Here is a 104468-nt window from a genome sequence, read left to right on the forward strand (position 1 = left end):
GCGTTTGCGCGGAGGCGACTTGGTGGTCGCCGCACAAGTAAACGTGCAGATTGACGCCGAGATTGGCCAAAAAGACCATTTCCGGGTGGATCTAGATAAGATACTGGTTTTCCGCTTCCCGCAGGAGATCGTCCCGGAATTTCGGGTGCGCGAGGCTGATGATCGCAAGGGCCCTGTCGCGGGTGGACTTTCCCTTCAGGTTCACGATGCCGTATTCCGTGGCTAGGTAGTGGGTGGCTGTCCGCGGGACCGTCACGACGGCGCCGGCCCGCAATTGGGGCACGATCCGCGAGACCTTTCCGTCGCGTGCCGTCGAATAGAAGGCGATGATGGATTTTCCCCCTTTCGAATCGAAGGCGCCGCGCACGAAATCGAGCTGCCCGCCTGTCCCGGAATACTGCGCCCCATCGAGGCTCTCCGAGTTGCATTGCCCCAGCAGATCCACCTCGATAGTGGCATTGATGGAGATGAGTTGGTCCTGCCGTGCGATGTTGGCTGGATGGTTGATGTAGGAGACCGGATAGCTTTCGCAGCTCGGATTGTCATGGACGAAGTCATAAAGCTCCCGGTCCCCGAGGACGTTCGTGAAAAGATGCTTTCGCGGATGAAAGGTCTTTTTCCGACCGGTGGCCACCCCCTTCTTGATGAGTTCGGCCAGCCCGGGGCAGAACAGTTCGCTGTGGATCCCCAGATCCTTTCGATCGAGCAGGTACTCGCAGACCGCGTTCGGGATCCCCCCGAAGCCCACCTGAATCGTCGCCCCGTCCGGCACCTCGGCAGCCACTAGCCGCCCGATGACAGCGGCCTCCGGCTTCGCCTCGGCGGGCCGCGATTCCAGCATAGGGGCCTCGTGTTCGATCAGGGCGTCCACCTCCGAAATGTGCAGGAGCGAGTCGCCGAAGACCCGCGGCATGAGCGGGTTCACCTCGACAATCAGCTTCCTGCAGGCGCGAGCGGCGGTGCTGATGTAGTCGTTCACGGCCCCGAAGGTGAAAAAGCCGTTCTTGTCCATCGGGGAAACGGTCGTCAGAGTCACGTCGACATCCATGAACTCCCGGATAAACCTTGGCACCTGGTGAAACTCGTTGGGAACGAAATAATTCAACCCGACGCGCACGAGGTTCCGGTCAGCCGGCGATACGAACCAGGTGAAAGAATCGACGCAGTCGCTCAAATCCGGCGCCAGATACGTGGCCGAGGCGTGCTTTCCGGGAAGCAGGCTGAAGATCCGGACCTTTTTGAGATCGCCCGCCCGCAGGCGTGCGGCCAGCGCCCCGAGCAGGGCCGGCGGCTCCCCGCAGACCATGCCGTGGACGATGGTGCTCCCGTCGGCGATCTCCGCCACTGCTCGCTCCGGTGTAACCCGCTTTTTTTCATACCATTCACGAACCATAAAATACGGGTCCTTTCCCCGTTCTCTCCGCCAGGGCGGAGCGTTCCGCCGATCTTACGCCCGGGCGCTTGTCCCGTTGAATCATCCTGTTGACTCAGTTCCCGTGCAGACCAGGCCCGACATCACGCAGCCACTCACGGCTCCCTCAGAGGGGCACATGCACGCGGACTTTCGGCGCTGAGTATGAAAGAATGCGGCGGACCTGTCAAGCCGCCGCTTAAAGGGCTCTACACCCCGTGCGCATCCGCCTCGGGCGCTGCGGCACCCGGCCCCTCCGAACGACCCGGCGAGGCGATTTCTTTTGCCGCGGGAGTGCCCTCCGGTATATGATCTACCCCAGCCAGCCCGGCTGCAACCACCTGGCGCCAGGAGGAAAACATATTGACCACGGACAGTTACAAGCAAGCCGATCTGATCGAGCTGCACGATGCGGGCATCATCCTTCAACGCGACGGCTCCGACCCGCGCCTCGGCTGGAGAGAATTCAATCTGCACGGGGAGACCTACCTCATCGACGACGAGGACATCGGCACCTTTCTGGGGGCATTCGGGATCGACTACGACCGGGGCGTCCAAATCCACAAAGCGCGGACCCGGATCGGGTCCGGTCAGTCGCTTGAAGGGACGGAGTTTCCCCAGCGGATCGCCACCCTCCTCGCGAGGCCCGAAGGCGCCAGGCTTCTCTGGATCAAGGCCGAGTTGTGCCTGGAAAACGAGGCCGGCGAAGAGGAGCGCCGCTGGCAGGAGATCACCTACTCGGGGGCCTGGTCGGTCTGGTGGGCGGCGCGCGGTCCACAGAGCGCCGTGGAGGAGAGCGGGCCGGCTTGACCTTTTCGCCCATGCCGGCGCATCCACTCCCCCCGCGGCCTTCAGCATACCAGACGGCGTCCGCGCAGCCCGCTCTCAAGAGCGCTGAATCCGCTCCATCTCGAAGAACAGGTCTTGTTCCCGGACGACGCCCACCGCCTTTTTCCCGTCCATCACGAGGAGCCGCCGCTCGCCCATGCCCGCCATCGCGTAGGACGCCTCCATGAGGTTCGCCTCCGCATCGATGGTCGAGGGCCTCCGGGACATGACCTCCTGAACCCGCTTCTTGACGAGCTTTTTGACCTCGATCGTGAACATCCCCTTCCAAAACATCGGCGAGTACTGAATGCTGTCCGCCGTCGAAGGCTTCGGCGCACTCAGATAAGCCGGCATGATCGCCTCCAGAAGATCCTTGATCGTGAGGACCCCCTGAACCTCGCCCCCCCGGTCCAGGACCAGGACGGAACGGTGCCCCGTCTCCATGATGCGGCTTGTGGACAGGCTGGCGCCGTAGCTCTTTCGAAGGGCCTCGACGGCCTCCCCGACGCTCTGCTCGGTCGTCACCGTTGTGTAGTTCTCGAAGGGCACCATGATGTCTTTGACCGTCTTTTCCGCCGGCGGGCCGCCCTTTTCGACCGACCGGACGGCATCCCCGATCTTGGCCGCCAAGACGTCGATGTCGCAGGGCTTGGTCAGGTAGTCGAACGCGCCCTCCTTCCGGGCCTCCTTCGCCGAGGGGAGCGCCCCGTGCCCCGTCAGCATGATCACCGGCAGGTTGGGGGCGCGCTTCCGGATCTCCTTCAGGGCGGCATGACCGTCCATGCCGGGCATCTTGATATCGAGGACGACCACGTCCGGATTTTGCTGCAGCTGTTCGATCGCCTCCTCGCCGGATGCGGCCAGGATCGTTTCGAAGCCTTTGCGGGTCAGCAGTTTTTTCGTGGTGGCGCGGAACTGATCCTCGTCGTCCACCATCAGAACCTTGATTGCACGATTCATCGGATCCGCCTCCTTCTCAGAACGGTTTCAACCCCGGCCATCCCATCCACGCCCAATAGGTAACGCCCATCAGGGCCAGGCCGATCATGTTGGTGATCCACAGGATGACGCCCACCCTCAAAAAGTCCTTGGCCTCCAGATACCCGCTGGCATAGACGATCGCGTTGGGCGGCGTGCCGATCACCAGACAATAGGCGAAGGACGAGGCGATGGCGGTCCCCATCGCCATGAAGGGGATCATGGCGGTGCCCGGGTGCACGATGCCGGCCATGGCCAGGGTCACCGGACCTACGGCGGCGCAGGCCGGGCCATCGGCCATGATCTGGGTGATCAGGGCGGTGATGACATTCCCGGTCAGGAGCAGACCGATCCCGTGCGTGACCCCCAGCGGCTCGGTCACCTGCAGCAGTGTGCGGGCGATCCAGTAGGCGCCGCCGGTCTCCACGAGCACACGCCCGAAGATGATGGCGCCGGCATACAGCCAGACAACCCCCCAGTCGACCTTGGTCTGAAAGTCGCGCCAGTTGACTACCCCCGACAGGATGTAGGCGATCGCGCCCATGACGGCCAGGACGCCGATCCCGAAGTCGATGCCGGTCCACTGGAGCAGAAGGTTTTTCTCCGTGATCCAGGAGAAAAGCATGGCAAGAAAGATCACGAGGGCGATGATCTGCTCACGCGTCCATTTCCCGCCCCCCACCCTCGCCGTCTCCTCCTTGACGACCGCAAAGGCCGCGCCCAGGTTGGTCACGGCGGGCTTGAAGCGCCAGTTCAGCACCACCCAGCAGACGGGCATGAGAAAGACCAGAAACGGGACGCAGTAGATGCACCATTGCCCAAAACCGATGGAGAGGCCGAACATGTCCTCGGCATAGTTCATCATGATGATGTTGCGCGCGGCGCCCGAGGGGGCGAGGGAGCCTCCGAGGTTGCAGGCCATGGCAATGGTGATCATGAGCATTTTGGCAAGCTCCGGGTCGTCCTTCCCGGTCGCGGACGTCGAGGTCGTATAAAGCATGATGCCGATCGGGAGGAACATCGCCGCCAGGGCGTGGTCGGACATGAACATGGTCAGCGGCGCGATGATCACCACGATGATGAGCGTCACCCACTTGATGTCCGGGTTTTTGAGCTTGCCGAACATCATCATGGCGATGCGTTTGTCCACACCGGTCTTGACGAACGCGGCCGCGAACATGAGGCTCCCCATGATGAACCAGGTCGCGTCCGACCAGTAGAGCGAGGCGACGTTCTTGCGCGTGACGATGCCCGTCATGAGGGCGATCACACCGATCGAAAGCGACACCATGGGGAGCGGCATGGCCTCGGTCACGAAGCACAAGACCACGAAGAGGACGATCCCCACCGCGGCTTTCACGTGAAAGCCGGCCTTCAAGGCCTGCGCCTGGTCCTTCTCATCGAGCCGATCGAAGGTCAACTCCTCGGTCCTCAGCTTGTAGCCGCGATCCATAAGGGCGCGGAACGCCTCCGGGCTTATCTGGGAGGCGAATTGCATGACCTGATCGAAATGGGTCTTCGTGGTGGAGACCCCGTTCTCTCTGCACCACTTCTCTGTCCGACTGAGAAAGGACTTTTGGCTGAAGGACGACTTCTGCAGATTCGTCTCCATCATCCGGACCATCTGGATCTGCCACTGCTCGAGGTCGGCCGGCTTCTGGTTGAAAAGCTCCCCGGCGAACAGCTCCTCCACATACTTAGGCCCGAACGCGTACTCGACGCCGACGTCCAGCATGCTCTTCGGGGTTGGAATGATCAACATGATCAACAGCAGCCCCAAAGGCAAACTGAACAGTTTCCAATTGATGAATTTATCGTAGCCCGAAGGCTTCTTTTTATCTTCCGTCATAGATTCCTCCTCCTGTCCGCAGGGGTTTCAGACCGCCCACGCGGAGAGCCCGAAGACCGCCTGCGGCGCGACCCCGGAAATGACCTTTGAGTGTCCATCTGCGGAAATGATTCCCCGGTACCAACCAATTTCCAATCCGGAATTGAGGGTTTTTTGCCCATATCAAGGAAATCAGACCGTTGCGAGCAAGCGGCCTCCAGGTCGCCGAACAAGCAAACGGGCAGATTGACGCCGAGATGAGCAAAAATGCATTTCCGGATGGAAGCCTCTTAGGACTCGAAATGGCGAAAAGCTTCCGTACGATCCATGAATTCCCGTCAGCGCGATAGCGATATACTCCGCATCCCTCCTGTATCGGCATTGAAGCAACCGGCGCACGGGTTTCCCGCCTGAAGAAAAACACCTCCGCATCCTTTGCAGCTCTCTTCGGATGTCCAGGGTTCCGGCCTGCGGTTCGTCTCCCCTGCAAACGCGGGGGAAAACGGCCCGTGCGAAACGACAGGGCATCCAGCGGGAGGCGCCTTCTCCACGGATAGCGCCGCTCTGAGGACAAAGGTCTTCCGGCCCGGCAACGACCATCTGGAAGGCCCTACCCGGTCGATTCAATTAGCGTGCCAGGGGGTAAAGGCCGCCCCGCGCCGACTGAGCGGCGCGGCCAAGCCCGTCAGGACAGCCGTTTTCGCGGCGGGTGCGCTTCCTCGGGACGCGCGGCCGGGTTGGCCTGTCAGACCTTTTTTCAGGCTGTAAAAAAAAGCGATGACACTGCCGGTCGTAGAGAGTGCGGAGGAACGATCCTCGGGCCGGAAGGGGCGGAGAACCATATCCACGGTATCTGCAAAGGAATGGCCATCGGGCAGGGAAAGAGAAGGATAGTCTTTAACAACGGGTTGAAAAACCCAAGTGTAGGCCGTCAGAAAGCGGCGGGGTGCAAGGCTGGCGAAACTTCGTCGAAAGAGGCGCCCCTCCAGGTGCGCCGCAGCGCAACCGGATGGCCGCTACGCAGCAGAGGGGCGCTTTCTAACGGCCGGTCAAGGCGCTCAGGGAAGGTCTTCCAGCCAGGACGACTCTCCGAACCAATGGTTCGTGAGTTCCTCCAATTCACCGCTCCCGTCCAGCAGCATCAGAAAATTTTCCACCCAGTTCGCATAAAGCGGATCGCCGGCCGGAAGTCCGATCCCCAAAGGTTCGAAGGTCATCGGCGTGATCAGCGAGATGAGCCCTTCGTCGGGATAGCGGAAGACCGAGATGATGCAGATCGGATAATCGGCGATGAAGATGTCGGCTTCGTTCCTGATGAGCTGTTGGATCGCCTCGTCGTAATCCTGGGCGAGCGAGAGCTTCGCATCGGGGATCTCATCCTCGACGAGCGCCTGGCTCGTAGAGCCCCTCAAAGCAACGATTTTCAAATTCGGACGGTTCATTTCGGACGGATTCCTGATGTCGGCCAAGGTCTGCTCCCGGGTGAGGATCGCCTTTCCCGAAAGGAAGTAAGGCCCGACGAACATGCTCTTCATGTTGCGCGCCGGAGTGATGGTCATACCGGAGAGCACCAGATCCACCCTGCCGGATTCGAGCGCAGGGAGCAGATCCGCAAACGCCATGCTCTGGGTGCGCAGATTGACACCCATGGCGTCCGCCATCTGCTTCGCAAGATCCACTTCGAGCCCCATCAACTCACCGCTCTTGCTGATGAAATTCAACGGGGGCTGGTTCCCGGACATCCCCACCACCAGTTCCCCGCGTGCGGCGATCCGGTCCAGATGCGACGCCACCACCGGAACAGCGGCCGTTCCCTGATTGAACTGCGCGCAGGCACCCGACACCATAACGCACAACATCACCACGACAACTTTGAATCCCCTCATCGCCTCTCTCCTTTCAATCCGTCCAGTCGTTCAAGAAAAACTTAGATCCTCTTCAAATCGAGCCCTTCGCCCGTGCCCTCCCGCCATCGGAAAACCGGTCCGGGCTTGGACGTTATAACGCTGCCAGGTTGCAGACGACCGTCAACATCGATCGATTTCTTCGGGCGCACACCGTTCGACTCTTTCCTCTGCATACGCCCAGGCCGACAGAGCCCCTGCCGGCGGCGCCTCCGGCTTCGATCCTGCCGTTCCACGATCGTAGCAAAGGGCGCCGAGGAAAAGCGGCCATTCTCGATGGATCGGGGCGCAGAGGCCTGGATAAACCCTGGAGCAGGGAACCGAAGCATCTGATGCGCCTACCCCTGCGAAGGCAGGGCCGTAAAGTACGAACCTTTCAATACACCGTGGATGACCGGGAGAACCCGCTCTGGGGGCGGAGAATAATCGAACACCACCTTGAGAAAAAGCATGACGATGCGATAGGTTGCACCCCAGAGAAGCTCCCTTTGCCCGCCGTCCTGATGAACGAAGCAGGGAAAATCCTCCACGAGCTTTCCGGGCCGGGCGGCCTCGAGCCCCTGCATCTCGACACGGTAAGAAGCGTAGCGGCTGCTTTGGAGCAGGTGTCGAAGGGGAATGCACACCACCTTTTCCACCTCCCAATTGGGCTGGAAGCGCTTCTGCCAACCGACCCACGCGACCATCGGGTATATGACCCGCTGAAAGATCTCGAGCGAGTGCGAAGGCAGCGGGCCCAAAAATGACACCCCAAACGGGTTCAGGCGCATTTCTTCGAAGCTTTCCCTCAGGCCCGTGGCCAAAAGCAGTGCGAGGCGGCGCGCCTCGCGCGGCCGCTCCCGGCGCCAGACCGGCCAGCCAGGCCAGCGCGTGAGGGGTGAGAACGGCAGCTGCAGCACCTTCGAAAGCCAGCAGTCCAGGCGCGGAGCAGTCCTTCCGCCGGGGAAGCAAAGGTCCCCGGGCTGTCTGACCCGCTGTGACCGTTTGTTCAGGATGAGGCTGGGATCGCCTCGGAAGGCCCCGGACGGGGCCGGCCCCAATGTGAACAGCACAGCGGACGTGGTGAGGTCTTTGGTGAGCCCTCCAGGAAAAAGCCGCCCCCTTCGATTCGCCGCCTCGAGCCGCTCTTCGATGCACCGCCGCGTGACCAACCCCTTTCCGGACGCCCTCATCATAGGCAACATGCCGCGCTGCGTGGGGGGCGGAGCCGCGCGCAGCAAACCTTGTTCGATCCCGCCCCTTCCCGGGCCTCGGCGTATTCACTCGACAACATAGAGGGGTCTTTCGAGATGCGTCCCCTTGCAGCGGGGGCAGCGGCCGGGGCGTGTAAAACGCTGTCTGTCCTTGAACACATACCCGCACTTGAGGCACCGGAACGCCCGAATGACGAGTCTCTTTCCCAGGCGTCCCACGCTTCTGGCGACATGCGGCAGGTGGGCGTAGACCTCCTTTTCGGCGATGTGAAGCTCCTGCGAAATCTCGATCGCAGTCATTTCGCCCGCGCAGAGAAGGTCGATCATCCTCTGCCGGATAGTCTCCGGAACCTCTTCTGCACCGCGCCCTGCGTCTTCATCCCGTTGCATCGAAGGCATCCCCCTCCCTGCCCGGCAGAGGCTCAAAGGCGCGCGCGTTCAGGGCGCCGGCCGGTCGCTCCGGTGGACCAGGCCAAGGTAAGGTTTTCAGCTCCGGAGAACCGGCGCTTCAATAAGGACGGGACCCAGCCGCAAAAGCCGTTCTCACCCTCGAACAATCCGCAAGGTCACGGCGTTTTCCCTGTCGGGGCATTCCACCACCATTTCATCCCCCGATGCCCAGGGATAACGACCCCCGAACTGCATGACACTCAAGGTAGGGAAGATATCGTGGTAGAAAAAGCCGCACAAGCCGCCGCTGTCATAGCAGCCTATCGAAAAACGGTCTCCCTGCCTGTGCCCCGCACTGCAATGCCCCTTGACGGAGAGGACCTCCGCCTGGAGAGGCTGGATCGAAGCCGGACTTTCCGCCATGCTGTCTGCCTCCAAATCGAATAGACCAAACGGGTTTCAGAAAACCGGATCCCGAGGGCCCCTCCGAATCCGATCAAAACCAGCCCGAGCCGCCCTCCCCTGCTGGGCAGGGTCAGCGCTCCTTTCGGCAGATGCAGTGCCGCTCTCCGCAGACATCGCATACATAGACGACCTCTGGAACGATCTGTTCAGCGGCCTGCCGTCCACCGCCCTTTCCGCCGTCGCCATTGATCTTTTCCCTGAGACGCGGCGAAGATCTGAAGACCACGACCCGCCGGGCCTCCAGCTCGATTCCATTTCCGGTCGCCGGATTCCGGCCCTTGCGCGGCCCCTTGTCTCTCACCTCGAACTTGCCGAAGCCGGAGATCAGGAGGTCTTCACCTTTAGCCAGGGTAGACTTGACGATCTCAAGCACACGGTCAACGAAAACGGCCGCCTTTTTCCGGGTAAATCCCCGCTCCGCCAGCTTCCCTGTCAAATCGGATTTGGTGAGTGTCACGACCTTCCTCCTCGAGCTTCTTCGAATGCATGGCTGCCTGCGGCTGCATGGCAAACGCGGTCAATCAACCTCGAAATACTTCACGGGAAGGGCCTCGGGCCGCCCCTCGCCGCGTTCGATCAGATAATGGAAGAATAAATCGAGCGCCCGCCGCTTCTCCTCTTCCAGATCGTATTCGATCTTCTGGAGGTAGCGGCGGCAAGCTGCCGAGGACATGGGGATGCGCGGGGCGACCCTCCGGCTGATCTCCTCCAGTTCCTCCCTGCCCTTCGCCGCGCAGCGCATCAGTTCCGAGCGGATCTCCGACACGCACTCCGGGTGCTCCGCACTGAAGGACTCACGAACCACCCAGAGGGCGAATACGAAAGGCAGGCCCGTTCTCCGGTACCATTCCTCACCCAGGTCGATCCGCACCCCCGACGTACCGCCCTCGGCCAGCTGCAAGGCCTCGTCACCAATCGCCATCACGCCCGCCACCGGTTCCCGTTCACCCCTCAGATCCAGAATGTCACCGGTCCGGTAGCGCGGATGAACCCCATGGAACTCCTCCAGGATCACCTTGACGAGGGCCGCAGAGGTCTGGCTTTTGGAACTCAGGTAGACCAACCGCCCGTCCAGTTCCCCGGGCAGAACGTCCGCAAAGAGGAACACGCTGCCGACGGGCCCCGTCGAACTGATGGAAAGGCCCGGCAGGACCTTGTAGAACTCTGGACGAACGGCGTATTCGTGGGAGGAAACGAAAGCGACGTCCAATTGCCCACCACTCAGCAGACGATTGAGCGTCGCAGGCGCCGCCTCCGTGATGAGCCACTCGGGCCGGTGGACGGTCCGCTGCCAGACATCGTAGATGGGAGCCGTATTGATGAAGTTGACCATCCCGATCCTGGCTTCCACTCTTTCAGTCATGGTACTCGCACCCGTTGATGATCCTCCCGCAGCCGGGGCTCGGCAAGCTGTTGAAGAACAGCCGGCTGCGCCTGTCCGATGTCGCGTAGTTCAGGGAGCGCCTGCAGCGGCCGCTGCACCGCCCGCAGCCGGCAAGGCCCCCATCCTCCGGAGGGCGCGGTCGTGCGCGCCGGAAAGCCCTGCCAGGGCCGCCAGAGCACCCAGCAAGGCCAGAAACATATCCCACTGGGTATCCCACACGTCTCCCTGCGTTCCCAAAAACGCCTCTGCACCCTGACCGAACGCCAACGCGGCCCACCACTCCAGAAGCTCATAGAAGGCGCTGAACGCGAGGCAGACACACCATGTCAAAAAAAACAGCCATTTCCCGGGCCTCAATGGCGAGCGGCGAAGGAGGACCTCCCGCGTCAGGATGGCCGGGATGAATCCCTGGGCAAAGTGCCCCAGCCGATCGTAATGATTGCGGCTCAATTCCAAAAGGTCCTGGACCCAGAACCCCAATGGAACCCTCGCATACGTATAATGGCCGCCGAGAATCAGTATCAGCGCATGCAGCGTCAACAGGCGGTAGACAAACGTACTCAACCTGAACGAATCATAGGTGGCGATCAGAATCGCCCCGCCGAGAAGGACCGGGAGCACCTCGAGGATCCAGGTCCCCCAGTCAAATGGGCGAATACCCGAAACGATCAGCGCCCCGAGCGTGACCGCTGCGAGCACGAGCGGTTCACGGTTCGGCTGGCCCGCCCGCTCGTTCCGGGAGGCCGTTTTTCTTCTGCCGCGCGGATCCAAACCCATCGAAAGCCTCCAGCCACAAAACGCCCGGGGCTCCGAAGCCCGGCGCACATCACGCTCCATCCTAAAAAATCGGCCGCAAAAGAGCCCTCTGCCGCCGGCCGGTCCAATCACCCGCCCATCCCGCATCGGTTCGTCCGACCCGCTTTATAGCACAAGATCCTGAAAAGCGCTATCACCCAGAAAAGAATAAAAGCCCCCGCGGCCCGGATCGTTTCGACGGTTCCGCCGGCGTTTTCCCTTCACATTTCACGCAATCGTGCTATAAATAAGCCAGGTTTTGCCCGTAAACGACCCATGGGCGCACCCGCCGGAGCGGGCAGCAGGCCGGCGTGTGCAGTCGTGGCCTGTCTGTCCCGCGCACCCTCAGCCGGCTTCCTGCTGCCCGCGGCCACCTTCGGTCCGCGGGGACGAAGCGGCACCAGGCGGTGAAGCGGCTTTTCCGTTTCCGGTCCGGAAACTCTCCGGGATGCGTCATCTTTTGTTTCAGCGGGCCCCTCTCGGCGGGGTGCCCGCCCTGCAACGCCCACAGGATTTCAAAGGAGGGCGACCATGAACCGTCAGGAAATCGAAGAAGCCCTGTCCAACTGCGAGTTGTTCTGTGATCTCGCCGCGGAGGACATCCGTCAACTGGCGACCCTGTGCGAAGTCAAACCGTTCCGGGCAGGCGAGCCCGTCTTCCGGCAGGGCGACCTGGGTCAACACCTGTATATCGTGCTCGATGGCCATGTTCTGCTGCAGCGGTCGGTGGACCTCGGGCACCAGAAGGGCCATGTCGCCATCGGTCTTCTCGGCTCGGGCCGGGTCTTCGGCTGCTGGTCGACGCTGCTCGACCAGCCCCACAACCTCATGGCCAGCGCCGTCTGCCAGAAGCCGACCCGGGTCCTGGTTATGAACGGCAAAGACCTGCGCCGGATGATGGTCGACAAACGCGAACTCGGCTTCGACCTGCTCGAAAAGCTCTGCGTCATCCTCCGGGACAGGATCCGCTCGGCCTATGGCGCAATGGAAAAGATCTAAGGAGTCTCCACCCGGAAACGGTCTTTTGTGCCAATCCCGGTGTCGATCTGCCCGTTTGCTTTTGCGGGGAGATGCACTACAGGTTGCCTCCCCGCAAAAGCTTGCTTTCCTCGATGCTGGAAAAACCGGGACCTGCCGCGAAGCGCCCGGACTTGGCACTCCCATGGTGTGAAGAGACCGCGAACCGGCCCGCAGGAGCGGGACTGGGCACGCGAAGCGTGTGAAGATACCGGGACCCGCCCCGCAGAGATGGGACTGAGCACGCGAAGCGTGTGAAGAGAAATTCCTCATTCCCCGATTGGAGACGGCTTTATACCGGAAAATCCATTCCGAAGGACACGCAATCCCAGGCGCCCTTCGCCGCACTCAAGAGGCAGATCCATGGCTGATACGATCGAGGCCGAGGAAAGGGAGATGGTCGAGGACATCACCTCCTTCCTCGCTGGGTATTCCAAAGAACGCCGGCATCTCATTCCACTGCTCCAAACGATCCAGCAGCGCCACAAGTACCTCTCAGAGGACGCGATCCGGCTCGTGGCCGGGCACCTGGAGCTTTCCCCCTGCGAGGTTTACGGGGTGGCGACCTTCTACAACCAGTTCCGGTTCAATCCGCCGGGCCGGAACCAGATCAAAGTGTGCCTTGGAACCGCCTGCCACGTGAAGGGCGGGGATATCATCCTCGAGAACTTCGAACGTAAACTGGGCATCAAGGACGGTGAAACAACCCTCGACCGGGAGTTCAGCATCGAGCGGGTCGCCTGCGTCGGGTGCTGTGCACTGGCCCCGGTGGCGCTCGTCAACGAGACCGTCCACGGTCATGTGGCCCCGAGCAAGGTGGAGGGGTTGGTCCTGGGATTCCAGTTGGCCAAGGAAAAGGCAGAACGCGAGCGACGAAAGGAAGCATCGGGTGAGCGACAGGGAACAGATTGATACGCTTTTCACGGCCATGCGGGAAAAAGCCGAGGCGCAGATCGCAGCGGAGTCCGAAACCGCCCTTCCCACGATCGTGATCGGCATGGCGACCTGCGGTCTGGCGGCCGGCGCCCTCGAAACCAAAAAGGGATTCGAAGAGACGCTCCAGGAACGGGGCATCGAGGCCCGCATCAAGAGCGTCGGCTGCATCGGCCACTGCTATGCCGAACCGGTCGTCATCGTGCACAACCCGGGCTTTCCCCCGATCCTCTACCACCAGGTCACGCCGGGCAAGGCCCGGATGCTCGTGAGATCCTTCCTCGAGGACGGCGACCCGCTCTTCGAGTACATGCTCGGGGCCATGGAAGCCAATGACATGATCCCGGCGGTGGGCGACTTCCCGCGCTTCAACCGGGAGGAGCGCGTCGTCCTGGATCTGTGCGGCGACATCGACCCGGAGCGCATCGAGGCCTACATCGCACGGGGCGGTTATGCAGCGCTTGCCAAGGCGCTGCAGGGCCAGCCGCAGGGGGTCGTCGCCGAAGTGAGCGATGCCGGCCTGCGGGGCCGCGGCGGCGCGGGCTTCCCCACGGGGCGGAAATGGGCCCTGGCCGCCGGGGCCGAAAGCGCGGGCAAAACGGTCATCTGCAACGCCGATGAGGGCGATCCCGGCGCCTACATGGACCGGACGATCCTCGAGAGCAACCCCCACCAGGTGCTCGAGGGGCTCGCCCTCTGCGCCTATGCGGTGGGGGCGAAGGAAGCGGTCGTCTACGTGCGCGCGGAATACCCGCTCGCGGTCAAGACCGTCACACGGGCGATCGAGCAGGCCGTCAGATGGCGCCTGCTCGGGAAGGACATCCTGGGGTCCGGCGTCGACCTGGACGTCTCGGTCTTTCAGGGCTCGGGGGCCTTCGTCTGCGGCGAGGAGACCGCCCTGATCCAATCGATCGAAGGCCGCCGCGGGATGCCGCAGCACCGTCCGCCCTACCCGGTCGAAAAGGGCCTGTGGGGGCTGCCGACCGTCATCAACAACGTGAAGACCCTCGCCTCCATTCCCCGGATCCTGCAGGGCGGTGCGGAGTGGTACCGCACCATCGGCACCGGGAAGAGCCCGGGCACGGCGATCTTCTCCGTCGTGGGGAACGTCACCCACCCGGGGCTCGTCGAGATCCCGATGGGGGTCACGCTCCGCTCCCTCATCTTCGAGGTCTGCGGGGGGATCCCGAAGAAAAAGCGCTTCAAGGCCGTGCAGATCGGCGGCCCGTCGGGCGGCTGCCTCCCGGCGGAGTTTCTGGACACGCCCATCGACTTCGATTCGCTCTCGCAGGCGGGGGCCATGATGGGCTCCGGGGGCATGGTGGTCATGGACGAAGACACCTGCATGGTCGACGTCGCCCGCTACTTCCTGGACTTCACCCAGAAGGAGTCCTGCGGCAAGTGCACCTTCTGCCGCATCGGGACACGCCATCTCCTGGACATCCTGGAGCGCATCACCAAAGGGGAGGCCCGCGAGGGCGACCTGGACCTGCTCGACGAGCTCAGCCGCGACATCCAGGGCGGCTCGCTCTGCGCCCTCGGCCGGACGGCCCCGAACCCGATCCTCACCTCCCTGCGGTATTTCAGGGAGGAGTACGAGGCGCACGTCTATGAAAAGCGCTGCCCGGCCATGGTCTGCCGGGCGTTGACCGCGTTCTACATCGATCTGGACAAATGCGCGCGCGGCTGCGACGCCTGCGTGGGCAGCTGCCCGGTGGAGGCGATCTTCACCACGCTGAACCGGAAAAAAGGCATCGATCAGAGCCTCTGCGTCAAATGCGGGGAATGCATGGTGGCCTGCCCGCCCGAGTACAGCGCGGTCTGCAAGGTCTCGCCGCCCGAAAAGGCCCCGATCATCGAGCGGCCGGCGAAGGCGGCGGAGGGCTGATTGTTCTACAGTTGACGCAGTCAGCACATCGAAAAGCGGCCGCTCCCAGACCGGCCGGGGCAGCACAAAGCCGAACTCCGGCATCGTTTCCGGGGCCCCGAGCTGCGGAGCGCCGCGCCTGCAGCGCCTGAACGGGCCCGCCGTTTTTTTTGCCGGGCTTCTTTACGAGCCCGTTCTCCAATCGGCCGGCCGCCCGCTCCGCCGCGCCGACACAGCGCAGGAAGCATGACGCAAAGCAGGATATTTACCGCTTTGGAGCCGACTCCGAGGCGCCTCGCCAGGAAAACGGACCGCACCCGTTCAGGCGGTCTCCGAAAGGACTAAAACAGGCTGCAACCATGGTGACGATCATTGTAGACGATACGGAAATCCAGGCTGAAGAGGGCGCCAACCTTCTCGAGGCCTGCCTCGACAACGGGGTCTTCATCCCGAACCTCTGCCACATCCCGGGGCATAGCCGGCCCCGGGCCTCGTGCCGGATGTGCTTCGTGGAGATCGAGGGCATGGGGCGCCCGGTCACATCCTGCACAGAAACCGTGCGCGACGGCATGCGGGTCCGGACCGGCACCGAGCGCGTCCGTCGTCTGCAGCGGGCCGGGCTGCAGTTCCTGCTCTCGGTCCACGACGTGGACTGCGGACACTGCCCCTCCAACAAGCACTGCCCGCTTCAGGACATCGCCCGCTTCCTGAAGGTAAGTCTCAAGTCCAAGAAGCTCGACAAGATCCTCAGCTCCCCCCCGGTCATTCGCGAGCATCCTCTGCTCGATTACTACCCGAACCGCTGCATCCTCTGCGGCAAATGCCTCGATGCCTGCAGGCGCAAGACGGGGCAGCCGCTTCTGACCTTTGCCAAGCGCGGGTTCGAGACCGTCATCAGCTTTTTTGGAGATCTGGAGAGAACGGCGCTTGCATGCGGGGAGGAGCCGGCCTGCGCCGCGGCCTGCCCCGTAAGCGCCATCCGCCTGCACAGCGCAGGGGAAAATGCTCCGGAGCCCTGAAAGGCGCGTATTGAAGACAGAACCCGGCCGGGGCGCGAGGCCTCAGACCAGGCCTCGAAAGCCTCTCCGGCCGGGGCGTTGAAATTCGTCTCCTGCGGCAAGCCTTGACAGGCGTGAAAGACCCTGCCCCACAGTCTCCGGCGGGCGGAAAACCGCAGCGGATCGAAGCCTATCGTCCAGGTCACCGCAAATCCCGCTGCAGCTCGTGTACGGGTGGCCTGCGGACCTCAGCCGAGGCGCTTCAGCTCCGCTTCGCTGAGGGCGATGCGGGCCTCGGCAAGCCTTTTGTAGTACTTTTGCACCTTTTCCAGATTCCCGGCAGCCACGGCCTTCACCAGGTCGCCCTCGAGCTCGGCCACTTCGAGCAGCTTGTAGTAGTCGAGGGACTCCTTCAGGTGCGCCAGGACGATCAAACCGGTCAACACGGGGTGGTTGTTCGTCACGTTCGCATCGGCAAACTGCATGCCGTGCTCCAGCTCCACCTGCAGACCGTCCCGGAACTCCCCGAGGTCGATCGGCATATTTTCCACATTGACCCCTTGCAGAATGACTTTCGCCTCGTCCAGAGACACCTCCGGCACCTTCTTGGCCGTCCAGTCGCTCAACTTCAATTCCCTGCAGACCTTCTGCACCTCGTCAACCGTCACGTATTGCGGAACCTGCATCGTGTTTCTCCTCCTCGAAAGAATGGTTAGTTCTCTGTCAAAACCTGTAGCTCTGCACTCAAAACACATAGAAACGGCATTTTATATAAAACCATTCATAACGGCACAAAAATGCAAACGACTCCTTATTGATTTGACGCAAGAAATGAATGGCTCATCCATACGCTGCAACAAAAGAACGCGTCGTTTCTTCTTCAACCCTATCGAGTGTCCATCCGACAGGGATTTCCCGTTAAGCCTCAGGTTTCCATCCGGAAATGAGGATATTTCTTCACACGCTACGCGTGCTCAGTCCCACCCCTGCGGGATGGGTCCCAGTTTCTTCACACGCTGCGCGTGCTCAGTCATGCCCTTGCGGACTGGCTCCCGCACCCCAGAGGGCGTCCCTGAGCCCGCTCGAGCGTTCGATCCTGCGGCCGGCGGCGGCCGCAAACAGGGCCTCGTCCCCCAACACCGCCACCCTGCGCCTCGCCCGGGTGAGGGCGGTGTAGATCAACTCTCGCGTCATCAGGGGATTGTCCCGGTCGGGCAGGACGAGCAGCACCTCGTCGAATTCGGATCCCTGGGCCTTGTGGACCGTCATGGCGTAAACCGTCTCGTGCGCCGGGAGGCGCAGCGGGTGAAAGCGCCTGACCGCACCTTGCGCCCCCGGGAAGATCACGCGGAGGCCGCCTTCCGCCTCCGCGTCCGGAACCGTAATCCCCACGTCCCCGTTGAACAGCCTGAGGCGGTAGTCGTTGCGGGTCACCATCACCGGCCGCCCGGGGTACCAGACCCCGCCCGGCGCCGCCCACCCCGCCCGCTCCAGGATCGAACGAACGACCCGGTTCAGATGGACGACCCCGTAAGGACCCTCGCGCACCGGACTCAGGATGCGGAACCGGTCGAAGCGCTCGAAGAGGCCCCCCTCGGAGAGGTCTTCGAGGCAGGGGCCGTAGCCGCTCAACACCGCCTCCTTCAAGGCCTCCATCAGCCGGGCAGCCGGGGGCGCAGGCCGCCGGACAAGCTCCGGAGAACGGTTGAAGCAGGCCAGGGCCCGTCCACCCGCACCCTCCTTCACCGCCGTACTTACGGCCCCGATGCCGCTGCGCTCGTCGAAGCGGTAGTTCTTCTGGAGTTCGATGATGCAATCGCACAGAGGCCCGTTATTTTCGCCCGCGGCCGGTGGAAAGTCCAGCGTCTTTTCGAACAGCGCCCCGAAGGCGGGGGAAAACGCCTTCCCGCGGCCCTGATCGCAGATGTCGCCGAGGACCGCACCGGCCTCGACCGAGGCGAGTTGGTCCTTGTCGCCGAGGAGGATCAAACGGGCCTCTTCGGGCAGGGCAGCCGTCAGCTTGCTCATGAGGGCCAGGTCGAGCATGGAGGCCTCGTCCACCACCACCACGTCGGCGGCCAGCGGATGGGCCGCGTTGTGCCTGAAGTAGGGCGACCCGGCAATGCTCCCGAGCAGGCGGTGCACCGTGAAGACATCTCCCGGGATCCGCTCGCGGACGGCGGGGTCGAGCCCGAGCCCGGCGCAGACCGCACCGATCGACTCCTGGAGGCGCGCCGCGGCCTTGCCCGTCGGGGCCGCCAGGCGGATCCGCAGCCCCTCCGGGGGTCCGAGTTCGAGCAGGAGGGCCAGGATGCGGGCAACGGTCGTGGTCTTCCCGGTCCCGGGCCCCCCGGAGATGATGCAGAACGGCTTCAGGAGGGCGGTCAGGGCCGCGGCCTGCTGCCAGTCGGGGGCGCAGCCCTCACCCGGGAAAAGCCGTTTCAGGATTGTGCGGACCGCACCCGTATCGGCGGGTTCTATCAGCCTCTCCGAGCGTTTGCGGATCCACTGAACGAGATCGTTTTCATAGGCCCAGTAGCGGTACAGGTAAAGCCGGCCGGCCTCGTCCAGGATCATGGGGCGCCGGTCGCCGGCCCGCCCGACTACCGCAGCGGCGAGCAGACGCTCCGGCCGCTCCCCGACCTCCGCCAGGGAGCCAAAACCAGGAATCCGTCCCGCTTCGGAGAAGGGGTCCGGCCCCGCCGCCCGCAGCCGCTGCAGGTCCAGGCAGACATGCCCTTCGCGCGTGGCGCGGCTTGCCAGCGCCGCGGCGGCGGCGAGTGTGGGGTTGGGCGCACCCGCCAGCCGCTCCATCAACCGAGCGAAGTGGAGGTCGAGGCGGCTCAAGCCGCGGTCGTCGATCCGGTCCGAAATCAAGAAAGAGCTTTCTCGCGCCGTCATGGTTCACCTGCCAACAGGTTCACGGTCAGGTCTTCGATCAGTTCAAAAGACAGTTTGTCCCGAAAGACCCCGTAGCGGCCGCCGCGGGAAGGATCCACACCACGCATGAAGACGTAATAGACCCCGCCGAAATGGGCCTCGTAGCGGTAGCCGGGCAGGCGCAGCGCGAGATAGCGGTTCAGCGCCACCGCGTAGAGGTGATACTGGAGGATGTAGAAGGACGACTCCATCTCCCGCAGCATCCGGTCGGGGCCGTAGTCTTCCACCCGGGCGCCCAGGAAGTTCGACTTCCAGTCGACGAGGTAGTAGCGGCCGGCGCGCTTGAAGACGAGGTCGATGAACCCCCGCATGAAGCCCTGCACCGGGGCGAAAGTCAGGCGGCCGAGGGCCTCCGGAAAGCGGCTCGACGGCATCCGCGCCCCGTGGCGGGCAAAGACGGTGCGGAGGAGCTGGGGGCTCACCGGTTTGAGCGGAAAATAGAAACCCAGTTCGTTCAGCCGCTCCGCCCGCCCGACCTCCGAAAGGGTAAAGGGCGCTTCCCCGTCTTCCAACGGCACCTCGAGGACGCGCTGGATCATCGCCGCAACCGGCTCTTCCCATACGGGTTCGAAGCCATGGAGGGCGAGCTGTTCCCGGACGAGCGGACCGAGCGTATCCCTCGCCGCCGGCGAAAAATCCAGGTGCTCCATCACGGCGTGCAGGCAGGTGCCGGCCCTCGCCCCCCGCGGGAAGGCGAAACCGCCCTCGGGCGGGCCCGCCTCTTCGGGCTCTGCAGGAATATCATCGGGCCCGCCCTCCGCGGATGAATCGACGTCGCGGGCACCCCCTTCCCCTTCATCGAACATCGCCGTGAGGGAGGAAAAGCTCGTGAGCGCCCACGCGCGCTCCACCCGCCTGCTGACCCGGCGTGCAGCAGCCTCCGCGGGAGCGGCCCCGGCCGGCGGCGGCAACTCGCCCGCCTGTGCGGGTGGATGGTCATCCAGATGGATCGCGCCGCCGGCCCTGCCCGTGAGCGCCTCGAGCGCCTCCCGGAAGCTGTCGGCCTCGCCGTCTTCGGGCGGCGGGTCCGCCTTCGCCTTTGCGTCCTTTCGGTCCTCACCGGGCAGGCCCGCGTTGTGAAGAATGTAGGCCGGCGCAGATCTGTCCCCGTCTTTGAACCGCCCCCAGACAAAGGTGCAGCGGTTGCGCGCGCGCGTAAGCGCCACGTAGAGCAGCCGGCATCCCTCCGCGAGATCCTCCCGTTCGGCCAGCAGGCGGTTCTCCTTCCAGGCATCGCTGCCGAGGTCCAGGGTCAGGCCCCCGCCGCGCCCCGTGTCATGGAAGAGGATCGGCTCCTTCTCCTTCGGGGAACGGGTGCCGTCCCACATGAACGGACAGAAGACCACGGGCCACTCGAGCCCCTTCGCGCGGTGCACCGTAATCAGGGTGACCGCATCCCGGTCGCTTTCGAGGCGCAGCTGGTGCTCTTCCAGCCGGGGGGTCGAGGAGTCGCGCCGATCGCGAAGCCACTTGAGGGTCCCCTCCATGCTGCGCCGCCTTTCGACGGCCGCTGTGTGCAGCACCTCGGCCAGGTGCAGAAAGTTGGTGCAGCGCCGCTCGCCGTCCGGCAACGCCGCAAGCCGCTCCAGCCCCCTGCCCTCCAAAAGGAGATGCCTGAACATGGTCAGAAGACCGCGGCCACGCCAGATCTCGTGCAAGGTCCGGAAGCGCCCGAGCACCGCCTCCCACCAGACCTCGTCCTCGCGGCGGGCATAGAGCTCGTCGCCGCGCACTCCCAGCGCCCGGGTGACGAGGGCGGCCTTCAGCAGCCGTTCGTTTTCAGGCTCGAGGCAGGCCGCGAGGATCCGCTCCATCTCGAGGGCCTCCGGGGCGTCGAAGAGGTTACCGGTGCTGTAGAGTACGCTCTGGACCCCGGCCTCGCGCAGCCGCTCCTGCAGCCGCCGCGCCTCGATATTGCGGCGCACCAGCACGGCGATGTCCTTTTCCTGCAACGACCGGCTGCCGATCGCGGCCCGGCCTTCCCTTCCAAGCTGCAGCAGCCGGACGATCCCGGCCGTCACCGCCTCCTGAACGGCCTCCCTCCCCTCCCCCTTGGGCCACTGCCACCCGCCGCCGGGAGGCTCCATGAACCAGAGCTGAAAAGGCGCCCGCTCCCCTTCCGGGGCCTCCAGCCTGAGCCCTTCGTGCACCTTCGCCGCCGCCGGCGCAACCGGCTGAAACGGAATCTCCTCAAAGAGAAAGGGCTCCGGCGAGGCCTCGAAGAAGGTATTCACGGCCCTGACGAGATCGGGCTCGCTCCGCCAGTTCTCGCCGAGGGTGTAGCGCCTCCCGGCCTCCCTGGCGGCCTGCATGTAGGCGAAGACATCCGCACCCCGGAAGCCGTAAATGGCCTGCTTCGGGTCCCCGATGAGGAAGAGGACGGCGTTCCCTCCCCCGAAGACGGCGTCGAAGATCCCGTACTGGATCGGATCGGTGTCCTGGAACTCGTCGATCAGGGCGGCTTTGAAGCGGGCCCGCACACCTGTGGTGAGCGCCGGGCCGGCGCTCGAATGGAGTGCGTGGTAAACCCTGAGGAGAAGATCGTCGAACGACTGGATGTTCAGCTCCCGTTTGAACGCCGCGATCGTCTGCGGGACCTCGTCGAACAGGCGCCGCTTGAAGCCGAGCAGCATCTGTTCGCAGGTCTCCCTCAGTTCCAGGCGCGCCGTTTCCGCCTCCGCGCACAGATCGAAGAAGGGGTGATCGGGCGCGGTCTTCCCCTTTTTGAGGGCCGTCTGGATGGTCTCGGCGCTGAAGCGCCGGAGCTCCTCCGAGCGCAGCAAACCGTTCACGCCTTTGGCCAGGCTTCGGCCGAACGCCGCGCACCAGCCGGGGACCTTCTCCGGGTTGTACCGGTTGCGCATCAGGCGGTCGCCCGTCTGGAGGATCTCGCGAACATCCCCTTCGGCCCGCCTCCAGAGCTCCTCGAGCTGCGCCCTCAGCGCTTCGGCGCGCCCCAGTGCCGCCGCGAAGCGGGCCTCCACCTCCGGTGCGTCGGGAAGGATGCGGAGGCCCGGATGCACCATGCGCTTTTGAAGCAGTTCCAGGAAGGTCTTTACCTCCACTCCCTCCTCGATGAGGTACTGCACGAAGAAGGGGTGGGCCGCGTAGAAATGGCGCCGCCAGAAATCCTCGACCCCCTCGCGGTTGAGGGTCGTCAGGTCGGGTCTCAATTCCGTGTCGAAAAGGACGCCGCTTTCGAAGGCCTTTTCATACAGCATCCGCTGGCAGAATCCGTGGATGGTAAAGATCGCCGCCTCGTCGAAGCCTGTCACCGCGAGGCGCAGGCGCCGGCGCAGATCCTCTGGGCGGGCGGCGTCTGCAAAGAGCGCCTCGAGGAACGGGTCGTCTCCCCCCTCCCCGGCAAGCCACGCCTCAGCCTCACGGAGCCGCCGCCGGATGCGGTCTTTGAGCTCCGCCGTGGCCGCCTCGGTAAAGGTCACGACCAGGATATCGCTCACCGGGAGCCCCTTTTCGAGCAGCAGGCGGAGAAAGAGGCCCGTGATCGCGTAAGTCTTCCCCGTGCCGGCGCTCGCCTCGATCAGGTTGACGCCGTCGAGGGGGCTGTGCGCGAGATCGAACAGGGGTGCAGCGCTCATGAAAGCTTCTCCTCATGCTCGAGCAGCGGCCCGCAGAGGTCCAGGGCCAGATCCTGAAAGGCCTTGTCCAGGGGGTCGCCTCCGCCGAAGCACAGGTCGAAATAGGGGTCGGTGCACTCCCCCTTCGAAAAGGCGTCCTCCTCCCACTGCCGCCGGGCGCGTTTGAGGGCCGCCTCGCGCCGCTCGCCCTTTTTCAAGACCCCCTCGGCAAAGGCCATGGACGATTCCGGGAAAAACGGCAGAGGGTGCTCCAGGCCGCGCCGGTGACAGACCAAAAGCCTCGCCAGCAGACCCGCCGCATCCTTGGGTGGGGTGTAGGCCCGGCCGGCCCATGCCAGGGCCTTGCCGCTCTTTTCGAGCGCGGCCAGGACGCTCCGCCCGGGCAGGCCCGCTTCACCGAGGCTGAACGCCGCCAGGTGTTCGATCCACAGCCGGAGACGGTCGCGGGCCTTCAGTCGGGCGGGCCGGTAATGCACGAGCCCCCCGGAGTAAACGGCTGTAAGCCGCCCCGTGAGCCTGAGGCCGCCGAGGGAAAGATCCACTTCCAGTGGGGAGGAAGGGCCGTCAGCCAGATAGGGGGCGGTCTTTTCCCAGAAGACCTCCGCCTCCATGTCGACCGCGTCGAAGAAGGCCCTTCCCATCGGCCCGTGCGGAAGCCGGCCGGCCGCGCGGGCGGCCGCATAGACGCGTCCCGCATCCCTGCCGGCCTCACGGGCCGAAAGAAGTTCCACCCGCAGGTTGTAGCGCTCGAGCCCTTCCAGTTCGAAAAGCTCCCGGTCCTCCAGCCGGCCCTCCGCCTCCTCCAGCACCAGTTGGAGCCTGCTCTGCAGAAGGAACCGGGCCGGATTCACGACGAAGGATTTCAGGTCCTCGATGGTCAGCTCCCGCGCCTCCTCGCCGGCCTCCTCGGGGAGCGGTCCGGCGATGAAGGGGCCAGGCGGGCGACGCTCCCCCTGAAGCCTCCGGGCGGCCGCGGCCTGAACCACTCCGTAGCTGAAAAGTCTGGCGCCGCCCGTGAAGTACTCGGGGTGAAAGGCCTGCAGATGGTGGACATTGAGACAGGTTTCAGTCATGCCGGCCGCCCCCGCCCCTTCCTTCTTTCCGGGCTGGGCCGGCTCGCGGCCGCGCGGCGGCTGCCCCGGCGATGCTTCGAAATGCGTCTCCAGGTAGTCCAGCAGTTCCATGACCAGTACCGACGGCGGGATGGGGCTGTTGTCCTGCGCGCTCCGCCCCACGTAGGTCAGGATCAGGTTCCGCCGGGCGGAGATCAGGGTCTCGAGGAAAAGGTAGCGGTCGTCGTTGCGGCGGGAGCGGTCCCCCCGCCGCGGCCGGGCGGCCATGAGGTCGAAGCCCGGCGGACGCACCGACCTGGGAAAGGCGTCGTGGTTCAGGCCCGCCATGCAGATCACCTTGAAGGGAACGCTCCGCATAGGGAGCATGGCGCAGAAGGTCACCCCGCCGTTCATGAACCCGTAGCCGAAGCCCTGACGGCCGAAGCTGCGCGCCAGAACCCAGCGGATGGTGCGGACATCGACCGCATCCCCGTAACCGGCACACTCCGCCTCCGCCAAGAAGCGCTGGAGCGCCCCCCGGATAACGAGCATCTCCGCCTCGTCGTCCGGGCCCGGACTGAAAAGGTCGTCCAGGAGCAGCCCGAGGTCCCGCGACCAGTCTTCGAGCGAGCGGGGGCGGACGAGTTCCCTCACGTGCCGGAAAAGGCGGTCGACAAACTCGGCCAGGCTGCCGAGGACCGCCGCCTCGGCCCCCTCCAGTTCATCGTAGGGGAGAATCCCCTCGAAGAGGAGTTCGCCGTGCCCCGGCATGGCGTATCCCAGGAGGAGCCTGTCCAGCCCGGATTGCCAGGTGTTTTCCGGGAAGGGCGGCAGCCCCTTTTCGCGGCGGTTCTCCCCGTCGATCCCCCAGCGGATGCCGCTCTCCCGGACCCAGCGGCGGATCGGACCGAGGTCGCCTTCTTCGAGATCGAAAGCCGCCAGGACCGCGGGACACTCGATGACCTCCAGGACCTCGCTGGCCGGGAATCGCCCGCCCGCAAGCGCCAGGATCGCGAGGAAGGGCTCCACCAGCCTCCCCTCCCGCCGCAGGCCCTGATCCGCGATGCTGAAGGGGATCTTCGGCGACGCCCCCTCGCCCGGCTGCTCGAAGACGGCGCGGATGTAAGGCGCGTAGGACTCGATATCCGGCGCCATGACGAGGACGTCGGAGGGTTCGAGCCCAGGGTCGCGCTCGAAGAGATCCAGAAGGACATCGTGCAGCACCTCCATCTCCCGGAGCGGCCCGTGGCAGGCATGGATCCGGATGGAGTCATCCTCTGCGGCCACCTGCCGCTTGACGGGCCGGCCGGCGGCATCCACCTCTCCGGAACCTTCCCGGAGAGCGAGGATATCGCCCTGAACCCTGCCGAGAAGCGTCGCCGGGTCCTCCGGCCCGAAGCAGGCTGTCTCCTTTAGGTCCTGCTCCTGGAGGAGGTCCAGGAAGTCGCGCCCCAGGGTGCCCATAGAGGCGAGGAGGCTGTTGCCGCCCTCCAGGTGCAGGTCTTCCACCGGCCGGGCCGAGCGTCGTGAGAGCCGCCCGGCCTCGCGCTCGCTCACGATATCCCCCCAGTATTCGCGGCACGGGTTGAGGAGGAAGACGTTCAGTTCGGCCCAGCGCGCGGCCGCCCGCAAAACGTGCAGGTGGAAGGGGGGCAGGGCCGAGATCCCGAAGACCGCGATCCGCTCGGGAAACCCCGGCGGCCGTTCCGGGAGGGCATCGATCGCTTCAAAAAACCGTTTCGCGAGAGCGGCCCGATGCACGGCCGGCGCATCCGCACGGATCCGGCGCCAAAGCTCGGCCTGCCACTGCGCATCCTCTCCCGTCTCCCACGCAAGCATCATCTCCGGGCGGAAGAGCAGATACTGATCGAAGGTGTCCGCGATGCGGTCCGCCAGCTGCAGCGCCTTGAGCGGATCGTCGCCCCGCCCGAGGTACGCCTTCAGCGAATCGGCGCCGGGGGCGTTGACGAATCCGCCTAAAACCTTCATAATCCTCCAGGTCATGACACCCGGTTCGAAGGGGGAGGATTCCGGGATCGCAGGCATCACCTTTCGGAAAAGCTCCTCCACCAAGGCGTTCGGGAACGGAAAGCGCACGTTGGCGCAGACCCCGAGCCGCCGGGCAAGCTGCATAGACAACCAGTGCGCCATGCCCTGGCTCTGGACGACGATCGTCTCTGCGGCCATGGGCGATGACAGCGGGGCTTCGAGGGCGGCGGCAAGCTGCTCCACGAGCGCCTCGAGGCGGTTGCTGACGATAAGCCTGGGGCGTGGCTGGTTTGAGGTCTGCAAGGTTTCTTTCCCAGATGGTGATCGCACTGCGGTGATGCCGCGGTCGTCTTTATCCTTCAACCATTTGAGCAGAGAGGATCATATCATGGCGAAGCTTCTGTGGGAACCGTCTGAGCAGCGCATCCAGTCCAGCAATATGTACCGTTTTATGCAGCACGTCAACCGCCGCTTCGGGAAGACCTTCGACGAATACCCTAGCCTCTATGCCTGGTCCGTCCAGAACATCCCCGACTTCTGGGCCGCCTTCTGGGAGTTCAGCGGCGTGATCGCCTCCGAACCCTACCGCGAGGTGATCGACGACCTGTCCAAAATGCCGGGCGCCAAATGGTTCTCCGGGGCGCGGCTGAACTTTGCCGAAAATCTCCTGCGCTACCGCGACGACCGCACGGCGCTGATTTTCAAGAGCGAAGGCCGCGAGACCATCCGCTGGACCTACCGGAGGCTGTACGAAGAGACCGCCGCCCTTGCCGCCGCCCTGAAGCGGGTCGGCGTCGCGCCGGGCGACCGCGTGGTCGGGTTCATGCCCAATATGCCCCAGACCACGGCCGCCATGCTGGCCGCCGTCAGCCTCGGGGCCGTCTGGTCCTCCTGCTCACCCGATTTCGGGATCAAAGGCGTCCTCGACCGCTTCGGCCAGATCAAACCCACGGTCCTCTTCACCGCCGACGGCTATCCCTTCAAGGGCAAGACCTTCGACTCGCTCGCCCGCGTGGCGGAGATCCTCGAGGACCTCCCCTCGACCCGGCAGGTCGTGGTGGTCCCCTACACCCAGGACCGCCCGGACATCGGCGCCGTCCCCAGGGCCGTCCTCTATGACGATTTCAAGGAGGCCTCCCCGCCCCCGGAGATGGAGTTCGCCCAGTTGCCGTTCGATCACCCGCTCTACATCATGTACTCCTCGGGGACGACCGGGCTCCCCAAGTGCATGGTGCAGAGCACCGGCGGCATCCTGGTGCACCACCTGAAGGAGCTGATGCTCCACACGGACCTCAAGCGCGAGGACACCATCTTCTACTTCACTACCTGCGGCTGGATGATGTGGAACTGGCTGACGAGCTCGCTCGCCCTGGGGGCCACGCTGGTGCTCTTCGACGGCAACCCGTTCCACCCGGCGGCGGACGCCTTGTGGGAGCTCGCGCAGGACGAGAAGATCACCGTCTTCGGAACCAGCGCCGGGTACCTCGCGGCGCTCGAAAACGCCGGCGTCAAGCCCGGGCACGCCTTCGACCTCGGCCCCCTGCGGGCCCTGCTTTCCACCGGCTCTCCGCTGCCGGTCGAGGGCTTCGAGTTCGTCTACCGCGACATCAAACAGGACCTCCAACTGGCCTCCATCGCCGGGGGCACCGACCTGAACGGCTGCTTCGCCCTCGGGAACCCCATGGGGCCGGTCTACGCCGGGGAGCTCCAATGCCGCGGCCTCGCCATGAAGGTGGAGGCCTTCGACGACAACGGCCGGAGCGTCATCGACCAAAAGGGCGAACTCGTCTGCACCGCCCCCTGGCCGTCCATGCCGATCTACTTCTGGGACGATCCCGACGGCTCCAAGTACCACGCGGCCTACTTCGACGTCTACCCGAACGTCTGGCGACACGGGGACTTCATCGAAATCAACGACCGCGGCGGGGTCGTCATCTACGGGCGCTCGGACGCCACCCTGAACCCCGGAGGCGTGCGCATCGGCACGGCGGAGATCTACCGGCAGGTTGAGCAGTTCAAGGAGGTGGAAGACAGTCTCGTGGTGGGGCAGGACTGGAAGAACGACGTGCGGGTGATCCTTTTCGTGAAGACCGCGCCGGGTTGCATGCTCGACGACGATCTGAAGGCGCGGCTGCGCAGCACCATCCGCACCAACGCCTCCCCGCGGCACGTCCCGGCCAAGATCCTGGCGGTCCCGGACATCCCGTACACCCTCAACATGAAAAAGGTCGAACTGGCGGTCAAGAAGACGATCCAGGGCCAGCCCGTCCTCAACAAGGACGCGCTCAGGAACCCCGAATCCCTCGATTTCTTCGCCGGCCTGGGGGAGCTGCAGAGCGATTAGGCAGAGGGAGAGCGGAAAGAAAGGAGTCTACGCTTTGTGCCGGTGGGTGATGTCGCGGTAAAGGAGCGGCCGCCGGTTGGCGTAGATATCCTCCTCCCGCCGCCACTCGATCACCCGGGCGGGGTCGATCTCCACCTCGAACACCTCCTCGTCCGCACCGGCGTTCGCCAACCTCTCCCCGCGCGGTCCGAACACGGCGCTGTAGCCGCCGAAGTAGCCGCCCGGGCGGTTGGCGTAAACGACGAAGATCTGGTTGAAGACCGCCGCACCCGTAAAGCGCCGCCACATGTTCTCCACGGGAAAGGTCCCTGGAACCGCTGCGATATTGACCACGATCCATGCCCCCTTCAGCGCCAGCACCCGCCATACCTCCGAAAAGGCGGCATCGAAGCAGATATTGACCCCGATGCCGCCAAACGGCGAATCGAAAACCTTCAAGCGCGTCCCGGGGACGAAATGTTCCGTCCAATGGACATGGCTCTTGACATAGCTTTCGATCCGCCCTCCGTCGATGTAGGTGGCGACGTTGAAGTAGTCATCCCCTTTTCGTTTCAACTCCCCGATGATGACACGGGCGCCCGCGCGCTCGACGAACCGGTAGAGGTCTCTCGAAATCGTGCTGTAAACGACCTTCATCTTACGGTAGAGAAACCCCTCCGGACGCTCGAAGGACGGGTGCCCGTGCAGGATCAGCTCCGGAAAGACGATCAGATCGCACGAACGGTGGGCTTCGATGATCCCGGTGATGCGCTCGTAGTGGCGATGGATGTTCTCCGAGCTGTAATTGATCTGGGCGATGCAGATTCTCATTGCCCGGCGCTTCCTGCAGCGGCCGAAAGGAAACTGCAGGTGTAGGAATCCTGGATGGTCTGCTCGATCTCCTGAAGGTAGGACCGGGTGAGATCCCGCCCGTAGAGGCTGTCGCCGTAACGGTAAAGGCTCCCCTTGTCCCTGCGCACATTTTCGTCGACGAGGTCGGCGTCGATCGTCTGCCCCGAGCCCGAGGCGATCCGTTCGATGATCCCGTGGATCCCGGAGCCGGATTGCGCCGGGTCTTTCCCCCGGAAAGCGAGATAGGGCGGCACCCCCAACTCGACGGCGGCTTGGCGGTGCACCCGTTTGCGGAGGGCGTCGCCCGGTCCATCCAGCTTGAGGCGGGGCGAGATGCGCATGGCGGTCTGGATGACATCCCGATCCAGATACGGCGCCCGGAGTTCGATCGCATGGGCCATCGTCAGTTTGTCTTCGCGCTCGAGGGTATCCGTGTAAAGCATCCCGAGATCCTCGAGGAGCTTCTCGTGGAGCCTCAGATACCCGTCCTCCTCGAGCACATCGTTGTACCAGGGGTATCCGGCAAAGAGTTCGTCAGCGGCCTGACCGGTGAACATGACACGGATATCGTCCTGTGCCGCGAGCTTGGCGGCCATATACATGGGGATGGCGACCTCCACCTGGAGCAGTCCGCTCTCCTCCACGTTCCGAATGACCTCCGGCAGGATCTTTCTGACGGTCCCCTCGTCGATCACCGTGGTCTTCAATTCGAGCCCCAGATCCTCCGCAACAGCCCTGGCGGCGATCATATCCCCAGAATCCGCCGTACCGGTGCAGTAACAGATGATGGATTTCCCCTCACTTTGGAGCAGCTTCGCGATCAGAACCGAATCGATCCCCCCGGAAAAGATGACGCCCAACCGGGATTGGGTGAGGCCTGTCAGCCGTTTTTTCAACGCCTTGACCAAAACGTCCTTATAGGCCTCCACCGCCTCGCGAAAATCGACGATATCGATCGGGGGGGCCTGCAGGTGATATCCCTCGTGCAGCTGAGGACCCGCCTCCTCGAGGCAGAGAATTTCCCCCGGATTGAGCCGCGTGGGAGCGGTCCTGCCGTTCCAGATCGCCTTCTTCTCGGAAGAAAAGTAGGTCGTACCCTCGTTGCGGGTGTAATAGACCGGCTTTTTCCCGATGGGGTCACGCGCCACCACGACCGTTTTCCCGTCCGTCACCGCGATCGCATACATCCCGTCGAGCAGCGGCACCACCTTCTTTACCGCATCGAGCAGATCCCCCTGGTAGGTCTCCTCGAGCAGATGCACCACCACCTCGCTGTCGCTGGTGGTCTTGATGTCATGGGGTCGCACCAGAAGGGTGCGAAGCTTCCGGTAGTTGTAGATCTCCCCGTTGTGGATCATGGTCAGCTTTCCGTCGCACGAACAGTAGGGCTGTCCCAGTCTCCCCCTTCCGACGATCTTCAGGGTCGAGTGGCCCAGGGCGATCCGGCTTGGAGCATGCAGACTCTCCTTCAAAGCGTCGATCTCCCCGGCCCGCTCGACGGCCCCGTCTATGAAGATGCCGTGCGTATCGGGCCCCCGGTGGGCCATTTTCTTGAGCATATCGTATATATCGACTGATGGAATGCTTCCGTTCTCCACATAATGTCCACAAATGGTACACATCCTCTTTCTTCTCCTCGCTGATTTTGTCCGCGCTTCACCGGCCGGCAAGGCGCCTGCGTGCCGGAGGCCGTTCATGAAGAGACGGGCTTGTGCGGCCGACCCGGCAGGCGCCTGGCGCTTGGCCGGCATGACGCGCGGGTTTCATGGATAATATTTTGACGTGAAATTATTTTAATAGAAATTACACAGAAAGTCAAATCCAACCAAAAAGGGACGGTGCATTTTCGGTCGTGCCAAAAAATACACCGTCCCCCTTTTGGGCTCACCCTCTTGGAGTTGCCGAGTTTCTATCCGGAAAGGCTCTTTTTAACCAATCTCGGCGTCCATCTGCACGTTGGCTTGCGCGGCGACCTGCACAGGTCGCCTACGTGCAATAAATTGATTTCCTTTTATATCCTGCAGGCCTCTTTCGGAGGTTGCTCCTATTCAGCCTCCGAGGCGTTGGAGGAATTCTGCCGGCCGGGCTGATAAATCACCAGGCGCTGACCAGGCTGGATGGGGTGGTTCATGTCGAGGCGGTTCCAGATGAGCAGCGCCTTCAAGGGCACATTGAAGCGTTCGGCGATGATGGACAGGTTGTCACCGCTCCTGACGGTGTAGACCTGTTCGGCGCGCCCCTTGTTCCATGTGGTCAGATGCTCCTCGAAACGGCGCTGGAAATCTTCGCCAGCCCCTTCGGGCACGGCGATCTCATGGGTCCCGGTCTGCAGATAATACCCCCTCAGCTCCGGGTTGAGGTCCTTGATCAGCTTGAATGTCGCCCCCGCTGCCTGCGCCACGATCCGGATCGGCACAGCCTGTGAGCAGACGACCTGCACCCTGTCCGACGCCACCGGCGGATAGAAATCTTCTTCTTCGAGACGGAACCCGTACTTGAGGGGATCGGAGAAGATCATCTTGGCTGACAGGATGCGGAAGAGAAACCGCTGGGTCTCGAGCGGCAGGTAGAGCAGGTAGTAATCATCGGTCCCCTGCTCCAAGACCTCCGTCTGAAGGCCGGCCTCCCCCATGTTGTAGGCCGCCGCGGCCATGGTCCAGGACTGGAACTGCGCATACAGGGCGGACAGGTAGCGGATCGCGGCATCGGTCGAATTGCGCAGGTTCCGCCGTTCGTCCAGGTGCGAATCGATCCTGAGCCCCATCCGGCGCCCCGTGGCCGGCATGAACTGCCAGAAGCCGATCGCCCCTTTCGGCGACCCCGCATGCGCCCGCAGAGCGCTTTCGGCGATCGCCACGTACTTGATGTCCTCCGGGAGACCCGCATCCCTTAGCATCTGCTCGATGGCGGGAAAGTAGCGCGTCGACCGCTTCAACCAGAGCATCACCTGCGGCCGGTCCCAAATCGTCAGCAGCAGCTCTTTCTCGAGCCGCTCCCGCACCTCCCGGTTGTCGAGAGGCACCGGTTCCCCGCAAAAGGAGAGCGGTCCGCCGACCCTGACCAACGCCGCCAGGTCGGGCCACCCATGGCCTGGTGCGGGCTCCGGTCCCTCGGCACAGGCCGCACCGCCGACCGCTGAAGCGCAAAGCACCGCCATCCCGACCCATAAAGTTGTCCGCAACCATTTCGCAAACCGCCTCGAACCACCGCTGTAAGCCATACCGCTCATCTCCTCCTTCACTCCATCACTGAAAGGTTTGGGTCGGCCCGCAGGAAAGACTCCGCTCATCGTCCATCCATCCGACCGGCCGACGCGCTGCCTCAAGCCTTTAAAACCACCGGGAAGAACCCATCCACTGCACAGAGGCAGGGCGCTCCATCGCCCCTGAAACCTGAAAGCAGCGAGGTCCACCAAGGTGCAGACGGGCAGGGCAGCCTGCCGGCATTATACAACGTGGTTCGGTCCCCTGCCCCAAAAAAGGAAACGAATGAAGGGTACAAACAAAGAGGACCGCTGTATCCCTGGCCATGCCAAGAATAAAGCGGTCCTCTTTGTTGGGATAAGGTGCCGGGATCGCCAAGATCCCGGCACCCAGGAAAAAGGCTGCCGGCCTGCTTGAATACACCTGACAGCAGAGAGCCCCCCGGATCTTGCTGCCTCCCCCACAGGATCGGGACGGAGTTCAAGCCGACATGGCAACCTGTTCCTGACCTTGGCGGCCGTCGGAGCGGACTCCTAGGCCTTCGAAACCACGAACATCACCCTTTCACCGGTTCATAAAATCGATGCATCGGAATCGGGGCGGCTGCCTCCGGTCCTGCCCCGCAACCCCTCGTCGAATTCCTTTGTGATCCGCTCGAACTCGCCCCGCTTCCGGATGAGGTCTGCGTATCTCTGTTTGACGGACCACACCTGGCAGGCAAGAAATGCGGACCAGAAGAGGGACAGGGCCGCAAGGATATAAAAGGCCTGTCTGAAAATAAATTCCATCCCCAGCCGGACGGGGCCGGGGCTTTGGGTGTCGATGGCATAGAGGTCCGGCGCCCGGTGCATCCCCGCAGATGAGGCGATGTACGTCAGCGTCAGGACGAGAAAGATGAGCAGCGCAGGCAGGCACGCTCCCACTGGGAGAAGGTTTTTCTTCAAGGAGGCAACCCTTTCATTGAACATGAACGACGGCATCTTCGCGGAGGCTTCGCTTTGCACCCCCCGCAGCGGATCACTGACGGCACCCCGCAGTATTTGCAAGCCATGTGCCAGGCTGCGCGAACACCGCTTTCTCTCTTCCCACCAAGCGGGGACAACCTTCTGGCCGCGTTCAGCGGCAGGGGAGAAGGCCGCCGTACCGGGGTGGGAGACGCCGACCAAGGCAAAAATAACTCCTGAAATCGGATGCATCGGCAAACGACACGGAGTCCGCCGACGGAGCCCCCTCCTGTGATCTTTTTGCAGCCTCCGGGAAATATTCGTCCCACTGCTTCTCCAAAGAGAAGGAGCCCGATCATCCGAAAAGGCCTGGCCTTGAGAATCGCACAGAACAGTGTGCATCATTGCTTGGGGACGGATGCTGGAAGCGTGCGCTTGACCCCTGCCTTGCGATTGTGCTATGGGCCGAAGGAGCGCATCCTGCTCTGAAGGGCCATGCTTTCGGATCGATCGCGGTGCGCTGTGACGAGACCTTCAAGACCAGGCTTTCATCCGGAGGAAAGCCTGGTGAAACCCCTGACCTTTCCCGTTGGAAAAAACAGAAAGGATTCCCTTATGCCCCTGAATGAACTGCTCCCAAAGGCTGTGAGGCTTCACCCGCAGCGTGAGGCCGTCGTCTGCGGGGATCTCCGCATGGACTATGCCGCACTCGCCGCCAGGGTCTGGCGCCTTTGCGGCGCACTCCGCCGAATGGGCCTAGCAAAAGGCGACCGCCTCGCCGTCCTCCATGAGAATTGCCACGTCTTTCTCGAAAGCTATTTTGCCGCAGCCCACCTCGGCCTCATCCTCGTGCCGCTCAACTTCCGGCTTTCCCCGGGGGAACTCGGCTTCATCCTCCAGGACAGCGGGGCCAGGGTCCTGATCGCCCAGGGCCGCTTCCAGGAACCTGTCCGGGGCCTCCCGACGCTCGCGCCGGACCTCGAGCGGGTCATCTGGACCCAGAGGGACTCCGCGTCCGGCGGAGGGAACGAGGCCGGCTACGAGGCCCTCATCGCGGCTGAACCACCGGACCCCCCGCCGCCCATCGCCCTCGAGGACCGGGACGTTGCCCACCTTTACTACACCAGCGGGACCACCGGCCGGCCGAAGGGCGTCATGCTGACGCACGGAAACGTCAAGAGCCACGCCCTCGGCACCATCGCCGAACTCCACATCACGGACAGCGACCACTGGTTCCACGTCGCGCCCCTCTTTCACCTCGCGGACGCCTGGGCGACCTTCGCGATCACCTGGGCGGGCGGCAAGCACGTCATCCTGCCCGTCTTCGAGGCCCTGCGCGTCCTCGAGACCATCGAGCGCGAGAGGATCACGCTGACGAACCTCATACCGACCATGCTCAACCTGATGGTGAACGAGCCGCGGGCAGGGAAATTCGACTACTCCTCGCTCCGCTTCATGCTGAGCGGCGGAGCGCCGATCGCTCCCGAAACGGTGCGCCGGATCATGGAGACCCTCCAATGCGACTACGTCCAGACCTACGGGATGACCGAGACCAGCCCCTACCTCACGCTTTCCCTCCTCAAAGGCCCCATGAGGTCGCTGCCGCCGGCAGAACAGCTCCGCTACAAGGCCAAGACGGGGAGGGAGTTCATCAACGTGAGGCTGCGGGTCGTGGATGAGGCCGGGCGGGATGTCGCGGCGGATGAAACGCAGGTCGGGGAGATCATCGTCAAAGGGGACACGGTCACGCCCGGATACTGGAACCTTCCGGATGAGACGGCGAAGGCCATCCGGGACGGCTGGCTCTACACAGGGGATCTGGCGGTCATCGACGCGGAAGGCTACGTCAACATCGTTGACCGCAAGAAGGACATGATCATCACCGGCGGCGAGAACGTTTATTCCACCGAGGTGGAAAACGTCCTCTATCAGCACCGGGACATCCTCGAGGCGGCCGTCGTGGGGGTGCCCGATCCGAAATGGGGGGAGGCGGTGAAGGCCTACGTGGTGCCGAAGCCCGGCTGCGAGGTCCGGCCCGAGGAGGTCATCGCCTTTTGCCGGAAGCACCTGGCCGGCTACAAATGCCCGAAGAGCGTGGAACTGTTGGAGAGCCTCCCGCGCACCGGCTCGGGCAAGATCTATAAAAAAGGACTCCGGGGCTGAGAGGCGGCGTTTCCGCACCCGGACAAGGCCCTCTTGCGGCCCCATCCGTTCGTTTGCCGGAGCATCCCGCGGCAAAGCGGGGAGCGTCAAGGAGTGACAGCATGCAGCCCGTCGTCAAACAGCTCGATCTCTCTGCGGAATTCTACACGGAGGAGGGGTGTTTCATCATCGAAGTGTCCAACTCGGCCGATGACCCGGGGCTGTCGGTCGCCCGCGCGAGGGTCCCGGCCGGCCGGACCACCCGATGGCACCGCCTGCGGGGAACCGTCGAACGCTATGTCATCCTCGAGGGGACCGGACTGGTCGAGGTCGAAGGGATGCCCGGCGCCCGAGTCCTTCCGGGCGACGTCATCCTCATCCCACCCGCCGCCTCACAGCGCATCACCAGCACGGGGAGCTCGGACCTCGTATTCCTGGCGCTGTGCACCCCGCGCTTCGATCCCGAGGTCTACGAAGACACCGAGGAAGGCCTCCAGGCCCCTGTCAGGCGACCCGCTGAAGGACCTCCCGCAGACGGTCCCGCAGGCGGCGGATGAGGCGCTCCGGGGCGCTCCTCCGATACAGCCGGGCCTTTTCCTCCGCGCTCACCTGGTCCGGGCAGTGGCGCAGCTTCACCTTGATCACCGCCAGGAGGTCGTCCTCTTCGAAGCGCTCGAAGATCCGCCTCAACCCGAAGAACCGGAACTCGCTCGCCGAGATGGAAGCCCCCCAGTCGATGATATAAGGCCGGCCGTCGTCTCCGAATAGGATGTTCGCGGCGCGCTTCAGGTCGCAGTGAGCGACCCCCCTCGCATGGCACTGCAGAACCGCCTCCTGCAGTCGATCGAAGAAATTTGGGTCGAGCGTGCGCTCCTGCTCCAGGTTTTCGAGCGTCCGGCCCGGCAGCCGCTCCATGACGATCGCGACCCCATCGACCACTCCGATCAACCGCGGGACGCCCGGGACGCCGGCAAGGCGCCGCAGGGCCTTCTGCTCACGCCAGACGAGGAAGCGTCCAGCCGTGTGGCGGTACCACGCATGGTTGACGCTGAAATCCTTGACGACGGCCCCTGCCCCTTCTTCCTCGAGGAGCCAGATCGCCGGCCGGGTGCTCGAGGGCGCCCTCAGCACACGCACGGCCCGTTCGGGCAGGTCGGCAAGACGGATGTTCTCGAACATGAAAAACCTCAGCAGCGGTAGCGGTAATAGGCCGCACACGTCCCCTCCCCCGAGACCATACAGGGGCCTACGGGATCCTGGGGCGTGCAGCGCCGGCCGAAAAGCGGACACTCAGGGGGACGCATCCGCCCCCTCAACACCTCGGCACAGCGGCACCCGGCCGGCTCCACCGCCGGCGGGACGGCGAGGTCGAAGCGCAGCCGGGCATCCCGGCCGCCATGTTGGTCCCGGATCTTCAAGCCGCTCCCGGCGATCGTCCCAAGGCCGCGCCAGAGCGCATCGGCCGGCTCGAAAACCTCCCACATGCAGCCCAGGGCCCCGGGGTTGCCTTCAGCGTTCACTGCCCGGCGGTACTGGATCTCGACCTCGGCGCGCCCCTGCGCGATCTGTCCGGCCAGCATGAGAATCCCCTCGAGGATGTCGACCGGCTCGAAACCCGTCACCACGCAAGGTTTGCGATGACGTTCGGCCACATCCCGGTAGGCCGACGTGCCGATGATCGTCGTGACATGCCCCGGACAGATGAACCCGTCCACATGGATATCCGGATCCGCCAGGAGCGCCTGCATCGCAGGCGGCAGCAGCTTGTGCATGGCAAGGACCGAGAAGTTCTCGACCCCCAGCCGCCCGGCCGTCTGCAGGGCGGCTGCGACGGTCGGGGCGGTCGTCTCGAAACCGATCCCCAGGAAGACCACATCGGAGCGCCTGTTTTCCTTCGCCAGGTCGAGCGCGTCCATGGTCGAGTAGACCATGCGCACATCCGCGCCCGCGGCCTGCTCCAGCCGGAGGGACGAACCGCTGCCTGGAACGCGCAGGAGGTCCCCGAAGGTCGCCACGATCACGCCCGGCTCGCGGGCGAGCCGAAGGCATCGATCGATGTCCTCGGCGGCCGTGACGCACACCGGGCACCCCGGACCCGAGACCAGTTCGATCTCCTCCGGGAGAAGGCTTCGGATGCCGTGGCGGAAGATCGCCATGGTGTGCGTCCCGCAGATCTCCATCAGGCGGATCGGCCGCCCGACCTGTTCGACCATCCGTCCGATCCGCGCGGCCAGGGCCTGTGCAACGGATCGGTCGCGGTATTCATCGATATGCTTCATGTCGTCCGCCCCCATCGACCGCCGCATGCCACGGCGCCCGAACCGGCCTGATGATCACCCCCGGCGAAGCGTCCGCTCCAACCGGTGGTCTGCAGAGCGACGCAGACCGCCTGCCCGAGGCTCAACCCACCGTCGTTGCATGGCACGAGCCGATGGCTCAATACCGTAAAGCCCCCGCGCTCGAGGAGCCCCGTCAGGCCTTCGAGGAGGGTCGCGTTCTGGAAGACCCCGCCGCTCAGCGCGACGACGGAAAGGCCGGTCTGTTCCCGAATGCCCCTGCACACTTCCGACAGCATCTCGATGAGCGCCAGGTGAAACCTCCGGCTCATGATTCCCGCAGGCTTTCCGGCTGCGAGGTCCTCCACGAGCGCCGTGATGATCGGCCCCGCCTCGAGGAGCCATGACCCGTCGTCAAGGGGGCTGACCCTCCAGGGGTAACCCTTCGTCTTCGTCCGGGACTGGCACATCTCGAGCTCGAAGGCCGCCTGCCCCTCGTAGGTGACGCTCCGCCGCAGCCCGATCAAGGCCGCCGCAGCATCGAAGAACCGGCCGCAGCTCGACGTCGGAGGCGCGTTCAAGCCGGTCCGGCACATCTGCAGAACGAGCTCGACCTGGCCCGGGTCGAGCTCGTCCAGGAGCGGGATCTTCAAACCGAAAAGGCCGTCGCCGAAGACTTGGTCCAGATAGGCCAGCGCCATACGCCAGGGGTGCCGGACCGCTGCGTCCCCTCCGGGAAGGGGAACGCCTTCGAGGTGGCCGGCGCGCTCGAATGACACCCAGTCGGCCAGCAGGATCTCCCCGCCCCAGATCGTCCCGTCCGGACCGTAGCCCGTCCCGTCCATGGCCAGCCCGATCACCGGCCCCTCGAAGCCGTGCTCGGCGAGGCAGCTGACGATGTGGGCATGGTGATGCTGCACGGGCACCACCGGACAGCCGGTTCGGGCGCGCGCGAAAACCGATGAGAGATAATCGGGGTGCAGATCGCGGGCCAGCACCTGCGGCTGCACGCCGAGAAGGCCCTCGAGGTGCGAGATCGTCCGTTCGAAGACGCGCAGGGTCTCGAGGTTGTGCAGATCGCCGATGTGCTGGCTCAGGAAAGCACGGCCGCCTTTCGTCAGGCAGACGGTGCTCTTCTGTTCGGCGCCCACCGCCAGCACCGGGGGCAGGTCCTTCAGGGCCTCCGGCAGATGGACCGGTCCAGGGACGAAGCCGCGCGAGCGCCTCATGGGACTCGGGGACCCTGCGACCACGCGCAGGATGCTGTCATCGCAGTGGATGTGAATGTCGCGGTTGTGCAGCAGGAAGCCATCGGCGACGTCGGCAAGATCCCTGAGGGCCTCCCCGTTGTCGATCTGGATCGGCTCGCCGGAGCGGTTGCCGCTCGTCATCACCAGGGCGGGGAAGCGCCCTTCCATCAACAGGGCGTGCAGGGGCGTATACGGGAGCATCACCCCGAAAAGACGGCTCCGCGGCGCCACCTCATCGGACAACCCGTGTCCGCGCCTCTTGCGCAGGAGCACGATCGGACGCTCCAGGGAAGAGAGGCACCGCGCCTCGGCCTGGTTGAAAACAGCGATCCGGCGCGCCGCCGCGAGATCCTTCACCATCAGGGCGAACGGCTTCCCGTCCCGGCGCTTCCGGCTCCTCAGGCGCTTCAGCGCCTCGTCCTGGGCGGCATCGGCCGCCAAGTGGAAACCCCCGAGCCCTTTGACGGCCAGGATGTGTCCGGATTCGATCAGGCTGCACGCGGCGGACAAGGGGTCCTCCCCCTCGAGGGGCCGCCCGGCCGCGTCGCAGAGCGAAACGCGCGGACCGCATTCCGGGCATGCGATCGGCTCTGCATGAAAGCGCCTGTCGAGCGGGTCCTCGTATTCCAAACGGCAGGCCTCGCAGAGGGGGAAGCCGGCCATGGTCGTTCCGGGCCGGTCGTAGGGCACCTCCTTCACGATCGTGTAACGGGGCCCGCAGAACGTGCAATTGATGAACGGATAGCGGTGCCGACGGTCGGCCGGGTCGCGCATCTCAGCCAGGCACGTGCTGCAGACGCACACATCCGGCGGAATGAGGGCGTCCTTTTCCCCGCGGGGCAGGCTCTCGCGGATGACGAACCGCTTGTCGCCCCAGGAAGGCATCGGCCGCCGGATCACCGTCTCGATGCGCGCGAGCGGCGGCGGCTGGGCTTCGACCTCTTCGAAGAACCGCTCGATCCCGACCAGAGGGCCTTCGACCTCCACCTCGACCCCGTCCGGGCTGTTCCGGACATAGCCGGACAGCCCGTGGCGCCTGGCAAGCGTATAGATGAAAGGTCGGAATCCGACACCCTGAACGGTGCCCCTGATCGACCCTTTGACGCGCTCGATCATTTCATTCCAGCGGGGGCCGGCGGGCACGGGCCGCCTCTTTGAGCCAGTCCACCCACCGGTCGAGCCCCTCGCCGGTTTTGCAGGAGACCTCGAACAGCACCAGTTCGGGATTGACCTTCAGCGCCTCCTCGCGGATCTGCTCCACACTGCAGTCGAGATAAGGGAGGAGATCGATCTTGTTGATGACCAGAACCTTCGACTCACGGAACATGAGGGGATATTTCGCGGGCTTGTCCTCTCCCTCGGTGACGCTCAGGATCATGGCCTTGAAGTCCTCGCCCACATGGAACTCCGCGGGGCAGACGAGATTCCCGACATTCTCGACGACCAAAAGATCCATTCGGTCCAGGTCGAGCGCGTCCAGGGCGTCGCGGATCATGTTGCCGTCCAGGTGGCAGGCCCCGCCCGTGTTGATCTGGACGACCTGCACCCCCCGGCGGGCGATCCGTTCGGCATCCTTCGAGGACTGGATGTCCCCCTCGATGACCCCCAGCCTGAGATCGCCGCCGAGGGCCTCGATCGTCTGTTCGAGGAGGCTCGTCTTCCCCGCCCCCGGCGAACTCATGAGATTCATCACCAACAGGCCTTTCCGGTCGAAAAGCCGTCGATTTTCCCGGGCGATGCGCTCGTTGGCATCGAGAATGTCCCTGACCACTGCGATCTTCATCCATTTCCCCCTTCTTCGTCCACCTCCATTTCGACGATGGACAACTCCCTGCCGGAGACGATTTCAATGGATCCGTCCCCGCACTCCGGGCATTGAAAAGCGTAGTTCCGGATCCGGAAACACGCCCCGCACGCGCGGCAGCGCCCCTCCAGCGGGACCTGCTCCAGCTCCAGCAAGGCTCCGTCCAGCTCCGTCCCTTCGATGATTACGCCGAAACAGAACGAGAGGGCGTCCGGAACCACACCGGAAAGCTCTCCGATCCGGACCTTGACGCGGCGCAGGCGCTCGGCCCGGTGGTTGGACATCTCTTCACGAAGGATGTCGATCAAACCCTGAGCGATAGACATTTCGTGCATGTCGGTGGGCTTTCGGCGGCGGCGAGGCAGCGCCCGGACCGCCGCGAATAGATCATGACAGGCTTGGGAGCGGGGGGCTATCCCTGGTTCAAGGCTACGATCAGCGAACTGATCTTCTGGCGGGCATCATTGAAGACCCCGGAAAGATTCAAGGAATGGTTGGCGAAAACACTCTCCGGATCCCCGTTGAAGATGATCAGAGGCTCGAAGTCGCATCGCTGCAAGGATTCCATGACCTTGTCCAGCAGCTTGAGGGCGTTCTTCTTCACGAGGATGTCATGGAAATCGACCCGGATCGCCTTGAAAGAGGCCAGGAGGGCGTAAGCCGCTCCCTGCGCGTAGTAGAAGTTGTCGTCGATCTCGCTCCAGGGGATGTCGACCTGCACGATTTCAATCCCGCCCCCGGACCCTCCGGCGTCCTCCTCGTCGATCAGCACCGCCCGGATGTCCCCGGGCGCATTCATGAGGCGGGTATTGATCCCGCCCATGAGGGAGGCGTACTCCGTCATCAGGGTGGCGAGGTTGTCCGCCCGGGCATAGAAGGTCGATTTCCCGGTCAGAAGATTGCCATAGAAGGTGTCGAGCTTGGCGTGGGCGAGCTTCCACTTGCTTTCTGCAGACGGGAACCACCACCTGCGGGGATCGTTCGATATCGCGGTAAACGCTTCTTCCGCCAGCCGGTCGATCTTGTCCGTCGTACGCAGCCGGGTCAGTTCGTCCCTCAGAACGCGCAGGTTGTAGCGGACCAGCTCGAGCTGCCCGAGCTGGAAGTTGGGCATGTTGTCCAGAAAGATCGTCGGCCAGAAAAGATCGTTCGGCAGCCAGTTGTCGATCATCTGCTCGAGGAGGACCAGATTGGCGCGGACGAAAGCGGCCCCTCTCACATTCCGGTCGTAATCGGACAGTTCGAGGGGCTCCGGTTTTCTGGAATTGACGACCATGACCACCAGAGAGAAGCAGACCAGGACCGCGACGACCAAGGCCACGACCCACTTGGTCTTGCCCGCCTCACGACTCTTTCCGGATTCTTTCATTGGGCAGCATCCTTCGCTTTGAAAAGAGACCGCGCCCGGCCTCCTGGTTGATGTTGCGGCCTTGCTGCGCTGATCGGGGCCGTCAAGAACCATCCCGACATCAGGGAATGGTTCTGCATTATCTCCGAACAGACGTATTCTAAAAAGCGCCCGTCTCGCTTGTCAACAGATAATCGGAGAGTCTTGCAGGCACCGCCGGGCGGCAGGCTCAGCCGTCCTTTCCTCCGGTGCCGGGGCGCGCGGCGGACGGCCCATCCCCCCCGGCTGCACGCGCGCCGTCTTTCCCGGCCCCCTTCGCGGGGCCCGGCGCGCCCTTCCGGGTCCTCAAGCGGCCCGCCAGCCAGAAGAGAACGGTAAAACCTGCTGACAGACCCGCCACCCAAAGAATTCGTGCCAACCAGACGATAAAGGCATCATCCGCCATGCCGCCGACGAACTTCGACGACGGGAGGATGAAAGACAGGACGAAGGCCAGGATGGCAAAACGCCAGAAAAGCCCGGAAAAGCGGCTCAGAGGCCGTTGGTTCATGTCGGTTGTCTCCTTGAATACCGGCCCCGTTCTCCCGCCCGCGGCACGGCGCTCCGGGACAGGCGGACAGCGCCCAACCCGCCGGAACATCCCCCCTCGAAATCACGCAGGGCCGTCTTCCCTTCCCGAATGAATCCTGATACCAAACGCGCGGTCTTGGAGCAACGGAAAATTCCGGCTGCTCGGAAACCCGCTATTTAGACGAAAACCGCCTTTCCGGCCGATACCGGCCTCTGACTGCATGTTTCCGCCTGTCCGCACCAACGGATCTGGCCCGAAGACGCTTTCGGTGCGAAGAAAAAAGGTTGCAGCGATCGAACATCGCCCATTTGGCATATTTCGCTTGCGCCCTTCATCTATGATGCCGATAATTAGAGTTTCCATCCGGAAATGGTCTTTTTGGCCAATCTCGGCGTCAATCTGCACGTTTGCTTGTGCGGCGACCTACAGGTCGCCTCCGCGCAAACGCTTGATCTCCTTGATATTGGCCAAAAATCCTCATTTCCGGATTGGAAACTCGTTTGTAATGGAAATGGTCTTGTACCGGAAATGAGGATTTTTCCTTTACGCGCTTCGCGCGCTCAGCTCACTTATCCTTATGAATGAATGGGGGATTGGAATTTGGCCCAGACGACATCCCGGACCCCGCCAGACACAAAGGTCCATTTTTTGTGGCGTTTTTTCAGTTCAGTCAAACTGACCATCGCGCTTCTGATCATCCTGGCGATCACGTCCATCGCCGGCACGCTCATCCCCCAGCAGCAGGAGGCCCTGAAATTCGCCCGCGAGCTGAGCCCCTGGGTATTCCGTCTCTTCGCGGCCCTCGACCTTTTCGATATGTACCATGCCTTTTGGTTCCGAATTTTCCTGGGCGCGCTGACGGTCAACCTCCTGGTCTGCTCGATCGACCGGTTCCCCACGGCCTGGGGGCGCTTCCGCGCTCAACCGAGCCCGGAGCGTGAACAGCCTTTCGAAAACCTGCCCGAGGAGCAGGCCTTCCTGGTCGAAGGAAACCCCGGTGATCTCCCGGGCCGTATCGAAGCGCTCCTTCGTTCGCGCTACAAGCGCGTTCATGCCGCCAAAGACGAGACGCGTTCGTCCTGGCATGCCGAAAAGGGCCGCTACGCCCACTTCGGGGTCTACCTGGTCCATCTGAGCGTATTCCTCATCCTGGTGGGGGGATTGATCGGCTCCTTTCTCGGCTTTCAAGGCTTCGTCAACATTGTCGAGGGCGAGACGATCGATGAGATCGCGGTCAGAAACCGTATGGAAACCATGCCGCTCGGCTTCGAGGTCCGCTGCGACCGGTTCGTGGTGGAATTCTATGAAAGCGGGGCACCCAAAGAATACCGCTCCGACCTCACCTTTCTCGTCGACGGGGAGGTGGCCGCCGAGCGGGCCATCCGGGTGAACCACCCCACCGAATTCGAAGGCGTGACCTTCTACCAGTCGAGCTACGGCTCGACTCCCGGCAGGCGGGTGCACCTCCACCTCATGCGCGCCGGCGACCCGCCTGCGACGACGCCTGTCGATGCCGAGATCCAGGGCCCCGCAGTTGAACTGCCCGGCAAGGAAGGGGTCTTCAGGGTCCTCGATGCCAACCCCAACATGATGGGCGTCATGGGCCCCGCCGTCCTGATCGGCGTCAAACCGCACGATGGGGATGAGATGCAATTCTGGGTCTTTCAGAACGTCGGGGCCGTTCAGGAGCGGTTCCCTGGGATTTTCGGGCACAACCCGCGCCTGAACCCGGCCGCCTTCGAACCTTACACCTTCGTGCTGACTCAACTGGAAAGCCGCTATTACACGGGACTGCAGGTCAACCGCGACCCCGGCGTACCGCTTGTCTGGGCGGGCTGCTTCATGATGGTCGCGGGTTTCATCGTCACCTTCTTTATGTCCCATCGGCATATCTGGGTGCGCCTGGACCGGATCGAAAACGGCGCGAACCGTGTGCGCATCGCGGGGAGATCCAGCAAAAACCCCGTCGGCCTCGAACGGGAGCTCGAGCGTCTGACGGGCGATTTAAACCGCCTTCTGAACGATCGCAACGACTGACCGAGCGTACGAAACGGGGGCAGCGCATGCGTGCGCCTGGAAGTCCGTTCCCGGGACAACCCCCCCGGCAAGGCGGGATGCTCCCCTGTAAATGGACACGAGATAGAAAGGCCTGAATACGATGCTGAATGCGACTATATTGAGCTACATTACGTTCTTTTACTTCGCTGCGTTTCTGTTCTATCTGCTCATGCTGATCATGCACCGCAAGGCCCCGGGGCTGATCGCCACAGGGATCTCGGCGGCGGGCCTGATCGGGCACACGTTCGCCATCGCGCTGCGATGGTTCGAATCTTACAGGATGGGGATCGGCCACGCCCCCTTTTCCAACCTCTATGAGTCCCTCATCTTCTTCTCCTGGATGATCATGTTTCTCTACCTGCTGGTGGAGTGGCGCACCCGGAACCGCACCCTCGGGGCCTTTGCCACTCCCCTGGCCTTCCTCGCAATGGCTTACGCTTCGTTTTCACCTGGGATCAACAGCCAGATCCAGCCGCTGATCCCCGCCCTCAAGAGCAACTGGCTCATCTCCCATGTGATCACGTGCTTCGTGGGTTATGCCGCCTTCGGCCTCTCTTTCGGGCTGAGCCTGATGTACCTCATGAAGAAGAGAAGCGAGGCGGGCTCCCCTAGGAGGATTACGCGGCTTCTGCCCTCGACCGGCATGCTGGACGAACTGAATTATCAGATGGTCGTAATCGGGTTCCTCATGCTGACCCTCGGCATCATCACCGGTTCGGTGTGGGCCCATTCGGCCTGGGGCAGCTACTGGAGCTGGGACCCGAAGGAGACATGGTCGCTCATCACGTGGCTTGTTTATGCCGCGGTGCTCCATTCCCGCCTCGTCAGGGGATGGCGCGGAAAGAAAATCGCGGTCTTGTGCCTGGTGGGATTCGCCTGTGTGCTTTTCACCTATTTTGGAGTGAATTACCTGGCAGGCCTTCACAGCTACGCCAAATCCTAGGAGGCTGGTACTCCCCGTTTACGGTTCGGAAATGATACTTCCCCGCAAAGCCCGATTTCCGATTCGGAAATGAGGATTTTTTGCCCGTATCAAGGAAACCAAGCGTTTGCGCGGAGGCGACCTCTAGGTCGCCGCACAAGCAAACGTGCAGGTTGACGCGGAGATGGGCAAAAAAGACCGTTTCCGACAGGGAACTATTTTAGGAAGCTCTGGATGATCTTATTCACAGCCTCGTCGTAAGTCAGGCCGAGGCTCATCAGCTTCATGAGCTGGTCGTTGGCGATCTTGCCGATGGAAGCCTCGTGGGTCATTTCGGCTTCCGGATGCCTCGCCTTCAAGGACGGGATGGTCTCGTTGGTCCCGTTGTCCATGATGATCGCATCGCACTCGATATGCCCGAAGCATTTGGCCTGCGCATCCAGCGTCGCGTAGAAATCCTGCCGCGAATCCCCTTTGATGACGGATCTGGAGATCATGTTGGCCTTGCTGTCTTCTCCGGCGAGCACGATCTCGTTCCGGGAGACGGCTGACTGCCGCCCGTCCGTCAGAACCCGTTCAGTGATGAGAAGCGAACTCCCCGGCCCGAGCTGCGCCTCGTTCCGCCTGACCGCCTCGTCGACGCCGCCGATCTGGCTCAATTCCATCTCGGCATAGGCGCCTTCCTCCATAAAAACGCGGGTCGTCGGGTTGAGGCTGCGCTTGCCCTTTCCTTCGCCGAGAGCCACGTGCTTTTCGACGTATTTCATGCGCGCATGCTTGCCGATCCGGAATTCGTGGATCCCTTCGTGCCCCTCTGGCGAGGATCCGCCGCAGTGGATCCCGCAGCCGGCGACGATGGTGACATCGGAGTCTTCTCCGACGATGAACGTATTGTACACCACGTCGTGGAGACCGGCCTGGCTGACGATGACGGGGATATGAACCGACTCGTCCCGGGTTCCCGGCGCGATGGTGATGACGATACCGTTTCCGGCCTCGTTCGTCTCGATCAAGATGTTGGCGGACACCTCGCGGCCCAGCAGTTCCCCGTTCTTGCGGATGTTGTAGGCGCCTTTAGGAATGCCCTCGAGATCGGCCACCTCCTTCAACAGTTCTTTATCGATAGCACTTAGCATCGCTCTCTCCTTCGCAGACATCGCCGTAGCTGCAGATACTGAGATCCTCCAACAGTGGTATCGCTTCCTCCAGGCCCCCGGTGAAAACGATCCGGCCTTTCTTGATCAGCAGAAGCATGTCGGCCGCTTCGAGGAAGGCCCGGTTGTGGCTCACCACCAGAGTGGTTGTGCCATACTCCTTTTGCTCTCGTTTCAGGAGCTCGACCATCGGGCCGATGGTCCAGAGATCGATGCCGGTGTCCGGCTCGTCGTAGATGGCTATTTTGGGGTTGCGCGCGATCGTTGTCGCAAGTTCGACCTTCTTGATCTCTCCCCCCGACAGTTTGGAATCGACGGGCTTGTCGAGGAAATCGAGCGAACAGATGCCGACCCTCGCGATGATCTTCACCAGCTTATCCTCGTCATCCGTACCCATGGCAATCGAGAGGAGATCACGGAACGTCGTGCCTTTGAACCGGGCGGGATGCTGAAAGCTGTATGCGATCCCCGCCTTCGCCCTCTCGGTGATCGACCATCCCGAAATATCCTTGCCGTCGAAAAGGATCTCCCCGGACGTAACGGGATTGATCCCCATGATCAGCTTGGCCAGCGTGGTTTTCCCGCTTCCGTTCGGCCCCGTGATCGCATAAAATTTCCCCTTTTCGAAGGTGAAATCAACGCTATCGATGATGCTCTTCATACCCTTGCCGTCCCCGGATGAATCATCCTGGACCGCAAAGCGGACGTTTTTCAACTGTAGCATGTCGCAACTCTCCTTTTCGTTTTCGCGCGGAATCCTGCCGGATGCCAACGCATCGACTCCCCTGGCCGGACACAGCTAAAAGCCCGAGAATTTATCTTTCTAACCTGGGAGTGAATAAATTTCAAGCCTCAAATCCAACTTTCCTCCCACCCAGCCGGAACCCTTCCCTCGTTCACAGCCTTCTAATTTCCGGGCCGGGGCTCATTTTCTTTGGCTAAGAGCCGCATGGAGTATAAGATGGTGTCCCGCTGGAAATGCGGAATTTTCTTCACACCCTTCGGGTGCTCAGTCCCACCCCCTGCGGGGGCGGGTCCCGGTTTCTTCACACCCTGCGCGGAGACAGCCCCCGGGCCGCCGCACCGGCGAACGTCAGATGGACGCCGAGACGGGCAGGCAAAAGCATTTCCAGATGGAATCAAGATGGTTTTCGACAGGACCGATCATGCCGCCGACAGATCATCCATACCCCTTCTGCTGCGCTTCGCCCGGACGTTCTTCCGATGGTTCGAAAAACCGAGCAGCGAACCCAGGCTCCGCAGCCATGCCGCCACCCGCCCTGCCCGAGGCCGTCCTCTGGGCCTGCCGCCGCCTCCGGGCCGCCGGACATGAGGTGGCCGTCGTCGGCGGCGCGGTTCGGGATGCGCAGCTGAAGCGCACCCTGGTCGATTGGGATCTGGCGACGAGCGCCCCGCACGAGGCCCTCCTAGAGCTCTTTTACGACACCCCGCATTTCGTCATCCAGGCCAATACCGTCACGCTGCTCCTCGCCGGGACCCGCCTCGAGATCACTCCGTTCAAGGGTAAAACACGCTCTCTTGAAAGCGACCTCGCCCACCGCGATTTCACCGTCAACGCCATGGCCGTGGATCCATTCTCCGGCCGGTTCACGGATCCGTTCGGCGGGGCGGTCGACCTCGGCAAACGCCTGCTCCGTGCGGTACCCCCGGCCGAAGACCGCTTCCGCGAGGATCCTGTCCGCCTCCTGCGCGCCATCCGTCTCGCAGGGGAGCTCCGCTTTTCGATCGCCTCCGGGACCTTGCCCTCCCTCGTGAGCGAGGCCTGGCGCATCGATAGCGCCGCCAAAGAAAGAATCCGGGAGGAGCTCTTGAAGATCCTGCTCCTCAGACGTCCTTCATCCAGCCTGATCCTGCTCCGGAAAACGGGCCTGCTGGGGAGGATCATTCCGGAGCTGCTCGAGGCGTACCGGATGCCTCAGCGTCCCCCACACCTCTACACGGTCCTCAAGCATGTCTTCGAGTCCGTGGACCGGGTTCCTCCCAGCCCGCTCCTGCGGGTCGCGGCCCTGTTTCACGACATCGGGAAGCCAGCCACCCACCGAAAGGTCGAAGGGATCTGGCGTTTCCACGGTCACGCGGCCCTCGGCGCCCGGATGACGCGCGAGATCCTCCGCAGGCTGCGCTTCTCGTCGGCCTTTGCCGAACGCGCCGCCCATCTCGTCGAGCACCACATGCTCGATTGCGAGACGCCCTGGAGCGATCCTGCCATCCGCCGCCTCATTCGGCGGATAGGCCCGGAAGCCGTCCCCGACCTCCTTTCTCTGCGGCGCGCGGATCTCCTGGCGCACGGCGGAGGCTCCGAACAGAGGGTCGCAGCGCTCGACCGGCTGGAACAGCGGATCCACGAACTGATGCGGCAGCCTCTGCCTCTGCGGCCCAAAGACCTGGCCGTTGATGGACACACCGTCATGCGGCTCCTCGGAATCGGTCCCGGGCCCGCTGTCGGCAGAGTCCTGAACCATCTGCTCACGGCCGTCTCAGAAGACCCTTCCTTGAACCGCGAAGACATCCTGCAAAACATCATCCGGGGCCTCCCTGAGAAAGAATGAGCCTCCGCGGGCCCCTCATCCGCATCGGGCCGTTCACCCCCAGCTGAAAATCACCTAGAAAACCCGCTCCGCTGCGCCATTTCAGGCTTGACCAATCGAAAGGCTTCTCCTATACTTCCCGGCAAAACATGTACGGGAGGCGCGGCAAGGCGGATACAGGCGCACGCATTCAGCGGCCCCTGACCTTCACGCAGAAATCCTTGAAGCCCCGGAGATTCCAATCCTCAGATATGGCCGCCTCCCATCGCACAGCCTTCACCGTGCGGATCCCGTACGGTCGGGCGATTTCGTTTACAGACAAGAAGTTTCGTTGCGTACACCTGCGTCCCAAAAAAATGCCTTTCCATCAACCTAACTTCCTCACCGGCGGATTTTCCGCCCAGAGGCCGGGGGACCATGCCCCCGGGTGCAGCCGATGGGTGCACCTCCAAGCGGCATTGGGGTCGAGCAGTTGCCGGAAGGCTTCGGAGATCATCGCAGGAGCGGTTGGCCGGAGTGCCCGGCCCCGCGCTTCCGCATCTTTCCGGTTTGACGCAGCGACGGGGTAAACAACCTGATTTCCTGACAAAAGAACAGGAACAAAGGAGGATCATGCAAAAGAATCTCGTCTCGAGACTGGCGCGGGCCATTTGGCCGATGCTCTGTGGAGGGATGCTGCTGACGGGGTGCGCAGGCAGCGGTTTGCCCATCGATAACAGCGCGTTACCGCCGCAATCCATCGAAGGGGATCTGCGGCCGGGCGGCTACCAGGCCGCAGATTCAGGCGGCACATTCACCCGGGCCTCCAGCCCTGCGAAAATCCGGGGCGCTGCCCTTGAGCGCGTCGATACTACCTGTTTCTCCGATCAACAACTTCTCGATACCGCCCTCGATTTCTGCCAGGCATCGAGCGAGTATTGGGAACGGGGCGAACTCGACAAGGCGCTTTCAGGCTTGGACGAGGCCTTCCGGCTGATCCTGCGCGTCGAAGACGACGCCGGGGAAGAGATCCTTCAGCAGCGCGACGATATCCGCATCACGATCTCGAAGCGCATCGTGGAGATCTATTCGTCGCGGTACACCGCTGCCAACGGACTTCACACCGCCATCCCCATGGTCATGAACGCGCACGTCGAAAAAGAAATCGCCTACCTGACCGCCCCCAACAACCCTTTCTTCATCAATGCCTACCGCCGCTCCGGCAAATACCGGCCGTTCATCCTGGACAAGCTCAAAGAGGCCGGACTGCCCGAAGAACTCTCCTGGCTGCCTCTGATCGAAAGCGGCTTCAAGGTCAGGGCCTTTTCACGCGCCCGGGCCCTCGGCCTCTGGCAGTTCATCGCCTCGACCGGCTATAAGTTCGGCCTCGAGAGGGACGAGTGGATCGACGAGCGGATGGACCCCGAGAAGGCCACCGATGCCGCCATCGCCTACCTGACGGAACTGCATCGGATCTTCGGGGACTGGACCACGGCCCTGGCCGCTTACAACTGCGGTGAAGGCGCCGTCCTGCGCCACATCAACAGTCAGCAGATCAACTATCTGGACAACTTCTGGGACCTTTACGAAAAGCTCCCAAGGGAAACAGCGGCCTACGTCCCGCGCTTTCTGGCCGTACTCCACATCCTGCAAAAGCCCAGCGCGTATGGAATCACCCTGCCCGAGGTCGATCCTGTCGTCCCGATGGAGACCGTGACCATCGGCAAACAGATCCACCTCAAAGCGGTCGCTGAAGCGATTTCCACGCCCTATGACTCCCTCCTGAGCATGAACCCGGAATTGAGGCAGAACACGACGCCCGAAAGACCCTACGAGCTCAAGGTGCCCATGGGGAAAGGGGAGGAACTGCTCGCCAAATTGGAAACGCTCCCCGCGTGGTGCCCGCCTGTAACGGTGGCCAAAGCCCGCACCTCCTCCTCAGCAAGCTCCAGCTATGTGAGGCACCGTGTGCGCAAGGGCGAAACCCTCTCTTCCATCGCGGCACGGTACGGCACATCGGCTGACAGCATCAAATCCGCCAATCGGCTGAAGAGCAAAAACCGTATTCTCGTTGGATCCACCCTCAAGATCCCGACATCCAGCAGCTATGCGTCCCGGGCCAACACCACCGCCAAAGCGGCAACGCCCGCCAAAGTTCAACGAAAGAATTACTTGCAATATACCGTGAAGAGGGGGGATTCGCTTTTCGGGCTCGCCCGGCAATACGGTACAACCACCAAAGTGATCCAGTCCATGAATGGCCTGAAGAGCTCCAACCTTCAAATCGGCCAGGTGCTGACCCTGCCCAGGGGAGGCGGTGCGTTCTCGGGCAGTCAGACCACAAAATACACGGTTATGAGGGGTGACAGCCCCGCGGTGATTGCCCGCAAATACGGCATGAATCTGTCGGAGTTTCTGACGCTGAACAAATTGTCGCCGCGGAGCACGATCTTCCCGGGGCAAAAGGTGCTCGTAACCATTCAATAAAACGCAGGCGTGGCGGCCCCCGGCCCTTCTGCGCGGGTCGCCGGCGTCCGGTTTCGACGCCTTGACCTTTTCAGGCCGGAGAATGGAAAGGGGGCGAACCGGTGATGGCAGACACCTCACGGGACGAAACCCGGCGCCGCAGGGAAGCGGCGTCGTCTTGCACAATGTTCAGAAGCTCCCTCAGTTCACCGATCACGTAGTCGGGCTCCGGATCTCCCGGCTGCATCACTTCTGAAGGTTGGGCGCTCAGGAGGACGGAGAGAGCGCCCGCCCGAGCCCCTGCCATGACATCGAAGCGGAAGTCCCCGACCATCACCATTTGATGGGGTGGAAACCCCATCGCCTCGGCCGCCTTCAGGACCCCTTCAGGGTGAGGCTTCGGCCGCGCGTCATCCCTCGTAATCACCACTGAAAAGTCCTCCAAGGAAATCGGCCTGAGGTTTCCGAAGGCGAGCCGGAGCGATCGGGCGCTGTTGCGCGTGAGAATCCCCAATGACAGCGCCTTCGCCTTGAGCTGCAAGAGGCACTCCTGCGCCCCCGCGTTGGGCAGCGACCGCAGCGCCGCCTCTTGCTCCCACCGTTCCAGGACGTCTGAAAAGATCCGCCGTTCCCCGTCCGGTAATCCTTCGAGATATTCGAGGATCGGCACGTCAACCGGACAACGGATCTCCTCCTTGATCGCCCGGAAGTCGAGTGCTCCCGGTCGCGTCAATGTCCCGTCGAAATCGAAAAGTACGCCCCTGATGGCCATGCTCATCGCTTCACCCATGGAGCCCGTCCTCCGCCGCAGCGGCCGCCCGGTCCATCCTGAATACGTGCCGGACCATATGCCCGTTCAACGCCTGGTCCGGAGCGTACGTCTTCTCGGCAAAATGGGCCTCGCCGTCGGCTCTCACGAGCAGGACCATGGACGAACGGGTCCCGTAATCCGGGCTCTCGATAAAAATAGAGGAAAGGATCCGCTCCCACTCACGGCCGACCCCGGTCTCCGGCAGGTCCTCGTCCCGGGCTGTCTGCCGGTCAGACAAAATTTCGAGAAGCCCCTCGATCAGATCCTCCTGCCGCCGGCAGCGTGCCATCGCATCCGCCAGGCGTTCTTTGCCCAGCACCACCTTCCGCCACGGGGTATCCAGCAGCCGGTTGGAGACCCCGTAGACACCCGGGCCGAGCGCCACAGGGTCGCTCCCCCGGTTGGAATACCAGTAGAGCTTTTCCAAATCGCCCAGCACCAGGTTGAACCCGTTGTATTCTGGAGCCCTGGCCCCAAGTCTTTCGAGAAAAGCGTCAACGGGGGCGTCCTTCCGCAGAAAGTCCGTGATGAGACATCCTCTTGACGGGGCATGTTCGTTGTGGGAAGCCGGATCCCGGTAATTGGTGATCCCGGCGATCCGCCCCCGGCGCGTGACGCCGAACCACGTCCCGCCGGCCCGCAGATCCCTCCCCGCCAGAAGGTCCGGCTCATCCTCCCAGAAGGAGGCCGGGGCGGTCGGCCGTTCGTAATATTCATCCCGGTTGGCGGCGAGCACCAGCCGATAGACCGGATGCACGCGCCAGGCGAAAAGGATCAGACACATCGGTTCGAATTCACCCTGAGAAGAGCCGGTCGGGAAAGACCGGGCAGTTGACGGGAAGGCGCAGGGTTCGCGGGCTCCCGCGCCCGCCGCAGGAGGCCCCGGACTGCACCGACGGTGAGTTTAACAGAGATCGATCTGAATCATGAACATTTTTATTCCGGCAGGAAGCCTGGCAGCGGATCACGCAGGAAAACCGCGCTGCAGCGCGGAGCCGCCGCCGAAGCGCCAACCGGAGAAAACAGCGGAGGCCGAGGGGCCCCGGGATCCGTAAGGACCCAGCGCCCCTCGACCTCTTTTTTCAACCCATCACAGGGCAGCAGTGATTACGCCGCTTCCAGATCACGCCGTGAAGCCATATCCATGAGCACACGCTCGCGCGATTTGTCGATGCCAAGCGCCTTGCGCTTCGCATCGATGTGAGCGACCATCATGCGCGCCATCTCGTAGGGATCCGGTGTGAAGCCCCATGTCCCGAAGCCCATGTCCGCCAGGCCCTCGAAGAGGAGCTTGTGGAACTTGGTCCCTTCGACGATCGGGAAGGTCACACCGAAGACCGTGTAGACCCCGGAGGCCACAAAGTAGTGCCCGATCGAGATGGCCTTTTCGCTCATCCACTCGGGAGCGGCGCCGGCCACCGGCAGATCGGCGATGGATTCCCCCAGTCCGCCGACCCGGACCATTTCCGCGCACGCAATCAGGATCCGGCTGTTGTCGACACAGGACCCCAGTCCGAGGACCGGCGGCATCCCCACGGTCTCGCAGACCTCGCGCAGACCCGCACCGGCCAGATGGGCCGCCTCGGGGGTGTACAGACCCGCTTTGGCGAGGGCGATCTGGGAACAGCCCGTCTGCACCACCAAAACGTCCCGTTTGATCAACTCCTTGACGAGTTCGACGTGGACCCAGTCCTGCTTGACCCGCGGGTTCGTGCAGCCGACGACGCCGGCCACACCGCGGATCCGCCCGTTGATGATGTTGTCGTTCAGCGGGGTGTAGGAAGACCGGAAGCTCCCGCCAAGCATATAGTTGATGTATTCGTGCGAGAACCCGTGGACCCCGAGGTTCCGGATCTGCGGGATCTCGATCGGGAGTTTGCGGTTCTTGAAGCGCACGATCGCGCGTTCGACGATGGCATCGGTGCACTCACGCGGCGCATGCTCTTCGAACTGAATGTGCTCCACCCCCTCGATGTGGCAGCGCGGATTGGTGGTAAACAAGTTCGTCCCATAGCACTCCGCCACCTTCGCCAACCCCTGCTTGATGCACTGGACATCGACGCCCATCGCATCGACGGCCCCGGTGATCAGGATCGCCTCCGTCGACATGAAGTTGCCGGCATGCGGAATACCGTGCCGCGAGAGCATCTCGGCCCCGGAGCAGCACATACCGACCAGGTTGATCCCCTTGGCTCCGGCATCCTTGGCCGCCTGGATCAGAGAGGGATCGTTGACCGAATCCAGCATGGACTCGAACAGGTTCGGCTCATGGCCATGGATAATGACGTTGACCTCGTCCTCTTTGAGGCAGCCCATGTTGACCTCGGCGCGGACGGGGACCGGCGTTCCGAACAGGATGTCGGAGATCTCGGTGGCCACCATGGACCCGCCCCACCCATCCGAAAGGGCCGTACGGCTGCACTGCTTGGTGATGTTTTCATAATGCTGATCCACGCCCATGTGGGTCCGGTGCATCAACTCCATGATCTCGCGCATCGCACCGCGCGGAACCACGCCGTGCTTGCGCCAGGTCTCCAGGGTCTTCTCGGGGACGCGTTTCGCAAACGGGATTTCGCCTTCCACCTGGGTATAGGTGCGCTCGAGTTCATGATACAGGTCCATGGCCATCTCCTCGGGCGTGCGCCCCTCGACCTCGATCCCGATCTCGCGGCAGACCTCCTCGAGCTTGATGGTGTCCTTGATCCGGTATTCTTTGATGTGGCCGTTCACCACCTCGCGAAAAAGGTCCAGCATGCTCATTCCGTGGTCGGTGTGGGCCGCTGCGCCGCTCGCCACCATGCGGGCGAAGTTACGGGCCTGGATCGTGTCGATCGTCGCACCGCATACGCCGACCTTGCCATAGGGATCCTTGGCGTTGAGCCGGCAGGGCCCCATGGAGCAGTGCTTGCAGCAGGCGGAATCCGCCCCGATCGGGCATGCCTTCATCGTCGCCGCGCGGTGGAAAGCCGTCTCCACGCCGTCTTTTTCCGCCTTCCTGAGCATCTGCGCGGTCGCATCACACATCGTCGTCTCTTTGATGTTCAACTGCACGAGTTCATCCTTCTTCTTTTCCTTTTCCATCAGAGATCCTCCTTCTTGGATTATGTTAGCCTTCATGACTAGTAACTATTACTATTAGCTAAACATTTATAAAGCACGTTTCCAAACCGCCAGCAATCCTCCCTTGCCAAACAGAAGCTGGACCAATTCCCAGCCGTCAGCGCCTTTCTCATTCAACATGGCGGACAAAGCTGTCGTCTGGGAGTCCGAAACATCTTCCAAACGGCATTCTCCCTTCTCAGAACAAAAATAGATCACACGGTTGAAATCGGATTCCGCATGACGGGTGATACGGTATTCAAACATCAGTTCCCTTTCCTTGTCTATCGGTGACACATGAGATTTCATCAGAGCATGATCTGCTTGGCCAATCTCTGCGCCAACATACAATCGACTCTCGCGTGGACGTCCCCTAAAAAAACACGGCCGGAACAGCGGATCTCCTTCCTCGAAGAAGATCCGCGCTCTGATCTCATTCCTTTTCGGTCTGCAAAAAGCATTTCGCGAAATCTTTTTCCCCGCCACACCCGGGCGCTTAACGTATGTCGATCCAACTCATCCGACAAGGATTTCTTCTCCTGCCTCGTTCCCATCCGGAAATGATTTTCCGGTAGAACCCAGTTTCCAATCCGGAGATGAGGATTTCGGGCCCATTTCTTCGATCAGCCCGCCGAGAGCTTCTGCCCGACCTCGCGGCCGTAGTCCTGAGCCATCTTGGTCCCGCCGCCAAGGCTTGCGGACTTGAGGCGCAGCGCTGCGCCAACCATGTTCATTTTGAAGATATTCTTCATGGTGTCGAAGATGCGGTCCGGGGCCTCACCGCTCCAACCGAAGGCGCCGAACGACGCTCCGGCCTTGCCCGCCAGCCCGGCCTTTTCAGCAAGGAAGAGCAGCGTTTTCATGCCCTGCATCATCTCCCCATGGTAGGTGGCCGAACCGAATACGTAGGCATCATACCCCCCCAGATCGCCTTCCTTCTTGATCTGGGTCACATTGACCACATTCGCCTCGTGCCCGGAAAAACGAATTCCTTCTGCGATCAGTTCCGCGATGTTTTTGGTCTCGTTGGTTCTGGTGGCATAAACGACCAAGGCCTTTCCCATGCGTGCAACCTCCAGGCGGCACGGTTGAGACCGCCCGCTTCCCACAGGTTCATTCGACTTCTTCGATCTCGACCTTGCCTTTCAGCTTCGCTCCGCAATGCGGGCAGAGGATCTCGACCTCCTCCTCATTGCCGATAAACTTCTCCCGCAGTTTTTCAGGGCCGAGAAAGGTAACATCCCCGCAGGCACAAGCAGGGCACTCCGCCCGCACCCGGTACTTTTTCTCCGACATGTCCCGCTCCTCCTCTTCCGTAAAGGGTAAACCGAAATGATGCCCCGCCATCCAGCGGTGAATTCTCTTGCCCGCGCAGCCCTCCGGTCCGAAAACAAAGCTCTTTCATCCGCCGCTTCGCGATCTGAATTCTACCATTTCCCGGAAGGGCCCGGTTTCTTCGCGTGTTGCGGGTGCTCACTCCCGCCCCCGCGAGGCGGCGGGTCCCGACAGGGCCGCTGCCAAAGAAACCAGGCGCTTACGCGCTGCGCATCTGCAGGAGGCCCTTGCCTAGTCGAACACGCCGCCAAACGCAGCGGTGCGCCCCAGGAGCCGCTGGCGCATGGAGGCTATTTCAACCTGGGATCGCTGCCCGTCTGCCCGCAGTCAGGGATATAGCAGGAGACGTCCACGAACTCGCACTTCTTCTTGCACATAGGACACGTCTCGGGCGGCGTCTCCGCCTTCACCGTATAACCGCATTCCTTGCATTTCCAATCGCCCATATCCGCCTCCCTTCTCATCATCCGCCGCAGATCGCCGCGCTCCTCGCAGCGCTCGGCTGGATCCTTCCAAAACCCGGTTGGACCCTGGCAACCATTCGGACGGGGGCACCATTCCCCGCCTGCTTAGGCCTTCCAAAGACCGTGAAGATTGCAGTACTCCCTGGCTACAATGGATGCCGCATCGATCTTGAAGACAGCCTCCGGTGCGGCTCCGGGCTCCAGGAACTGCCGATAGGCCTTGCCGTCCGCGATGACCTCTACCCACTGGATGTAATGCTTCTCCTCCATCGGATGCGGCACGCTGCCGACCTTGACCTTGAAGCCGCCGTCAGGGAGCTTCTCGATGACCGGAACATGCTTTTCCTTCGCCGCATCGACCGTGTTTTCCTTGAAGAGCTTCATCGGCTGTCCACAGCAGACCAGTTCCCCCGCTCCGCCAAAAAGAACTTCGACAATATTGCCGCACACATCACATTTATAGATTTCAAGCTTCTGAGCCATCGGTATTCCTCCTTTTCAATGGATGGTTGTCGTTTACCGTTCTACAACGGCTATTCCAGACTTGCGTATGGTTCGATCTTTGAAGATTGCACGAGGTGGCTCCCAGGCCGATTCGAGCGCGTCGGGGATTCCCAGAAGCCCCCGATCTTCCGGTTCGGATTCAATTTGCGAGGGCGCGCACCGCCGCAAGAACCGCCTCGTAATCCGGCTCATGCGTCAATTCTTTTACGGTTTGCACGTAACGGACCACCCCGCTCTGGTCCACCACGAAGACCATCCTGGCCAGGAGCCGCAGCTCTTTGATCAAAGCCCCGTAAGCCTTGCCGAACTCCGCGTCTCGGTAATCGGAAAGCGTAACGACCCGATCCACGCCCGCCGCTCCACACCATCTCTTCTGGGCGAAAGGAAGATCCATGCTGATCGTCAGAATCACCACGTCATCCGAGAGCCGGCCCGCCTCGTCATTGAAGCGCCTGGTCTCCATATCGCACACCGGCGTATCCAACGACGGCACAGCCGATATAACGACGATCTTTCCGGAATAGGACGAAAAACGCACCGGTTGGAGATCGTTGTCCATAACGACAAAGTCGGGCGCCTGGTCACCGGCTTTGACCTCCCCGCCGAGCAAAGTCAGCGGGTTTCCCTTCATGGTAACAACTCCGCTACGCTCTTCCATATCTCCTCCTTTCTCATTCCTGTTCTATCATCCTGCAAGAGGCCTTCGGTCTTTCGCGCTCAGCCATCCACCCCGTTCACGAGGCCGGCGACCGGCAACGGCCTTTCACAGGGCCGCTGACCAGCAGCAGCCACCGCAAGAGTGCAGGGATCCATCCCTGGAACACCTCTCTCCGATCCGATTGAGCCGTACGCCGTTTCAGGCCGGAGAGCGCCTGCTCAGGCCTCTGCTTCCTTCTCGTTTTCGAGGTTTTCGGCGCCGGGAACAGCATCCTCCACCGGAAGCGTCTCCCCTTTTGCACGGCATTCAGCGCAAATGCCCAAAAATTCAAGGCGGTGCCCGAAGATGCCGTACTTGGTCAACTTCCCCATCGCCGATTCAAGATTCCCAACGGAGTCTTTCACCATGTCGACGGGCGCATCTTCAATTTTGCCGCATTTTATACACGTGACGTGATAATGCTCCTTCGTATTGCAGTCGAAGTGCATCTGAGGAAAATCCGGCTCGAGTTTCCGGATCATTCCGCATGAGGCCAGAATATCCAGATTGCGATAGACCGTTCCCATACTGATCCTGGGCAGGCGCTTCCTCACCGCCTCGTAAATGGAGTCGGCCGTCGGGTGGCAATCCATCTTGCGGATCTCTTCGAGGATCACCTCCCTTTGCCGTGTCATTCGATGTGAAGTCCCTGCCGTCATAGTTTTGCCGCCTAATTAGGAATCATTCCTAATTTTTAAAGCCTGCCTCCCATGATGTCAAGGTAATTTTCGTCTGCGCACCGCCCCCCGCCTCAGATTCCCTCCTTCGCGACGGACCCTGGACCCGCCAAAGGTCTGAACATCTTTTTGCCCGCGCCGCAGACGGGGCATTTCCAATCATCCGGAAGATCCTGGAAACGGGTTCCCTTGGGAACCTTCCCTTTGCGATCCCCCCGGTCGGGGTCGTATATGTACCCACAGTTTACCGTTTGGCATTGATACATGTCCTCTGGCGCCGCCATATCATCCTCCTGGCCGGCGTGTCATCACCGCCGGCGTATTGTGAGCTTCGGGTTCACTTCAATTCCGCCTCGATTCGAAGCGTCGATTCGAAGCTGCGCGCCTTCTCCCAGCCGGCGCAGCGAAAGGCCTCGTTCCTTGCGGGGGTCCTCAGTTTGCGCCGGCGCAGAACGACTAATCAACCCTCACAAAAGCCTTCGACTTGGCGCCGCACACGGGGCAGGTGTCGGGCGCTTCGTTTTCAATGGTATACCCGCAGACCGAGCAGACGTAATAACAGTCGACGTCGGGCGGATTGCCAAGGCTCTGCAGGGCGTTCTGATAGAGATTCGCATGCACCTGCTCCACCGCGTTGGCATAGGAGAAGGACCTCTCGGCGGCCTTGTTCCCCTCGGCCCTAGCCGTTTCGATCATCTCCGGGTACATCTCTTTGAATTCGTGGGTCTCTCCGTTGATGGCGGCCTTCAAATTCTCGGCGGTGCCCTTGATTTCACCGAGCACCCTCAGATGCGCGTGCGCATGCACCGTCTCGGCCTCAGCCGCAGCGCGGAACAGCTTGGCCGCCTGCGGGTATCCTTCCTTGTCGGCCTGCTTCGCAAATGCCAGATACTTCCGGTTGGCCTGTGATTCACCGGCAAAAGCCTCTCTCAGATTTTGCTCTGTCTTGCTCATTTCTTTTTTCCTCCGTTTCTGACAGATTTCAAATCCTGTTCATCCGGTTAGACGTCGACCCCGTCTTCTTCTGCGAAAAAAACGGGAACCTCACCGTTATTCCTTCCACCAGCCTTTGCGGATGTGCGCCTCACGCTCCTTTTCCGCGAGCTGTCTTATCCGGAATGCGCTGTCCCTCAACACCCCGTAAAGGATGCCGCAGCTCGAATCCTCCCTCACCTCGTCACCCTCGTCCGCCAGAGCAATCATGCGCTCGGTCAATTCCAGCGTCTTTTTGATGGTGCGGTCGCATGGCTTCATCGGCATCCACCCGTCCCAGGGCCTTCCGTTTCATTTCTTGAGAAAATCATTACAAAATACGTGCCAAGAATATCCTTCGGAGCGCTCCTCCCCGAAGGGCCGGCATGCGGAACTCCACAGCCCGGCAGCTTCCGCCCCCCTCGGCCCTTCAGGCGCGCGAAACCCTTGTAAACAAAGGCGCACCGCTCGAGCGTGCTTTGGATCGAGGCAAAGACCGGCAGGGCGCAATCATCACGGCCTTGCCCTGCGCCGCAAGGGGCGTCCGTTCCGAGGCGTACCACAGCCCTGCAGTTGAGACATAGGCGAGACACTTCTCGCCGAGACACTTCTCGCCCTTCTCCAGTTCCCGGACGGCGCAGGATTCAGCGAGCCCGTCGCTGCGACGGCTGACCATGCCGGCCTTCCGCTGCAGACCTGCGAGGCGCGGCCACGGTCGCCGTTTCATTCGTTTGAAGGCTCGGTTCTGGGAAAACTCGGGAAGGACTCGGGAAGATCATCGATGAGACAAAAGTGTATCATGAGACACCACCGTTCTCCGCAAGAAAACGGTACAAGGTCGCACGCCCCACCCCAAGCAGACGCGCCGCCTTGGCCTTGTTGCCGCCGCTCCGCTCCAAAGCTGAACGAACCCCTTCGCCTGTGAGTTTTTTAGGCCGGCGCTTCGGCCCGGCCTGGCTGCCCGTGTGCCTCAGTTCGAAAGGGAGGTCCTTGGTTTGTATCAAACGCCCGGTGGCGTGGACCAGAGCGAAGCGAATGGCGCTCTGCAGCTCGCGCACATTACCGGGCCATTCGTAATCCATCATGGCCGCCATGGCCTCTTGCGAGACAACGGCCTGTCTGCCGGCGTCCGACGCGGCCTTTTCGAGAAAATGCCGCACGAGCAGGGGGATGTCTCCGCGCCTTTCGCGCAGCGGCGGGAGGTGGATCGGAACCACGTAAATCCTGTAGTAGAGGTCTTCCCGGAACCGCCGCGCCTCGACAAACGCTTTCAGGTCCTGGTTCGTCGCGCTGATGATGCGGACATCCGCTGCAACGGACCCCTCGGCGCCGACGCGCTCGAAGCGGCCTTCCTGCAAAACCCGCAAAAGCCTCGCCTGAACGCTCTGCGGCATATCCGCCACCTCATCGAGAAACAGGGTCCCGCCGGCTGCCAGTTCGAAGCGGCCCTTTCTGCTCCGCACCGCTCCGGTAAAAGCCCCTTTGACGTGTCCGAAGAGTTCGCTCTCGAGGACCCCCTCCGGCAGCGCCGCGCAGTTCACCGGTACGAAGGGCCCTCCTCCGCGGCGGCTTTCGTTGTGGATCGCCACGGCCACCAACTCCTTTCCCGTGCCTGTTTCACCGCTGATGTGCACGGGATAGTCGACAATCGCAAGATCTCGAATGCGGCGGTAGACATGAATCATCTTCTGATCCCGCCCGACGATCCCGGCAAAGCTCTCGATCTCCCCCAGCTGCAGCTTCAAATCCACGAGGTCGGTGATGTCCCGGAACGCGGCGATGACCCCCACGAAGCGCTGCCGGTCATCCCGCATCGGCGTCACGCGCATCTCCAGCTGGCGCTGCCCGCCTCCCAGGTGGGTGATATGAAGCGGGTATTCCACGTCTTGCATATCGCGGGGCGTCTCCTCCGCAAAAGCGCAACGCTCGCCGCAGAAGGGCCGTCCGAATGCCTCGTGGCAGTCCCGGCCGACCACCTGCTCCCGCTTGTATCCTGTGATTTCCTCGGCCGCCCGGTTGAAAAAAAGAATGCGCCTGGAGGTGTCGTGCGCTATGATGCCCTCCGCAAGATTGTCGAGGATGCGCTCCAGGTTTTTCTGGTGGGTGATGAGCATTTCGAGGGGGTAGTCTTTCATCGGGGTCCTTCTTGCTTTGGGGGTGGCCCGGCCTGCCCGTTTCGAGATGCCGGGTTCACACCGGAAATATACTGAAATTGTTCCGCACCGGCAAGGACAAAGACCTTGCGGGAAACCGCCCTGCGCCTGGCGGCACCCGCAGATTGACGCCGAGATTGGCCAAAAAGACCATTTCCGTGGGAACCTTGCGTTCGGACCTGGCCTGTCCGAGACGACCGAACGGAATCTTCTATGAACGGGAAAAACCCGATGGGCCTCAGATTCACCGAAGAGGCCCTCAACATCCCGGAAATGAGGATTTTTGGCCAAGATCAAGGAAATCAAGCGCTTGCGCGGAGGCGACCTCCAGGTCGCCGCACAAGCAAACGCGCAGATTGACGCCGAGATTGGCCAAAAAGACCATTTCCGGAGGAAGGTGGAAGGAGCCATGGACACGATCGAGTACCAACTGCTCGAACCGGGGATCGGGCTGCTGTCGCTGAACCGCCCCCGAAAGTACAACGCCGTCAATTTCCGGATGATGGAGGAGCTCGAGGCGTTCTGGAAGGAGCGTCTCTATGACCTGGACATCCACGTCATCATCCTCCGTGGGAACGGAGAGAGGGGATTCTGCGCGGGCCTCGACATGAAGGAGATCAGGAATGAGGCCCCCGGCATGAACACGGACCAGTTCTACCGTTTTCAGGCCCGTCTGGCGCGCCTCAACCTGGCGATGCGCCAGGCGCCCCAACCTATCGTCGCCATGGTGCATGGGGCCGCAGTCGGGTTGGGGTTCAGCTTCGCGCTGGCATCGGATATCCGGCTGATCAGCCCCGATGCCCGGTTTTCAGCGGCCTACATCAATATCGGACTCGGCGGCGCCGACATGGCTTGCAGCTACCTCCTCCCGCGGCTGATCGGCGGGGGGCGCGCCTACGAATACATGCTGACAGGCAATTTTATGACGGCGGATGAGGCGATGGCGCTCGGGCTGATCAGTCGCATCGTCGAAAAAGAGGCCCTGATGGACACGGCCCTCGAACTCGCCCGAACCATGAACGGGAAGAACCCGATGGGCCTCAGACTCACCAAGGAGGCCATCAACGTCAATATGGACACTGGAGGACTGGAGCAGGCGTTGCACATGGAGGATCGCAACCAAACCCTGCTCCTCGCGAGGAGCCTCCTTGACAAAAAAGGCAAATCCAGCCGCTACTTCTGAAACCGAGGGGTTAAAAAACGGCAACACGCCCCCGTCGCAGGCGGCCTGAAAACCGGCCGGTGTGATCGAGCTCCCGGCATGTTCCTGCAACGCCGAAAACCGGCAAGGGTGTTTTGTCATTGCCAAACACCGGCAGCTGTCCCTATAATATTTATAAAGCGGCAACCAAGCTGCCGCACATTTTTCCTGGAAAAGAGCCTCTGTAAAAACCTTTGTCCGTCCGTCCCCGACCCTGCCGCAGCGGCAGGCAGTCGCGGCGGTTGCTGGATCGAAAACGTGCCATCCGGACCTGAAAACCGCCTGAGCACTTTAACCATCTTGCCCATTGAGGGTTTAACCATGCCATCGCAATCGAGCGCTGCAAAGAATCCAAAACCAATACAGGAGGAACGAGATGTTCTTATCGGCGAAATCCTTTACCAGATACGCCGTTTGGGACAGGCAGGAACACTTTACTCGAAAGAGTTGATGAAATACCATCAGATCAGCACTCCGCAGTTGAACTGCATCCTCGCCCTGCATGCCAACGGGCCCATTCCCGCCTCTCAGATCGCGCGCCTGATCCTCGTGAAATCCAGCACGGTCACCGGCATCATCGACCGGCTGGAACAAAAGGGCCTTGTCCGGCGCGTCCGCAACTCGCCCGACCGCCGGGTCATCATGATCGAACTGACCGAGGCAGGTGAATCCCTGGCCATGAACGCCCCGCCGCCTGTTCAGCGCAAAATCATGGAAGGCCTCCGGAAACTCCCCCGGACTGAGGTCGAAAACATCCAGAAGGGGCTGCACACCTTGACAGGCATGCTCGACATGCCCGACCTGGCCGATCTCGAGATGGAGGATCCCGGCGAACCTATCGAAGAGGAACCCCGGGTAGACCTGCCACACCGGTAATGGCCGGCATCCTTTTCTTCACTTGTCAACCCTCCCCCTTGACAAGTGATTTTTTTTGACGTAATATTTTGAGCTGAAACTATTTTGTGTGATTTGATTTTTCCACAAAATATCAAACAGGCTAACCCTTTTCACCACCGACTCCCCTGATGGGGAGCCTCCTCTTTCGCCTGATCCGGCGCCCTGCCGGAAAGAACAGCGTCCCCACCGGCAGGGATTCCACGCCGACAGGTGCATGAAAGGGATGTTTCTCCATCCGGAGACGGCTGACTCGGTCGACGACGACCCCCGCTTCCCATACGGAAAGGGGGGGTCTGAGAGATCTCCCGGTTGAGCGAAGGAGATTCGAAAACCGCCGAACAAGCAAACAGGCACCTTGGCGCCGAGATTGGCTGAAAGACCATTTCCGGGTGGAACGTAATCTAACCTGCAAACAAGGAGAATGACGTGGAACGTATGAGAGAAGACCAGGTAGCGCAGTCCAAGGCCGCTCTGGGAGAAGACACCGTTCAGATGCTCCTCAGGGTCCATGAAGACGCCCTGTGGATCCTCGAAAACCTGGGCGTCGGCTGCCGGCAGCCCGATATCCAGGCGGCCTTCAAAGCCTATGAAAACGACGGTCTCGGTTTTGTTTATGAGGACCGGATCTTCGTAACCAGGGATCTGGTGCAGCGATGTCTCAAAACCGTCCCCGGCCTGGATGACTTCTTCGTGCCCCAAAACAGCTTCTTCATCGGCGGCACCGCACCTTACGTTTACGACGATCAAAAAGGACAGGGCGGGATCTTTCCGAACACGGATTACGCAAAGGAGATCGCGAGGATCGCCCAGGCGAACGACGCCGTCGCCGGCATGGGTCGGGGCATCAAACTGAAAGACGAAGTCGAGCAGATGTCCTTGATGTCCGAGATCTGTTCCAAGCCCCTCTACTTCGCCGTCACTTCCGATGCCGCACTCGCCCGGGCTCAAGAGATCCACCAGCAGAGGAAGGACATCATGATCGTTTTCTGCCTGACCCGCCCACCTCTCGAGGTCAACGAGAACTTCTCCGAGCACTTCGTCAAGGTGGTGCGGGCCGGCCTCCCGGTCTTTGTCTCGGCTATGCCCATGGCGGGCATCAGCGCCCCCTATTGCTACAACGGGGTGCTGGCCATGACCCACGCCGAAGTGCTCTTTGGCCTTTGCGCGGCGCAGCTGCTGAATCCGGGTATCACCTGCATCCACGCCGGCTTCCCGACGATCGCCGACCCGCGCATCGAATACAATCCGAACTACGGGCTTGTGAGCCACTTTCTGCTCAACATCCTGATGAGCCACCTGAATCTCATGCTGGATCTCCCCACGTGTCAAAGCGCCGGAACCACCCACGAAGAGCATCTGACCGACAGGGCCTATCAGGACGCCATGGCCGGGCAGGCGATGTGCATGAAGTACGGCTTTCACATGATGCGCCACCCTTTTGCCTTTCTCCGCTACCTGATCGATTTCTCCTTCGAAAAACTCGACAAGGCAAGCAAGCTCTCAAAGGAGATCACCGCCACCGACGCCCCTCTGATCGAGATGCCGGTCTACGACGAGAGGGGCATGGAGTCGATCCAGCACATCGGCCTCGGCATGTACATGGAGGACCCCCTGACCACCGCGAACCTCGGGAAAGTCTTCGAGAACTGAGAACGCCCTTCTTTCAGTCGGCAATATTTCGAAACTTCTTTCGAATTTCTTGTGATAGGAGGCCGCCATGTGTGGTATTGCGGGGTGCATAGGCACCACAGATACGGAAACCGTCAACCGGATGCTGGACGCGTTGGGTCATCGCGGACCCGATGACCGGGGAATCCATCCCCGGGAGAACCTGGTATTCGGACACACCCGTCTTTCGATTGTAGACGTCGCCAAAGGACATCAGCCGATTCTGGCCAATGGGGGCAGCGCGGGGATCATCTGCAATGGGGAGATCTATAATTTCCGTCAACTCAAACATTCACTGCGGCCCAAACATTCCTTCAAGACCGATTCCGACACCGAAGTGATCCTGCACCTCTATCAGGAAAAAGGACCCGAATGCGTGAAGGAATTGGATGGCATGTTCGCCTTCGCCCTCTTCGACAACGATGCATTCCTGATGGCCCGCGACCCGATCGGCATCAAACCCCTCTATTACGGCTACCGGCAGGGCGCCCTCTACTTCACATCGGAGCTGGGCGCCATGACCCTGGCCGGTGTCGACGAGGTCCATGAATTTCCGGCCGGGCATTACTACACCCCCGAGAGCGGATTCGTCCGCTACTACGACATCCCGCCCATCGAGGATCACCTCTTGACGGACATCGAACCGGTCTGCCGCAGGATCCGGGAGACCTTCGTCCGGGCCGTCAAGAAAAGGCTCCTCGCCGACTCGGAGGTCCCGGTCGGATCGTTTTGCAGCGGCGGCCTCGACAGCAGTCTCGTTGCCGCCATCGCGGCCGAGGAAATCCCCAACCTGCACACCTTCGTAGTCGGGATGAAGGATGCCTCAGGGGATGTCAGCGATGACGTCAAGGCAGCAAAGATCGCCGCTGCGCATATCGGATCCACCCATCATGAGCTGCTCTTTACGGAAGCGGAATATCACGAGGCGCTGCCGCTCGTAATCCAGAAGCTCGAGACCTACGACCCGTCGCTGGTCCGCTGCGCCGTCCCCTGCTATTTCACCTGCAAACTCGCCGCCCGTTACGTCACGGTCGTGCTCACAGGGGAAGGGGCCGACGAACTCTTCACGGGCTACCACTACATGAAGCACTTCCCGTTCGATAAACTCAATCTGGAAGCCCGCCGCTGCATCGGCAATCTCCACAACATCAATCTGCAGCGCGCGGACCGTATGGGGATGCATTTTAATCTGGAACTGCGGGTCCCGTTCCTGGATGTCGACATGATCGACCTCAGTATGAAGATCCCCGCCGAACTCAAAATCCGAGAGCACCACGGGGCCAAGATCGAAAAATGGATCCTGCGCATGGCATTCGAAGACACCGACTATCTCCCGGACGACATCCTGTGGCGTTACAAGGTGCAGTACACCCAGGGAGCGGGCTGTGAAAGCCTGGGTGAACAGATGGCCGAAGCAGCCATGAGCGACGAAGAATATCTGCAAATCAGGGCGGAAAACCCCGAGGCTGTCATCAGCAGCAAGGAAGCCGCCTACTATTTCAAGATCTTTCGGGAATTTCACCCGCAGGACTCCATCCTGGGGTCCATCGGCATCTGGACCGGCTTCGATTTCGCTGAAGAGCGGGAGAAGGTCAAAGGGACCGTTGACGGTGAACTGAAACACGACCACTCGCAGGACCAAGAAGACCTGTCGAAGCTCGCCACCGCCTGATCGATCTGCATAACCACCCAAACAAGAAAGGACGGTATCTATACGATGGCACTTCCATCCCAATCCAAATATGTGATTATCGGCGCGGGAATCCACGGCCTGAGCACGGCCTGGCACCTCGCCAAAACCTTGAAAAACCGCCCCGGAGCAGGCTCCGGCAAGGATATCCTCGTGCTCGACAAGACGGCGATCGGCGCCGGCGCCTCCGGCATCGCCTGCGGCGTCATCCGCAACAACTACTTTCAGCCCGCCATGCGCGAACTGATGGCGCACAGCGTCGCCATCTGGCAGGAGGATGCCGAAAAGTACGGCTACCGCCCGGTGGGCTACATGCAGATCTCCCCGGAGGTGATGCATGAGGATGTGGCCGAGATTTACCGCCAGCAAAAGGCCATCGGCTATACCTCCGCCTTCATCGAAGGGGAAAAGGATTGCCTCGAATACATGCGGAAAAACGTCTTCGAGGACTGGCAGGCGAAGAACATCACCTCCATCCTGCACGAGAAGCTCGGCGGATACGCCCACAACACCCGCTCCCTTTACCGTTTGGCGGACAAGGCCGAAGCGGAGGGTGTCCGGGTCATGACGGGCGTGAGCGTCACGGGCATCCGCACCCAAGGGGGCGCCGTAACCCATGTGGAGACCGACAACGGTGCAATCGCCTGCGATTGGCTGATCGTGGCCCCCGGCCCCTGGGCGAAGACCTTCTGGGACATGCTCGACCTGCCCGAGCGCGTTGACATCAAGGATCGGAACGGAAACGTCCACAGCGACATTCCGATGTGGACCTACTGGTGCCTCGTGGAGGGCACGCTCGGGGTCCCGCCCGAATATGCCATGGACAACCGGGGGCAGATGCCGCCGGTCATGCACGTCGATTCGGATGCCCCGCTCTATTCGAGCGAGGACGGCTCTCTCATCACCGACGAGATATGGGGCATCTATTACAAGCCGGATTTCCACTTCGGCGGCGTACAGGGCGGAGCCGCCCCTTACAAGGTTGAAGGCGACGTCAAAGTCGATCCGTACGGCATCGACTCGCCTGATTTCGTGGTGGGTCCGGAGTTCGTCCACATGTGGACCTCGGCGCTGGCCCACTGTCAGAAGCGCTACGAAGACCGCTACCGGGACTATAAGAACGAGCCCTCCGGCGGACTGGGGTGCTTCACACCTGATAACTTCCCCATCTTCGACCGCTTCAAAGACAATTGCTACATGATCCTCGACTCCAACCACGGCTACAAGATGATCGGCGTCGGTGAACTGGTCGCCAACGAAGTGCTGGGAGAGGAGCAGGCCCTGCTGAAGCCCTTCCGGTTCGACCGCTACCGGAAAGGCGAACTGCACCCGGTATCGCACAGCCCCTTTCCCTGGAGCTGATCACGGGTTTGCGCCGCACGGGGGGGCGTCTCTTTCCAGAGATGGGTCTGCTGTTGGACCTTTCCTGCCGCACAAGCCATCTTTCAACGCTCCCGGCTGCGGCGCACGGAGCCGCTCTCGGAGCCTCCCGACCGAAGCCGCCTCCGCCGGGGAGCACCTCCTGCAAAAGGGATTCCCCGGCCTCGGCGGCTGTTCGAATGCGAGGCATCGGCGGCCCGCGGCTCCGCAAACCGCACGCATGCAAAGACATCAGTGGACAAAACGATGGAGATGACCATTCTCGGATCAGGGGGATGCATGGGCATCCCCAAGCCCCTTTGCGAATGCGGGGTCTGCAGCGAAGCGCGGCATAAAGGGGGACGATACCGGCGAACGGGGCCTTCGGCCTTCATCCACGATGAACACGTCCTGATCGACACCCCGGCCGAGATCTGCGAGCAGATCAACCGGTGTGGGCTCAATCGGATCGACCATCTGCTCTTTACCCACCTCGACCCCGATCACGTGGAAGGGTTCCGAGTCGTGGAGCAGATGGCGCTCGATTTCCGGTCCTGGGAAGCCTACCCCGAGAAGCGGATCCGCCTGCATCTCCCCGCCGTCTTGGACGAGCGCATCCGTGAGATCCGGTCCATATACGGACCGCTGATCGATTTTTACGAGAGGCAGGGCTACGTTGAACGGTCCGTCTTCGATGGAACGGCCCGGATCGGCGGTTTGCTCGTGACGGCGATCCCGGTCAATCGGGGCGCCCAGACAGCGTTCGTGCTCGTCTTCGAGAACGCCCGCAGCCGGATCGTCTATGCGCCCTGCGACATCAAGCCCTTTCCGGAGGAGCGTGCCGAGGTGCAGCGTGCCGATCTGCTGGTCATCCAACCCGGGATCTTCGAGGAGGGGCTGAAGCACGGGTTCCATTATCCTGCGGGGCACATCTCCCGGCAGACGCTTTACACCTTCGAGGAGACCCTGGCGCTGGCCGGGCGCCTCGCAGCCCGCCAGGTCCTCTTCGTACACATCGAAGAGTACTGGAACCGGGGCTATGACGACTATCGGGTGCTCGAAGACGCACTGCCCAATGCGCGTTTCGCCTACGACGGGCTGACGGTCCGTGTGTGAGGGCGGTCTCGGTAGCCATCCGCTGTTCCGTCTTTGCGACAAGCAGGATTTCGGAATGGGAGTTCATATTTGAACGAAAAATTACCCATACCTCAACCGAACGATATGCCCATCACGGAATCGAACGTACTCTATACTCGTGCCCGCAATTTCTATGAACATGAGCATGTTTCCTGGCATGGAATGACGATTTTCAACAAAAATCGAAAAGACCAGGCTGTTGCCGAAAGGCGCCCCCTCCCGGGTCGCCGCACGACCAAACGCGCTGATCGGCGGCCCATCGGCCGAAAGGGAAGGTTTCCAGCCGGGGACAAGAAAGGTGTCTTAACATGCAGCTACCTATGAACGGATACATCGATCGCATACACCAGGACGCGCTCCGCGTGCTGGAGGAAGTCGGCGTCCGCTGCGCCCACCCTGAGGTCAGGTCCCTTTTCGAGGGCACCGGCCTTGCAGCCTACGACGAAACCTCCGGGCACATCCACGTGCTCTCGCCGCTCGTGGAGCAAGCCCTGCAGTCTGCACCGAAACGGGACCGCTACTGGATCGGCGACAATGCCTTCGGGGTCGGTGGAACAGCCCCGTTCGTCTACGATGACGAGACCGGCGAACTCATCCCTCCCACCTTCGACCACCTGGTCCGAATCGCGAAGATCGTCCAGGCAGCGGATGAGGTGGCCTTCATGGCCCGCGGCGTCCTGATCAAAAACGCCGAGGTCCCGGTGATGGAGACCTTGATCGAGCACTGCTCGAAGCCGATCTACGTGGCCGCCGTCACCCCCGAAGGGATCGACAAGGCCCGAGAAATCCACGAGACCCGGGGAGGACTCACCCTCCAGTTTTCTATCATCAACAGCCCCCTCAACGTGATCGAGAGCATGATCGAGCCCTTCATCGCGGCCGTCCGGGCCGGGATCCCGATCTACGTGTCGACCATGCCCATGGCCGGGCTCTCCGCCCCATACTCCATGTCCGGTCTGCTCACGTTGACCCACGCCGAGGCCCTTTTCGGAATCACCTTGACCCAGCTCATCAACCCAGAGGTCACGGTGGTCCATGCCGGGCTGCCCTCGATCGCCAACATCCAGAAAAACTATGCCGTAGACCTCGGGCTGGTCGCCCACAACGTCGCGAACCTTCTGATGGAAAAGGTCAACCGGCCGCTGGGCCTGCCCTCCATCCAGACCGCCTGCACGACCAGCCAGGATGCCCCCAACGGCAAGGCCGAGGAGGAGGCCGTCAAGGGCTTCGGCCTGATGAAGCAGCACGGCTTCCACCAGATGCGCCATGCCTTCGGGTTCCTGCGCGAGCTCATCTCCTTTTCGATCGCGAAACTCGAGCGCCACATCGAGCTGTGCCGCGAAACCGGTTCGGAGGCCGCCCCCGATTATCCTCTGGAGCCCTACGACGAAGAGGGGTTCGAGGCCATCCGAAGGAACGGGAGCCAGGCGAACTACATGCGCGATGACCACACGCTGAAGAACACCGGAAAGGCCTTTATCTGCTGATCCCCGCTAAAGAGGGAGGTGAAAATCCATGCGCATCGCCGTATGCCAGACCAGCCCGGTCCTCCTGGATGTCCAGGCCAATCTGGCCGATGTCATCGAAAAGATCCATGCAGGGCGCGAACAGGGTGCGGAGATGGTTGTCTTTCCCGAGCTCGCGCTGACAGGCTACTTCGTGGGGCACCACTACCCGAAGGTCGCCCTTCGGATGGATTCGAAGGAAATCCGCCAGATCGCCGAGGCGACGCGCGGCACGGCCGCCGTCGTCGGGTTCATCGAGGAATCCCCCTCGATGAACTTCTATAACTCCGCCCTCGTCGCCGTGGACGGCGAACTCCTCTTCGCCTACCGCAAACTCAATCTCCCGAACTACGGCGTTTTCGAGGAGAGAAAATATTACTCCTCCGGGAAAAGGGTCCCGGTCTTCCGCTACGGCGGCTATTGCTTCGCCGTCTACGTCTGCAACGACCTCTGGCACCCGTCCCTTCCCTACCTTGGGGTCACCCAGAAGGCCGACGTCTTCATCACGGTCATCAACTCGTCCAAGGAATCGATGGGCGAGGGATTTTCCAACATCGAAAGCTGGGAGACCATCAACACCTTCTATTCGCGCATTTTCGGCATTTACAACATCTGCGCGAACCGGGTCGGTGAGGAAACCTTCGGGGAATGCGAACCCGCCGGCCTGTCGATGGAGTTTCCCCATCAGGTTCCGAAGACCTACCGGTTCTGGGGCGGGAGCGAGATCATCAACCCCTACGGGCAGAGGATCGCCAAGGCGCGCCTCTACGAAGACGACATCGTGTTCGGGGAGCTCTCACGGGAGATCCTCCGTGAAAAGAGGGTTCAGCTGCCCTACCTGCGCAATGACGACCCCTACTTCACCCACCGGGAGCTGCAGCGCATCCTGTTCCGGAAGCTGACCACCCCCTCTCCCCTGAAGGCGAATTACACGTGCCACCGCAAAGAAGATCAGGCATGAGCGGACCCTGCGTTCACGCGCTCGTACGCGCTCGTCAGCCGTGGTAAGGAGAAAGACAGGACCGTTTCGGCTATTATTTCTGAGAGGCCGTACCCGCTGAGCCGCCCTAAGGAACGTCGGATTCCTCCTCTATTAGGCAGCGCCCCTCCGGGCAGAACAGCCTCAACCAGGCGCCCCCCTCTTTCTGCGCCGCGCCGGGGCGGACCGGGAGATTGATCCGCTCCTCCTCCTTCAGGCAGGCACCCTCCGGACAGAAGACTTCCAGCCAGAGACCCTTTTCAGCGCCCGACTCGGCCTCCTTCCGCTCTTCGGCCGGAATCGACAGAATCTCCTCCTCCGTCAAACACCGCGCCTCCGGACAAAAGACCTTCAGCCACGCCCCTTTGCCGACGCCTCGCTTTTCCTTCTCCATGCCTGCACCTCCTGACGACACCAAGGTTTATCGATCGCTCGAACCTGTGCACATCCCCGCTGCCTTTTCGCCTGAACCTTGTAAACCTCACCGCCGGCCCGGGGCCGGTTAGCCTGCAGACGAGGCCTCGGCGGGCATGCTGCGGCTCAGGTAGTAGGCGCCGTCTTCGTTCGTGGCCACCTTGCCCTGGATCAGGAGGATCTCCACCGCTTTTGGGCGGTAGTCGCGCACGCCGATGCGGAGCGGGTTCTTACGGGCATAGGGCAACGGGACGGCCGATTCCGGGCTGAAGGCGCCCTTGGCCTGGAGGTCGCGCAGGACCCGGTTGCAGGTCCTTTGCAGCCGCCAGATGACGATGCGCTGGGTGAGCAGATACACCCCCACGAGAATCGCGAGGGCCAGAACCAGTTCGATAGCCGTTTTCATCGCTTCTTTCCCGGACCGGGCGCAGGCGCCGCCGTGTTTGCCGACGATAGAGGCGCCGGCGGACGCCCGCCCGGCCGCATGCTTCGCGCCTCCGGGATCAGGAGAGCACGAGGTAGGTGTTCGGATCGAGGCGCCAGGACGCTTCGGGTGCCGCAGGTGCATCGTGGTCCTTCAAGAACTTCAGATAGATGCCGGACGGCTCGGGGTGGAGTTGGAGGATGACGCCGAAGAAGTCGTCAAGCGCATCCAGCGGCTGCGGGACGCCGCGGGCATTGGTCTCGTGCAGGTGCCTGTGGGACAGGACGGAGAACCAGATCTCCACCCCCCACTCCGCGGCGAAGGCCTTGAAGGCCTCCAGATCCTCCCGGCTCACCTGCTCGAAATCGAGGCCGTCGATCATCAGCAGGTCCGCGCTGAAGCCGAGGTGATCCCTCAGATTGACGAGGTTGGCCCGAAGCCTCGCCACATCGAAGCTCTGGTTCAGGTAAGCGAGGATCATCCGTTTTTTTTCCATGACGGCCTGCAGCCGCTTCTGTTCGTCCGGCGGGAGGGTGCGGGCCAGCTCCGCGAAGATCAGCGCATAATAGGCGGAGACCTTATCAGGGCCCTCCTTCAGGGAAATGTGCACCACCCGCTCCCCCTCGAGGAGACGCTTCAAACCGATATGAATGAGGCAGGCCGTCTTGCCCACGCCCGCGCGGGCCACCACCGCTCCCAGGTTTCCCCTGCCGAGGCCGCCCTGCGAAGACATCGAAAGGATCTTCGCAGGACTCGATGCATTCCAGTCGTTCATGAGATGTTATCCCCCTTTGTCTTCTTCTCCCTGAGGCGCTTTTTCAGATCCTCCGCGAGGGCCTCCGGCAGCTTCGCATAGCGTGCGAACTCCATGGTGAACTCGCCCTTGCCCTGGGTCAGGGAACGGAGCACGGTCGCGTAGCCGAACATCTCAGCCAGAGGCACCTCGGCCTCGACCCCGGTGAAGACCCCGTCTTCCGTAGACCCCATGATGAGCCCCCGGCGCTGGTTCAAGGAGGCCATGACCCCCCCCTGATACTCCGAGGGGCACTCGACGGACACCTTCATGATCGGTTCGAGAATGACCGGCCGCGCCTTCATGTAGGCCTGCTTGAATGCGCCGACCGCCGCCTGGCTGAAGGCCATCTCCGAGGAGTCGACGCTGTGCGCCTGCCCGTCGTTCACCCCGACCGTCATGCCGATGACCGGGAACCCGATCAGCAGGCCCTTCTTGAGGCAGGATTGAAACCCCTTGTCCACCGCGGGGATGAACTCGGTCGGGATGGCCCCGCCCTTGACCTCGTTGACGAAGGTGTACTCCCCCTCCTCGGACGGGGCCAGGTAGCCGGCGACACGCCCGTACTGGCCGGCGCCGCCGGTCTGCTTCTTGTGGGTGTAGTCGAAGGCGACCCGTTCGGTGACCGCCTCCCGGTAGGCGACCTGCGGCATGCCGGCCGTCACGGCGGCATTGAACTCCCGCTTCATCCGCTCGAGGTAGATGTCCAGATGCAGCTCCCCCATGCCGGAGATGATCGTCTCCCCGGACTCCGGATCGACGTGGGACCGGAAGGTCGGATCCTCCTTCATGAAACGGTTCAGGGCCTTGGACATGTTCACCTGGCTCTTGTTGTCCTGCGGCGTCAGGGCCAGGGAGATGACGGGTTCGGGCACGAACATCGACGACATGCTCACGTTCAGGCGCCCGTCCGTGAAGGTGTCGCCCGAAAAACAGTCGATCCCGAACAGCGCGACGATGTCGCCCGCCTCCGCCCGGCTGATGTCCTCCATCTCGTCCGCGTGCATGCGGACGAGCCGGCCGACCTTGAGCTTCTTGCGGGTGCGCGAGATGACGAGGTCGTCCCCCTTGCCGAGCGACCCCTGGTAGATGCGCATATAGGTCAACTGACCGTAGGGCGTCACCTCCAGTTTGAACGCCAACGCCACGAGCGGGGCATCCGGGTCGGGCTCAAGCGGCACCGTTTGCTCCCCGGCCTCGAGGTCGAGGGCCTCGTTCGAGATATCTGCAGGCCCCGGCAGGAAACGGGTCACCCCGTCGAGCAGGGCCTGCACCCCGATATTCTTGTAGGCCGAACCAACGAAGACCGGGGTCAACTGCCGGGAGAGCGTCCCGCGGCGCAGGGCCTCGATGACGAGCGGCTCCGTGACCTGATCCTCGAAGATGGCCTCCATCAGCTCATCCGAGAACATGGAGGCGGCATCGAGGAGTTCCTCCCGCCTTCTGGCTGCCTGATCGGCCAGGTCGGCCGGGATCGCTTCGACCCGGATTTCCTCCCCTTTCGGACCTTCGAAGTACAAGGCCCGCATGCCCACCAGGTCCACGACGCCGCAGAAATCCCCTTCGGCGCCGATCGGCAGCTGAACGAGGACCGCATTGTGGTTCAGCCGCGTCCTCAGCTGATCCACCACCCGGAGCGGGTTGGCGCCCGAACGGTCGCACTTGTTGATGAAGGCGATCCTCGGCACCCGGTAGCGGTTCATCTGCCGGTCCACCGTCAGGGACTGGGACTGCACCCCGCCCACCGCGCACAGGATCAGGACCGCACCGTCCAGGACGCGCAGCGCCCGCTCGACCTCGATCGTGAAATCGACGTGCCCCGGCGTGTCAATGATGTTGATTTGATAGCCCTTCCACTCGCAGTGCGTCGCGGCCGAGGCGATGGTGATGCCGCGCTCCCGTTCGAGCTCCATCGAATCCATCTTGGCGCCCACGCCGTCCTTCCCGCGGACCTCATGGATCGCATGAATCCGGTGGGTATAGAAGAGGATCCTCTCCGTGAGCGTGGTCTTGCCCGAATCGATGTGGGCGCTGATGCCCAAATTCCGCAATCTTTCCATTCTCTCTGACATTCATTTTCCTCTGGATCGCTTGAAATAACGCCGGCACCGCCCCGATTCCCTTCCGGGTCGACCCGCCGTTTTTCCGTCCTTCGGGCGCCGCTCTCTGCGGCACCGGGATTCCTTCACGGCATCTCTAGTCCCTGTCCGCCCCGCTGGGGTGCAGCCCATCCCCACCTGGGTCTGTACGTAGGGTTCCGCACGACGCGTTGCCTCGACTGGGCCGCCTCTCTTTCCATGACTTGGTATCCATCCGGAAATGATTTCCCGGTGGAACCCGGTTCCCAATCCGGAAATGAGAGTTTTTCTTCACACGCTGCGCGCGCTCAATCCCAGCGCTTCGCGGCGGGTCCCGGTTTCTTCACACGCTGCGCGCGCTCAGTCCCACCGCTTCGCGGCGGGTCCCGGTTTGGTCAATACCAAGGAAATCAAGCGCTTGCGTGAAGCAGGCCTGCAGGCGGCCGCACAAGCGAACGTGCAGTTGGACGCCGAGATTGGCCAAAAAGACCATTTCCGCATGGAAACGACTTTGAAGAAGCCGCAGCCCGCCGCAGCAACCATGCCGCTCGAGCATTCGCGCTAGAAACGGAAAAATCAAAAAGAGGGCCCAAGCCCTCTTTTTGATACATCACTTTAACAGAAAACACGAAACAATTTCCAACATAAAAAATTTACCGATCAGAAGGGATACGCCTCCATCTCGATGATGCGGTCAGCAATCGACCGTTTGAGGCTCACGGCGTCGATGGGCTGGTAGCGCGCAAGCTTCTTGATTCCGGCCAACTGAGTACGCAGCATGTCACCGCCCTCCGTATAGGCGATGACCTGTTTGGCCCAGCCCTCGATCTTGGGGATCATATCATCGACGTAAACCTTGACGGCCTCGATCTGATAGCGGGCCTTGTCCTCGCCCTCCTTGCCGATGATCTTGAGCGCGCGCAGCAGCCCGCTCTCCATGGCGAAGATCTCGATGACGATGTCCGCGATCTTGGCAAGGATCTCCTGCTCCTTCGCCAGGTTCGCCCCGAACTTCTGCGCCGCCACGCCGGCCACCATGAGGGCGATCTTCTTGGCCATCCCGACCATGTGCTCCTGCTGGGCGAGCGGCGTATCCGGCAGCTCCACCGACAGCGGCGAATAGCCCATGAGGAACCCGGCGATCGCCTGGGCGGCGGGAAGGAGGGCAAGCCGGCCCTGCATGGCCCGGCGCATCATCGTTCCGGGCACCAGCATCCGGTTGATCTCGTTCGTACCCTCCCAGATCTTGTTGATGCGCGAATCCCGATAGTAGCGCTCGGCCGGATACTCGGCGCAGAACCCGTAGCCGCCAAGGATCTGGACATACTCGTCGACGCAGTAATCCAGGCATTCGGACCCGTAGACCTTGGTGATCGAACATTCGGCCGCGTACTCCTCGATCGCCTTGGCGTTTTCGGCCCCGCTCTTCTTGGCCTCGGCGTCCAGGGTCCCCAGTTTGTCGTCGAACATCCCCGCCATGCGGTACATCATGCTCTCGCTCATGAAGGTCCGGACCGCCATCTCCGCGAGCTTGCTCTTGATCATCCCGAACGAGCTGATGGGCACCTTGAACTGCACCCGCCCATTGGCATACTTGACCGCCTGGGTGACGCAGCCCTTGCAGCCGCCGACCGTCATCGCCCCGAGTTTCCAGCGCCCGAGGTTCAGGATGTTGAAGGCGATCTTGTGGCCCTTGCCGACTTCGTAGAGGACGTTTTCGACCGGCACCTGGGCATCCTCGAGGATGACCGGACGGGTCGAAGAGCCGTGCACACCCATCTTCTTCTCTTCCTTCCCGGTGGAGACCCCCGGGAAGTCCTTTTCGACGATGAAACCCGTGAACTTCTCCCCGTCCACCTTGGCGTACACCACGAAGCTCGAGGCCCAGCCGGCGTTGGTGATGAACATCTTTTCACCGTTCATGACGTAGAACTTGCCGTCTTCCGAAAGCACGGCCTTGGTGCGTGCGTTGAGGGCATCGGACCCCGCGCCGGGCTCGGTCAGGCAGTAGGCGGCGCACCACTCTCCGGAGGAGAGGAGCGGGAGGTACTTCTCTTTTTGGGCCTCGTTGCCGAAGTAGACGATCGGCAGCGTCCCGATCCCAGTGTGCGCCCCGTAGACGACCGAAAAGGAGCCGGCCGTCCCCATGACTTCGCCCACCACGGTCGTGCTGACCTTGTCGAGTCCAAGCCCTCCGTACGACTCCGGGATGTCGGTCCCGAGCAGACCCAGCTCGCCGGACTGCTTGAGCAGTTTCAGAACCAGGTCGTGGTTCTTCTCCTCCAGTGCTTCGATATGGGGCTGGACCTCCTTGGCCACGAAGTCCTTGGCTGTTTCGTAGATCATCTTATGTTCTTCAGTGAAGTCTTCCGGCGTAAAGACATCCTCCGGCGCCACATCCGTGACGAGAAACTCCCCGCCTGCAAAAACCCTTTTCTCCGCCATTTCACTAACTCCTTTTCTAATCGTTGATTGGACCGTCACCGCCACGCCGCCGTCAAAAGCCCCTTCCGGGCTTCCATCGATCAGCCTGTCATCGGATCTTCAAATTTGTCATCGCCTGCATGGAACAGCGGTTCGAGCCGTCCCCCTCCAGGCGTGCCCGCCTCAATAATCCTCGACCTCGAAGATGGCCGCTGCGCCCATGCCGAAGCCGATGCACATGGAAACCAGTCCGAAGCGCGCCTTGCGCTCCTGCATCTCATAGACCAGCTGCGTCGTGAGCTTCGCCCCGGTGCAGCCCAGGGGGTGCCCCAGCGCGATGGCCCCGCCGTTGACGTTCGTGATCTCTTCGTTGATCCCGAGCGTCCGGATGCAGTAGATGGCCTGGGCGGCGAAGGCCTCGTTCAGCTCGATCAGGTCCATCTGGTCGACGCTCATCCCGGCGATCTTCAAGACCTTCGGGATGGCGACGGCCGGCCCGACGCCCATGTATTCGGGTTCACAGCCCTCGACCGCATGCCAGCGGAAGGTGGCCATGGGCTTCAGGCCCAGCTCCTTGGCCTTCTCTTTGCTCATGAGGAGCACGGCGGCGGCGGCGTCGGAGGTCTGGGACGAGTTGCCGGCGGTGACGCTCCCGTTGGGTTTGAAAGCGGGCTTCAGACTGGCGATGCTCTCCTTGGTCGTACCCGGCCGCATGCCTTCGTCCGTATCGAAGATGAACTCCTCGAACCCGAACCGCCCTTTGGGCAGGCGCACCTGCTTCTTGATCTTCAGGGGCACGATCTGGCTCTTGAACCGCCCGGCCTTGATGGCGGCCTCGGCCTTCTGCTGGCTGATGGCGCCGAAGGTGTCCTGCTCATCCCGTGTGATCCCGTAGCGTTCGGCCACGTTTTCAGCGGTCAGGCCCATGCCCGTGAAGGCCCCCGGGCGCATCTCGACCAGGGCCGGATTGGGGTACATCATGCTGCCCCCCATCGGGATCTGGCTCATGCTCTCGACGCCGCCGGCCACGACCACATCCGAAAACCCGCACATGATCTTCTCCGCGCCGATGGCGATGGCCTGCAGCCCCGAAGAGCAGAACCGGTTGACCGTCATCCCGGGGATGCGGTCCGGCCAGCCCATGGACATGACCAGCACGCGCCCCAGGTTGAGCCCCTGGGTGGCCTCCGGAAAGGTGCAGCCGATCACCACGTCGTCGATCAGATTCGGATCGAGGTCGCCGGCCCGCTTCAGCAGATCGCCCAGCACGGCGCACCCCATATACTCAGGCCGGGTGTCCTTCAGGATCCCCCGGGGAGCTTTTCCAACCGCAGTCCTGCAGGCGGCTACTATCACAGCTTCTTTCATCATCATATTGCATCCTCCCTCATCACGATGGTCAGAAAGGTTCCTTGCAAGGATCAATTCCGGAGCGGCTTGCCGGTGGTCAACATGTGCTGGATCCGCGCCTGGGTCTTCGGGTCTCCGCACAGGCTCAGGAAGGCCTCCCGTTCGAGATCCAGCAGATACTGCTCGCTGACCAGCGTGTCGGCCAGGACCTCGCCGCCGCACAGGATATGCCCGACCTTCGTGGAGACCGTCACATCATGGTCGGTGATGTAGCCGGACTCGTGCATCGTCCAGAGCGCCAGCTTGATCATGGCGAAGGTGTTTTCGCCCGCCACGCGGATCGCCTGTCTGGGCCGCGGCGGCTGATAGCCTTCCATGTTCATGGCGAGCACCGTCTTCTTGGCGTCCTCGAGGAGGTAATCCCGGTTGACGGTCATCTTGTCGGTCGGCTTCAGGTATCCGAGCTTGATCGCCTCGGGGCCGGAGGTCGCCACCTTCGCGGTCGCGATGGTCTCGAAGGCGCGCGCGATGAACGGCATCAGCTCGATCTGCTTCGGATAGATCCCGCCCCGGGGCACCTCGAAGAGGTGGTCGGTGTTGCGGATCAGCATCTCCTTGGTGCCGCCCCCGGCCGGGACCAGCCCCACGCCGACCTCCACCAGCCCCATGTAGGTCTCGGCGGCGAACCGGACGCGGTCCGAGGCGAGGCAGATCTCGCAGCCGCCGCCGAGGGCCAGGCCGGCCGGGGCGGCGACGACGGGCTTGTCGAGGTATTTGAGCTTCATCAGGGACTGCTGGAAGGTGTTGATCATCCAGTCGAGGTCATCCCACTCCTCCTCCTGCGCGGTGAAGAGGATCAGGGGCAGATTGGCGCCGGCGGAAAAGGCCCCCCCGTGGTTCCCGACCACGAGGCCCTCGAACTGCTCGGAGACGATGTCCGCGGACTTGACCACCATGCTGATGATGTCGTCGCCCATGGCGTTCATCTTGGTGTGGAACTCCAGGCAGGCCACCCCGTCGCCCATGTCGTAAAGGGTCGCACCGCTGTTTTCCGCGACGACCTTGTTCCGCTCCCTGAGCGAGGGCAGCAGGATGATCCCCGGCTTGACCGGGATCTCGCGGTACTCGCCCGAGAGCTTGTCATAGTAGAGGCGTTTGCCGTTTTCGCTCTTGTAGAAGGACGTCTTGCCCGAGTCGAGCATCTCCTGGACCCAGCCGGGGACGGTGTATCCGGCGGCCTTCATCTTCGCGACGGATTTCTCGAGCCCGAGGGCGTCCCAGGCCTCGAAGGGGCCCATTTTCCAGGCGAAGCCCCACTTCATGGCATTGTCGACGTTGACGATGTCATCCGCGATCTCGGGGATGCGGTTGGCCGAGTAGATCAGGGTTTCGGTCGTGGTCCGGAAGGTGTACTGGCCGGCCGGGTCGTCCGCGTAGTAAAGGGCCTTGATCTTCTGCCCGGTGCCGCCGGCGTTCTTGGCGGCCTCGAGGGAGGCGAACTTCACCTTCTGCTGCGGGGTGTAATCGAGGGTGTTGTAGTCGATCGAAAGGATGACCTTCTTCCCCTCCCCGTCCTTCCCCTTCTTGTAGAAGCCCTGCTTGGTCTTCTCGCCGAGCAGGCCCTTCTCGATCATCTTCAGGATGAATCCGGGGGCCTTGAACATCTCGCGTTTCTCGTCGTCAGGCGCCCCGTCGTAAACGTTGTCGGCCACATGGACGAGCGTGTCGAGCCCGACCAGGTCGGCGGTCCGGAAGGAGGCGCTCTTCGGGTGTCCGATGACCGGCCCCGTCAGGGCGTCGACCGCCTCGACGCTCAGCCCGAGGTCCATCATGGCCCTGATGCCGTAGAGCATGCTGTAGACGCCGATCCGGTTGGCGATGAAGTTCGGGGTGTCCTTGGCGTAGACCACACCCTTGCCCACCAGCTTCTCGCAGACCTCGGCGAGTTGATCCACCACTTCCGGCAGGGTGTCCGGCCCGGGCACGATCTCGAGGAGCTTCATGTAGCGGGGGGGATTGAAGAAGTGGGTGATCGCGAAGTGCTGTTTGAAGGTCTCCGAGCGCCCCTCGCACATCGCCGCGGCGGAGATCCCGGAGGTGTTGGAGGTCACCAGGATCCCGGGCTTCAGAATGGTCTCCAGCTTTTCGAAGACGGACCGCTTGATGTCCAGGCGCTCCACCACGACTTCGATGATCCAGTCGACATCGGCGAGCTTTCCGAGATCGTCATCGAGGTTCCCCGCCGCGATCAACGCGGCGTTTTCGGGGATGTAGAAGGAGGCCGGTTTCGCTTTGAGGGCCGTGGTAATGCCGTTGTTGCTGAATTTATTCCGAAACGCCTTGCTCTGTTCCGTCAGTCCCTTTTTCCGGTCATCGTCTCCCAGCTTCGGGGGCACGATATCGAGAAGGATCGTCTCGATACCGACGTTGGCCAACTGCGCGGCTATGGTGGCGCCCATCACGCCCGCCCCCAGCACTCCGGCCTTCCTGATCCTCTTGTCCATAAAACGACCTCCTTTAGACGTCCGCTAACGATTCCAAACGCTTGACCATGCCAAAAACACTTGATATTCTAGAAGGTTATGCCTAAACACATCCAAAAAGATGAATGAACTATCATTCATTTTTTGCGAAGGTAACATACGCGTATGGCAAAGTCAATATTTTTTGGCAGAGGAAACAGCGGTTTTAGGGGAAGCGGATAGGATTCTGAGCGAGGCCGCGCTCAGACAGGAAAAGTGGATCGCACGCGCGTTTCCACAATGCAGGGAAGCGGTCGAGGCGGCCGTGGAAGGAGCGCTCTCACCGTCCGATGACAAGAAAAAACCTCTGGACCGGTGAACTGGCTTCCATCCGGAAATGAGGATTTTTGGCCAATATCAAGAAAATCAAGCGTTTGCGCGGAGGCGACCTGCAGGTCGCCGCACAAGCAAACGTGCAGATTGACGCCGAGATTGGCCAAAAAGACCATTTCCGTTACAAACCGGTTTCCAATCCGGAAATGAGGATTTTTGGCCAATATCAAGGAAATCAAGCGTTTGTGCGGAGGCGACCTGCAGGTCGCCGCACAAGCAAACGTGCAGATTGACGCCGAGATTGGCCAAAAAGACCATTTCCGGATGGAAACCGGCTAGGCGTTCGGGGGTTCTTCCGTCTGAGAGGGATCTTCGCCTGACTGGAGCGGCCTCGAAAATCTGCAGCCCCGCTTCCGGCAGACGAGCTTGGCCTCGCCGCCCTTGCCGCGCCGGATGGCGAGGACCCGTGTGCCGCACTCCGGACACTCGCCGTCGTAGGGCTCGTCCCACATCACGAAGCGGCATTCCGGGAAGCGGTCGCAGGCGTAAAAGGGCTTTCCCTTCTTCGTGAACTTCTCCACCAGGGTGCCGCCGCAGCCCTCTTCCGGGCAGGCGACGCCCGTCCGGTAGGGTTCGGTGTGCTTGCACTCTGGATAACGTTCGCAGCCCAGGAAACGCTGCCCCGAGCGGTTGGTCTTGACGAACATCCGCGCTCCGCACTCACGGCAGGGGATGCCCGCAGGCCGCGAGGCAGCCGTCTTGTCCTCCTCGCCGCCGATGGGGGCGGTGTTCTTGCATTCGGGATAACCCGAGCAGGCGAGGAACGGCCCGTAGCGACCGGTCTTCAGCACCATCGGGCGCCCGCATAGCTCGCAGGGGCCCAGGTCCTCCGGCACCACCGGGACGGCCGACACGATGATGCGGCCCTTTTCGTCCCGGGTGAAATCGGCCGTCTCGCGACAGTCGGGGTAGCCCGAACAGGCCAGAAAGATGCCGTTCTTCCCCGATTTCAAGACCATCGGCCGGCCGCATTTCGGGCAGGAAAGCCCCGTCGGGACTTCGCCCTTGAGCCTCGACTGCGCCCGGTCGAGCTCCTCCTTGAAGACGCGGTAGAAGTCCCGGATGACCTCCGTCCACTGCGCCTCGCCGTGCTCGATCATGTCGAGCCGCGTCTCCATCTGCGCAGTGAATGCGGGGTCCAGGATGTCCGGAAAACTCGCCATCAGGAGGTCCGTCACGAGAAAGCCCAGCTCCGTCGGCCTGAAGCGCTTCTTTTCGAGGACCACGTATTCGCGGTCGCTGATGTTGGCCAGGATGGAGGCATAGGTCGACGGGCGGCCGATCCCGTTCTCCTCGAGCGCCTTGATCAGGGTCGCCTCCGTAAAGCGGGGCGGCGGCTGTGTGAAGTGCTGCGCGGGCTCGAGCTTGATGAGCGCAAGCGGGTCGCCCTCCTTCAGTTCGGGCAGGAGCGCCTCCTCTTCCTTGGTTTCCTTCTCAAGCTCCACCGCCCTCGATGAAGCCGGCTCGTCATAGGCCGCCATGAACCCCTTGAAGGCGATGACCGCCCCGGAGGCCCGGAAAAGGCCCTTTCCGGCCTCCACCTCGATCTGGGTCTGGTCGAGCACCGCCGGGTTCATCTGGCAGGCCAGGAAGCGCTTCCAAATCAGCGTGTAGAGGGCCGCCTGATCCTTTGTCAGATAGGGTTTGAGGCTGTCCGGCGCCAGGTGGACGTCCGTCGGACGGACGGCCTCGTGGGCCTCCTGCGCCCCCTTGGGACTGCGGTACTGGTTCGGCTTCTTCGGCAGGAAATCCGCCCCGAAGTCCGTGAGGATCCGCTCCCGCACCGCCGTCAGGGCCTCGTTCGAGAGGCGGAAGGAGTCGGTCCGCATGTACGTGATCAGACCGACCTGGCCCTCGGAGCCGAGCGCCACCCCTTCGTAGAGGTTCTGCGCGACGGACATGGTCCTCTTGGCCGAAAAACCGAGCTTCTTGCTGGCCTCCTGCTGCAGAAGGCTCGTCGTGAAAGGCGGCGGAGGACTCTTTTTCGTCTTCTTTTTCGTGACCTTCCGCACCTTGAAGGGTTCGTCCCGGACCGCCTCGATGACCGCATCGGTTTCCGCCCCTGTCTTCAAGTCGCACTTCCTGCCGTCGAAGGCGACCAGGCGCGCCTTGAAGCGCGGCGGCCGGTCCGCGTCCAGATGCGCGGTCAACGACCAGTACTCCTGCTGCTCGAAGGCGAAGATCTCACGCTCCCGGTCGCAGATCATCCGGACGGCGACCGACTGCACCCGGCCGGCGCTCAGGCCCCGCTTCACCTTGGTCCAGAGCATGGGGGAGATCTGGTACCCGACCAGACGGTCCAGAACGCGCCGCGCCTGCTGCGATTCGAACTTGTGGCGGTCAAGCTCCCGGGGCGATGCGACCGCCTCGCGGATGGCGCCGGCCGTCAACTCGTTGAAAAGCACCCGCACGATGGCCGGGCCGCCGTTTCGCAGTTCCTCGGCGATGTGCCAGGCGATCGCCTCCCCCTCGCGGTCGGGGTCGGGGGCGAGATAGACCGTTTCGGCCTTCCGGCCGGCCTGTTTGAGCTCCTTCAGGACCCGCTCTTTGCCTTTGATGGTGACGTACTCGGGCCTGAAGTTCCGCTGGACATCGACCCCGAGCCGGTTGACGGGCAGATCCTTCACGTGCCCTACCGAGGCCTTGATCTCGAAGTCTGGACCGAGATATTTTTGAATGGTTTTGGCCTTTGCAGGCGATTCGACGATCAGAAGATTTTTAGGCATAAGTTTGAGTATAACCTGCTATTGGGAAAAATCACGCCGGAGGGATCCCGCCGTTTCTGTGGTTCCATTGCGCCATGCTCGGGGGCAACGTCCTGGCCGGAGGGGAATCGGAGAACGCGCGGACCCTTTACCCTTCCACCTCCCCCGCTCGGGCAAAGGAGACGCAGCCGACCGACTCGAGTGGCCCGGAGTGCCCGCCTCCTCCCCGCTTGAGAGCGTGATGAAGAATTCCATGTACGGAGGCTTTTTCAACCGCCTGTCAAGCGGACCGCACATACGATCTGCCGGGCAGGGCCTTTACGAGGCCCTTCAGTTCCAGGGTCATCAACGCCCCGAGGACATCCCCCGCAGGCAGGCGGGTCTTGCGGACGACCTCGTCGATATGCAGCGGGTAGACATCCAGCGCTCGAAAGACCACTCCCTCCACCCCATCCGGGGCCTCGGGCGAAGCAGCCGGTTTCCCGACGCCCGTCTCCACGCGCGGCCGAATCGCCAACTCCTCGAGGATGTCTTCCGTACCCTCGACGAGCCTCGCCCCCTGCTTCAGCAGAAAGTGCGTGCCCGCACTCTTGATGGAATCGACGCTCCCGGGCACGGCAAAGACCTCCCGCCCCTGTTCGAGGGCCTGGGCGGCGGTGATGAGGGATCCGCTTTTGCGTGTGGCCTCCACCACGACCACCCCCCGGCTCAAACCGCTGATCAGGCGATTGCGGATCGGGAAGTTGCGGGGCTCCGGCAGCGTTCCCATGGGGAACTCGCTCAGGACCGTTCCGGTCTCGAGGATCCGCGCCATGAGCCGGCCGTTCGACCGGGGGTAGACCTGATCGACCCCGGTGCCCAAGACCGCGACGGTGTAACCCCCCGCATCGAGGCAGCCCCAGTGCGCTGCGGTGTCGATCCCGCGGGCCATGCCGCTGACCACCGCCACGCCGCCCCGGCCAAGGCCCCGGCCGAGCCGTTCGGCCACATTCAACCCGTAGTGGCTGGCGTTGCGCGAGCCGACCACGGCCACCGGCGTCCCATTCTGAGGCGGCACACGCCCCCTGACATAGAGCACCATGGGCGGTGCGTGGATCTCCCGCAGTTCGTGCGGATAATCCCGGTCCCCGTAGGTCAGGATGCGGACCCCGCACCGCTCCGCGGCCTCCAGCTCTTGGACCGGATCCACCGCGGGCTCGCGGCGCGCGATCGACCGGACCGCCTCCTGCCTGATCCCCACCACCCGGAGGAGATTCTCCGGATCGGCATTGAAGACCCCGCGCGGGTCCCCGAACGTATCGATCAGGCGTTTGAAGGTCCTGTTCCCCAGCCCGGGTATCAAATAAAGCCCCAGCCAGTAACACCGTTCGTCAGACCAGGTTTGCATGGGATCGGCAAGAGATCGGCATCGGGTTCAGAGAAACCGGACCGGGCCGCGGCGCAGCGTTATCCGGTGTTCGGTGGATCCTCCCGGGGCCGGAGGCGTATACGTCGTGGGGGGGCGTTCATCCCGGTCCTGCCCCCGCAATCGAGGACCGGAGACGATCCATCGGCGGCGGTTGACCCCGCTGATCGATCAGGTTCGAAGTATAAAGCAGACCCGCCGGGGTTAGTCAAGGACAAATTGGATCAAGCCGCCCCATCCCCCGTGCCCGGCGCCTTCCCCATCCGATCCAGGGCATAGAGGGTGGCGCCCACCGGGGCGAAGGAGAGGAGAAAGATGTTCACGGCGGGCACCAGGAAAGGGAGCCCGAAACCCAGGTGAAAGAGCAGGTTTTTCTTGAAGAGCCCGAAACGCTCGCCGAAGGGCAGCAGCCGGCGCGCCGGGACGAGATCCGTGTTGTCCCAGGCCAGAAAGCACACCGCCGCGGCCGATGAAAGGAGCACCCACAAGGGTCCGAAGGGCAGCAGCCAGCCGAAGACCATCAGGATCAGCGACCCCGCTACCGGCAGCACGGCCCGCGGGATCTCCTGCCCGATCAGATAGAGGAGAACCTTCAGAAGGCCCCCGCTCGGCTCCTCTACATGGCCGGTTACGATCTTTTCGGTGATGCGGGACATGTAGTCCATGACGAGCACGGCAAAGACGATCTGGGCCACCAGATAGGAAAGCACGGCGGCCACCCCCATCAGGAACAGGGACAGGAGCCACGAGAGCAGCACCCAGAGCCAGAGGATCCAGCGGCTTTCGGGCCGCGTCCACACCGCGTTGAGGATCTCCTGATGATAGACGAGGACCAGCGCCGAGGCCGCCACGGTCAGGAGCAGCACCACCGCCAGCCGCAGAATGCCCCAGAACAGGAGCCGCGGCCGCCTGAAGGCCAGGCTCAGCCCCTTTGCATGGTAGGTGAAACCCTGTAGAAACGATTTCATGACGTTTGCAACCTCTCCTTCCGAATCGGGCTTTTCGGCGGCTCGAAGACCACGCCGCGTTCGAGCGCTTGGACGACCCGCCCGGACAAACACATCCGCTGGTTCGGCGGCGCAAGCCGATCAGCCGCGACGCGCGCCGCCGAACAAGCCTCCTCTGCATCCTCGACGGGAGCCGGACCAGGCGCACTCGGTTGCTGACGGGAGGCCTCAGAAAATCCAGCCGCTGAGCATGCCGCACGGCACAGCCCTCTTCGGTACCCTTGGCGGTGAGCCGTTGCAGGCGCGCGCGGCTGATGACGTGATAGGTGCATTCATCACGCTCAATCCGCCGGGTGAGCCGTTGCAGGCGCGCGCGGCTGATGACCGCAAGCCTCAGACGAACTCAGCCGCTGACCACGCCGCAGGGCACAGGGTCCTTCGGCGCAGGCGGCGGCGAGCCGCTGCAGGCACGCCCGTTTGTGGACAAGAAAGCTCAGATCGACTCCGTCGTCTTCCGGACGGCGTGCCCCCCGAACTCGCGCCGGAGCGCCGCCACCACCTTGTCCGAAAAATTGTCGTCCACGCGGCTGCGGAAGCGGCTCATCAGCGACAAGGTCAGCACGGGGGCCGGCACCCCGCTCTCGACGGCCTGAAGCGCCGTCCACCGGCCCTCCCCCGAATCCTCGACGAAGGCGCCGATGTCGGCCAGACGCGCGCTCCTCGAAAACATCCCCTCGGCGAGTTCGAGAAGCCAGGAGCGGATGACGCTCCCCTGGTTCCACAGGTGCGCCACCTTCGCGTAATCCAGGTCATCGGAGTAGGCGGAGGCGTCCAGGATCCCGAACCCCTCGGCATAGGCCTGCATCATCCCGTATTCGATCCCGTTGTGGACCATCTTCAAAAAATGCCCCGCGCCCGTCGCGCCGCAGTGCAGGACGCCCTCCGCCGGCGCGAGCGACCGGAAAACCGGTTCCAGGATGTCATAAACGCGCTTCCCGCCCCCTACCATCAGGCAGTATCCGGCTTCGAGGCCCCACACCCCGCCGCTCACCCCGACGTCCACGTAGTGGATCCCCTTCGGGGCCAGGAGTTCGGCGCGGCGCACGTCGTCTTTATAATAGGTATTCCCGCCGTCGATGACCATGTCCCCGCGGGATAGGATCCCGGCCAGCCGCGTCAGGTGCTCGTCCACCGTGGCGCCGGCAGGCAGCATGAGCCAGACCGCACGCGGCGCTGCGAGCTTCTTCACAAGCTCTTCCAGACTGAACGCCGCCCCGGCTCCCTCGGCCGCCAACCGCTCCGTCTTCTCCCGGGTCCGGTTGTAGGCCACCACCTCGTGCCCGCCCCGGATGAGCCTCCGGGCCATGTTCATCCCCATCCGCCCCAATCCGATCATCCCTATCTGCATCCGGCCCTCCTTCCAGGGCGCCGCCTCCGGCTATTCAAAGCGGCCCCGCGCCCATGGGGCCTCCGCCGTCTTTTTTCCTTCAAACCTTCGGCCCTGCCGGCCTCGGCCCCCCATGCCATCCCATCCGGTGGCCCTCCGGCGAATGCGCCGGCGCCCTCCGCAAACCCGTGCTTCACACCCATTGTATCAGGATCTGCGAAGCTTTCAACCGCCGCTCGCCGTTATGAGAGTCGCTCAAAAAATGAACATAATAAGCGGTTTAAAAATCACCAGGGTCGGATTACCATTCGAGCACATCAGAAGGATCGCACCGGCCTTGGGAAAGCGCATGAGCAGGACCCTGCCTACCCTGCTCGTCAGCCTGGATCTGGTCGTGAATGCGCGCAAGGTGTGTGAGAGCTACTGCGTGAGGACCGGATATGATTCTATTTTTTGATACCTCGGCGTTGGTCAAATTTTTTCATCGGGAGGAGGGAACCAATTGAAGAGATGCTGTTCGTGGCAGCCGATGATATTCTGCTCAAGGCTGTTAAGGCAATAGGAGCAAAGGCAATAAACCCTCTTTCGGGGCCGGAGATTATCATGCCGTAAGCCATGAGAGGCTTGAAGGTGTGATGCGATTGCGGCTTGATCGGCTCGCCCTCCCGGTGGTATAAAGCGCTACTGTCTTAATTTTCCCTTTGAGAGCGGTGTTTTCCTCAAGCGATTGAAACGGTTGGAGGCCCCTTTTCGGTCCGGATCGGGCGCACCCTTGTCCCGCCGCAGAAAGCGGGCCCCATGACCAACCGGCGCAGGGGGCCTCCGCGCGAACACCCGGCAACCAGCCTGAAGGACGGACGAAACATTGAAAAAACGCCTCATATTGATTGTTTTCGTCATCCTGCTCCTCGGGGTAGGCCTGCTGGTCTATCTCGGACAGCGGCGCGAGAAGACGGCGGAGCGGTATTACTCCGGGACCATCGAGAGCATCGAATCCAACATCGCCTTCCAGGTCAGCGGCCGGGTCCAGGAAGTGCTGGTGGACGAAGGCCAGGCCATCCGGAAGGATCAGGTCCTCGCCCGTCTCGACCCCACGACCTACGAGGCCCGGGTCCAGAAGGCCGCCGCCGACCTCGAGCAGACCGTCCACGCCGCCGCCGAGGCCGAGGTCCAGCTGGCGGCGGTCGAGATTGCCGCGCCGGCGGCGGTGGCCCGAGCCGAAGCGGCCGTCCGGTCGCTCGAGGCCAACCTCGAGGAGCTGACGGCCGGATACCGCAAGCAGGAGGTCCATCGGGCCGAGCAGGCTCTTCTCGCCGCACAGGCGACCCTGGAAGAGGCGCGCAGGGACAAGGAACGCTACGAAAAGCTCTTCGAGCGGAAGGTCGTCTCGGCCGCCGAGATGGAGGCCTACGCCCTGCGGCATGAGACCGCTCTGCGCGAATACGAAAGGGCCAAGGCGGCCTCCGACCTCTCGCGCGAAGGGTTCCGCAAGGAGTCGATCAAGGCGGCCGCGGCCCGGCTTTCCGAGGGCCGCGCGGCCCTCGAGGAGGCGCGGGGCAACCTGAAAAAGGTCGATGCCGCCCGCGCGGCCCTCGACGTCGCACGGGCCCGCGTCCAGGCGGCGGAGGCGGCGCTCCGCCTCGCCCGAACCGAAAGCGGCTACACGGTCCTCGAGGCCCCGTTCGACGCCATCGTCACCAGCCGCAACGTCGAACCGGGCGAGGTGATCACACCGACCCGGGAGGTCCTCTCGATCGCCGACCTCCATCTGGTCAAGCTCAAGATCTTCGTCGGCGAGACGGAGATCGGCCGCGTCAAGCCCGGACAGAACGCCGTCGTCAAAACGGACACCTTCCCGGCAAAGGAGTATCGGGGGACGGTGAGCTACATCTCGCCCGAGGCGGAGTTCACCCCCAAGATCATTCAGACCCACAAGGAACGAGTCAAACTCGTCTACCTCGTCAAGATCTCCCTCCCGAACCCGGACCTCGAACTGAAACCAGGAATGCCGGCCGATGCCTGGCTCGAATGAACACCCCGCGGGTGAGGACAAGCCCGCCCGGCCGGCGCCGATGATCGAGGTCCAGGGCGTGTCGAAGCGCTACGGCGCCGAGGAGGCGGTCTCGGCGGCCGATTTTACGATCGAGCGGGGGATCGTCTTCGGCCTCGTCGGGTCGGACGGGGCCGGAAAGACCACGCTCCTGCGCATGATGGCCACGATGCTCAAACCCGACACGGGACGGATCGTCATCGGCGGATTCGACGCCGTCCGCGAGCGGAACCGGGTCAAGCGGCTGATCGGCTACATGCCGCAGCGCTTTGGACTCTATCAGGACCTCACCGTGGAGGAAAACCTCGACTTCTTCATGGACATCTACGGCATCCCCGGGCGTCTTCGCGCCTCGAAGCGCGAAAGCCTCCTCGGGTTCTCGAACCTTCTGTCCTTCGTCGAACGTCAGGCCCGGCACCTTTCGGGCGGCATGAAACAGAAGCTCGGACTGGCCTGCGTCCTCGTCCACGAGCCGGAGGTCCTCATCCTCGACGAGCCGACCAACGGGGTCGACCCCGTCTCCCGGATGGAATTCTGGGAAATCCTCACGGAAAGACGCGCCCAGGGCATGACCGTCGTAGTCTCGACCGCCTACCTCGACGAGGCGAGGAAGTGCGACCGCATCCTCCTCATGCACCGCTCGCGCATCCTCGCCGAGGCCGCCCCGGACACCCTGTACGAAGGCTTTGCCGACCTCGAATCCGCGATCATCCACCGCATCCGGGATATCGACGAGGGTCCTGAACATGGCCAATTCGAACACTGATGCGGTCCGCGTCAAGGATCTCGTCAAACGCTTCGGGGCCTTCACGGCCGTCGCCGGCATATCCTTCTCCGTCAAGCGGGGCGAGATCTTTGGACTCCTCGGCCCGAACGGCGCCGGCAAATCGACGACGATCCGCATGCTATGCGGCATCATCCGGCCCACCTCCGGCGAGGGGCACGTCGCCGGATACGACCTCTTCACCGAGTCCGAGCGGATCAAGGAGCACATCGGATACATGTCCCAGCGGTTCTCGCTCTACGAGGACTTGACGCCCTTCGAGAACATCCGCTTCTATCTCGGCATCTACAACGTGCCGGTGCAAAGCTGGCCCGAGAAGATCGACCGGACCCTCGCCATGACCCGCCTTGAGGACGCCCGCAACCGCTTGACCCGCGACCTGCCCCCCGGCCTCCGGCAGCGGCTCGCCCTCGGATGCGCCCTCCTCCACCAGCCCGCCGTGCTGTTCCTGGACGAGCCGACCTCCGGGGTCGACCCTCTCACCCGCCGCCGCTTCTGGGAGTTCATCCGGGAGCTGGCGGAGGGCGGCGTGACGGTCTTCGTCACGACCCACTACATGGACGAGGCCGAACACTGCGGACGGATCGTCATGATCCACGACGGGGTGATCGTCGCGGAGGGCTCCCCGGCCGCCATTATCGCCGAGCACCTGCCGGAGGGCGGAGGAGGACTGAACGAGGCCTTCGTGGCCCTGATGCGGAGGAGGCGTCCATGAGGCCCGCCGCCGCCAGGGCCATCGCCCGCAAGGAATACTATCACCTGATACGGGACTTCCGCAGCCTCTACCTGGCCTTCGCCATCCCCCTGCTCCTGATCCTGATCTTCGGCTACGCCCTCAGCCTCGACGTCGAAAACGTGCGCACGATGGTCGTCGACTACGACCGGACGCCGCTTTCCCGCGACCTGATCCAGCGCCTCGACGCCACGGTCGCCTTCCGCGTCGTGGCGCACCTCCCTCGCAGCGAGGACCTCGCGGCCGAACTCGATGCAGGGCGGACCACCCTCGGAATCGTGATCCCGCCCGGCTGGAGCGCGGAGCTCCGGGCCGATCGCCAGGCGCCGCTCCAGGTCCTCATCGACGGGAGCGACCCCAACTTCGCCGGCATCACCAAGAGCTACGCGGAGGCGTTCATCCAGGGATACAACCTCGCCCGGCTTCAGGCCTTTCTCGACCGCAGCGGCATGGGCCCCATCGACATCCCGGTCGAGGGCCGCGTACGGGTCTGGTTCAACGAGGACCTGGAGAGCCGGAATTTCATCGTGCCGGGGATCATCGCCATCATCATCATGATCGTGGGCGCCATGCTGACGAGCCTGGTGATCGCGAAGGAATACGAAGACGGCACCATGGAGACGATCCGCTCCCTGCCTGTGACCGCCCTCGAGTTCCTCCTCGGAAAAGCGGCCCCCTACTTCTTCATCGCGCTCGTCGACGTCCTGATCGCGGTCCTGATGGGCCAGGTCCTCTTCGGCGTCGTCATGAAATCGAGCTTCTGGCTGATGATCCTGGCCTCGGCCGTCTATCTCTGCGTCGCCCTCAGCCTGGGCTTCCTGATCTCCATCCTGACGAAGTCCCAACTCGTCGCTAACCAGCTGGCGGTGCTCGTGACCTACCTGCCTTCGCTCCTCCTCTCCGACTTCGTCTTCCCGGTCGTCAACATGCCTCCGCTCCTCCAGAAGGTCACCGCGGTCGTGCCGGCGACCTATTTCATCGACATCATGAACGGCCTCTACCTCCGGGAACTCGGGTTGGCCCATCTCTGGACCAGCTATGCCGTGCTGCTCGGGATGTTCGCCGCCCTCGGGATCGGCACGCTCCTGGCGCTCAAACGGGAAGGACTCTGAACATGAAGAGATTGCGGATCAGGGAACTCGTCAGGAAGGAATTCATCCAGCTGTTCCGGGACCGCAAGAACCGGCCGCTGCTGATCATCACGCCCCTCGTGCAGCTGATCCTCTTCGGCTACGTCGTCAGCACGGACGTCAGGGACATCCGCCTCGCCCTGGTCGACCAGAGCCGCACCGTCGAAAGCCGCATGCTGCAGGATGCCTACGATGCCAACGAGACCTTCCGCATCCTCCTCTTTCCGGACGACACCCGGGGACTGGAGCAGGCCCTGCTCGAACGGCGCGTCGACATGGCGGTGGTCATCCCGCCGGATTTCAGCGCGACGCTCCGCTCGGGCCGGACGGCCGATGTGCAGATCCTCGTCGACGGCAGCATGAGCAACATGGCCTCGGTGCGCATCTCCCACACCCTCACCGCCCTCCAGGGGCTGAACGACCGCTTCGTCCGGGAGCTCTACCCACAGCACCTCGAATACGGCCGGATCGACGGGCGCATCCGCACCTGGTACAACCCGAACCTCGACAGCCAATACTTCTATGTCCCCGGCATCGTGGCCTTCCTGATCATGCTCTTGACCCTGCTTTTCACCTCGATGGCCATCATCCGCGAGCGGGAGGCCGGCACGATGGAGCAGTTGATCGTCACCCCGCTGACCTCCTCCGAGTGGATCCTCGGCAAGACCATCCCCTACATCCTGATCGCCCAGGCCCAGATGCTGGGGGTCACGATCTTCGCCGTGTGGTGGTTCGAGGTCCCCATGGTCGGGAGCGCGCCCCTGCTCTTCGGCGCCACCTGCCTCTTTCTCCTGAGCACGCTCGGGATCGGGCTTTTCATCTCTACCATCTCCACCACTCAGCAGCAGGCCATGATGACCACCTTCTTCTTCATGGTCCCGTTCTTCATGCTGAGCGGGTTCGTCTTCCCCATCTCGAACATGCCCCTGCCCGTGCAGTGGTTCACCCACCTGAACCCGCTCAGGCATTTCCTGGTCATCATCCGCGGCATCTTCCTCAAGGGGACCGGCTTCGAGACGCTTTGGCCCCAATTCGCCGCGCTGGCGCTTCTGGGCACAGCTGTCTTCGCGGCGGCGGTCGGCCGTTTCAGCAAGCACCTCGACTGAAACGAAACGACGCCGAATTCGGCGGGAAGGGCCGCTTTCGCATAAGGGCAGAAGAAGCCGGCTAAAACGGCCCTTTCCGGATGGGAGCCCATCGGGATTCCGGGCGCCGGCGGCGGCAAGCAAGCCCCCCGCCGGTCTGGACCCGGTCTAAGGCGACACCTTCAGCTTCTGCCCCGGCTGGATGACGTCCTGCGCCGTCAGACCGTTGAGCTGCCGCAGCTTGTCGACGCTCAGGTTGTGTTTCAGGCCGATACGGTAAAGGGTGTCCCCCGGCTCGACCGTATAGACGCGGGAGGACGCCGTGGCGGCAGGCTTGGCAGCCGCCTTGGGAGCCGGGGCCGGTTTGGCGGCCGCCTTTGGGGCTGCAGGCCGGGCAGCCTGACGGGAGGCTGATTCGACCTCTCGCGCGAGGCCCTGCAGCTGCGAACCGATGTCCTGCTGGTTCCGGTTCAGCTGGGAAACAAAATCCTTCACCGAGGCCTGCTCCTGCTCGAGCGCGGCAAGCCGGTCCGAAAGCCCGGTCCACTTGCCCGTCTGCCCCTCCATCTGGGCGATCTTCGCCTCCAGGGCCGCCACCTTTTCCTCGAGCTTGATGTCGTTCCGCCCGCGGCTGCTCAGGACCAGAAGCACGATGATCAGCAGCATCAGCCCCACTGCGGCGATCAGGATGGGCTTGAGCAGAGACCCGCCCGGGGAGGATCCTGCCGGCCCCATTCTGCTCCGGTCATCCCTGTCCGCGTAATCGAATGCCTCGGTGGTTTCCTCTTCCATCTCGTCCAGATCCCTATCCTTGTCTTTCAACATGACTCTCTCCTCGCCCCCTTAAAAGCTCCATAATGTCCATTCCCAAATATCCTTCAGCACGGCCGGCGTGCGCACTTCCATCCACCCTTCTCCTGGCGGGTCGAAGCCCCCCGGAAAGGAAGAGATTTCTTCACACCCTGCGGGTGCTCAGTCCCACCCCCTCGGGGCGGGTCCCGGTTTCTTCACACCCTGCGGGTGCTCAGTCCCACCCCCTCGGGGCGGGTCCCGGTTTCTTCACACCCTGCGGGTGCTCAGTCCCACCCCTTCGGAGCGGCTCCCGGTTCATGAAACTCAAGGATATGAAGCGCTTGTGCAAAGGCGGCTGGCAGACCGCCGCCCGGCGATGGTGCGGGTCGATGCCGGGACCGGCGAACAAACCTTTTCCGGATCGAATCCAGGTTAACCTAAAAAAGCCGCGGCTTCAAGGAATCGCCGAATGCGCCCGGCGGAATCCTCACCCGGTCGAGCCCTCTCCCGGCGCCAAAAAGAGCTTGAAAAGAACCGGGGCTTATGCTGTAATTTTTTTAAGCCTTTCTCGGAATGATCGGAATTGGAGTTTCCGTATGGACTCCGGCCCGGCCTGCCGCGGCCGAACCGGAATATGCAGGTCTGCCTGTGGCCGCCGCGGCCCGTAGGCCCGGGGCGCCATAAGAGGATCTCACCTGCTCTGGCATTCGACATCCGGGGGTTTGCCTTTTGTTGCGGACCATCGGCGGGTTCAGTCAGGCTGACCCCCGCAACCGGGAAGGAGGTGCACCATGAAGGCAGGGCTTATTTTTACGGGCACGGGCCCCATTCTGATCCTCACCACTTACGATTCATTCAAGGACGAGAAACTGGTTCAAAAGTTGGCATCCAAAGGAATCAACAAATTCATTGCGTGTGAACTGCCGCTTGAAACCGTCAAGAAAAAATACGGCAACCATTACGCCGTTGTGATGGGCGACCTGAAGCAGACCGACGACCTGCGGGTGCTGGACTACAACGGCTACAACGTCTTCTACAACTTCACCTTTGCCGAAATGGGCAAACCAGTGTACCACGAACCGTGACACCATGATGCCGCAGGGAGCCGGCCCCCTTCCGAGCCGGCTCCCCGTCATCGGGAGGATCGGGCACCCCTGCAGCTCCGGGGGACTCCCTTCAAGGCCCGCTCAAACGGTTTTGCGCCGGCGCGCAGGGAAGGCCGGAAAACGGATCATTTTTTTATTCAACACTCAAGAGGTGGAAGAGCATGCGTATTCTCCTGAAGAAAATTTTGTGCGGCATCGATTTCTCCGATTTCTCGAACCAGGCCCTGGCTTACAGCATGGCGCTCGCCAAGGAGTACAAGGCCAAACTCTACGTCAGCCACGTCATCGATCTGCCCGCGGCCACCATGTACGGGGAGGGCATGGCCGACCCGCTTCTCCACGAGCGCCGGATCACCGACTACGCCTATGAATATCTCAATCGGTTGATCGGAGACGCCCCCATCGTCTGGGAGCCGTTTGTCACCGTCGGGCACACCGCCGATGAACTCTCCCGCCTCGCCGCCGAAAAGGAGGCCGACCTGGCCGTGGTGGCCACACACGGACGCTCCGGGCTCAAACGCATGCTTCTCGGTTCGGTCACGGAGCGCCTGATGCACACCTTGCCGTGCCCGCTGCTGGCCGTGCGCGGACCGGAGAGGGGCGCCGAGGCGCTGACCGCGGCCTCCGTACCGTTGAAGCGGATCCTGGTGGGATGTGATTTCTCGCCCTATTCCGACCTCGCGTTCGAGTATGCCCTGAGTCTCGCCCAGGAGTTCGAAAGCGAACTGCATCTCGTCCATGTCATCGAACCGCCGGTCTACGAACATATCGCCAAAACCGAGGCCGACGTGGAAGAGGGCCTGACTGAAGACCTGCGGCTCCAGATCAAAGACACCCTGGAAAACCTCGTGCCGGAGGACGCCCGCGCCTGGTGCAAACCGAAAACGAGCCTCTTGGCGGGCCATGCCCATGAGGAGATCACGAAATACGCCCTCGTGAACAAGATGGACCTGATCGTCCTCGGCGTGCGCGGTCAGGGCCTCGTGGAAAAGCTTTTCATTGGCTCCACCACCGACAGGGTCATCCGGCAGGCCCAGTGCCCGGTTCTGTCGGTCCGCCCCAAATCCGAACCCGAACAGCCCTAGCAGCCGTCTCGGCGGCCCGGGGCGTCCCCGCTCCGGGCCGGGCGTCTTTCCCGACGGCCCGCCTAGCCCCCCACGATGCGCTCGAGCAGTTCCCCGAGCGCCGCCAGGTGGCCTTTCTCCTCCTCCGCGGTCTTGAAAAGCACCTTTTGCGCCTTTTCGTCAGTCACCTTATCGGTGAAGCGCAGATAGAGGTCCAGGGCCTGGGCCTCGACCATCATGGCCAGCTGCAGACACTCCCCCGGGGACGCGAAGGCGCGTTCATTCTCTTTCAGGAAGTCATCCAGGTGGAATCCCCCCTCCACCCTATGGTAATCGGCATTCGCGCGCAGCCCCTCTTCGCCGCCGTTTTCAGGGAGGATCTCGTCATAAAGCTCGACAAGGGCCTGTTTGTGCTTCTCCTCGAACGCTGCGAGGCGTTTGAGAAGCCCTGCCGCCTCCGGATCCCGGGTCCGCTCGACTGCCCGCCCATAGAACCGGGCGAGCCCCTCCTCCATCCCGTACGCGATCCCGATCATGCCGGCTGCAGACTCCTCGCCGCTGATCATGTCCATGTTCAATTCCACCGGGCCCCAGGCCTTGGCCCCTTTCCAAGCCCTGATGCCGCCCTTCATATCGTAGACCTGTTCGAACCCTTTGCCTTTCAGCATCTGCGCAGCGACACGGCTGCGCCCCCCGATGGCTCAGTAGACGAAGAGCGGTTGATCCCGCCTCAACTCCCCCGTCCTGCCCTCGAGCTCGGGCAGGGGGATCAGCCGGGCCCCGGGGATATGCCCCTTCTCGTACTCGCCCGGCTGGCGGACATCCAGGAAGGTGTAAGTTCCCGCCTCGTGCCCGGCCATGAAGGCCTTGACCTCCTCCGGCGGCAGGGAATCGACGTGCCCGAACAGATGTTTGATGGAAATCATGGCAATCCTTTCCGTCCAAGATGAGAAATACGGTCTAAACACTCAAAATAACAGACCAATATACAAAAAGCCTCTCTCCGACTATAAACGCGTGAGTCCAGTTCGGAAATCCCATTTCCCCCACCATAAATCGCCTCCTCAAGCTGAAATGAGGATTTTGGACCCGTATCGAGACGCAATCTGGAAACAAAGTTTTGGACACGACCCTGTGTCCACCCGGAAATGAGGATTTTTGGCCAATATCAAGACAATCAAGCGTTTGTGCGGAGGCGACCTGCAGGTCGCCGCACAAGCAAACGTGCAGATCAACGCAGAGATTGGCCAAAAAGACCATTTCCGGCCGGGAAACTAGGATTGGATCGGCCCGTACATGCGCTCACGCATCAGTCGGATCGTCCCGGCATAGTCGGCCGTGCCGAAGATGGCGGACCCCGCCACGAAGACATCCGCCCCGGCCGCCGCGACCTTCCCGATCGTATCCGGTCCGATCCCGCCGTCCACCTCGACGGCGGTCCGAAGCCCCCTCTCCTCGATCATCCGCCGCAGCAGCTCGATCTTCGGGATGACCGCCGGGATGAACCGCTGGCCGCCGAACCCCGGGTTCACCGTCATCAACAGCACCATGTCGAGGTCGGACAGGACGTATTCCAGGACCTCCAGGCCGGTCGCAGGATTGAGGGAAACGGCGGCCTGCACGCCGAGGTCCTTGATGGCGTGGATGCTCCGGTGGAGGTGGCGCAGGGTCTCCGGGTGGACCGTCAGGATGTCCGCGCCGGCCTTGGCGAACTCGCCCACATAGTGGTCCGGGTCGGAGATCATCAGGTGGACGTCCAGCGGCAGCGTGGTCGCCCGCCGCGCCGCCTCGACGATCAGGGGCCCGATGGTGATGTTGGGCACGAAATGCCCGTCCATGACATCGATGTGGATCATATCGGCCCCGGCGGCCTCCACTGCGCGGATCTCTTCCCCGAGCCGCGTGAAATCGGCCGAAAGGATGGAAGGGGCTATCTTTCCCAATGCATTTCTCCTGTCTGTGATGGTTTGATCAGGTTTTTAGAACGGGTTCATGGAGCCGCCCATGCCCACGCAAGCATCCGGCCACGGCTCCTCCCTCCTAGGATTTTTCGAATACGCCGCCCACGCCTCCGCGGGGGTCCGGCTCCCGCCCCTGCAGCCCGGCACAGCGCGCCCTCATCCCAAGCGGCCGGGAATTCGGGCTCGATCCCCGCCCCTGCGCCTCAGGAGCGCGCCGAAAAACCCGTCGAGCCCGTGGACATGCGGCAGGATCTCGAGGAACCCGTTCGCGTCGATGAGGGCCTGAGCCCCTTTCGGCGCGCGGGCGCGAAGATCCTCCTGCACCAGGTCGGGCCGGGTCGCCAGGAACGCCGCGACGACTTCTTCGTTTTCCTCCCGGGTCAGCGTACAGGTCCCGTAGAAGAGCACCCCGCCCTCCTTCAGGAGCGTGGCCGCGCCCTGCAGGATCTCCAGCTGAAGCCGCGCCAGGCGCCCGATGTCCTCGGGCCGCCGGCGCCACTTGATGTCGGGGTGTCCGCTGATCACGCCCAGCCCCGAGCACGGCGCATCGACGAGGATCCGGTCGAAACGGGTCCGGAAGACATTCGCGAGGCCGGCGACGGCGTCCGCCGCAACCGGATGGATGCATCCGGCGACGCCGAGGCGCCGCGCCGCCGCCTGGAGAGCACGGAGACGCCGCTGCTGGAGGTCGACCGCCACAACGAGCCCGCGCCCTTCCAGCCGTTCGGCCAGGTGGGTCGTCTTACCGCCGACCCCGGCGCACAAATCCAGGATCCTTTCCCCGGGCTCCGGCCCCAGCAGCTGGGAAAAGAGCTGAGCCCCCTCGCCCTGAACCTGAAAACATCCTTCCCGGAAGGTCTTCAGGCGTTCGACGCCCCCTTTCACGCCGCGCAGGACGAGCCCCTCGGCGGAATAGGCCGTCCTTTCGGCTGCAACCCCTTCGTCGGCCAGGGCGCGGATCAGGGCGCTCCGTCCGATCCGCATCCGGTTGACCCGCACAGTCAGGTCCGGGAGCCGGTTGCCGGCCGCCATCAGATCTTCGGCCGCGGGCATCCCCCACTCCTTGAGCCACCGGTCCACAAGCCATTCCGGGTACGAGTGGACGACCGCCAGGTGCCGAAGCAGCTCCCGCTTGCGGTCCGGAAAGGCCGTCGGCACCCCCCCGCGGCAGATTCCGCGCAGCAGTCCGTTGACGAACCCGGCGATGTGCGGCTTGGCGGAAGCCCGCGTCTGTTTGACCGCCTCGTTGACGGCCGCCGATGCGGGGATTCGGTCCATGCGAGTGATCTGAAAGACCGCGAGGCGGAGGATGTTGAGCACGCGGGGCTCTATCCGGCCGAAGGGAAAACGCAGATTCCGCGCAATGATCCAGTCGAGCCGCGCCCGCCAGCGCATCACCCCCTGGACCAGCTGAACCGCGAGGGCGCGGTCCCGTTCATCCGGCATGGACGGCCAGTCCAGGATGTCCCGCGCCCCGCCTTCCAGACGCTCCGAAGGCCCCTCCAGGGCGCAGAGGGCCTCGAGCGCGGCGTCACGCGGTCCCATCGGCCCGCCCGGCCAGGAACCGCTTGACCCCCTGCTCGACCATCGCGATGTCCACATCCGTGTCGAAGCACGGCCCGTTGGGGCGCCGGTTGAAGATGCCGAAGACCGGGATCGGGTAGCTGTCCTGGATGCCGCTGGTCAGGTCCCGTTCACAGGCCACGCCGATGATCAGATCCGGCTTCTTTTCGACGACGATGCGCCGCGCCAGCGTCCCCCCCGTGGCGACCGACATCGACACGCCGTGCCTTTCCGCGAGTTCGACGAGGTCCTTGATCCGGCACTTCCCGCAGCGCTTGCACCTGGCCACGTCGACCGTGATGCGGACCGCGCATTCGTGGAACTGCAGGCAGTGCGGGAGAAGGATCAGCAGCTTCTGCGGGCGCACCCGCCCGCACTCGGCCAGGACCAGCTGATTGTTGATGGCGACGAAAGAGCGCCGGATCTCGTCCTTTCCGATCCGGAAACACTTCCCGAGGACGACCAGCAGAGGAAAGAGGAAACGGATGACCGCGCCGCGGATGCGCCGGTTGAAAAAGAGGTTCTTTCCGCGGATGATGGTGAAGACGAGGGTCAGGGCCCCTCCGAGGATGAAGCAGACCACGGCCCCTAGGACCACGGCGAGGACGACGGGCATGCTCGGGTGGATTGCGCTCAGGCCGACATAGGGGACATACCAGAGGAGAAAGGCGAGGACGAGCAGCACCAGGCACAGAACCAGGAGCAGAAAGATGAAGATCCGCTTGCGCGGCGCCATCGCCGGGTCGACCCCGGAGAGCACGCGGTGAGAAAGCGGGTCGTCCGAGGGCGCGCCCTGGGAGCCCGCCGCGTAAACCTGTGCCGTGCGTTTCCTCATAGCGGCGAATCCAAAACCGCCCCTTGGGGAATCGGGAAGCCCCGCAGGAAATCCTCCGCCGGCATACGGCGTTTGCCCGGCATCTGCAGGGCGCCGACCGCCAGGACCCCTTCGCCCGCCTCGATCAACAGGCGGCCTTCCGCATAGCCCAGGACGCGCCCGGGGCGCGGGGCCTCTTCCGCTTCTTCCCGAAGGACACGCGGTTCGAAGAGCTTGAGCCTCAGGTCTTTGAACAGGGTGAAAGCCCCGGGAGACGGGTCCATGGCGCGGATGCGCGCCGAGACCGCCGCGGCGGACTCCTCCCAGCGGATGGCGGCATGCTCCTTGGTGATCTTCGGGGCATAGGTCATCCGGTCTTCGTCCTGCGGCACCGCCTCCAGCGTGCCGGCCTGAATCCGCCGGAGCACCTCGGCGAGAAAGGGGCCAGAGAGCTGCGCCAGCCGGTCGTGAAGGCCCCCGAAGGTCTCGTCCTCACCGATGGCGACCCGGCTCTGCAGCAGGACCGGGCCGCTGTCGAGCCCCTCTTCCATGAGCATCGCCGTCAGGCCGGTCTCCTTCTCGCGGTCGAGGATCGCCCACTGGATAGGCGCGGCCCCCCGGTAGCGGGGAAGGAGCGAGGCGTGGATGTTGACGGCCCCGCAGCGCGGCAGTTCGAGAAGCGGGCGTTTCAGCACCTGCCCGAAGGCGATGACGATCAGCAGATCCGGATCCAGGGTACGCATCCGTTCGAGAAACGCCTCATCGGCGACCTTCTCCGGCTGGAGGACCTCGATGCCGGCCGAGAGCGCCGCCTCCTTCACCGCGGAAAACACCACACTCCGCCCGCGCCCCTTGCGCCGGTCAGGCTGGGTTACAACGGCCGCCACCCGATGCCCCTCCTCCAGGCAGGCCTCGAGCCCGGACACCGCGAACTCGGGCGTCCCCATAAAAACGATGCGCGCGTTTTCGGGCAGAGGACCGAGGATCCGCCTGTCGGAATTTCGCATCAAACCGCCGATGTCGCTCACGGATTCTTGAGCCGCTTTTGCAGCCTGCGCTTGTACATGCTGCGCTTCAAGCTGCTGATGTGATCGATGTAGAGGACCCCGTCCAGGTGATCGATCTCGTGTTGGAGACAGACCGCCAGCAGATCATCGGCCTCGATCTCCTGCGCTTTTCCAAGGCGGTCGATGCCCCGCACCAGCACGTGGGCCGTCCGGTTGACGTCGGCCGTGTAGTCCGGCACGCTCAGACAGGCCTCGGACCACACGATACGCCCTTCACCAGAGGCGATGACCGGGTTGATCAGAGCGAAGGGGTTCTTCTCGTCCGTTCCTGGATGCCGCTCGAAAACGATGACCCGCCTCAGTTCGCCTACCTGATTGGCTGCCAGACCGATGCCCGGTGCGGCATGCATCGTCTCGATCATATGGTCGATCAGGTCCTGCACCTCGCCGTCGATGGCCTCCACCGGCTCGGCCACCGTCTTCAGGATCGGATCGGGGTAGGTGAGGATCTCCAGTATGCCTTCTTTCTGTTCCATAACTTTCCATGACACCGGGAAGCGGCGGCAAGCACGCTCCGGCATCCCTCCTGCTGCTGACAGGCCCCCTCCCTCAAAAAATCCGGGCATCCCTCCCCCTTTGCATGCGCCGGGGGGGTCTGCCCTCATCCTGCGATCGAGGCCTGGTCCGTCTTCACCCCGGAGGGGCATTCGATGCCCCTGACGGCATCGATCTCGCTGTGCCCAGCCCGCGGGCCCCATCCTGGAAGCCGCCAAACAGCCGGACGCAGACCCTTATGCGGAGCCGAAGACAGGTTCGTTTCGGAAAATCATTTTCGCTTGGGTTTCAACCTTTTTATTTTAAGCAAGACTCGCAGACAAATCAAGGTAAACGCCGCAAAACCTGCTTGACTTTTCTATGCCATCCCTCTAATGAGTTTCCATCCGGAAATGGTCTTTTTGGCCAATCTCGGCGTCAATCTGCACGTTTGTTTGTGCGGCGACCTACAGGTCGCCTCCGCACAAACGCTGGATTTCCTT

General features: G+C 62.6%; 92 protein-coding genes. 31 read left to right on the forward strand and 61 right to left on the reverse strand.

Annotated elements, in window-relative coordinates; translation table 11 throughout:
- Positions 1-91: 91 nt before the first annotated feature.
- Positions 92-1393, reverse strand: coding sequence for an acetyl-CoA hydrolase/transferase family protein (locus tag H567_RS0110360; RefSeq protein WP_028321349.1), 1302 nt, complete (start codon positions 1391-1393; stop codon positions 92-94).
- A 381-nt stretch (positions 1394-1774) separates the two neighbouring features.
- On the opposite strand from H567_RS0110360, the gene H567_RS0110365 reads away from it, so the two are divergent.
- A complete protein-coding gene (locus H567_RS0110365) occupies positions 1775-2221 on the forward strand; it encodes a hypothetical protein (protein WP_028321350.1) in 447 nt (148 codons plus the stop codon).
- 75 nt (positions 2222-2296) lie between these two features.
- On the opposite strand, the gene H567_RS0110370 is transcribed toward H567_RS0110365, so the two are convergent.
- From H567_RS0110370 to H567_RS0110420, 9 genes are all read right to left on the reverse strand, one after another.
- On the reverse strand, positions 2297-3199 hold the full coding sequence (locus H567_RS0110370) for a response regulator (protein WP_028321351.1): 903 nt from the start codon (positions 3197-3199) through the stop codon (positions 2297-2299).
- Between the two features lie 16 nt (positions 3200-3215).
- Complete coding sequence (locus tag H567_RS0110375) at positions 3216-5066, reverse strand: SLC13 family permease (protein WP_028321352.1); 1851 nt, start codon at positions 5064-5066, stop codon at positions 3216-3218.
- 1037 nt (positions 5067-6103) lie between these two features.
- Positions 6104-6931 (reverse strand): transporter substrate-binding domain-containing protein, encoded by an 828-nt coding sequence (locus tag H567_RS0110385; RefSeq protein WP_051184711.1) that lies wholly within the window; start codon positions 6929-6931, stop codon positions 6104-6106.
- A 356-nt stretch (positions 6932-7287) separates the two neighbouring features.
- Positions 7288-8124, reverse strand: coding sequence for an NUDIX hydrolase (locus H567_RS0110395; RefSeq protein WP_153306140.1), 837 nt, complete (start codon positions 8122-8124; stop codon positions 7288-7290).
- An 84-nt stretch (positions 8125-8208) separates the two neighbouring features.
- Positions 8209-8532, reverse strand: a complete 324-nt coding sequence (locus tag H567_RS0110400) for a transcriptional regulator (protein WP_051184727.1) — start codon at positions 8530-8532, stop codon at positions 8209-8211.
- Positions 8533-8685: 153 nt separating this feature from the next.
- Positions 8686-8955: a TIGR04076 family protein gene (locus H567_RS24275; protein ID WP_035254067.1), complete on the reverse strand. Its 270-nt coding sequence runs from the start codon at positions 8953-8955 to the stop codon at positions 8686-8688.
- Between the two features lie 112 nt (positions 8956-9067).
- Positions 9068-9454 (reverse strand): integration host factor subunit alpha, encoded by a 387-nt coding sequence (locus H567_RS24280; RefSeq protein ID WP_084517133.1) that lies wholly within the window; start codon positions 9452-9454, stop codon positions 9068-9070.
- A gap of 60 nt (positions 9455-9514) precedes the next feature.
- Positions 9515-10360 (reverse strand): menaquinone biosynthetic enzyme MqnA/MqnD family protein, encoded by an 846-nt coding sequence (locus tag H567_RS0110415; RefSeq protein ID WP_028321356.1) that lies wholly within the window; start codon positions 10358-10360, stop codon positions 9515-9517.
- A gap of 90 nt (positions 10361-10450) precedes the next feature.
- Entirely contained in the window at positions 10451-11158 is a 708-nt protein-coding gene (locus tag H567_RS0110420) for a DUF2238 domain-containing protein (protein WP_051184728.1), read from the reverse strand.
- 549 nt (positions 11159-11707) lie between these two features.
- Between H567_RS0110420 and H567_RS0110425 the strand changes: the two genes are divergently transcribed.
- From H567_RS0110425 to H567_RS0110440, 4 genes are all read left to right on the forward strand, one after another.
- Positions 11708-12175 carry a Crp/Fnr family transcriptional regulator gene (locus tag H567_RS0110425; RefSeq protein WP_028321358.1) on the forward strand — a complete coding sequence of 156 codons (468 nt, stop codon included), beginning with the start codon at positions 11708-11710 and terminating at the stop codon, positions 12173-12175.
- A 381-nt stretch (positions 12176-12556) separates the two neighbouring features.
- A complete protein-coding gene (nuoE, locus tag H567_RS0110430) occupies positions 12557-13105 on the forward strand; it encodes an NADH-quinone oxidoreductase subunit NuoE (RefSeq protein WP_028321359.1) in 549 nt (182 codons plus the stop codon).
- 16 nt (positions 13106-13121) lie between these two features.
- Positions 13122-15014: an NADH-ubiquinone oxidoreductase-F iron-sulfur binding region domain-containing protein gene (locus tag H567_RS24285; protein WP_051184729.1), complete on the forward strand. Its 1893-nt coding sequence runs from the start codon at positions 13122-13124 to the stop codon at positions 15012-15014.
- 338 nt (positions 15015-15352) lie between these two features.
- Positions 15353-16012: a 2Fe-2S iron-sulfur cluster-binding protein gene (locus tag H567_RS0110440; RefSeq protein ID WP_028321360.1), complete on the forward strand. Its 660-nt coding sequence runs from the start codon at positions 15353-15355 to the stop codon at positions 16010-16012.
- A gap of 227 nt (positions 16013-16239) precedes the next feature.
- Here H567_RS0110440 and H567_RS0110445 read toward each other — a convergent pair whose 3' ends face one another.
- From H567_RS0110445 to recC, 4 genes are all read right to left on the reverse strand, one after another.
- Positions 16240-16677: a DUF5661 family protein gene (locus H567_RS0110445; RefSeq protein WP_028321361.1), complete on the reverse strand. Its 438-nt coding sequence runs from the start codon at positions 16675-16677 to the stop codon at positions 16240-16242.
- A gap of 340 nt (positions 16678-17017) precedes the next feature.
- On the reverse strand, positions 17018-18892 hold the full coding sequence (gene recD, locus H567_RS0110450) for an exodeoxyribonuclease V subunit alpha (RefSeq protein ID WP_084517134.1): 1875 nt from the start codon (positions 18890-18892) through the stop codon (positions 17018-17020).
- The gene (recB, locus tag H567_RS0110455; RefSeq protein ID WP_035254069.1) at positions 18889-22530 is read right to left on the reverse strand and encodes an exodeoxyribonuclease V subunit beta; all 3642 of its coding nucleotides are present in this window, start codon (positions 22528-22530) and stop codon (positions 18889-18891) included. Before recB ends, recD begins: the two co-directional genes overlap by 4 nt.
- Positions 22527-25874: an exodeoxyribonuclease V subunit gamma gene (gene recC, locus H567_RS0110460; protein ID WP_161626601.1), complete on the reverse strand. Its 3348-nt coding sequence runs from the start codon at positions 25872-25874 to the stop codon at positions 22527-22529. Before recC ends, recB begins: the two co-directional genes overlap by 4 nt.
- 85 nt (positions 25875-25959) lie before the next feature.
- On the opposite strand from recC, the gene H567_RS0110465 reads away from it, so the two are divergent.
- Positions 25960-27915, forward strand: a complete 1956-nt coding sequence (locus H567_RS0110465) for an acetoacetate--CoA ligase (protein WP_028321365.1) — start codon at positions 25960-25962, stop codon at positions 27913-27915.
- Positions 27916-27942: 27 nt separating this feature from the next.
- Here H567_RS0110465 and H567_RS27155 read toward each other — a convergent pair whose 3' ends face one another.
- The 4 genes from H567_RS27155 to H567_RS28500 all read right to left on the reverse strand — a co-directional run bounded on the left by H567_RS27155 (position 27943) and on the right by H567_RS28500 (position 32917).
- Positions 27943-28725 (reverse strand): carbon-nitrogen hydrolase family protein, encoded by a 783-nt coding sequence (locus tag H567_RS27155; protein WP_028321366.1) that lies wholly within the window; start codon positions 28723-28725, stop codon positions 27943-27945.
- Positions 28722-30368, reverse strand: a complete 1647-nt coding sequence (locus tag H567_RS24295) for an asparagine synthetase B family protein (RefSeq protein ID WP_161626602.1) — start codon at positions 30366-30368, stop codon at positions 28722-28724. The genes H567_RS27155 and H567_RS24295 overlap by 4 nt, the downstream gene beginning before the upstream one ends.
- Before the next feature lie 422 nt (positions 30369-30790).
- A complete protein-coding gene (locus tag H567_RS24300; protein ID WP_084517139.1) occupies positions 30791-32035 on the reverse strand; it encodes a lytic transglycosylase domain-containing protein in 1245 nt (414 codons plus the stop codon).
- Between the two features lie 486 nt (positions 32036-32521).
- Positions 32522-32917, reverse strand: a complete 396-nt coding sequence (locus H567_RS28500) for a hypothetical protein (RefSeq protein WP_153306141.1) — start codon at positions 32915-32917, stop codon at positions 32522-32524.
- Between the two features lie 591 nt (positions 32918-33508).
- Here H567_RS28500 and H567_RS0110490 point away from each other — a divergent pair.
- Together H567_RS0110490 and H567_RS24305 are read left to right on the forward strand one after the other, a co-directional pair.
- Complete coding sequence (locus H567_RS0110490) at positions 33509-35056, forward strand: long-chain-fatty-acid--CoA ligase (protein WP_028321368.1); 1548 nt, start codon at positions 33509-33511, stop codon at positions 35054-35056.
- 101 nt (positions 35057-35157) lie between these two features.
- Positions 35158-35592 carry a cupin domain-containing protein gene (locus H567_RS24305; protein ID WP_051184714.1) on the forward strand — a complete coding sequence of 145 codons (435 nt, stop codon included), beginning with the start codon at positions 35158-35160 and terminating at the stop codon, positions 35590-35592.
- Here H567_RS24305 and H567_RS0110500 read toward each other — a convergent pair.
- The 7 genes from H567_RS0110500 to H567_RS24315 form a co-directional block, all read right to left on the reverse strand.
- The gene (locus H567_RS0110500) at positions 35540-36214 is read right to left on the reverse strand and encodes a protein kinase domain-containing protein (protein ID WP_028321369.1); all 675 of its coding nucleotides are present in this window, start codon (positions 36212-36214) and stop codon (positions 35540-35542) included. The two genes, H567_RS24305 and H567_RS0110500, sit on opposite strands and share 53 nt — an antisense overlap.
- An 8-nt stretch (positions 36215-36222) precedes the next feature.
- Positions 36223-37314, reverse strand: a complete 1092-nt coding sequence (gene hypD / locus H567_RS0110505) for a hydrogenase formation protein HypD (RefSeq protein WP_028321370.1) — start codon at positions 37312-37314, stop codon at positions 36223-36225.
- Entirely contained in the window at positions 37311-39704 is a 2394-nt protein-coding gene (gene hypF, locus H567_RS24310) for a carbamoyltransferase HypF (RefSeq protein WP_244155459.1), read from the reverse strand. The genes hypD and hypF overlap by 4 nt, the downstream gene beginning before the upstream one ends.
- Entirely contained in the window at positions 39679-40344 is a 666-nt protein-coding gene (gene hypB, locus H567_RS0110515; RefSeq protein ID WP_028321371.1) for a hydrogenase nickel incorporation protein HypB, read from the reverse strand. Before hypB ends, hypF begins: the two co-directional genes overlap by 26 nt.
- A complete protein-coding gene (gene hypA, locus H567_RS0110520; protein WP_028321372.1) occupies positions 40341-40700 on the reverse strand; it encodes a hydrogenase maturation nickel metallochaperone HypA in 360 nt (119 codons plus the stop codon). The genes hypB and hypA overlap by 4 nt, the downstream gene beginning before the upstream one ends.
- A 77-nt stretch (positions 40701-40777) precedes the next feature.
- A complete protein-coding gene (locus H567_RS0110525) occupies positions 40778-41734 on the reverse strand; it encodes a DUF2333 family protein (protein WP_028321373.1) in 957 nt (318 codons plus the stop codon).
- A 208-nt stretch (positions 41735-41942) separates the two neighbouring features.
- A complete protein-coding gene (locus tag H567_RS24315) occupies positions 41943-42263 on the reverse strand; it encodes a hypothetical protein (protein ID WP_028321374.1) in 321 nt (106 codons plus the stop codon).
- A 399-nt stretch (positions 42264-42662) separates the two neighbouring features.
- Here H567_RS24315 and H567_RS28505 point away from each other — a divergent pair, with 399 nt between their 5' ends.
- The 3 genes from H567_RS28505 to ccsB all read left to right on the forward strand — a co-directional run bounded on the left by H567_RS28505 (position 42663) and on the right by ccsB (position 45285).
- Positions 42663-42869 (forward strand): hypothetical protein, encoded by a 207-nt coding sequence (locus H567_RS28505; protein WP_153306142.1) that lies wholly within the window; start codon positions 42663-42665, stop codon positions 42867-42869.
- Positions 42870-42884: 15 nt separating this feature from the next.
- A complete protein-coding gene (gene resB / locus H567_RS0110540; RefSeq protein WP_161626603.1) occupies positions 42885-44321 on the forward strand; it encodes a cytochrome c biogenesis protein ResB in 1437 nt (478 codons plus the stop codon).
- A gap of 121 nt (positions 44322-44442) precedes the next feature.
- Positions 44443-45285, forward strand: coding sequence for a c-type cytochrome biogenesis protein CcsB (ccsB, locus tag H567_RS0110545; RefSeq protein ID WP_028321377.1), 843 nt, complete (start codon positions 44443-44445; stop codon positions 45283-45285).
- A gap of 194 nt (positions 45286-45479) precedes the next feature.
- On the opposite strand, the gene H567_RS0110550 is transcribed toward ccsB, so the two are convergent.
- Together H567_RS0110550 and H567_RS0110555 are read right to left on the reverse strand one after the other, a co-directional pair.
- On the reverse strand, positions 45480-46400 hold the full coding sequence (locus H567_RS0110550) for a SufB/SufD family protein (RefSeq protein WP_028321378.1): 921 nt from the start codon (positions 46398-46400) through the stop codon (positions 45480-45482).
- Positions 46381-47142: an ABC transporter ATP-binding protein gene (locus tag H567_RS0110555; RefSeq protein ID WP_028321379.1), complete on the reverse strand. Its 762-nt coding sequence runs from the start codon at positions 47140-47142 to the stop codon at positions 46381-46383. Before H567_RS0110555 ends, H567_RS0110550 begins: the two co-directional genes overlap by 20 nt.
- A gap of 541 nt (positions 47143-47683) precedes the next feature.
- Here H567_RS0110555 and H567_RS24320 point away from each other — a divergent pair.
- Both H567_RS24320 and H567_RS0110570 read left to right on the forward strand, forming a co-directional pair.
- Complete coding sequence (locus H567_RS24320) at positions 47684-48988, forward strand: CCA tRNA nucleotidyltransferase (RefSeq protein WP_051184715.1); 1305 nt, start codon at positions 47684-47686, stop codon at positions 48986-48988.
- A gap of 591 nt (positions 48989-49579) precedes the next feature.
- Complete coding sequence (locus H567_RS0110570; protein WP_051184716.1) at positions 49580-51433, forward strand: lytic transglycosylase; 1854 nt, start codon at positions 49580-49582, stop codon at positions 51431-51433.
- A gap of 70 nt (positions 51434-51503) precedes the next feature.
- On the opposite strand, the gene H567_RS24325 is transcribed toward H567_RS0110570, so the two are convergent.
- The 15 genes from H567_RS24325 to H567_RS0110655 form a co-directional block, all read right to left on the reverse strand.
- A complete protein-coding gene (locus H567_RS24325; protein WP_051184717.1) occupies positions 51504-52202 on the reverse strand; it encodes an HAD family hydrolase in 699 nt (232 codons plus the stop codon).
- On the reverse strand, positions 52195-53007 hold the full coding sequence (locus H567_RS24330) for an NRDE family protein (RefSeq protein ID WP_051184718.1): 813 nt from the start codon (positions 53005-53007) through the stop codon (positions 52195-52197). Before H567_RS24330 ends, H567_RS24325 begins: the two co-directional genes overlap by 8 nt.
- Positions 53008-53330: 323 nt before the next feature.
- Entirely contained in the window at positions 53331-55304 is a 1974-nt protein-coding gene (gene cooS, locus H567_RS0110590) for an anaerobic carbon-monoxide dehydrogenase catalytic subunit (RefSeq protein WP_035254079.1), read from the reverse strand.
- 66 nt (positions 55305-55370) lie between these two features.
- Entirely contained in the window at positions 55371-55589 is a 219-nt protein-coding gene (locus H567_RS0110595) for a hypothetical protein (RefSeq protein WP_035254081.1), read from the reverse strand.
- Positions 55590-55945: 356 nt separating this feature from the next.
- Positions 55946-56386, reverse strand: coding sequence for a flavodoxin domain-containing protein (locus H567_RS0110605; protein ID WP_028321384.1), 441 nt, complete (start codon positions 56384-56386; stop codon positions 55946-55948).
- 49 nt (positions 56387-56435) lie between these two features.
- Positions 56436-56618 (reverse strand): hypothetical protein, encoded by a 183-nt coding sequence (locus H567_RS0110610; protein WP_153306143.1) that lies wholly within the window; start codon positions 56616-56618, stop codon positions 56436-56438.
- A gap of 329 nt (positions 56619-56947) precedes the next feature.
- Positions 56948-57103 (reverse strand): rubredoxin-like domain-containing protein, encoded by a 156-nt coding sequence (locus H567_RS29170; RefSeq protein WP_167330937.1) that lies wholly within the window; start codon positions 57101-57103, stop codon positions 56948-56950.
- Between the two features lie 123 nt (positions 57104-57226).
- Positions 57227-57604 (reverse strand): desulfoferrodoxin, encoded by a 378-nt coding sequence (locus H567_RS0110620; protein ID WP_028321386.1) that lies wholly within the window; start codon positions 57602-57604, stop codon positions 57227-57229.
- A 160-nt stretch (positions 57605-57764) separates the two neighbouring features.
- Entirely contained in the window at positions 57765-58283 is a 519-nt protein-coding gene (tpx, locus tag H567_RS0110625; RefSeq protein ID WP_028321387.1) for a thiol peroxidase, read from the reverse strand.
- A gap of 218 nt (positions 58284-58501) precedes the next feature.
- Positions 58502-58957: a Fur family transcriptional regulator gene (locus H567_RS24335; protein ID WP_244155460.1), complete on the reverse strand. Its 456-nt coding sequence runs from the start codon at positions 58955-58957 to the stop codon at positions 58502-58504.
- A gap of 116 nt (positions 58958-59073) precedes the next feature.
- Entirely contained in the window at positions 59074-59283 is a 210-nt protein-coding gene (locus H567_RS0110635) for a rubredoxin (RefSeq protein WP_028321388.1), read from the reverse strand.
- A gap of 172 nt (positions 59284-59455) precedes the next feature.
- Entirely contained in the window at positions 59456-59953 is a 498-nt protein-coding gene (locus H567_RS0110640; protein WP_028321389.1) for a rubrerythrin family protein, read from the reverse strand.
- A gap of 96 nt (positions 59954-60049) precedes the next feature.
- Entirely contained in the window at positions 60050-60253 is a 204-nt protein-coding gene (locus tag H567_RS0110645; RefSeq protein WP_244155461.1) for a hypothetical protein, read from the reverse strand.
- 148 nt (positions 60254-60401) lie between these two features.
- A complete protein-coding gene (locus H567_RS28510) occupies positions 60402-60698 on the reverse strand; it encodes a hypothetical protein (protein WP_161626604.1) in 297 nt (98 codons plus the stop codon).
- Between the two features lie 70 nt (positions 60699-60768).
- On the reverse strand, positions 60769-62106 hold the full coding sequence (locus H567_RS0110655; RefSeq protein ID WP_028321392.1) for a sigma-54 interaction domain-containing protein: 1338 nt from the start codon (positions 62104-62106) through the stop codon (positions 60769-60771).
- Positions 62107-62407: 301 nt separating this feature from the next.
- Here H567_RS0110655 and H567_RS24345 point away from each other — a divergent pair, with 301 nt between their 5' ends.
- The 8 genes from H567_RS24345 to H567_RS24355 all read left to right on the forward strand — a co-directional run bounded on the left by H567_RS24345 (position 62408) and on the right by H567_RS24355 (position 72542).
- Positions 62408-63307 carry an enoyl-CoA hydratase/isomerase family protein gene (locus H567_RS24345; protein WP_244155462.1) on the forward strand — a complete coding sequence of 300 codons (900 nt, stop codon included), beginning with the start codon at positions 62408-62410 and terminating at the stop codon, positions 63305-63307.
- A gap of 468 nt (positions 63308-63775) precedes the next feature.
- A complete protein-coding gene (locus tag H567_RS29010; RefSeq protein WP_051184719.1) occupies positions 63776-64201 on the forward strand; it encodes a MarR family winged helix-turn-helix transcriptional regulator in 426 nt (141 codons plus the stop codon).
- 456 nt (positions 64202-64657) lie between these two features.
- Entirely contained in the window at positions 64658-65872 is a 1215-nt protein-coding gene (locus H567_RS0110670; protein WP_028321393.1) for a trimethylamine--corrinoid methyltransferase, read from the forward strand.
- Positions 65873-65939: 67 nt separating this feature from the next.
- On the forward strand, positions 65940-67562 hold the full coding sequence (asnB, locus tag H567_RS0110675) for an asparagine synthase B (protein ID WP_028321394.1): 1623 nt from the start codon (positions 65940-65942) through the stop codon (positions 67560-67562).
- Between the two features lie 45 nt (positions 67563-67607).
- A complete protein-coding gene (locus H567_RS0110680; RefSeq protein ID WP_028321395.1) occupies positions 67608-68942 on the forward strand; it encodes an NAD(P)/FAD-dependent oxidoreductase in 1335 nt (444 codons plus the stop codon).
- A 297-nt stretch (positions 68943-69239) separates the two neighbouring features.
- Entirely contained in the window at positions 69240-70055 is an 816-nt protein-coding gene (locus H567_RS0110685; RefSeq protein WP_244155463.1) for an MBL fold metallo-hydrolase, read from the forward strand.
- Positions 70056-70384: 329 nt separating this feature from the next.
- Positions 70385-71563 carry a trimethylamine--corrinoid methyltransferase gene (locus H567_RS0110690; protein WP_028321397.1) on the forward strand — a complete coding sequence of 393 codons (1179 nt, stop codon included), beginning with the start codon at positions 70385-70387 and terminating at the stop codon, positions 71561-71563.
- A 28-nt stretch (positions 71564-71591) separates the two neighbouring features.
- Complete coding sequence (locus H567_RS24355; protein ID WP_051184720.1) at positions 71592-72542, forward strand: nitrilase-related carbon-nitrogen hydrolase; 951 nt, start codon at positions 71592-71594, stop codon at positions 72540-72542.
- A gap of 106 nt (positions 72543-72648) precedes the next feature.
- Here H567_RS24355 and H567_RS0110700 read toward each other — a convergent pair whose 3' ends face one another.
- The 4 genes from H567_RS0110700 to fusA form a co-directional block, all read right to left on the reverse strand.
- Complete coding sequence (locus H567_RS0110700; protein WP_028321398.1) at positions 72649-72954, reverse strand: hypothetical protein; 306 nt, start codon at positions 72952-72954, stop codon at positions 72649-72651.
- Between the two features lie 108 nt (positions 72955-73062).
- A complete protein-coding gene (locus H567_RS0110705; protein ID WP_028321399.1) occupies positions 73063-73380 on the reverse strand; it encodes a hypothetical protein in 318 nt (105 codons plus the stop codon).
- 97 nt (positions 73381-73477) lie between these two features.
- Entirely contained in the window at positions 73478-74173 is a 696-nt protein-coding gene (locus H567_RS27160) for a hypothetical protein (RefSeq protein ID WP_028321400.1), read from the reverse strand.
- The gene (gene fusA, locus H567_RS0110715; protein ID WP_028321401.1) at positions 74170-76263 is read right to left on the reverse strand and encodes an elongation factor G; all 2094 of its coding nucleotides are present in this window, start codon (positions 76261-76263) and stop codon (positions 74170-74172) included. Before fusA ends, H567_RS27160 begins: the two co-directional genes overlap by 4 nt.
- 397 nt (positions 76264-76660) lie before the next feature.
- Here fusA and H567_RS28515 point away from each other — a divergent pair, with 397 nt between their 5' ends.
- Positions 76661-76834: a hypothetical protein gene (locus H567_RS28515; protein ID WP_153306144.1), complete on the forward strand. Its 174-nt coding sequence runs from the start codon at positions 76661-76663 to the stop codon at positions 76832-76834.
- Positions 76835-76929: 95 nt separating this feature from the next.
- On the opposite strand, the gene H567_RS0110725 is transcribed toward H567_RS28515, so the two are convergent.
- From H567_RS0110725 to H567_RS0110735, 3 genes are all read right to left on the reverse strand, one after another.
- Entirely contained in the window at positions 76930-78714 is a 1785-nt protein-coding gene (locus H567_RS0110725; protein WP_028321402.1) for an acyl-CoA dehydrogenase FadE, read from the reverse strand.
- Between the two features lie 162 nt (positions 78715-78876).
- Entirely contained in the window at positions 78877-80061 is a 1185-nt protein-coding gene (locus tag H567_RS0110730) for a thiolase family protein (RefSeq protein ID WP_028321403.1), read from the reverse strand.
- 53 nt (positions 80062-80114) lie between these two features.
- Positions 80115-82547 carry a 3-hydroxyacyl-CoA dehydrogenase/enoyl-CoA hydratase family protein gene (locus H567_RS0110735; RefSeq protein ID WP_028321404.1) on the reverse strand — a complete coding sequence of 811 codons (2433 nt, stop codon included), beginning with the start codon at positions 82545-82547 and terminating at the stop codon, positions 80115-80117.
- A gap of 365 nt (positions 82548-82912) precedes the next feature.
- On the opposite strand from H567_RS0110735, the gene H567_RS28520 reads away from it, so the two are divergent.
- Positions 82913-83131 (forward strand): hypothetical protein, encoded by a 219-nt coding sequence (locus H567_RS28520; protein WP_153306145.1) that lies wholly within the window; start codon positions 82913-82915, stop codon positions 83129-83131.
- A gap of 42 nt (positions 83132-83173) precedes the next feature.
- On the opposite strand, the gene topA is transcribed toward H567_RS28520, so the two are convergent.
- The 4 genes from topA to gnd all read right to left on the reverse strand — a co-directional run bounded on the left by topA (position 83174) and on the right by gnd (position 89363).
- Entirely contained in the window at positions 83174-85624 is a 2451-nt protein-coding gene (gene topA, locus H567_RS0110750) for a type I DNA topoisomerase (RefSeq protein WP_028321406.1), read from the reverse strand.
- Positions 85625-85883: 259 nt separating this feature from the next.
- Complete coding sequence (dprA, locus tag H567_RS0110755; RefSeq protein WP_035254085.1) at positions 85884-86990, reverse strand: DNA-processing protein DprA; 1107 nt, start codon at positions 86988-86990, stop codon at positions 85884-85886.
- Positions 86991-87232: 242 nt separating this feature from the next.
- Entirely contained in the window at positions 87233-87976 is a 744-nt protein-coding gene (locus tag H567_RS0110760) for an EI24 domain-containing protein (RefSeq protein WP_028321408.1), read from the reverse strand.
- A 472-nt stretch (positions 87977-88448) separates the two neighbouring features.
- The gene (gnd, locus tag H567_RS0110765) at positions 88449-89363 is read right to left on the reverse strand and encodes a phosphogluconate dehydrogenase (NAD(+)-dependent, decarboxylating) (RefSeq protein WP_028321409.1); all 915 of its coding nucleotides are present in this window, start codon (positions 89361-89363) and stop codon (positions 88449-88451) included.
- Positions 89364-89604: 241 nt separating this feature from the next.
- Here gnd and H567_RS29310 point away from each other — a divergent pair, with 241 nt between their 5' ends.
- The 6 genes from H567_RS29310 (at position 89605) to H567_RS0110800 (ending at position 95145) form a co-directional block, all read left to right on the forward strand.
- Positions 89605-89799: a hypothetical protein gene (locus tag H567_RS29310; protein WP_153306146.1), complete on the forward strand. Its 195-nt coding sequence runs from the start codon at positions 89605-89607 to the stop codon at positions 89797-89799.
- A 408-nt stretch (positions 89800-90207) separates the two neighbouring features.
- Positions 90208-91374: an HlyD family secretion protein gene (locus H567_RS27165; RefSeq protein WP_051184721.1), complete on the forward strand. Its 1167-nt coding sequence runs from the start codon at positions 90208-90210 to the stop codon at positions 91372-91374.
- A complete protein-coding gene (locus H567_RS24370; protein ID WP_051184722.1) occupies positions 91358-92158 on the forward strand; it encodes an ABC transporter ATP-binding protein in 801 nt (266 codons plus the stop codon). Before H567_RS27165 ends, H567_RS24370 begins: the two co-directional genes overlap by 17 nt.
- Positions 92139-92891 carry an ABC transporter ATP-binding protein gene (locus H567_RS24375; RefSeq protein ID WP_051184723.1) on the forward strand — a complete coding sequence of 251 codons (753 nt, stop codon included), beginning with the start codon at positions 92139-92141 and terminating at the stop codon, positions 92889-92891. The genes H567_RS24370 and H567_RS24375 overlap by 20 nt, the downstream gene beginning before the upstream one ends.
- Complete coding sequence (locus H567_RS0110795; RefSeq protein ID WP_028321410.1) at positions 92888-94021, forward strand: ABC transporter permease; 1134 nt, start codon at positions 92888-92890, stop codon at positions 94019-94021. The genes H567_RS24375 and H567_RS0110795 overlap by 4 nt, the downstream gene beginning before the upstream one ends.
- Before the next feature lie 2 nt (positions 94022-94023).
- Positions 94024-95145, forward strand: coding sequence for an ABC transporter permease (locus H567_RS0110800; RefSeq protein WP_028321411.1), 1122 nt, complete (start codon positions 94024-94026; stop codon positions 95143-95145).
- A 147-nt stretch (positions 95146-95292) separates the two neighbouring features.
- On the opposite strand, the gene H567_RS27170 is transcribed toward H567_RS0110800, so the two are convergent.
- Positions 95293-95949 (reverse strand): LysM peptidoglycan-binding domain-containing protein, encoded by a 657-nt coding sequence (locus H567_RS27170; protein ID WP_028321412.1) that lies wholly within the window; start codon positions 95947-95949, stop codon positions 95293-95295.
- Positions 95950-96707: 758 nt separating this feature from the next.
- Between H567_RS27170 and H567_RS0110810 the strand changes: the two genes are divergently transcribed.
- Both H567_RS0110810 and H567_RS0110815 read left to right on the forward strand, forming a co-directional pair.
- Positions 96708-97001, forward strand: a complete 294-nt coding sequence (locus H567_RS0110810; RefSeq protein ID WP_028321413.1) for a hypothetical protein — start codon at positions 96708-96710, stop codon at positions 96999-97001.
- Between the two features lie 182 nt (positions 97002-97183).
- Positions 97184-98107, forward strand: a complete 924-nt coding sequence (locus H567_RS0110815) for a universal stress protein (protein WP_028321414.1) — start codon at positions 97184-97186, stop codon at positions 98105-98107.
- 62 nt (positions 98108-98169) lie between these two features.
- On the opposite strand, the gene H567_RS24385 is transcribed toward H567_RS0110815, so the two are convergent.
- The 7 genes from H567_RS24385 to def all read right to left on the reverse strand — a co-directional run bounded on the left by H567_RS24385 (position 98170) and on the right by def (position 103967).
- Positions 98170-98754 carry a ferritin-like domain-containing protein gene (locus H567_RS24385; protein WP_051184724.1) on the reverse strand — a complete coding sequence of 195 codons (585 nt, stop codon included), beginning with the start codon at positions 98752-98754 and terminating at the stop codon, positions 98170-98172.
- A 33-nt stretch (positions 98755-98787) separates the two neighbouring features.
- Positions 98788-99012, reverse strand: a complete 225-nt coding sequence (locus H567_RS27175) for a rhodanese-like domain-containing protein (RefSeq protein WP_051184725.1) — start codon at positions 99010-99012, stop codon at positions 98788-98790.
- Between the two features lie 348 nt (positions 99013-99360).
- A complete protein-coding gene (gene rpe, locus H567_RS0110830) occupies positions 99361-100029 on the reverse strand; it encodes a ribulose-phosphate 3-epimerase (RefSeq protein ID WP_028321415.1) in 669 nt (222 codons plus the stop codon).
- A gap of 174 nt (positions 100030-100203) precedes the next feature.
- Positions 100204-101592, reverse strand: coding sequence for a 16S rRNA (cytosine(967)-C(5))-methyltransferase RsmB (gene rsmB, locus H567_RS0110835; protein WP_028321416.1), 1389 nt, complete (start codon positions 101590-101592; stop codon positions 100204-100206).
- A complete protein-coding gene (locus tag H567_RS24390) occupies positions 101579-102445 on the reverse strand; it encodes a DUF116 domain-containing protein (protein WP_208598363.1) in 867 nt (288 codons plus the stop codon). Before H567_RS24390 ends, rsmB begins: the two co-directional genes overlap by 14 nt.
- Complete coding sequence (gene fmt / locus H567_RS0110845; protein ID WP_153306147.1) at positions 102442-103431, reverse strand: methionyl-tRNA formyltransferase; 990 nt, start codon at positions 103429-103431, stop codon at positions 102442-102444. The genes H567_RS24390 and fmt overlap by 4 nt, the downstream gene beginning before the upstream one ends.
- Before the next feature lie 17 nt (positions 103432-103448).
- Positions 103449-103967 (reverse strand): peptide deformylase, encoded by a 519-nt coding sequence (gene def / locus H567_RS0110850; protein ID WP_028321418.1) that lies wholly within the window; start codon positions 103965-103967, stop codon positions 103449-103451.
- Positions 103968-104468 lie beyond the last annotated feature (501 nt).

This window comes from Desulfatiglans anilini DSM 4660, assembly GCF_000422285.1.
GTDB classification, from domain to species: domain Bacteria; phylum Desulfobacterota; class DSM-4660; order Desulfatiglandales; family Desulfatiglandaceae; genus Desulfatiglans; species Desulfatiglans anilini.

Bases quoted from the DNA above. Each gene is read 5' to 3' on its own strand.
- H567_RS0110360 (WP_028321349.1), bottom strand. From the start codon at position 1,393: ATGGTTCGTGAATGGTATGAAAAAAAGCGGGTTACACCGGAGCGAGCA.
- H567_RS0110370 (WP_028321351.1), bottom strand. From the start codon at position 3,199: ATGAATCGTGCAATCAAGGTTCTGATGGTGGACGACGAGGATCAGTTC.
- H567_RS0110375 (WP_028321352.1), bottom strand. From the start codon at position 5,066: ATGACGGAAGATAAAAAGAAGCCTTCGGGCTACGATAAATTCATCAAT.
- H567_RS0110385 (WP_051184711.1), bottom strand. From the start codon at position 6,931: ATGAGGGGATTCAAAGTTGTCGTGGTGATGTTGTGCGTTATGGTGTCG.
- H567_RS0110395 (WP_153306140.1), bottom strand. From the start codon at position 8,124: ATGATGAGGGCGTCCGGAAAGGGGTTGGTCACGCGGCGGTGCATCGAA.
- H567_RS0110400 (WP_051184727.1), bottom strand. From the start codon at position 8,532: ATGCAACGGGATGAAGACGCAGGGCGCGGTGCAGAAGAGGTTCCGGAG.
- H567_RS24275 (WP_035254067.1), bottom strand. From the start codon at position 8,955: ATGGCGGAAAGTCCGGCTTCGATCCAGCCTCTCCAGGCGGAGGTCCTC.
- H567_RS0110415 (WP_028321356.1), bottom strand. From the start codon at position 10,360: ATGACTGAAAGAGTGGAAGCCAGGATCGGGATGGTCAACTTCATCAAT.
- H567_RS0110420 (WP_051184728.1), bottom strand. From the start codon at position 11,158: ATGGGTTTGGATCCGCGCGGCAGAAGAAAAACGGCCTCCCGGAACGAG.
- H567_RS0110425 (WP_028321358.1), top strand. From the start codon at position 11,708: ATGAACCGTCAGGAAATCGAAGAAGCCCTGTCCAACTGCGAGTTGTTC.
- nuoE (WP_028321359.1), top strand. From the start codon at position 12,557: ATGGCTGATACGATCGAGGCCGAGGAAAGGGAGATGGTCGAGGACATC.
- H567_RS24285 (WP_051184729.1), top strand. From the start codon at position 13,122: ATGCGGGAAAAAGCCGAGGCGCAGATCGCAGCGGAGTCCGAAACCGCC.
- H567_RS0110440 (WP_028321360.1), top strand. From the start codon at position 15,353: ATGGTGACGATCATTGTAGACGATACGGAAATCCAGGCTGAAGAGGGC.
- H567_RS0110445 (WP_028321361.1), bottom strand. From the start codon at position 16,677: ATGCAGGTTCCGCAATACGTGACGGTTGACGAGGTGCAGAAGGTCTGC.
- recD (WP_084517134.1), bottom strand. From the start codon at position 18,892: ATGACGGCGCGAGAAAGCTCTTTCTTGATTTCGGACCGGATCGACGAC.
- recB (WP_035254069.1), bottom strand. From the start codon at position 22,530: ATGAGCGCTGCACCCCTGTTCGATCTCGCGCACAGCCCCCTCGACGGC.
- H567_RS0110465 (WP_028321365.1), top strand. From the start codon at position 25,960: ATGGCGAAGCTTCTGTGGGAACCGTCTGAGCAGCGCATCCAGTCCAGC.
- H567_RS27155 (WP_028321366.1), bottom strand. From the start codon at position 28,725: ATGAGAATCTGCATCGCCCAGATCAATTACAGCTCGGAGAACATCCAT.
- H567_RS24295 (WP_161626602.1), bottom strand. From the start codon at position 30,368: ATGTGTACCATTTGTGGACATTATGTGGAGAACGGAAGCATTCCATCA.
- H567_RS24300 (WP_084517139.1), bottom strand. From the start codon at position 32,035: ATGAGCGGAGTCTTTCCTGCGGGCCGACCCAAACCTTTCAGTGATGGA.
- H567_RS28500 (WP_153306141.1), bottom strand. From the start codon at position 32,917: ATGTTCAATGAAAGGGTTGCCTCCTTGAAGAAAAACCTTCTCCCAGTG.
- H567_RS0110490 (WP_028321368.1), top strand. From the start codon at position 33,509: ATGCCCCTGAATGAACTGCTCCCAAAGGCTGTGAGGCTTCACCCGCAG.
- H567_RS24305 (WP_051184714.1), top strand. From the start codon at position 35,158: ATGCAGCCCGTCGTCAAACAGCTCGATCTCTCTGCGGAATTCTACACG.
- H567_RS0110500 (WP_028321369.1), bottom strand. From the start codon at position 36,214: ATGTTCGAGAACATCCGTCTTGCCGACCTGCCCGAACGGGCCGTGCGT.
- hypD (WP_028321370.1), bottom strand. From the start codon at position 37,314: ATGAAGCATATCGATGAATACCGCGACCGATCCGTTGCACAGGCCCTG.
- hypB (WP_028321371.1), bottom strand. From the start codon at position 40,344: ATGAAGATCGCAGTGGTCAGGGACATTCTCGATGCCAACGAGCGCATC.
- hypA (WP_028321372.1), bottom strand. From the start codon at position 40,700: ATGCACGAAATGTCTATCGCTCAGGGTTTGATCGACATCCTTCGTGAA.
- H567_RS0110525 (WP_028321373.1), bottom strand. From the start codon at position 41,734: ATGAAAGAATCCGGAAAGAGTCGTGAGGCGGGCAAGACCAAGTGGGTC.
- H567_RS24315 (WP_028321374.1), bottom strand. From the start codon at position 42,263: ATGAACCAACGGCCTCTGAGCCGCTTTTCCGGGCTTTTCTGGCGTTTT.
- ccsB (WP_028321377.1), top strand. From the start codon at position 44,443: ATGCTGAATGCGACTATATTGAGCTACATTACGTTCTTTTACTTCGCT.
- H567_RS0110550 (WP_028321378.1), bottom strand. From the start codon at position 46,400: ATGCTAAGTGCTATCGATAAAGAACTGTTGAAGGAGGTGGCCGATCTC.
- H567_RS0110555 (WP_028321379.1), bottom strand. From the start codon at position 47,142: ATGCTACAGTTGAAAAACGTCCGCTTTGCGGTCCAGGATGATTCATCC.
- H567_RS24320 (WP_051184715.1), top strand. From the start codon at position 47,684: ATGCCGCCACCCGCCCTGCCCGAGGCCGTCCTCTGGGCCTGCCGCCGC.
- H567_RS0110570 (WP_051184716.1), top strand. From the start codon at position 49,580: ATGCAAAAGAATCTCGTCTCGAGACTGGCGCGGGCCATTTGGCCGATG.
- H567_RS24325 (WP_051184717.1), bottom strand. From the start codon at position 52,202: ATGGGTGAAGCGATGAGCATGGCCATCAGGGGCGTACTTTTCGATTTC.
- H567_RS24330 (WP_051184718.1), bottom strand. From the start codon at position 53,007: ATGTGTCTGATCCTTTTCGCCTGGCGCGTGCATCCGGTCTATCGGCTG.
- cooS (WP_035254079.1), bottom strand. From the start codon at position 55,304: ATGGAAAAGGAAAAGAAGAAGGATGAACTCGTGCAGTTGAACATCAAA.
- H567_RS0110595 (WP_035254081.1), bottom strand. From the start codon at position 55,589: ATGTTTGAATACCGTATCACCCGTCATGCGGAATCCGATTTCAACCGT.
- H567_RS0110605 (WP_028321384.1), bottom strand. From the start codon at position 56,386: ATGGGAAAGGCCTTGGTCGTTTATGCCACCAGAACCAACGAGACCAAA.
- H567_RS0110610 (WP_153306143.1), bottom strand. From the start codon at position 56,618: ATGTCGGAGAAAAAGTACCGGGTGCGGGCGGAGTGCCCTGCTTGTGCC.
- H567_RS29170 (WP_167330937.1), bottom strand. From the start codon at position 57,103: ATGGGCGATTGGAAATGCAAGGAATGCGGTTATACGGTGAAGGCGGAG.
- H567_RS0110620 (WP_028321386.1), bottom strand. From the start codon at position 57,604: ATGGCTCAGAAGCTTGAAATCTATAAATGTGATGTGTGCGGCAATATT.
- tpx (WP_028321387.1), bottom strand. From the start codon at position 58,283: ATGGAAGAGCGTAGCGGAGTTGTTACCATGAAGGGAAACCCGCTGACT.
- H567_RS24335 (WP_244155460.1), bottom strand. From the start codon at position 58,957: ATGACACGGCAAAGGGAGGTGATCCTCGAAGAGATCCGCAAGATGGAT.
- H567_RS0110635 (WP_028321388.1), bottom strand. From the start codon at position 59,283: ATGGCGGCGCCAGAGGACATGTATCAATGCCAAACGGTAAACTGTGGG.
- H567_RS0110640 (WP_028321389.1), bottom strand. From the start codon at position 59,953: ATGAGCAAGACAGAGCAAAATCTGAGAGAGGCTTTTGCCGGTGAATCA.
- H567_RS0110645 (WP_244155461.1), bottom strand. From the start codon at position 60,253: ATGAAGCCATGCGACCGCACCATCAAAAAGACGCTGGAATTGACCGAG.
- H567_RS28510 (WP_161626604.1), bottom strand. From the start codon at position 60,698: ATGAAACGGCGACCGTGGCCGCGCCTCGCAGGTCTGCAGCGGAAGGCC.
- H567_RS0110655 (WP_028321392.1), bottom strand. From the start codon at position 62,106: ATGAAAGACTACCCCCTCGAAATGCTCATCACCCACCAGAAAAACCTG.
- H567_RS29010 (WP_051184719.1), top strand. From the start codon at position 63,776: ATGAAATACCATCAGATCAGCACTCCGCAGTTGAACTGCATCCTCGCC.
- H567_RS0110670 (WP_028321393.1), top strand. From the start codon at position 64,658: ATGAGAGAAGACCAGGTAGCGCAGTCCAAGGCCGCTCTGGGAGAAGAC.
- asnB (WP_028321394.1), top strand. From the start codon at position 65,940: ATGTGTGGTATTGCGGGGTGCATAGGCACCACAGATACGGAAACCGTC.
- H567_RS0110680 (WP_028321395.1), top strand. From the start codon at position 67,608: ATGGCACTTCCATCCCAATCCAAATATGTGATTATCGGCGCGGGAATC.
- H567_RS0110685 (WP_244155463.1), top strand. From the start codon at position 69,240: ATGGGCATCCCCAAGCCCCTTTGCGAATGCGGGGTCTGCAGCGAAGCG.
- H567_RS0110690 (WP_028321397.1), top strand. From the start codon at position 70,385: ATGCAGCTACCTATGAACGGATACATCGATCGCATACACCAGGACGCG.
- H567_RS24355 (WP_051184720.1), top strand. From the start codon at position 71,592: ATGCGCATCGCCGTATGCCAGACCAGCCCGGTCCTCCTGGATGTCCAG.
- H567_RS0110700 (WP_028321398.1), bottom strand. From the start codon at position 72,954: ATGGAGAAGGAAAAGCGAGGCGTCGGCAAAGGGGCGTGGCTGAAGGTC.
- H567_RS0110705 (WP_028321399.1), bottom strand. From the start codon at position 73,380: ATGAAAACGGCTATCGAACTGGTTCTGGCCCTCGCGATTCTCGTGGGG.
- H567_RS27160 (WP_028321400.1), bottom strand. From the start codon at position 74,173: ATGAACGACTGGAATGCATCGAGTCCTGCGAAGATCCTTTCGATGTCT.
- fusA (WP_028321401.1), bottom strand. From the start codon at position 76,263: ATGTCAGAGAGAATGGAAAGATTGCGGAATTTGGGCATCAGCGCCCAC.
- H567_RS0110725 (WP_028321402.1), bottom strand. From the start codon at position 78,714: ATGGCGGAGAAAAGGGTTTTTGCAGGCGGGGAGTTTCTCGTCACGGAT.
- H567_RS0110730 (WP_028321403.1), bottom strand. From the start codon at position 80,061: ATGAAAGAAGCTGTGATAGTAGCCGCCTGCAGGACTGCGGTTGGAAAA.
- H567_RS0110735 (WP_028321404.1), bottom strand. From the start codon at position 82,547: ATGGACAAGAGGATCAGGAAGGCCGGAGTGCTGGGGGCGGGCGTGATG.
- topA (WP_028321406.1), bottom strand. From the start codon at position 85,624: ATGCCTAAAAATCTTCTGATCGTCGAATCGCCTGCAAAGGCCAAAACC.
- dprA (WP_035254085.1), bottom strand. From the start codon at position 86,990: ATGCAAACCTGGTCTGACGAACGGTGTTACTGGCTGGGGCTTTATTTG.
- H567_RS0110760 (WP_028321408.1), bottom strand. From the start codon at position 87,976: ATGAAATCGTTTCTACAGGGTTTCACCTACCATGCAAAGGGGCTGAGC.
- gnd (WP_028321409.1), bottom strand. From the start codon at position 89,363: ATGCAGATAGGGATGATCGGATTGGGGCGGATGGGGATGAACATGGCC.
- H567_RS29310 (WP_153306146.1), top strand. From the start codon at position 89,605: ATGAACATAATAAGCGGTTTAAAAATCACCAGGGTCGGATTACCATTC.
- H567_RS24370 (WP_051184722.1), top strand. From the start codon at position 91,358: ATGCCTGGCTCGAATGAACACCCCGCGGGTGAGGACAAGCCCGCCCGG.
- H567_RS24375 (WP_051184723.1), top strand. From the start codon at position 92,139: ATGGCCAATTCGAACACTGATGCGGTCCGCGTCAAGGATCTCGTCAAA.
- H567_RS0110795 (WP_028321410.1), top strand. From the start codon at position 92,888: ATGAGGCCCGCCGCCGCCAGGGCCATCGCCCGCAAGGAATACTATCAC.
- H567_RS0110800 (WP_028321411.1), top strand. From the start codon at position 94,024: ATGAAGAGATTGCGGATCAGGGAACTCGTCAGGAAGGAATTCATCCAG.
- H567_RS27170 (WP_028321412.1), bottom strand. From the start codon at position 95,949: ATGTTGAAAGACAAGGATAGGGATCTGGACGAGATGGAAGAGGAAACC.
- H567_RS0110810 (WP_028321413.1), top strand. From the start codon at position 96,708: ATGAAGGCAGGGCTTATTTTTACGGGCACGGGCCCCATTCTGATCCTC.
- H567_RS0110815 (WP_028321414.1), top strand. From the start codon at position 97,184: ATGCGTATTCTCCTGAAGAAAATTTTGTGCGGCATCGATTTCTCCGAT.
- H567_RS24385 (WP_051184724.1), bottom strand. From the start codon at position 98,754: ATGCTGAAAGGCAAAGGGTTCGAACAGGTCTACGATATGAAGGGCGGC.
- H567_RS27175 (WP_051184725.1), bottom strand. From the start codon at position 99,012: ATGATTTCCATCAAACATCTGTTCGGGCACGTCGATTCCCTGCCGCCG.
- rsmB (WP_028321416.1), bottom strand. From the start codon at position 101,592: ATGGGACCGCGTGACGCCGCGCTCGAGGCCCTCTGCGCCCTGGAGGGG.
- H567_RS24390 (WP_208598363.1), bottom strand. From the start codon at position 102,445: ATGAGGAAACGCACGGCACAGGTTTACGCGGCGGGCTCCCAGGGCGCG.
- fmt (WP_153306147.1), bottom strand. From the start codon at position 103,431: ATGCGAAATTCCGACAGGCGGATCCTCGGTCCTCTGCCCGAAAACGCG.
- def (WP_028321418.1), bottom strand. From the start codon at position 103,967: ATGGAACAGAAAGAAGGCATACTGGAGATCCTCACCTACCCCGATCCG.